Here is a 114,901-nt window from a genome sequence, read left to right on the forward strand (position 1 = left end):
ACCCAACGGCTGCACAGTGGCCTTGGTTACCGGACTCCGCTAGAGTTCGAAGGAATCAACTGATGGGGCGTGTCCATTTTATTGGGGGAAGTCCACGCCAACTACGCGGCGCTCCGTTGGCGCCCATTACCACTGGCGTTAACTTCTTGGCAAACACATGAGGAGAAAGGTATGAAAATGAATCCGCAAGATTTTGTAGCGATGAAGGGCTCCAAGCCCATTCCTATGTTGACTGCATATACCTGCCCGGTTGCCAGAAGTATTGAGGAAGCAAAGGTTCCTGTGATTCTTGTTGGTGACACAGTTGGAATGGTTGAAATGGGATTTGATAGCACCCGGGATGTCACCATAGAGCACATGGAATATCACATAGGTGCTGTGCGCCGTGGTGCGAAGAAAACCCACATAATAGGTGACCTACCTTACGGTACAGATATCGATCCGGAAACAGCATTCATCAACGCTCAGCGGCTGATGCAGGCGGGCGCAGACAGCGTCAAACTGGAGGGCCCCAATATTGAGGTCATCCAGCACTTGGTGAAGTGCAATATTCCTGTGGTAGGGCATACTGGCTTGCTTCCACAGACAGCCAAAAACTTCAAGCAAGTCGGCCGGTCCAGCGAGGAAGCGAAGAGAATCATGAAAGAAGCTCAATCAATTGAGAATGCGGGTGCATTCATGGTGGTGCTTGAACATATCCCTTATTCGCTAGCAGGCGAAATCACCGAGGCTTTGTCTATTCCCACTATCGGTATTGGTGCTGGCCCAGATTGCGACGGGCAAGTATTGGTCATTAACGATGCGCTGGGGCTCGGTGATTACTGGCCTCCGTTTTCGAAGCAGTACGCTTACGTCAGTAAGACCGTTCTAAAAGTGGCGAATGAGTTTTCCGAGGAAGTGGAGTCTATGAAGTTTCCGAGCAACATCATTCAGTTCACTGGCACCAACAGAAGTTAACAAGGCCAGCCACGGCGACGCCTACTGCATTGAGGCTTCGCCTCCATTCCGTAGCCGCGCGTGCTGCGGGCGTTATATTTTAGGATGAGTTACATGGATCGAAAGGCATATAAATCAACCTTCGGAAAGTCGGGCCTGACCCCCTTCCACTGCCCGAGTTGTGGTAAAGGACGGCTGAAGGTTCAGCAAGGTTCGTTTTCTCACCATGAAACGAAATCCTCAAGGCGTTCGCATGGACACGAGGCCTTTGATTTCGACTGGGTTGACTATGTGTTTTGTTGCATCCTTGAGTGTACAAACTCGAACTGCAAAGAAGTCGTTTCGAGTTTAGGAAGTGGCGGCGTGGATCAGGAGTACACAATCGATGAGAATGGTGAGCACGACGTAGACTATTGTGATTTTTTTAGGCCTGAATTCTTTCACCCGCACCTAAAGATATTCACGCCACCGGAAAAGACACCAGAGTCGGTATCTAGTGAATTAGACGTCTCCTTCTCTCTATTATTCTCAGATCCGTCGTCAGCTGCGAACCATGTTCGGATTGCTCTGGAGAACCTGCTGACCGAGCTCAGAATAAAGAGATTTAACAGCTCGAATGGAAAGAGAAAGTACCTGAATTTGCATCAAAGAATCGATTTGCTTCCAACTAAGTTCGATCATGTTAAAGAGCTATTCTATGCCGTGAAATGGTTGGGAAATGCTGGAAGTCATAGCCATCAAGAACTGACATTTGACGACGTTTTCGACGCATATGAAATCATCAGTCAAATCCTCGAGGAAGTCTATGATGATAGAAGAAAGAAAGTTGCTTCAATGGCGAAGAAAATAAACAAGCGGAAGGGGCCGAGGTAATATAACAATGCAAGTCACGGCGACGGTTACTGCATTGCGGCTTCGCCTCCATTTCGTAACCGCGCGTGCTTCGCGGCGTTAAGTGTGAGGAGTATGGATGAGTCCCACAGTATTCCGAGAAAAAGGATATCGTTTCTTTTTCTTCTCGCGAGAGGAGTCTCGCGTGCATGTTCATGTAGTATCAGGTGATGGCGAGGCAAAATTCTGGCTTGAACCGGAACTTGAGCTGTCCAAAAATTACGGATACAACCGGCAGCAACTGAAAGAAATCGAATTATTGGTGGAGGATCACCGAGATGAGCTTGTCAGCGCTTGGAAACAGCACTTCGGCAGTTGAGGTGACGAACATTTCTGCGCATGGCGTGTGGCTTCTGGCGCACGACCGTGAGTTTTTCATGCCCTACAACAGTTTTCCCTGGTTTAAGGAGCAGCCGGTCAGCGCGATTGTGAACGTTGAGGAACAATCCCCAGGCCACTTCTATTGGCCTGACCTTGATGTCGACCTGACGGAAGAAATTATAGAGCATCCCGAGAGGTTCCCGAACGTCGCTCACAGCATATAACCATCGCAGGCACGGCGACGTCTTTTCCATTGCGGCTTCTATCGCTTCCTGCGAGTGGTGCCTCCGCGAGTGGCCAAATTGCTCAGGAGGCTGCTCTGAATATCCACCAGGTAGGGTAGTAAGCCTTGCTGACTTTACTCGGGTTGGGGTACACATAGAACTGTGCCATCAGAACCCCCTGAATTCGTCGCCGAAGCATCCATGTTGTTCGACGAAATCGTTGTAACTTTTTATCGCAGCGCGATTTTTTCAACCCATTGTGCGGCTTCGCGTTTCGAAAGCTCTTCTTTCAGAGCTCGTTCCAGGGTAGCCGACAAATTAAAGTTCAGTTCCCGGGTTTTGCTCAGCAGATCGCTGTTGATTGAGAGGTTCGCTGCTTTTTGGGGGGGGCGGCTGAATTGTAGAGTTCGGCCATGAGGACCTCGGAGAAGATCAGAATACATAGTTTGATCGTATGCGCATCCCTATGCGCATGCAAGCATTTAGCCAATGGCTGTTGTCGGACGCGCCCGCGCTGGCGCTCCGGCACGCCGTAAAGCCAGGGCGTTTAATTCGGTATACAGGGAGGTAGTGGTTCCACCGTGTCGCATTTTTTATCGTGAGGATGAGCAGCGGTTCTCATTCTCTATGTTATGCGCGAGGAGCGGCAGCTTCGTGCGTACATGCTTGGGAACAGCTAATCAGTCACCCAGACTCCGGAGGGTTTATGGCAGGTGGTTGGTCACGTGATGGAGCGGTTCAGGAGCAGATTGATGCAAGCGTTGAAGACGAAATTCAGCGTGCACGCAGTCAGTTAGCGGAAGGCGGGAGCGCCACAGAATGTGATGAATGCGGGGCCAGGATTCCAGAGGCCCGCCGCAAGGCCATTCCCGGTGTTCGGCTGTGCATTGAGTGTCAGTCAGCGCTTGAAAGGCAGGATACCCGAGCCGGGGGTGTCAATCGCAGAGGCAGTAAGGACAGCCAGCTCCGGTAGCTCGTTGGTTTCGATATTGATTAGTTTCATTCGGCTACCAGCGAGTGTAGGTAACGGTCTGTTGCCCTTGTTATGTGACATCGTCACAGACCCGGTTACCGTTCCTTACTAGCATGATATCCCTGAACCGCATTCGACACGGGAGTCATGAAATGAAAAAACAGATCTGCGCTTCACTTATTGGTCTTGCGGCCGCTACGGCATCTCACACGGTTTCGGCGGAAGGCTGGTCGTTCCCGGGCTTCAATGCCGAGGGTTACCAGGCACAAACCACGGTTGCCCTGGTCGGTGGTGTGATGGATCCGGACATTGGTTCGGCGGATGCGGGCAGTGTTTACGGGTTGGAGCTGTCTATGGATTGTCCGTTGCTTCAGCCGCCCACCAACAGCATTCGGCAACAGGTTAGTCTGACTCAATATGATGAAGACGGTGTTGAGATCAACAGCCTGGAAATCAATCCGCACTATGTGATGCCCATGGGTGAGAACCTGGAGTTCGGCTTTGGCCCGGGCGTTGGCGTTCTGGATGTGGATACCGGTTCACGCGACAACACGCTGCTGGGTATTCAGGCCGGTGCCAGTGTGCATTATCGCGAGGGCGCCTTCTTTGCCGGTGCCGAGGCGCGTTACCAGGTGACGACAGAAGAGCGGTTTGGCAACCGGGACCGGGATGCGGATAACGCCCGGGTTCTGTTGAAAGTGGGAGTGAATCTGTAGTGGGTTTGCTCATTATTTAACCGCGTCACAGACGCGATGTTAATTCATGGTTAGCATGGCCGGGTCTATCAGAATCCAGTCAGGGGCCATGTGATGAGAAAACAGATTTGCGCCTTGCTTGTCGGTCTTGTGGCCGCTGGTGCACCCCTGGGCGTTGCGGCTGAGGGGAGGGAAGTGCCCGGTTTCAGTAGCGTTGATCACCAGGCACAACCCGCTCTGGCGCTGGCCGCAGAGGGCGTGGCTCCGGGCTTTGTCTCGGCTGGCTCCGGGCCGGCCGAAGGCGTTCTGGGTTTGGAAACCCGCGCCCCTGATGATACGCCGCCGGAAAGCCAGGCGGGTGCCAGCGTACAGTTCCGCCACGGGGCCTTCTTTTTTGGTGGTGAGGCGGGTTATCAGGCCTCTGCCGAAGAGCGGTTCGGGGCTGGCGACTGGGACGCGGGTAATGTCCGTGTGTTGCTGAAGGTGGGTGTGGACCTATAGGGACTTCTCTTAAATTCGGTGACTACTAAGCCCAGAGCTCCGACAACTTGGTCTCTGAAGAGCGAGACAAAACCTACCTGTTTTATCAACATCCCCTTGTATTCATTCTTGCACTATAGATCGCTATCGAGAAGTTCGCGGTTTTAGCTGATGGTTGTGGCTCGAGTATCGGGCGAAGTTTGAGTGGTGAGGTTTTACTGTATTATGTAAACCCTGAAACTTGTGAAAGGAGCTCACAATGACGCTGGCTATTACCAATGATATCCGTGCCGCAGCCAACCGGGCGCTGATGGCGGGCAGTGCCGACTATTTTAGCTGGAGTCCGGACGCTCAAGAGAGGTTTCGGGCGACAGCAGGGATGGAGGTTCGCCACAGGATAGAGCAGATTCTGCTCAAGGAAATTCTTGGTATTGACTGTTCAGTGCAGGACGCGGCAGATGTCTGGAGAAATCTTTCCCTGGAACAGTTGAATCAGGTGAATCCGGCAGACCTGCTGACTCAGGGGATCGGTGAGGATTTCGTTTTTCTCAATGAATCGCTCTCTGAAGGCGTGTCGCTGCTCGATTTCGAGACTCTCTATGACTATGACCATGATGACTTCCTCTTCCAGGAAAAATGGCGCCACAGAGAGTTAAAAAATTATATCAGTCCTGGTTATTTCCCCCTGCACCATCCTCGTTGGATTCGTCTGGTTATGAATAACGAGTTGGTATACGGCAATCTCTATTCTCTGGCGGGATACGTGGTGGATAGAGTTTCGGAGAGTGGAGATGACAAGCTTGATGAACTCATCCCTTCAACCTATGTGCAAGGTCCAAACCACGGTAAGCCTGAAAAAGGAGGCATGCTTTGGGATTATCGGCTGGATGCCGGTGGCCAGGAAGCGCAGTTGGAGGAGGTGAGGCGGCGCTGGTGGCAATACCAACAAGATGTTGAGTTGGCACTCCATCGGGAATTAGCTGCCGAACCGCCCCAAGCATATATTTCGCGTGACAAGTCTCTGGTTCCGGGGGAAATAAACGTTAATTTTGTTATGCAGAACGAGAAGGCCATGCATCGGGTTCGGTGGCGGAGTTTTCTCGGTGACATGCAGGTGATCGAGGGCAGTCTGAAAAATATTGAAAGCCTGGTTGCTTGTGAAACCGAAAAGGCTCACAGCTTTATGGAGCACCAATACCGGGATGTTATGGACAATTTTATCCCTCCTGATATCAAGCCAGGAAAGAAGCGAAAGTTGGTGATGTCACCCGGAGCATTGGATGATCTACAGAGGCTCAGTAGTGACGACGCCGGGGATAAGGAGTAAAAACATCCTATCTATACAGTCCAGTCAAACTAGCCTTCAATCCACGTCCGGCGCACGCCCCAGGGCCCTCTGGTCCTGGGCACTATACGACTGGGCCAACAGCGCCTTCTTCACCATCATTCTGACCTTTGTGTTTGCCCGTTACTTCAGCCAGGGCGTGGTGGGCGATGATGTGGCGGGCACTGAATACTGGGGCAACATTGTTGGTGTGACCGGCATTGTGATTGCCCTGGCGGCACCGGTCCTGGGCGCCATTGCCGACCGTTCCGGCCGCCGAAAGCCCTGGCTGGTCGGTTTTACCCTTCTGTGTGTGGTGGCCTGCGCCATGCTCTGGTTTGTGCGCCCCACGGTGGACGATTTCTGGTGGGCGGTGGTCTGGGTCAGCCTGGGTATCCTGGGGGCGGAATTCGCCTTTATTTTCTACAACACCATGCTGCCGGACCTGGCCGCGCCGGAGAAACTGGGCCGTTGGGGCTGGGGCCTTGGCTATGTTGGCGGGGTGGTTTGCCTGGTGGTGGCGCTGTTCGGGCTGGTGGAGGCAGACCCTGGTTTTCTGGGGCTGAATCGCGATGAGGCTGAGCATGTGCGGGCGACGTTCCTGCTCGTGGCCATCTGGTATCTGGTGTTTGCGCTGCCCCTGTTTTTCTTCACGCCAGACCAGCCCGCCTCCGGGTTGTCGGCCGGCCAGGCGCTGAGGGCCGGGCTCGGCCAGCTTCGTCAGTCGTTGGCCCACGCCCGGGAATATGGCCATATCCTGCGTTTTCTGATCGCACGAATGCTCTACACGGATGGCCTGGCCACGGTGTTTACCTTTGGCGGTGTGTATGCCGCCGGCACGTTTGGCATGAGCCAGACCGAAGTGCTGCAGTTTGGGATTGCCCTGAATGTGACCGCCGGCATCGGCGCTCTGGGTTTTGCCTGGGTAGACGACGCCATTGGCGGGCGCAATACCATTTTCCTGTCACTGGCGGGGCTGGCGGCCACGGCCACCGCCATTCTTCTGGTGGAAACCGTGTTCTGGTTCTGGGTCTTTGGCATGGCCCTGGGTATTTTTGTCGGCCCGCTGCAGGCGGCCAGCCGTTCGCACCTGGCCCGGGCCGCGCCTGTGCACCTGCGTAACCAGATGTTTGGTCTGTTTACCTTTTCGGGCAAGGCCACGGCCTTTGCCGGGCCGTTGCTGGTGGGTGCCGTTACTGCAGCAACCGGCAGCCAGCGCTGGGGCATGAGCACGGTGCTGGTGTTTTTCGCGGTTGGTTTCCTGCTGATGCTGACGGTGCCGGATGCGGGTACGGGAAAAGAAAGAAAAGTCGGTGTCTGAGGTTCTGAAAAGTATCGCTAACAGTCAGAAAACGTTATTCTTTTGCCGGTTTTGCCAAGTAATCAGGTTCAGGGGGAAGGGTGATGGAGCAGGTTATTACGAAAAAAGTGCAACCGGAACAGGTGCACGAGCGTGTTGCGGCGGGTGCGGTCCTGGTGGACGTGCGGGAGCACGATTATTACAGTCGTTTTCATCTGCCCGAGGCCATCAACATCAGCGTGCGGGCCATCAATCTCCAGGCGCCGGACGTGCTTACCGACAGGGACCAGGAAATCATCTGTTACTGCAACGGTGGCACTCGCGGCCCCCGTGCGGCCAAGGCACTGATGGAGCTGGGTTATCGCAACGTGGCGGTATTGGATGGCGGCTTGCGCCGCTCCATGAGTATGTTTGAAGGGCAGTAACTTTTAAGGGCAATAATACGGGAACATCCGATGACACCGGGAATAAACCTCGCCAGGAAACAGAAGATCGCCCATACGGTGCATGAGTACAGCCATGATCCGGACAGCGAATCCTACGGCCAGGAGGCGGCGGACAAGCTGGGCGTGCCGGCTTCGCGGGTGTTCAAGACGCTGGTCGTTAGCCTCGATAACAAAGCGTTGGCGGTAGCGGTGCTGCCGGTTTCCGGCATGCTGAGCATGAAGCAGATTGCGCGCGCCGCCGGCGCAAAAAAAGCCACCATGGCACCGCCGGCGGATGTGGAGCGGGCCACGGGCTATGTGCTGGGTGGTGTGAGCCCGCTGGGGCAGAAAAAGCGTTTGAAGACCATCATTGATGTTTCCGCTGCGGATTACGACACTGTGTATATCAGTGCCGGGCGCCGAGGGCTTGAGATCGAGCTCAGCCCGGATGATCTGAAAAGCCTCACCAACGCTGTGTTGGCGGAGATCTGTCAGTAAGCCGTAATCAGGTCCTGTTGGCACGGTGGTTGGCGAATGTTTGTCTGACAACCGCTCACAGGAGCCGACGCCATGGCGAAAACGCAGCAGACCTCCGGTAACGGCGAATTTCCCACCGATCTGGCAGAGGCCCTGAAAGCCCGGGTGCGCGGCGACGTGCGCCTGGAGCCGGCGGACCGGGCGCTCTACGCCACCGATGCCTCCAACTATCGCCAGGTGCCGCTGGGTGTGGTGTTGCCACGGGATGACGCTGATGTGGAAACCGTGGTGGCACTGGCCCGGGAATACGAGGTGCCACTCCTTGCGCGCGGTGCCGGCACCAGCCTGGCCGGGCAGACCTGCAACGCCGCCATTGTGCTGGACACTTCCCGCTACATGAACAAGATCCTGCACCTGGACCCGGAGGCCCGCCATGCCGACGTCCAGCCCGGCGTGGTGTGTGATCAACTGCGTAACGCCGCCGAAGAGCACGGGCTTACCTTTGGTCCGGACCCCTCCACCCACACCCACTGCACCCTCGGGGGCATGGTGGGCAACAACTCCTGCGGCGCCCATTCGGTGATGGCGGGCAAGACGGTCGACAACATCGAATCCATGGAGGTGCTGACCTACGACGGCCTGCGCCTGACCGTTGGCCCCACCTCCGAGCAGGAACTGGAGGAAATCATCGCGGCTGGCGGGCGCAAGGGCGAACTCTACGCCGGCATGAGAAACCTGCGGGACAAGTACGCCGACGCCATTCGCCAGGGCTTTCCCCAGATCCGCCGCCGGGTCTCCGGCTACAACCTTGAAGCCCTGCTGCCGGAAAACGGCTTCAACGTGGCCGAAGCGCTGATCGGCACCGAGGGCACCTGCGCCATCACGCTTTCCGCGCGGGCAAAGCTGATTCCCAGCCCGCCGCACCGGGTGCTGGTGGTGTTCGGCTACGACGATATCTGCCAGGCCGGCGACGAAGGGCCTGCGATCATGGAGACCGGGCCGCTGGCGCTGGAAGGTATCGACGACCAGATCGTGTCCGACATGCGCCGCAAGGGCTATGGTTTGAAAGCGCTGGAGGGACTGCCGGAAGGCGATGGCTGGTTGCTGGCGGAGTACGGCGGCGACACCTTCGAGGAAGCCGAGGAAAAGGCGGAAAAAGCCCTGAAACGGGTGGGCGAGCGTTGCCGGGACAGCCGCATCTACACCGATACCGCCGAGGCCAATCTGGTTTGGTCGGTGCGCAAGAGCGGTGCGGCGGCCACCAACGCTTTCCCCGGCGAGCCGGAAACCTACCCGGGTTGGGAAGACGCGGCCGTGGACCCGGCCCAGGTGGGCCAGTACCTGCGGGACTACCGCGCTTTGCTGGACCGCTACGGCTACCGCTCGTCACTGTACGGGCATTTCGGCGACGGCTGTATTCATGGCCGGGTGACGTTCGATCTCTCCACCCACGAGGGTGTGAAAAAGTGGAGAGCCTTTACCGAGGAAGCGGCCGATCTGGTGGTTTCCTACGGTGGTTCTCTGTCTGGCGAGCACGGTGATGGCCAGGCCAGGGCAGAACTCTGGCCGCGCATGTTTGGCCCGGAGTTGATGCAGGCCTTTGCCGAATTCAAGGCCCTGTGGGACCCGGGGCACCGGTTGAACCCCCACAAGCTGATCGAGCCCTACCGCATGGATGAAAACCTTCGGGTGGGGCCGGATTCCAGCCAGATGGACCCGAAGCCGCTGTATTTCACCTTTCCCAAGGACCTGGGCAGTTTCGCCCAGGCGGCTGGCCGCTGCGTGGGCGTGGGCAAATGCCGCAGCGGTTCGGGGGGCATCATGTGCCCGAGTTTCCGGGGCACCGGGGAAGAACAGCACTCCACCCGGGGCCGGGCGCGGCTGCTGTTTGAAATGCTGGAAGGTGACCCGGTGGACACTGGCTGGAACTCGCCAGCCGTACACGATGCCCTGGAGATGTGCCTGGGCTGCAAGGCCTGCAAGCACGAGTGCCCGGTCCAGGTGGACATGGCCACCTACAAGGCCGAGTTCATGGCCCATTACTACGAGCGCAACCGGCGCCCGAAGCAGGCCTGGACTTTCGGGAGAATCCACGAATGGTCCCGGCTGGCGGGTTATGCCCCGAAGCTGGTCAACACCCTGACGGGCCTTCCGGGCATTAATCAGGCCGTGCGTGCCGTCACCGGCATGTCTGAGCATCGGGAGCTGCCGAAGTTTTCCGACCAGCCGTTCACAAAAAATTATCAATCACCGGTGCCCGCCAGGGGCGATCGCCCAACGGTGATGCTCTGGCCGGACACATTCAACAACTTCCTGGACGCCGGCGTGCCTGGTTCGGCGAAGCGGGTTCTGGAAGCGTTGGGGTACGAAGTGCAGCTGCCGGGTAAGCCGCTTTGCTGTGGCCGCCCCCTGTACGATTACGGCTTTCTGGACAAGGCTCGCAAGCGCCTGGAGCAGACCATGGCCGTGCTGGAACCGGCGATTCGGGCCGGTATTCCTGTGGTGGGCGTGGAACCATCGTGCATGAGCGTGTTCCGGGATGAACTGCTGAATTTCTTCCCGAACGATGAGCGGGCCAAGTGGCTTTCTGGGAACACCTGGCTATTGCCGGATTTCCTGAATACCCTGGAGCTCCGGGTCTGGCCAACTCTGGAAGGAGCGGTGTTGTTGCACGGTCACTGTCACCAGAAGGCGTTTGACGGCATGGACGGCACCCGGGCGGTGTTTGAAAAGCTGGGGTTGACGGTCAACACGCCGGATACCGGCTGCTGCGGGATGGCCGGCGGCTTTGGATTTGAAGCCGACAAGTACGAGGTGTCGCAACGCATCGCGGAGGACGTGCTGCTGCCAGCGGTGCGTAATAGCGACGAGGGTACGTTTATCGTCTCGGATGGCTTCAGTTGCCGGGAGCAGATTCAGCGGGGCGCGAGCCGGAACGTGCTGCACAGTGCCCAGTTGCTGGAGCGGGCTTTCTGTGGCCCCGCCGGCTGTTCAGAAGAGGCTTCCTAACGTTCCCGCACCCGGTCGCCATCGGACAGTTCCCGGCCCGGGTGGCGGACCACCTGGTCGCCTGCGCTGAGGCCATCGGTGACCGCCGTGTAAAGCCCATTGCTCTGGCCGGCTGTCACCGGCTGTATGGTGGCCATGTTGTCGCGCACCCGAAAAACCGCCTGGGTTCCATTGTGCTGGAACAGGGCGGAGGCGGGCACCTGGAGGGTGTCATTGCTCTGCCACAGGATGAACTCAGCATCCACCCGGTAGCCATCCCCCAGCTGCGCCCATTGCTCCCGGGGGCTGACGATGTCGGCAATCACCTGTACTCGCTGCTCCTCGACACCCAGTGCGGACACGTCTTCGAACCCTACCGGTTCCACCCGGCGCACCACCGCCTCCAGGGTGGGGCCACCCCAGCCACTGAGCCTGGCCCGGGTTTCGGGGGCCAGCTTGACGGCATCAAAGCTCAACACGTCCACCACCACTTCCAGCGCGCCGGGATCGCCAACTTCCAGGATGGGCTCGCCGGCCTGGATTACCCCTTCGCTTTCCCGGGCCAGGGTCAGGATTGCGCCGTTTACCGGGGAGCGAACAGCGACCCGCTCTGCCGGTTTTCCCCCATTCTCGTTGGCGGAGGAAACCTGCAGGCGGGTCCGGGCGGCGGCCAGTTCGTGTTTGGCCACCTCTTCATCAAACCGGGCCGAGCGCAGGATGGCCCGGGCCCGGTCGGCCGTGGTCCGGGCCTGTTGCAACTGTTCGGCCGAAATAAAGCGTGAACTCTCCAGACGCTGCAGGCGCTGGTATTCCGATACCGCAAACTCTGCCTCGGCTTCGGCGGCCGCCACTTTCTGGCGAATGGACTCCAGCGTGGCTCGGGCCGCCTCGATTCGCGCCTCGGCTTCGGCCCGGCTGCGGGCGTCAAGCATGGTGGCGGGCATGGGGTCCACCCAGGTGAGCAGTTCGCCGGGAATCACGGGGTCGCCCACGTGCAGTTGCGGGCGATGCAGATAGCCGGTGACCGGTGAGGAAATCAGGTACCGGTCTTTCACCCGGGTTTTGCCCTCCTCCAGCAGGGTGACCTCCATGGGGCCCCGTTCAACGGTGGCCAGGTCCACCCAGACCGGTTCCGGGCGCATTACGAAGGCAAAGGCGGCCACAGCGAGTGCCGCCAGCAGGGCCCAGAAGATCCGTTTTCCTGTGATTCGCTGTTTGTTTGCCATCGCCAATTCCATTGTCAGGGGCTATTCCCGGGTTTTCAGTACCGCCACCAGATCCAGTTTACGCAGCCGCAGCCAGGTTATGAAGCCGGACACCAGCGCCGAGGCAATCACCACACAGGCCGCCAGGGCCAGCGTTTGCCCGGTGATGATCAGGGGCACGCGGTAGAGTTCGGTCTGCATGGCGGTGACCACCAGCTGGCCCAAACCCGCGCCAAACGCCCAGCCCAGGGGAATGCCCAGTACCAGTAGCAGGGCCAGTTCGCCAAGCAGGATATGGGCGACTTCCGGTTGGTTATACCCCAGTACCCGCAGGCTGGCCAGGTCCCGGGCGCGCTCGGCGAGCGAGATACGGGCGGTGTTGTAGATCACGCCGAAGGCGATAATGCCGCCCAGCAGGCTGATGATGAAAGTGTAGGTCAGGAAGGTTTTGGCCAGGGTGTCGAAAAAGCTGTCGAGCATGGCCCGGCGCTGGTTTGTGGCCATGACCCTCGGAGTGTCCTGCAAACGTTGGTAGACACTGTCGGACATCTCCGGCTGCAGGTTCAACAATACCTGGTTGACCACCGGGCCTTCGCGCAGTGCCCGGTTCATGGCCTCCAGGTTCATGTAGGCGCCAACGCCGAGAAATTCACTGGTGACGCCCGCCACGGGCAGGGTCAGGGTGGGGCGGTGTTGTTCCAGTACCTGTACCTGCAGAGAATCCCCCGGGCTTACGTTGAGCCGCCGGGCCAGAAAATCGGTGAGCAACAGGCCGCTGGCCGGGATGGCCACGTTGTTCAGGTTACTGTCCACCACGAACTGCAGGCGGGCGTTTTCCGGCAGGCCGGTCAGGGCGGTGCGCCAGGTGCGATGGCCGCTGACCAGCTCCACCGCCACTGAGCGCCGGCCTTCGGTATAGAGCACGCCGGGTTGTCGGGCCATGCTGTAAAGCGCCGACTGGTTCACGGGATCGGTCAGGGTGACGGTCAGATCCTGTTTCTGGACGCGGGCGAACTGGGTATGGACCATCAGTTCCACCGAACTGAACTGGAAATTGCCCACCACGACAATGGCGGTGGCCATGGCAATGCCGGCAATGGACAACGCGGTACGCCCCGGCCGCCGGGCCAGTTGCCGGACAATCATCCGGGAGGGCTGGCGGAAACGCACCCGGGACAACAGGCGTTCGATTCGGGAGACGTTGTAGCGGGCGGGACCCTCCGGCTGCATGGCTTCCGCCGGCGGCAGGGCCGCCGCCCGGCGAATCGCGCGCCAGCCACCCAGCCAGGCCACCGAAAGACTCAGTATCGCCAGCAACACCAGCCACAGCGGGTTGATGCGGAACAGCAGGGCCGGGAACCGGTAGTAGTCCATGTACAGCTCGCCCAGCGCGCGGCCCAGCCAAAGGCCGATGCCGGTGCCAATCAGCAGGCCAATGGTGGCTATGGTTAGCACCAGCTGGCTGTAGTGCCAGGCAATCTGCCGGTTGCTGTAACCAAAGGCCTTGAGCACCGCAACGATATCGCGCTGGGTGCTGATCAGACGGCCGATCACCACGTTCAGCAGGAACATGGCCACGCCCATGAAGATGGTGGGAAAGATGATCGCCATGACCTTGAGCTGCTCCAGTTCGTCGCTCAGGAACCGGTGGGAAAACTGGTCTTCCCGGGCGTAGGCCCCGGTGCTGCCATAGCGGCCCAGCAGCCGGTCCAGGCGGTCGATGACATCCGCCACGGGGTAGTCGGGCGTGGTCTGCAGTACCAGGCTGTTGAACGCGCCGCGCAGATCCATGGCCGAGGCCAGTGCTTCCCGGGACAACCACAGTACGCCGTAGCGCTGGTAATCCGGCAGCATGCCGCCGGGCGGGATCACGTAGATGAATTCCGGTGATTCGGCGATGCCCACCACGGTGAGGGTCTGTTTGCGGCCGTTGATCACGGCACTGAGGGTATCGCCCGGTTGCAGGTCATGGGCATCGGCAAAGCTGCCGATGATCACGGTTTCCTGGTGGCGGCCCGGGTCCGGCAGCCGGCCCTGGCGCAGGTGCAGCCGGTTCACCGCCGGCTGGCCGGTGGGTGGCAGGGATACCAGGCGGGCGGAGACTGGGTCTGTGAAGCCGCTTACTTCCAGTTTGGCAGCGCCTTCCACCCGGGCGCTCAGTTCCCGGACACCGGGTATTTGCCCGATCTGCTGTTCAAGGTGGCGGGGCGCCCGTTTGAGGGAGACGAATACATCGGCAAACTGTTGTTCCTGGTAGTACTGCTGGCGGGTCGCGTCCAGGGAGGTGTAATTCACCACCGACAGCAGGCACACCGCAATGCCGCCGGCGATCACCAGGGCAATGGCCAGCACCTGGCCCCGGATCTGCCAGAGCTCTCGTTTCAGTTTGGTGTGCAGGACGCTGCCGCGAAGGCCGAACATGGCTACCAGCTCAGGGTGTTGGGAGCCTGGCGAGTGGCGTTGCGATGTTCGCCACTGATCAGGCCATCGGAAAGTGTGATCACCCGGTCCGCCATGTTGGCGATGGAGGCGTTATGGGTGATGATGACCGTGGTGGTGCCGGTCTCCCGGTTGGCCCTGTCCAGCGCATCCAGCACCCGCACGCCCGTGGCGGAATCCAGCGCTCCGGTGGGCTCGTCGCACAGCAGCACGTTGGGCTGTTTGGCGATGGCCCGGGCAATGGCCACCCGCTGTTGCTCGCCGCCGGACAATTGGGCCGGGAAGTGATCCGCCCGGTCCTTCAGGCCCACCAGGTCCAGCGCGGCGTCCGGTGTCATGGGGTTGCGGGCAATCTCGGTCACCGCGATCACGTTTTCCCGGGCCGTGAGGGAGGGGATCAGGTTGTAGAACTGGAACACAAAGCCGACATAGTCTCGGCGGTACTGGGTCAGTTGCTTGTCGGTGGCGCGGGCCAGGTCGGTTTCCAGGTAGGTGACTTCGCCACTGGTGGGCACATCCAGCCCGCCCAGGATGTTCAGCAGGGTGGACTTGCCGGAACCGGAGGCACCGAGCATGACCACCAGTTCGCCGGCGTAGAGGTCCAGGTCAATGCCGCGCAGGGCGTGAACCTCCACCTCACCCTGCAGGTAGGTTTTGGTCAGCCCCGAGGTGTGGAAAACGGGCGTAAGGGGTGGTTCGGTCATGTTCGCGGTTGGCCTCGTTTCATCCGTGTTCGGCTCTGGGTCGTAGTGAATGGTAATGCCACGAAACGGGAGGAAAAATGGGTAATCTGCAGGAAGTATATACCACGGCGCTCTGGGGCATCGCGGCCTTGATTGCCCTCTGGCTGGTGCAGTGGTTTGTGGCGAGTTTGACCAAGGCGTCCCGGCCGGGGGCGGTGCCGGGAAAAATTGACGACTCCCTCAGCCACGAATCGTTTGTGTTCCGGGCGCACAGGACGTTCATGAACTCGCTGGAGAACCTGCCGGCGATGTTCGCCACGGCGTTTCTGGCGGTGCTGGTGGGTGCCGACCCGTTCTGGACCGGGCTGCTGATCTGGGTGTTTGTGGCGGCACGGGTGGTTCATATGATGCTGTATTACGCCATCGCCACCGAGCGTAATCCCAGCCCCCGTTCGTATTTCTTCATGATCGGGCTGGCGGCGAATCTGGGGCTGCTGGGCGTGACGGTGGCGGCTCTGATTTAGTGGGAAAGGTTGCTGAAACAAAAAAGCCCCGGCCAGACCGCCGGGGCTTTTTGCGTTTACTGGCGCCTGCCATTATTCCATGGAGGTTGCACCAATGTGGTGAACGCTCAGGTCCGCGCCGTTGAATTCTTCCTCTTCACTCAGGCGCAGGCCGGACACCCTGGCGATAATGCCGTAGACAATCAGGCCCCCGCCAAAGGCGATCACCACGCCGGCCGTCGCGCCAATAACCTGGGAGATCAGGCTGACACCGCCAAGACCGCCCAGGGCTTCGGCGCCGAAGATGCCAGCGGCGATGGCGCCCCAGACACCACAGATACCATGCAGCGGCCAGACACCCAGTACGTCGTCCAGGCGCTCGATCTTGTCCTGGGCCCATTCAAACATGAACACGAAAATGGCGCCGGCGACACCGCCGGTGATCAGCGCCCCGACCGGGTGCATGAGGTCGGAACCGGCGCACACGGCCACCAGGCCGGCCAGCGGGCCGTTATGGATAAAGCCGGGGTCTTTCTTGCCCAGCACCATGGACACCAGGATACCGCCAACCATGGCCATCAGGCTGTTCACCGCCACCAGGCCGCTGATGCCGTCGAGAGTTTGTGCGGACATCACGTTAAAGCCGAACCAGCCCACGGTCAGGATCCAGGCGCCCAGGGCCAGGAACGGGATATTCGATGGTGCGAACGCTACCACCTTGCCATTGCGGTAACGGCCTTTGCGGGCGTCCAGCAGCAGAATGGCTGCCAGGGCCACCCAGCCACCCACGGCGTGCACGACAACGGAGCCGGCAAAATCGTGGAATCCTGCCCCAAACTGGTTCTCCAGCCAGGCCTGGATGCCGTAGTTGCCGTTCCACACGATGCCCTCAAAGAAAGGGTAGACCAGCGAGACGATCAGGCCTGAACCAATCAGCATGGGGTAAAAGCGGGCGCGCTCGGCGATACCGCCGGATACGATGGCCGGAATGGCGGCGGCGAACGTCATGAGGAAGAAGAACTTCACCAGCTCGTAGCCGTTGGCGTCGGTCAGTTGCGAGGCGCTGGCCAGGAAGTGGCTGTCGTAGGCAATGGTGTAGCCGACAAAGAAATAGCCAACCGCTGAAACGCCGAAGTCGGTCATGATCTTGACCACGGCGTTGACCTGGTTTTTGTGCCTGACCGTACCGACTTCAAGAAAGGCGAAGCCGGCGTGCATGGCCAGAACCATGATGGCACCGATCAGGATAAACAGCGTGTTGGTGCTGTCGGTCAGGGTATGAACTGCGCTCGTGATATCCACGGGTCTATAACTCCTGTTTTTGTGTTTTGCCGCCTGTTGGGGCGGGGGTACGCACGAAGAGCGATCACTGAAAGCAAGGAGTGTTCCACAATGGTTCAAATTACCAGCTGTTGGGCAGTTAGGGGTGCAGCACGGTTACCGGGCAAGGCGGTCAGAGGGTTTTGTGCACTTGATGAGTGCGGCGAGGGCGGGGTGTGCACCATAATGCCGAAGTGATGCCGTGTGCAGTCCGGGTCAATATTCCGTTAGAGTGGTTATGATAAGAAGCCCAACCGATGTGGAGGTGTGTTCATGAGTGATCCAACCTATACCCCGCCAAAAGTGTGGAAATGGGAGCCCAACAACGGCGGTCAGTTCGCCAGTATCAATCGCCCGATTGCCGGCCCGACCCACGACAAGGAACTGCCCGTGGGCGATCACCCGTTCCAGCTGTATTCCCTGGCCACGCCCAACGGGGTGAAAGCCACCATCATGTTTGAAGAACTGCTGGAGAAGGGCATCAAGGAAGCAGAATACGATGCCTGGCTGATCCGGATTGGTGATGGTGACCAGTTCAGCAGCGGCTTTGTTCAACTGAACCCCAACTCCAAGATTCCGGCCATGCTCGACCGCTCCGTGGAACCGGCTGTTCGTGTGTTTGAATCCGGCTCGATCCTGTTCTATCTGGCGGAAAAGTTTGGTGAATTCCTGCCAAAAGACCTGGCCAAACGCACGGAAACCATGAACTGGCTGTTCTGGCAGATGGGCAGCGCACCCTTTCTCGGTGGCGGTTTCGGGCACTTCTATGTCTACGCACCGGAAAAATACGAATACCCGATCAACCGCTACACTATGGAGGTAAAGCGCCAGCTGGATGTTCTGGACCGTCATTTGGCTGAGAACCGTTACATGGTGGGCGATGAATACACCATTGCCGATATGGCCATCTGGCCGTGGTACGGCGCCGTGGTGAAAAACATTGTGTATGACGCAGCGGAGTTTCTTGAGGCCCACACCTACACCAATGTGATTCGCTGGGCAGATGAGATTGCCCGGCGGCCGGCGGTCAGGCGTGGCCGGATGGTGAACAAAACCTGGGGCGAGCCGGCCACCCAGCTGCACGAGCGGCACGACGCCAGCGACTTTGAATTCCGCACCCAGGAAAAGCTCGACAACGAGAAGTAACCGGTAAGAGAAGAGAAAGGAGGCGTCATGGCAGTACCCGCAGCGTTGACCGAGGACCAGGTTTATCATCGTTGCCCGATCGAGAAGCTGGATTTCGACTCTACCGACACGCTCGATGATCTGGAGCAGCCAGTCGGCCAGGAACGCATGCTCCGGGCCCTGGAGTTCGGTGCCAGCATGCAGGCCGGTGGTTTCAACCTGTTTGTGTTGGGTCCTTCCGGTGCGGGCAAGCATGAGCTGGTGAAACGCTTTTTGTCCCGGCATGCGGCCGGGCTGCCGGCGCCGCCTGACTGGTGCCATGTGTTTAACTTCAAGGCCTCGGACAAGCCCCGGGCGATCAGGTTGGCACCGGGCGAAGGCAATCAGTTCAGAACTGACATGAACGACCTGGTGGCCGAGTTGAAAACCGCCATTCCCGCCACCTTTGAAAGCGAAGAGTATCAGGCGCGCATTCAGGAATTGCAGGAAGAGGTGGCCAGGCGCCAGAGCCGGGGACTGTTCGAGATTCAGGAAGAAGCCAACCAGAACAACATCGCCATGCTGGCCACCCATTCCGGTTTTACCTTCGCGCCCATGCGCAACGGCGAAGTGATTGATCCGGAGGAATACCAGAAATTTTCCGATGACGAGAAAGCGCTGATCGAGGCCAAGGTGGAAGACCTGCAGAAAAAGCTTCAGCAGGCCATCCAGCAGGTACCAAGGTTGCGCAAGGAGGTGCGCCAGCGTATCCGGGCGCTGAATGAGGAAATGGTGCAGCTCACCCTGGGCGGTCCCATTGGCGAACTGCGTGAAAAGTGGCGGCATGTGCCGGCGGTGGTGGATCATCTGGATGCCGTGCGGGAAGACGTGGTGGAACATGCCGAGGTCTTCCAGGACAGCGAGGATAGCCCTCCGTCCGGGCTGCTGAACCGTTACAAAGTGAACCTGCTGGTGGACAACGCCGAGACCCGGGGCGCGCCGGTGGTTTATGAGGACTTGCCCAGCCACCAGCATTTGACCGGCCAGATCGAACACCGGGCACGCCAGGGCAACCTGTACACCGATTTCACGCTGATACGGCCCGGCTCCCTGCACCAGGCCAACGGTGGCTACCTGATTGTCGATGCCCGCCGCATTCTCATGCAGCCGCTGGCCTGGGAAAGCCTCAAGCGCATTCTGTTTTCCGGTGAAATCCGCATTGAATCCCTGGAGCGTCTGTATGGTCTGGCGACCACCGTCAGCCAGCAACCGGAGCCGATACCGCTGTCGGTGAAGGTGGTGCTGCTGGGCGACAGGATGCTGTATTACCTGTTGTCCCACTACGACCCGGACTTTCTGGACCTGTTCAAGGTGGAAGCCGATTTTGAAGACGACCTGGAACGGGACGATAACAGCTACCAACTGTATGCCCGCATGCTGGCCACCATGGCCCGTGCCGCCGGTCTTCGCGCCCTGGACAAAACCGGTGTTGGCCGGCTGATTGAGCATGCCAGTCGCCTGGCCAGTGACCAGAAAAAGCTCACCGCCCACGACCGGGTGCTGAAAGACCTGTTAAGCGAGTCTGACCACTGGGCTGCCCAGGCCGGCAGTGGGTTTATCGAGGCGGTGCATGTCCAGCAGGCCATTGATGAGCGCGAATACCGCGCCAGCCGCATTCGTGAACGCAGCCTGGAACAGATTCAGCGTGGCGTGGTGATGATCGCCACCAGCGGTGAGCAGGTCGGGCAGGTGAACGGCCTGTCGGTGCTGCAACTGGGCGCGACCCGGTTTGGCCAGCCTACCCGCATCACCGCCACCGCCCGGCCCGGCAAAGGGCAAGTGGTGGATATTGAGCGAGAGGCAAAACTGGGCGGGCCGATTCACAGCAAGGCGGTGATGATTCTCTCCCGCTTCCTGGCCAATCGTTACGCGCCCCTGGGGCAGTTGTCGTTGTCGGCCAGCCTGGCTTTCGAGCAGTCCTACGGGGGTGTGGAAGGCGATTCCGCGTCGGTGGCGGAGACCTGCGTGTTGCTTTCGGCCATCACCGGTGTGCCCCTGAAACAGTCGCTGGCGGTCACCGGTTCCATGAACCAGCACGGCGAGGTTCAGGCGGTGGGCGGCGTGAACGAAAAAATCGAGGGCTTTTTCCGTGTGTGCCGGCAATCCGGCGAGGTGAAAGGGCAGGGAGCGCTGTTGCCCGCCAGCAACGTTGAGCACCTGATGCTTGAAGAGTCCGTGCGCGTGGCGATCAGGGCCGGGGATTTCAGTATTTATCCGATTCGCCACATTGATGAGGCGATTGAACTGATGACCGGCCTGCCCGCCGGCCAGCCGGATGCCGATGGCCAATACCCGGAAGGCAGCTTCAACCGCCGGGTGGCGGACAGGCTGGCGGCATTCGCTGAGGCCACGGAGGCGAAAGACGAAAACGGCGGTACAAACGGTGCCGGCGACGGCGAGGGCAAAAGCGGTGACTGATTCGACGCTGGAATCGGTTGGCGGCCGGCCAGCCGGTGGGCGCGTCCTGGTATTGCTGGACGGCTCCCGGGTGAGCCTGTCGGCCCTGGAAGCGGCCGCGTCCATTGCCGAGCATACCGGGGCGGAAGTGCACGGCGTGTTTGTGGAGGAGCAGGACCTGCTGCGCAGCGCCGGTTACGGATTTGCCCGGGAAGTGGGGGCGTTTTCAGGGCTTAGCCGCCCGCTGGACGTTGTGGCGCTGGAACAGCGAATGCAACGGCTGGCCGAGCAAACCCGGCGCACCCTGGCCGGTGTCGTGGGGCGCTACGGAGGCCGTTACCGGTTGAATATCAGCCGCGGCCGCGTGGTGGAGGAGGTCCTGGCACTGGCAGGGCCGGAGGACCTGCTGGTACTTGGCCGTGCCCGTTGGGCAACCGTGCCGGGACCTTTGCTGGGCTCGACGGTCCGGGGGTTGGTGCAGCGTTCGCCGGGCCGCCTGCTGTTGTGGAGCCAGCAGCGGGCCCCAACCCGGGGGCGTATTGTTGTGTTCCTGAATGACCACGAGCAGGCCAACCGGCGGGCGGTGTCCGCCGCCGCCGAGGCTGCGGCGTATTCCCGGCAGCCGGTTGCCTTGCTGCTGGCGGAAGGTGCGTCAGTGACTGGACAGCAGCTGTCAGAGCTGAAGCAGCTCACGGGCCTGCCCGAGTCCGAGGTGCAGGTGCTCACCCTGCCGGCTTCCGACCCGGTGACCATCGCCCGGTTGTTGCGCCGGCAACAGGCTGCCCAGCTTGTACTGAGCCGCGAGTGTTCCCTGTTTCAAGAGCCGGGCGCGGAGGCGTTGCTGTCGGCGCTGCATTTGCCGGTCACGATCACACCCTGACCTTTTAATCACTATCTGTAAGCAGGTTTATGGTTTTTGATGTTTTTATCATTGTCAGCCTGACCGTTCTGGCCGGCGCCTTTATTCCCCTGGGTGGGCTGCTGGCCAGTGTTGAGAGCATTCGTCCGCACTGGCTTGAAAAGGAATTACGGCATTTTCTGATCGCCCTGGGTGGCGGCATTCTGCTGGGGGCCATGTCGGTGGTGCTGATTCCCGAAGGCCAGGCGAGCATGGGCGAGTCGCTCTGGGCGATACCCGCCATTGTTGGCGGTGGGGTGCTGTTCTTCCTGATAGAGCGGATGCTTGGCCTCAAGCGGCGGGAATCGCCCCAACTGATGGGGCTGATGCTGGACTTTGTTCCCGAGGCCATCGCACTGGGCGGTCTGGCGGTGGCCAGCCCGAAAACCGCCGTTCTGATGGCGGTGCTGATTGCCATCCAGAACCTGCCGGAGGGCTTCAATGCCTACCGTGAATTGGTGGATCTGCCTGAGCACACCTCTCGCCGGACACTGGCGTTTATGACTTCGCTGGTGATTACCGGGCCGATCGCCGGCTTGTTGGGCTATTTCTTTTTATCGGACCGGCCCGTGCTGCTTGGGGTGATCATGCTGGCGGCTGCCGGCGGTGTGTTGTATCTGATTTTTCAGGACATTGCTCCCCAGTCAAGACTGGAGCGCCACTGGGGGCCACCGCTGGGCGCGGTGGTGGGGTTCTGCGTGGCGTTGTTCAGTCATGATCTGGTGACCCACTTCTAACGCGGAAGAGTCAGGCGCTGGCCGGGCTGTTCTCCAGGATCTCACGGATTTCCCCGGCTGACAGGGTTTCCCGCTCCAGTGTGGCCCGAGCCAGGGCTTCCAACTGGTCCCGATGATCGGTCAGGAACTCCAGGGTGGCTTTTTCCAGCGCCAGCAGCTGGGCCTGGATTTCAGTATCAATCAGTTCCGCCATTTTCTCGCTGAACTCCCGGGGGTGGCCCATTTCCCGGCCGAGGAATACATGTTCCTCACCAATGTTCAGGCCGAGCGGGCCAATCTTGTCGCTCATGCCCCACTGGCCGATCATCCGGCGCACCAGGGCGGTGGCTTCTTTCAGGTCGTTCTGGGCACCGGTGCTGACCTCGCCGTAGATCACCTTTTCCGCGCAGCGGCCGCCGAGCATCACCTTGATGCGGTCTTTCAGGTAGCTTTCGGTGTAGGTGTAATGGTCGTCTCTCGGGGTCTGTTCGGTAACGCCCATGGCCATGCCATGGGGAATGATGGTGACTTTGTTGAGCGGGTCGGCATTGGGCATGAAATAGGCCATGAGGGCGTGGCCGCACTCATGATAGGCCACCGCTTCCCGTTCCCGGGGTGGTAGTTTGGCATCGCGCTCTTCACCCAGGGTAATCCGGTCGCGAGCCAGCTCGAAACAGTGTTCATTGACCTCGCTCAGGCCCTCCCTGGCAGCGGTCAGGGCCGCTTCGTTCACCAGGTTGTGCAGGTCTGCGCCGGAAAATCCGATGGTGCGGGCGGCAATGGCTTCAAGGTCGACATCGCTGGCCAGGGGCACCTTGCGCACGTGCACTTTCAGGATGGCTTCGCGGGCCTCTTTGTGGGGCCGGTCCAGGGTGATCTTGCGGTCGAACCGACCGGGACGCAGCAGGGCAGTGTCCAGCACATCCGGGCGGTTGGTGGCGGCCAGTACCAGCACGTTCTCGTGCTCTTCAAAGCCATCCATTTCGGTCAGGATCTGGTTCAGAGTCTGTTCCCGTTCGTCGTGGCCGCCGCCGAGCCCGGCGCCCCGGGAGCGGCCGATGGCGTCCAGTTCATCAATAAAGATGAGCGCCGGTGCCTCTTTGCGGGCTTCCTTGAACATGTCCCGCACCCGCGCAGCGCCCACGCCCACGAACATCTCAATGAATTCCGAGGCGCTGATGCTGAAAAAGGGCACTTCGGCTTCGCCGGCAATGGCCCGGGCGAGCAGGGTTTTACCGGTGCCGGGCGGGCCGACCAGGAGAATGCCCTTGGGCATGATGGCGCCCAGGCGCCGGTACTTGTCCGGGGATTTGAGAAAGTCGATCACTTCGCCGATTTCCCGCTTGGCGGATTCAATGCCGGCGACATCGTCCAGGGTGGTGGTCGAGGTTTCCTTGCGGGCGCGGCGGGCTTTTGAACGGCTGAAATCCAGCACGCCGCCGCCCTGGGCCATTCGCTTCTGGGCGTTGCCCCAGAACCAGAACAGGAGCGCCAGCAACAGAATCCAGGGCACCACGCCCAGAATCAGTTCCTGCCACCAGGGGCGACCGGAGCGGGCGCCACGAATGGTGACCTGCTGCTCTTCGAGCATGGGCAGCAGTTGAGCGTCTTCGGTTTGCGGGCGGAGGGTGACAAAGTGGGTGCTGGTGGTCTGGCCGGTGGAACTGAATCGGCTTGCGCCGGAGTCGGTGAACTGGCCGATAATCTCTTCCTGGCGCAGGGTGACTTCTTCCACCTGGCCTGCCATTACCGCTTCCTTGAATTCGGAGTAGGCCACTTCCTGTTGCTGGGGCTGGTTGGCGCCCTGCATCCACAGCACCATCAAAAAGATGGCGGCACTCAGCCAGAGGAAGGAGTACTGGTTGGGTATGGTCGGTTGTGGGTTATTGTCCGGCTGTTGTGGCTGGTCTGGCCGCCTTGGCTCGGTCATTCTGATCTCCCGTCCGGTAACAATTCGACTCAATAGCCCATGGCCGATGAGGTGCTTCGTCTTGGGTCGGCACCACCATAAAGCGTGCCTTCAGGGCCTATCAAAATGCTCTGGCTCGCCCCCATGGCCCGGCTTGTGGTGATTGTGTGGCCTCGCGCCTGCAAAAGTTCAATGGTGTCGCGGCTGAAACCCTGCTCCACGAGAATTTCGTCTGGCAGCCACTGGTGGTGCATGCGCGGGGCGCTCACGGCGCTCTGTATATTCATATTATGGTCGATCACGTTCATCAGCACCTGCAATGTGGTGGTGATGATCCGGGAGCCGCCCGGGCTGCCGGTCACCAGATAGTTGCGACCGTCCTTGCGCACGATGGTGGGCGACATGGAGCTGAGCATGCGTTTGCCGGGTTCAATCTTGTTGGCTTCGCCGCCGATCAGGCCGTAGGCATTGGGTACGCCGGGTTTGGCGCTGAAATCGTCCATCTCGTTATTGAGCAGGAAACCCGCACCGGTCACGGTGATGCCCGAGCCGTAGCTGAAGTTGATGGTGTAGGTGTTGGACACGGCGTTACCCCAGCGGTCCACCACTGAAAAGTGGGTGGTTTCCGGGCTTTCCCAGGGCGCCGGGTTGCCGGCCTGGATGTCCTCGGCCGGTCTGGCTCTGTCAGGATCAATGGTGGCCTGCAGGGCGGAAGCATAGCCCTTGCTGGTGAGTCCGGTCAGCGGTACCTCGACAAAATCGGTGTCACCCAGGTATTGGGCGCGGTCCGCGTAGGCCAGTTTCATGGCTTCGGCCATGTGGTGAACGGTCTCTGCGGAGTTGTGGCCCATGTCGCCGATGGGGTAGTGCTCCAGGATGTTCAGGATCTGTACGATGTGGGTGCCGCCTGAGGAGGGCGGCGACATGGAGTAGATGTCGTGCCCCCGGTAAGTGCCGTGCACCGGTTTACGAATGGCCGGTTGGTAGGCTTTCAGGTCGTCCAGGGTGATCAGCCCGTCATGGCGCCGCATTTCCTCGACAATCAGGCGGGCGGTTTCGCCCTCGTAGAAGCCCTCGGGGCCCTGGTCGGCAATGCGCTGCAGGGTGTCGGCCAGTTCCGGTTGTTTGAAGAGGCTGCCTGGCCGGGGAGCGGAACCGTCCTCGTTATAGAACGTCGCCCTGGTGGCGGGCCAGCGTTCAAGGCGCTCCCGGGCCTGCTCCAGGCCTTCGGTGAAACGGTGGGGCACCACAAACCCCTCCCGTGCCAGTTCGATGGCCGGCGCCAGCGCCTGTTCCAGTGAAAGAGTGCCGTGGCGTTCCAGTGCCAGCGCCAGTCCGGCAACGGTGCCCGGTACACCGGCGGCCTGATGGCTGAAGCGGCTGCGCTGCTGGACCACTTCTCCGTCTTCATTCTGGAACAGGGTTTCGGTCGCGGCTTTCGGTGCGGTTTCCCGGTAGTCGATGGCTTCCGGGGCTCCACCATCGCCGGGAGCGTAGAGCAGGAAACCACCGCCGCCGATGTTGCCGGAGCGAGGTTGGGTAACGGCGAGTGCGAACCCGGCGGTGACCGCCGCGTCCATGGCATTGCCACCGTTTTTCAGGACGTTCAGGGCGATTTCCGTGGCCAGTGTGTGGCTGGTGGCGACCATGCCCTGGGTGCCCTGGACGGGGTGGAAGCGTTCGCCTTCCAGAATGGCCTGGGCATGAGCATTTCCGGCTCCCAGGAGGAGGCTTGCCAACAGCACGACCGGCAGGCTCCACCGTTGCTCTGGCAGGATTTTCTGAATGAGTCTGTTCATCGGTGGCACTCCTCGTTTCTGGCTCTCAGATAGGCTATCATAGCCGGTCATTTTTACCGGTGCGTGCCGATCGTCACCGCGGGCGGTTGTCTGTGGTTTTCTGTCGCACCTGCTTTCCCGGATTCAAGTTAAGGAAAGGCTTCATGGAGCATACCTATCGTCTTGTTATTTCCTGCCCGGACAGGGTGGGAATTGTTGCCAAGGTGAGTAACTTCCTGTCCACCTACAATGGCTGGATTACCGAGGCGAGCCATCACTCAGACACCCAGTCCGGCTGGTTCTTCATGCGGCACGAGATCAAGGCCGAGTCGATCCCGTTCGGGCTGGAGCAGTTCCGCACGGCCTTCGAACCCATTGCCCGCGAGTTCAACATGAGCTGGCATATTGCCGATTCGGCCCGTCCCAAGCGGGTGATCCTGATGTGCAGCAAGGAATCCCATTGCCTGGCGGATCTGCTGTACCGCTGGCACAGCAAGGAGCTGAACGCGGAAATTGTGGCGGTGATTTCCAACCACGATGACCTGCGCCGGATGGTGGAGTGGCATGACATTCCCTACCACCACATTCCGGTGAGCAAGGAAAACAAGGCCGAAGCCTTCCGTCATGTCGAGGAGCTGTTCGAGCACTACGAAACCGACGTGGTGGTGCTGGCCCGCTACATGCAGATCCTGCCCGAGGACCTGTGCGACAAATACGCCGGCAAGGTGATCAACATTCACCACAGCTTCCTGCCGTCGTTCGCCGGTGCCCGTCCTTACCACCAGGCCTACAGCCGGGGTGTGAAGTTGATCGGCGCCACCTGCCACTATGTGACGCAGGACCTGGACGAAGGGCCGATCATCGAGCAGGACGTGATCCGCATCAGCCACAGCGACTCCATCGATGACATGGTGCGTCTGGGTAAAGATGTCGAGAAAAACGTGTTGGCGCGCGGTCTGCGGGCGCACATTGAAGACCGGGTGATTACCTACGAAAACAAAACCGTGGTCTTCGACTGACAGCTGCTTCGGGGCCCCGCCAGGGGGCCAGCTGTGGTATGCTTGGCAGCTTGTTGAAGAATAAATCCGGTGCCTTGCGGGGCACACGGTACGACTTCCAGATAACGCAAAGGAACCTTTCTCGATGGGTGAGTTAGCCAAAGAGATCCTGCCGGTCAATATTGAAGACGAACTGAAACAGTCCTACCTGGATTACGCCATGAGCGTGATCATCGGGCGGGCACTGCCAGACGTGCGGGATGGCCTCAAGCCGGTGCACCGGCGGGTCTTGTTTGCCATGTCCGAGTTGGGCAATGACTGGAACAAGCCGTACAAGAAATCGGCCCGTGTGGTCGGTGATGTTATTGGTAAATACCACCCGCACGGCGACTCCGCGGTCTACGACACCATTGTTCGTATGGCCCAGCCGTTCTCTTTGCGTTATCCGCTGGTGGATGGCCAGGGTAACTTCGGTTCCATCGACGGCGACAACGCCGCCGCCATGCGTTACACCGAAATCCGCATGGAGAAAATCTCCCATTCGCTGCTGGCGGATCTGGACAAGGAAACGGTGGATTACGTCGATAACTACGACGGCACCGAGAAAATTCCGGAAGTGCTGCCCACCCGCGTTCCCAATCTGCTGGTGAATGGCTCCTCCGGTATTGCCGTGGGCATGGCCACCAACATTCCGCCCCACAACCTGACGGAAGTGATCAACGGCTGCCTGGCATTGATCGACAACCCGGACCTGACCATCGATGAGCTGATGGAATACATTCCCGGCCCGGATTTTCCCACACAGGGCATCATCAACGGCCGTGCCGGCATCGTGGAAGCCTATCGCACCGGTCGTGGCCGCATTTATATCCGTGCCCGCCATGAGATTGAGCAGGACAAGAAAACCGGTCGTGAATCGATCATCATCACCGAGCTGCCGTACCAGCTCAACAAGGCCCGCCTGATCGAGAAAATCGCCGAGCTGGTGAAAGAAAAGCGCCTTGAAGGCATCACCGAACTGCGCGACGAATCCAACAAGGAAGGTATCCGGGTGGTGATCGAGCTGCGTCGCGGCGAGAACCCGGAAGTGGTGGTCAACAACCTGTTTGCCCACACCCAGCTGCAGACTGTGTTCGGCATCAACATGGTGGCGCTGCTTAACGGCGAGCCCAAGACACTGAACCTGAAGGACATGCTGGACGCGTTCCTGCGTCATCGCCGGGAAGTGGTCACCCGCCGGACCATCTACGAGCTGCGCAAGGCTCGCGAGCGTGGCCACATTCTCGAAGGCCTGACCGTGGCGCTGGCCAACATCGATGAAATCATCGAGCTGATTCGTCAGTCCCCGTCCGCCGCCGAAGCGAAAGAAAAGCTGATGGACAAGGGCTGGGCACCAGGCGATGTGCTGGCCATGCTGGAGCGCGCCGGCGAAGACGCCTGCCGCCCGGACGACCTGCCAGAGTACTATGGCCTGCGTGACGGCCTGTACCACCTGTCACCGGAACAGGCCCAGGCCATCCTGGATTTGCGCCTGCACCGCCTGACCGGTCTGGAGACCGAAAAGCTCCAGAAGGAATACAAGGAAATTCTCGAGAAAATCGCCGATCTGATGGATATCCTGGGCGACCCGGACCGCCTGCTGCAGGTGATCCGCGAGGAATTGGAAGCTATCGTCAACGATTACGGCGACGAGCGCCTGACTGAAATCACCAGCTCCCAGCGCGACCTGACCATCGCCGACCTGATTGATGAAGAAGACCTGGTGGTGACCATTTCCCACAATGGCTACGCCAAGACCCAGGCGGTGGAAGACTACCAGGCCCAGCGCCGTGGTGGCCGGGGCAAGGCTGCCACTTCGATGAAAGACGAAGACTTCATTGAAAAGCTGCTGGTGGCCAACTCCCACGACACCATCCTGTGCTTCTCCAACCGGGGCAAGGTGTACTGGCTGCGGGTGTTCGAGATTCCACGGGGCAGCCGTGGCTCCCGGGGCCGGCCGATGGTCAACATCCTGCCGCTGGACGAGGGTGAACGTATTACCACCTTCCTGCCGGTGAAGGATTACCCGGAAGACCAGTTTGTGCTGATGGCCACCTCCAACGGTGTGGTCAAGAAGACCCCGCTGCCGAACTTCTCCCGTCCGCGCAGCAGCGGCCTGATCGCCCTGAACCTGGATGAAGGGGACACCCTGATTGGCGCGGCGATTACCGATGGCAATGCCGAGATCATGCTGTTCTCCTCCGCCGGCAAGGCGGTACGCTTCGCCGAGGAACAGGTGCGCCCGATGAGCCGGACAGCTCGCGGTGTGCGCGGTATCAAGATGCCGGAAGGCCACCACGTGGTTTCCCTGATCATTCCTCAGGAAGGTGGCGTGATCCTGACCGCCAGTGAACATGGCTACGGCAAGCGCACCGCCATTGATGAGTTCCCGGCCTACAGTCGTGGCAGTCAGGGCGTGATTGCCATGCAGTGCTCCGAGCGTAACGGCAACCTGGTGCGGGCGCTGCAGCTGTTCGAGGGTGACCAGATGATGCTGATTTCCGACAAGGGCACGCTGGTGCGCACCGGCACCGACGAAGTCTCCATTCTCAGCCGGAACACCCAGGGCGTGCGCCTGATCCGCCTGGCCCAGGAAGACGAGCGCCTGGTGGGCGTGGAGCGGATTGCCGAATCCGATGATGAAGAAGAAGTAGAAGGCGAGGAAAGCGAAGAATGAGCAGGGCGTTTAACTTCTGTGCCGGGCCGGCCACCTTGCCGGAAGCCGTGCTGAAACAGGCACAGTCCGAGATGCTGGACTGGCGGGGCACCGGCATGTCGGTGATGGAGATGAGTCATCGCAGTGATGAGTTTGTCAATATTGCCGAAACCGCCGAGCAGGACCTGCGCGAGCTGGCCGGCATTTCCGACGACTACGCCGTGCTGTTCATGCAGGGCGGGGCGTCCAGCCAGTTTGCCACCATCCCGCTGAACCTGCTGGGCGACAAGACCTCTGCCGACTACGTGAACACCGGCATCTGGTCGAAAAAAGCCATCGCCGAGGCAAAACGCTACGCGGATGTGAACGTGGCGGCCAGCTCCGAGGATACCGGCTTCACCACCATCCCGGAGCAGTCCGTCTGGAACACCCGCGCCGATGCCGCCTACCTGCATTACACGCCGAACGAAACCATTGGCGGTCTGGAGTATGATTTTATTCCGGACAGCGGCGACGTGCCGCTGGTGGCCGATATGTCCTCCACCATGCTGTCGCGCCCGGTGGACGTTAACAAGTTCGGCCTGATTTACGCCGGCGCCCAGAAAAACATCGGGCCCTCCGGCCTGGTGGTGGTGATCATCCGCAAGGATCTGCTGGGCAAGGCGCGCCAGCAAACGCCGACCATGATGAACTATCAGGTCATCGCCGATAACGGCTCCATGTACAACACCCCGGCCACCTATTCCTGGTATCTCGCCGGGCTGGTGTTCAAGTGGCTGAAAGAGCAGGGCGGCGTTCAGGCCATGGGCGAGATCAACGCCCGCAAGGCCCGCAAGCTCTATGACTTTATTGATGGCAACGACTTCTACGCCAACCCGATTGATCCGCGCTTCCGCTCCTGGATGAACGTGCCGTTCACCCTGGCCGACGACGCCCTGAACAGCGAGTTCCTGAAAGGTGCGGACGCCCGTGGCCTGCTGAACCTGAAAGGCCACCGCTCGGTGGGCGGCATGCGGGCCAGCATTTACAACGCCATGCCGGAGGAAGGCGTGGACGCGTTGATCGATTACATGGCGGAATTTGCGAAGGAGCGTGGCTGATCATGACCGATGAAGCGACCCGCCTGGGGGAACTGCGCAAGGAGATCGACAGTCTGGATCAGCAGATCATGGCACTGATCAGCAAGCGCGCGGAGTGTGCCCAGGAAGTGGCCCACGTGAAAATGGCGGCCAACCCGGGCGAAGACGTGTTTTTCTACCGCCCGGAGCGTGAGGCCCAGGTGCTGCGCCGGATCAAGGAGCAGAACCCGGGGCCACTGGCGGACGAGGAAATGGCCCGGCTGTTCCGGGAGATCATGTCTGCCTGCCTGGCGCTGGAGAAACCGATGCACATCGCATTTCTGGGGCCGATTGGCACCTTTACCCAGGCGGCTGCGCTCAAGCACTTTGGTCATTCGGTTGTGAGCGTGCCCTTGCCGGCCATTGATGCGGTGTTCCGGGAAGTGGAATCTGGTGCCGCTCATTATGGCGTGGTACCGGTGGAGAACTCCACCGAGGGCATGATCAACCACACCCTGGACATGTTCATGTCCTCGCCCCTGAAGATCTGTGGTGAGGTCCAGCTTCGCATTCATCATCACCTGCTGGTGAACCCGGCCCACGAAGGCCAGGAAATCACCCGCATCTATTCCCACCAGCAGTCGTTTGCCCAGTGCCGCAAGTGGCTGGATGCCAACCGTTACGGGGTTGAGCGCATTACCGTTTCCAGCAACGCCGAAGCGGCCCGGCGCGCGGCGGAAGAGCCGGGCACGGCCGCCATTGCCGGTGACATGGCGGCGGAGTTGTATGGTCTGGAAAAGCTGGCCAACAGTATCGAGGACCGGCCGGACAACACCACGCGCTTTTTGATCATCGGCCGCGAGGAAGTGCCGGCCAGCGGTCACGACAAATCCTCCATCCTGGTGTCCATGCGCAACAAGCCCGGTGCGCTCTACCAGTTGCTTGAGCCGTTCCACAAGCACAACATCAGTTTGACCCGCATCGAAACCCGACCCTCGCCCAGCGGCACCTGGGCTTACGTGTTCTACATTGATTTCGAGGGTCACATGGAGGACGACACCGTACACCGGGTGCTGTCCGAGATTGACGACGAGGCCGTTGAGCTGAAGCGCCTGGGGTCTTACCCGATAGGCGTACTTTGAGCCCGAGAGAATCGAACCCGAAGGAGTCTTGTTATGGCAGTGGATTACCAGAGTCTCGCAGTGAAAGGTGTTCAGGCTCTGTCTCCGTATCAGCCGGGCAAGCCGATTGACGAACTGGCCCGTGAGCTTGGGCTGGACCCGGCGGAAATCATCAAGCTGGCCAGCAACGAGAATCCGTTGGGCCCGAGTGAGAAGGCCCTGGCGGCTGCCAAGAAGGCGTTGGAGTCCATTTGCCTGTACCCGGACGGTAACGGTTTCGACCTGAAACAGGCGTTGGCCAAACGTTTCGGTGTTGGCATGGACCAGCTGACGCTGGGTAATGGTTCCAACGACGTGCTGGAAGTGATTGCCCGCTGTTTCGCCGATGCGAACAGCGAAATCATCTACTCTCAATATGCGTTTGCCGTGTATCCGCTGGCCACGCTGGCCATTGGCGCCAAAGGCGTGGAAGTGCCGGCGAAAGACTGGGGCCACGATCTGGACGCCATGGCGGAGGCGGTGACCGACCGCACCAAGCTGATTTTCGTGGCCAACCCGAACAATCCCACTGGCACCGTTCATACCGCCGATGCCATCGAAGCGTTTCTGGACAGGATCCCGGAGCGGGTTCTGGTGGTACTTGACGAAGCCTACTGTGAATACCTGACGGGTGATGAATACCCGGATGGCATCAAACTGCTTGAGCGTTACCCGAACCTGATTACCTGCCGTACTTTTTCCAAGGCCTGGGGGCTGGCGGGGCTGCGGGTAGGTTACGCCGTCAGTTCGCCGGCCATTGCCGATATTCTCAACCGGGTACGCCAGCCGTTCAACGTCGACTCTCCGGCGTTGGCCGCCGCCACGGCCGTGCTGGAGGATGAGGACTATCTGCGGCGTTCCCGTGAGGTGAACGCGGCGGGGCTGAAGCAACTGTGTGATGGCTTCGATAACATGGGGTTGTCTTACATCCCCTCCGCCGGCAACTTCGTGGCGGTGGAAGTGGGGCCTCAGGCCCAAAGCGTGTATCACTCCTTGCTGGAACACGGCGTGATTGTCCGTCCCATTGCCGGTTATGGCATGCCCGAGCATTTACGGGTTTCGGTTGGGCTGGCCAAAGAAAACGAACACTTCCTCGACGTTCTGGCCGAAGCGCTCAGCTCCGGTGGAGAGGAGGGCTGAGGTGGCGCAAGGGGAGCCCTTGTTTGCCCGTGTTGCCATCATCGGGCTTGGCCTGATCGGCGGCTCTATGGCGGCGGCGATTCGCCAGAACCGTCTGGCCGGAGAGGTGGTCGGTTACGACCAGCGGGCGGATGAATTGGCGGTGGGCGTTGCCAATGGCGTTATTGATGCCGCCGCGCCCTCGCTGGAGCAGGCCGTTACCGGGAGTGACCTGGTGGTTCTCGCGGTGCCGGTGCGGGCCATGCGTACGGTGTTGGCCGAGATCAGGCCCTACCTGGACGCCAAGGCCGTGTTGACCGATGTTGGCAGCACCAAGACCAGTTTTGTCCAGGATGTCGAAGCGGTTTTCGGCGAGCTGTCTCCCCATGTGATTCCGGGGCACCCCATCGCCGGCTCGGAGAAAAGTGGTGTGGCTGCCGCCAACCCCGAACTGTTCGTCAACCACAAGGTGATCCTCACTCCGGCGGACAACGCAGACGGAAGGGATGTTGAGCGCCTGAAGGGCCTTTGGGAAGGTTGTGGTGCCACGGTTCTGACCATGTCGGTGGCCTATCACGACGAGGTGCTGGCCGCCACCAGCCATTTGCCGCACCTGATCGCCTTCTCGCTGGTGGACACGCTGGCCGGCGAAGACGAGAACATGGATATCTTCCGTTATGCCGCCGGTGGCTTCCGGGACTTTACCCGCATTGCCGCCAGCGACCCGGTGATGTGGCACGATATTTTTCTGTCAAACCGGGAGGCCGTTCTCCGGGTGATTGACCACTTTACCAAGGATCTTGACCAACTCCGCAGTGCCATTGCCGAGGGCGATGGCGCGACTTTGCTGCGGGTTTTCAGTCGCGCCAAGGCGGCGCGGGAACACTTTTCGAAAATGCTTTCAGGGCAGGCGTACGTGACTAACAACAGCAACAAGCAGGTGACTTTCCATCTTCAACCCGGCGGTTCGGTGCGCGGGGATATCCGTGTACCGGGTGACAAGTCCATGTCCCACCGTTCGATCATGCTCGGTGCCCTGGCGGAGGGTATCACCGAGGTTAAAGGTTTTCTGGAAGGGGAAGACAGCCTGGCCACCCTGCAGGCGTTCCGGGATATGGGCGTCACCATCGAGGGCCCGGAGAACGGCTTTGTTCGCATTCACGGTGTTGGCATGCATGGTTTGCAGGCTCCGCGCGGTCCGCTGTATCTGGGTAATTCCGGCACCGCTATGCGCCTGTTCACCGGCCTGCTGGCGGCCCAGCCGTTTGATTCGGAACTCACCGGCGACACCAGCCTGTCCAAGCGCCCGATGGGCCGTGTGGCCGATCCGCTGCGGGCCATGGGCGCCGTAATCGATACCGCCGAGGGCGGGCGCCCACCGCTGAAAATTCGCGGTGGTCAGCCGCTGGCCGGCATTCACTACGAAATGCCGGTAGCCAGTGCCCAGGTTAAATCCTGTTTGCTGCTGGCCGGGCTGTACGCCGATGGTGTTACCTCTGTCACCGAGCCGGCGCCGACCCGTGACCACACCGAGCGCATGCTGGAAGGCTTTGGTTACCATGTGCATCGCGACGGTGCCACCGCCAGCGTGACCGGTGGTGGAAAGCTGACCGCCTGCGCCATCGATGTGCCGGCGGACATTTCCTCGGCGGCATTTTTCCTGGTGGCCGCGAGCATTGCTGAGGGTTCCGACCTTACGTTGCGCCATGTGGGAATGAACCCGACCCGTGTCGGGGTGATCAATATCCTGCGCCGGATGGGGGCTGATATTGAGGTGCTGGAAGAGCGTGAGATTGGCGGAGAGCCGGTAGCCGATTTGCGGGTACGGTCTGCTCATCTGAAGGGGATTGATATCCCGGAAGACCAGGTGCCGCTGGCCATCGACGAGTTCCCGGTGCTGTTTATCGCTGCGGCCTGTGCCGAGGGCCGCACCATTCTGCGTGGTGCCGAGGAGTTGCGGGTCAAAGAAAGCGACCGGATCCAGGTGATGGCGGACGGGCTGGCGGCGTTGGGGGTGGAAACCACCGTGACACCGGACGGCATTATCATTGATGGCGGCCAGGAAATTGGCGGTGGCACCATTGAAAGCCATGAGGATCACCGTATTTCCATGTCGTTTGCCGTGGCATCGTTGCGGGCCTCCGGCCCCATCCGGATTAACGACTGTGCCAATGTGGCCACGTCGTTCCCCGGTTTTGTCGAGCTGGCAAAACAGACCGGCATTCGTATTACCACAGAAGGCAGTGAATCATGAGTGATAGCAAGGCGCCGGTAATTGCCGTTGATGGCCCCGGCGGGGCAGGAAAAGGCACCATTACCCAGATGCTGGCCCGTGAGCTTGGCTGGCATCTGCTCGACAGCGGTGCGCTGTACCGGCTGACCGCGCTGGCCGCTACCCGCCAAGGCGTGGCGCTTGATGATGAACCGGCACTGGTGCGGGTGGCGGCTGGTCTTGATGTGGCCTTTGAGCCGGGCGAGGCTGGCGAGCCGGTTCGTGTCCTGCTGGACGGCATTGACGTGACCACCGAGATCCGCACTGAGAGCTGCGGCAACAATGCCTCGCGGGTGGCGGTTATGCAGCCGGTGCGCGATGCTCTGCTCCAGCGCCAGCGGGATTTCCGGCAGGCGCCGGGGCTGGTCGCCGATGGCCGCGACATGGGCACCGTGGTGTTTCCCGAAGCTCCGGTGAAAATTTTCCTGACGGCCAGTGCCGAGGAGCGTGCCCGGCGACGTTTTAACCAGTTGAAGGACGCCGGTGCCGATGTTAGTATGCAGGATCTTTTAGACGAGATCCGGGCGCGTGATGAGCGGGATATGAACCGCGCAGCCGCCCCTCTCAAGCCTGCGGATGATGCGCAAGTCATTGATTCAACAGGTTTGAGCATAAAAGAGGTGTTTGACAGGTGTATGGCCGCTGCAGGTCAGGCCTGACTGCACCTTTTTGTCGTTGAAATGCCGGAACAGCGTTAATTGCCAGCCCGTGGCTGATTCCGGACATCGTTAACAGACCGTGTTGCTGGCGGCACGGAGTACACTTGCGTTGATCACATAGGACACATAATGAGCGAGAGCTTTGCGGATCTTTTTGAAGAAAGCCTGAAAGAAATTGACATGCAACCGGGTTCCATTGTTCAGGGAACCGTAGTTGACGTCGACAACGACTGGGTCACCGTTAACGCCGGACTGAAGTCCGAAGGCGTTATCCCCGCCTCCCAGTTCCTCAATGAAAAAGGCGAGTTGGAAGTAGCTGTCGGCGATGTTGTCGATGTGGCTCTCGATGCTGTTGAAGACGGCTTCGGCGCAACCCGTCTGTCCCGCGAGAAGGCCAAGCGTGCCGAAGCGTGGAAAGTACTGGAGAAGTCCTTCGAGGCTGAAGAAGTTGTTAAGGGCGTGATCAATGGCAAGGTCAAGGGCGGTTTCACTGTCGACCTGTCTGGCATCCGCGCCTTCCTGCCGGGTTCCCTGGTAGACGTTCGTCCGGTTCGCGACACCGCGCACCTGGAGAACAAAGAGCTGGAATTCAAGGTTATCAAGCTGGACCAGAAGCGCAACAACGTGGTTGTTTCCCGTCGTGCCGTTCTGGAAGCTGAAAACAGCGAGCAGCGCGAAGCTCTGCTGGAAACCCTGACCGAAGGTCTGGAAATCAAGGGTATCGTCAAGAACCTGACCGACTACGGCGCGTTCGTGGATCTGGGCGGCGTTGACGGCCTGCTGCACATCACCGATATGGCCTGGAAGCGCATCAAGCATCCGAGCGAAATCGTGAACGTTGGTGACGAAATCAACGTGAAAGTGCTGAAGTTTGACCGCGAGCGTAACCGCGTTTCCCTGGGTCTGAAGCAGCTGGGCGAAGATCCGTGGGTAGATATCAAGGGTCGTTACCCGGAAGGTACCCGTGTTACCGCACGCGTAACCAACCTGACCGACTACGGCTGCTTTGCCGAGCTGGAAGAGGGTGTTGAAGGTCTGGTACACGTGTCCGAAATGGACTGGACCAACAAGAACATCCATCCGTCCAAGGTTGTTCAGGTAGGTGACGAAGTTGAAGTGATGATCCTGGACATCGACGAAGAGCGTCGTCGTATCTCCCTGGGTATCAAGCAGTGCATCGCCAACCCGTGGGAAGAGTTCTCCACGAACTTCAACAAGGGCGACCGCATCACTGGCAAGATCAAGTCCATCACTGACTTCGGTATCTTCATTGGCCTGGACGGCGGCATTGACGGTCTGGTTCACCTGTCCGACATCAGCTGGAACGAGACCGGCGAAGAAGCCGTACGTGAGTACAAGAAGGGCGACGAAGTTGAGACCGTTATCCTGTCTGTTGACCCGGAGCGCGAGCGCATCTCCCTGGGCATCAAGCAGCTGGAAAGCGATCCGTTCGCCGAGTTTGTACAGCTGAACGACAAGGGCTCCATCGTTAAGGGCACCGTATCTGCAGTTGACGCCAAGAGCGCCACTGTTGCCCTGAACGACGAGGTTGAAGCGGTACTGAAAGCGTCTGAAATCAGCCGTGATCGTGTGGAAGACGCACGTAACGCACTGAAGGAAGGCGAAGAAGTTGAAGCGAAGATCATCAGCATCGATCGCAAGAACCGCGTTATCAACCTGTCCATCAAGTCGAAGGACGTTGAAGACGACAAGCAGGCGCTGGATAACGTGCGTGCCAAAGCTGCGGAAACCTCTGGTGCGACCACCATTGGTGACCTGATCAAGGAACAGATGCAGCAGCAGAATTCCGATAACGACTAAAAGTCGACCGGGATCAAAAAACGGGCTCTAAGAGCCCGTTTTTTTTGTGTTTTTTTCTGGTTTGGCTAAACTAGAGGCAATAGTATCCGGTAAGCGTCACGGAACAATAACGACAGAGGGAAAGCCTCATGACAAAGTCCGAACTGGTTGAACTGATTGCCTCGAAACAGACCCAGTTGTCTGTAAAGGATGTCGAGCTCTCGGTTAAGAGCATTATCGAGCATATGTCCCAGTCTCTGGCCGATGGGCAGAGGATTGAAATACGGGGGTTTGGCAGCTTTTCACTTCATTACCGGGAAGCCCGTGTCGGCCGCAACCCGAAAACCGGCGAGTCCGTGCAACTGCCCGCCAAATATGTGCCGCACTTCAAGCCCGGCAAGGAGCTGAGGGAGCAGGTTAACGAAAGCATGAAAAAAGGCTTTTGACGCATGGCAGGATTGCAGAAAATCCTCATCACTGTTCTGGTACTGGCGTTGATTCTTGTGGCGCTGGTTTTCTCACTGAATAACCAGACAGACGTTTCTCTCAATTTCCTTCTGTTCGAAACGCGTCCTCACGGCGTGGCCGTCTGGATTATCATGGCGTTTGTCATTGGGGCGCTGTGTGGCTTGCTGTTGACCTTGCTGGCCACGTTCCGTAGCCAGGTATCCCGTCGCAGCTTGAAAAAGCAGCTCGAAAAGGCTGAAAAGGCGCTGGAGAAATCCAGGGCTGAAAACGACCGGGCGCTTTGATGGAAATGATCTGGAAATGGTTGCTGGTGACAGCAGCTGTTGCCGCAGGTTGGGCCATAGGCCGGTTTGGTCGGCGATCCGGTTCGGAAAAGGTGATTTCCGACGAGGAATCGGTTCGTGACCGTCTGCAGTTCCTTTTTACCAATTATTCCGATCAGGCCGTTGAGAATTTCGTCCAGTCCCTGGCGGTTAACCGGGACACGGTAAACCTTCATCTTTCCATCGGCAGTCACTTCCGTAACAAGGGCGAGACCGACAGGGCCATCCTGATCCACCAGAACCTGCTCGCCCGTCCCGAGCTGCCCGCCCGTTTTCAGCCCCAGGTCACCTTTGAACTGGCTAGCGACTATCTGAATGCCGGTTTGCTGGACCGGGCGGAAGCCTTGTTGCATCAGTTGATGGGCGATCGGGAGTATGGAGAGCAGGCCTCGAAAACCCTGATTGAGCTTTATCAGCAGGAAAAAGAATGGCAAAAGGCCGCCCAGGTTGCCCGCACACTGCTTCGCGGGCATGCCGACCCCGCAATGGTGAAAACCCTGGCTTATCTGACCTGTGAGCTTTCAGAGCAGGCATTGGCCCGAGACGACCGCTGGGAATCCCAGAAGCTGGCCAAAGAAGCGCTGAACCAGGACCGTGAATGCGTTCGAGCCACGTTTATCCTGACTAGATTGCAGCTGCGTCAGGGTAATTTCCGGGAGGCCGGAAACCAGTGCCTGAAAGTGTTTGACCAGAACCCGCAATTCGGGCCCGAGGCTGTTGACCGGGTGATGAAGATGGAGCGGGAGCATGGCAACCTGGGGCGGCTGTCAAAGAAGCTCAGAAAGCTCTACCAGCAATACCCCAGCACCACGCTGTTGCTGGCGTTGGTGGAATCCGTTGAGCGATCTTCCGGCCGGGTGGCAGCCATCGAATTGTTGCGCGAAGAGCTGGAAAGCCATCCGTCGGTGCGCGGCCTGCTGCGGCTGGTGGAAATGGCCGGCTATGAGAAAGGCATGGCCTCCGACGAGGGCCGGCTTATCAGCCGTATTGGCCATTTGCTGCTGGCCAATCGTCCCGTATACCGTTGCGTGAGTTGCGGCTTCTCCGGCCAGCAGTTGCATTGGCTATGCCCAAGCTGCAAACAATGGGAAACTATACGCCCGATTCAGGGCGTGGAAGCGGAATAACGCCTGAACCCCGAATGTTGAACCTGATACCTGGACTGTAAAACGTGCAAACTCCCCACGACCCAAAGATCATTGTTGCCCTGGATTTTCCCTCCCAAGACCCGGCACTGGCCCTGGTTGACCAGTTGGACCCGAAAAAATGCCGCCTGAAGGTGGGCAAGGAGCTGTTCACCCGCTCGGGTCCGCAATTGGTGGAGGCGCTGCAGGGCAGGGGCTTTGAGGTGTTCCTGGATCTCAAGTTCCACGATATCCCCAATACCACCTCGGCAGCGGTGGCTGCGGCGGCGGACCTGGGTGTGTGGATGGTGAACGTGCATGCCTCCGGTGGCGAGAAGATGATGGCCGCCTGCCGCGAGCGCCTGGAGCCCTATGGCAAGGACAAGCCGCTGCTGATCGCGGTCACTGTGCTGACCAGCATGACTGCGGCAGACTTGGCGGGTATTGGTATTCCAGAGTCCCCGGAAGCGCAGGTGTCCCGCCTGGCCACGTTGACCCGAAATTGCGGTCTGGATGGCGTTGTCTGCTCAGCCCAGGAGGCGCCACGTCTGAAAACGGAGCAGGGCGCGGAGTTCCAGCTGGTCACCCCGGGTATCCGCCCGCTGACCGCCGACAAGGGCGACCAGCAGCGCATCATGACCCCCACCGACGCCCTCAAGGCCGGTTCCGATTACCTCGTAATCGGCCGCCCCATTACCCAGGCGCCTGATCCTCTGGCTGCCCTGGAAGCCATTCATGCTGAGGTGCTTTCGGTCTGACAATTGCGCGGATGTGCCCGCTTATTCTAGGGGGGGCGGCCAACTTGGTTTCCCAGCCTGTTTGTTTCGGAGTAACGGCATGGTGGGACACCCTTTCCAAAAACCGCTACGAGCACCCGCAAGCGGGTCCAGCCAGCAATCACAGATTGCTGTCGTTCGGCTATCGCATGAAGCTTCGCTTCATAAGCGCTCGGCCTCACCCATGTGCGCTTATTTCGGGCCATCCTTGGCCCTCAAAATTTTTGGAAAGGGTGTCCCACCATGCCTTTCTGACCTCGGTAATATCTCATGGCACGTCGGGGTTTTTGGCCAGATAGAAGCTTGGTAGGTGAAAGCCCGGTCGGTGGTCTGATTTAAAGGTGGGCGGGGTGATAGTGATTCGGGGTGCGCTGAAAAGCGCTGGAAAGTGGTTTAGGCCTATAGGGCGGTATTCCGGATGTCAGAATGGCGGGATGGGGAAGGCCTTTCCGAAAATTTCGAAGGCCAAGGATGGCCTGAGAGAAGCGCACATGGATGTGCTCGTAGCGGTTTTCGGAAAGGCCTTCCCCACCCCGTCATCCACCCCAACCACCCAGGCTAGGGCCCCAAGCCAGAAATCAAACTCCAGCAGCCCAGAGGCCAAAACGAAAAAAGCCCGCTAATTCATAGAACTAGCGGGCTTTCGGAATAGTGGCTCCCCGAGCTGGGCTCGAACCAGCGACAAACGGATTAACAGTCCGTTGCTCTACCAACTGAGCTATCGGGGAACATCGTCGTGTGACGAGGCGCGTATATTAAGTACCTTTACCCGCCTCGTCAACCCTCCGGCTAAAACTTTTTAACCCAGGGCTTTCTGCAAACGCTCGATGGCTTTTTCCAGGTTTTCCATGCTCGTGGCAAAGCTCAGGCGCATGTGTCCCGGAGTGCCAAAAGCAGAACCCGGAACCAGGGCAACGCCGGCGTCGGTCAGCAGTTTTTCCGCGAATTCCACATCGGTGCTCACGCCTTCTGCGGCGTCGATGGCGCCCTGGAAGCTTGGGAACACGTAGAAGGTGCCGTCCCCGTGTGGGCATTCCACGCCCGGGAGTTTGTTCAGGGCATCCACCAGCCAGTCGTGGCGTTCCTTGAAGGCTTTGACCATTTCACCCACGCAGGCCTGGTCGCCATCCAGTGCCGCCGTAGCAGCTGCCTGGGAGATGGAGCAGGGGTTGGAGGTGCTCTGGGACTGGATCTTCTTCATGGCACCGATGATCTTGGCCGGGCCCGCGGCGTAGCCGATGCGCCAGCCGGTCATGGAGTAGGCCTTGGACACGCCGTTGAGCACGAAGGTGCGGTCGTACAGCTCGGGGCAGGCGTTCACGATGTTGGCGAACGGCTTGCCGGTCCACAGGATCGGCTCGTACATGTCGTCGGTGGCGATCATGATGTCCGGGTGCTTTTTCAGCACTTCGCCGATGGCCTGCATTTCCTCGAGGGAGTAAGCCATGCCGCTGGGGTTGGACGGGCTGTTGATCACGAACAGGCGGGTGCGCTCGGTGATGGCGTTTTCCAGCTGTTCCGGGGTGATCTTGAAGCGGGTGTCCACGGAGGTTTCGATGATCACCGGCTTGCCTTCGGCCACTTTCACCATGTCCGGGTAGGACACCCAGTAGGGCGCGGGGATAATGGCTTCGTCACCCGGGTTCAGTGTGGCCAGTGCCAGGTTGAAAAAGCTCTGTTTGCCACCACTGCTGACCAGTATCTGGTTGGCTTCGTATTCCAGGCCGTTGTCCCGTTTGAACTTCGCAATAATCGCTTTCTTCAGGGCCGGCGTACCATCCACGGCGGTGTACTTGGTCTGGCCGCTGTTGATGGCCTCGATGGCGGCCTGTTTGATGTGATCAGGGGTGTCGAAGTCGGGTTCGCCAGCACCCAAGCCGATGATGTCCTGGCCTGCGGCACGCAGTTCTGCGGCCTTGTTGGTGACTGCGAGGGTGGGGGAAGGCTTGATGGCCTGTACACGGCTGGAAAGTTGAAGGTCCAAACTTGAGCTCCTTAAAGCTGCGTCTTGTTAGGCTGCGATCGGCCGGGCAGGAGCCAGATTGTCATGGCTGTATGTTCACCCAGCCGTCGATCACAATGATGGTACCATGAAGCAGCCTGAACGCTAAATTTCTTGTAAGTAGTGTCCGAGAGGGTATTACAGCATTTTCCGGAGGTTAATCGCCAGTTATGGCCAGTAAAGCATCAGAGGGTGTATTCCGCGTTGCCTCGCCGTATGAACCGGCCGGTGACCAGCCGAAAGCCATTGCCGGGCTGGTGGATGGTATCCAGTCCGGCCTCGCACACCAGACGTTGCTGGGCGTAACCGGCTCGGGCAAGACCTTCACCATGGCCAACGTGGTGCAGGCGGTGCAGCGCCCGACCATCATCATGGCCCATAACAAGACCCTGGCGGCGCAGTTGTACGGGGAGTTCAAGGAGTTCTTCCCGGACAACGCGGTGGAATACTTTGTTTCTTACTACGATTACTACCAGCCGGAAGCCTACGTCCCTTCATCCGATACCTTTATCGAGAAAGACGCCTCCATCAACGAGCACATCGAGCAGATGCGCCTGTCCGCCACCAAGGCGTTGCTGGAACGCCCGGACGCCATCATTGTGGCCACGGTGTCCTCTATTTACGGGCTGGGTGATCCCCAGTCCTACCTGAAGATGATGCTGCACCTGGACCGGGGCGATCAGATTGACCAGCGGTCGATTCTGCGCCGGCTGGCCGAGTTGCAGTACACCCGCAACGACATGGAATTCCACCGGGCCAATTATCGGGTGCGGGGCGATGTGATCGATGTATTTCCGGCGGAATCCGAGAAAGAGGCTATTCGCATCGAACTGTTCGATGACGAGGTGGAAAACCTGAGTTATTTCGATCCACTCACCGGTGAGGTGTTGCGCCGGGTGCCCCGGGTGACCATTTACCCGAAATCCCACTACGTGACGCCCCGGGAGAAGGTGCTGGATGCCATCGAACAGATCAAGGTGGAGTTGGAAGAACGCCTAAAACAGCTGCGCGACAACAATCGCTTGGTAGAGGCGCAGCGTCTGGAGGAGCGTACCCGCTACGACATCGAGATGATGCTGGAGCTGGGTTACTGCAACGGTATCGAGAACTACTCCCGGTATCTGTCCGGGCGCAACCCCGGCGAGGCGCCGCCGACGCTGTTCGATTACCTGCCGCCCAATGCGCTGCTGATTGTCGATGAATCCCACGTGACCATCCCGCAGATTGGCGCCATGTACAAGGGCGACCGGTCGCGCAAGGAAACCCTGGTGGAGTATGGCTTCCGGCTGCCATCGGCGCTGGATAACCGGCCCATGCGCTTCGAGGAATGGGAACGCATGGCACCGCAAATGATTTTCGTGTCCGCGACGCCAGCGCAATACGAGGCTGAGCACGCCGGGCAGGTGGTGGAGCAGGTGGTGCGACCCACCGGCCTGCTGGACCCGGAAATCGAAGTGCGGCCGGCGTCGACCCAGGTGGACGACCTGCTTTCGGAGATTCGCACTCGCGTGGAGGTCAAGGAACGGGTGCTGGTGACCACGCTCACCAAGCGTATGGCCGAGGACCTGACCGATTTCCTGATGGAGCACGACGTGAAGGTTCGCTACCTGCACTCGGACATCGATACCGTGGAACGGGTGGAAATCATCCGCGACCTGCGCCGGGGCGAGTTCGACGTGCTGGTGGGCATTAACCTGCTGCGTGAGGGCCTGGACATGCCGGAGGTGTCACTGGTGGCGATCCTCGATTCCGATAAGGAAGGTTTCCTGCGCAGCGAACGCTCCTTCATCCAGACCATTGGTCGTGCCGCCCGGAATGTGAACGGCAAGGCCATTCTGTATGGCGACCGGGTGACCGGCTCCATGCAGCGGGCCATCGATGAAACCGAGCGCCGGCGGGCGAAGCAGATCGCCTACAACGAGGAACACGGCATCACGCCCCAGGCGCTGAACAAGAAAGTGGCGGATATCATGGAAGGTGCGCCGGGTGGCAGTGGCCGGGGTCGCCGCAAGGCTGAGCGCCCGGGCGAGAAGGCAGCGGAAGAAGCCGAACAGTATATGGCGAAGGCCGGGCACCGGTCGCCCGAAGAGCTGCTCAAGGATATCTCGAAGCTGGAAGACGAGATGTACAAGGCGGCCGCCGATCTGGACTTCGAGGCCGCCGCCCGATTGCGGGATCAGATCGCCGAACTCAAGGAAGCTGCCATCCGCACCGGCTGATTACCCGCCTTCCGGCCGTTTCGGCCCGACAATCACCGCTGCCTGCAGCGGCTGGTTGCGGCCGTAGCGGGACATCTTCTCGAAAACCCGTCGGTCGATGGGCAGGTACTGCTTGTCGGCCACGGTTTCCCCTTCCTCGGTATCGATCTCCGGGTCGTGCAGGTAGACGAAATCGTCGTCCATGGCACACACCGTGACCCAGTGCGGCACCCGGCTGCGGTTCAGCTGCCAGGTGCTGATCAGGATCACCGGAACCCGGCCCTCATGCAGGGCGGTTTCCATGGCCTCGGGGGTCAGCGGATCGTGATGCAGCGAGATGTCGGTCTGGCCGATGTCGTGCAGAAAACCTTCGTGCACCAGCTCAAGCACTCGCTTTTTATCCTCGTTTCGCACCGTGTCCCGGAACAGTGGGCCCTCCTGGCTGATCCAGGCGCTGGCCTCGAATCCCCGTTTCCATGCAGCCAGAGCCAGCCCGTGGGGGCCGCAGCCACCGTGCCCGGCCAGCATGAAAATGGTGGTGGCTTCCCTCCAGATCTTCAATTCTTCCAGGGTGTTCAGCGGCAGCTTCTCATCCAGGGCGGCCATGGCCATCAACAGCGCCGAAGGCCCGCAGGTGAATTCGGTGGTCTGCGGGTAGTAGGGTACGGGCGGGAACTCGTGGTCTGGCCGGTAGTAGAGAATGCGGCGCTCGAACCGCAGGGCCGTGCCGTGGTCCTCGTAATAATCCCGATAGGTGCCGAATTGCCGGTAACCAAGCCGTCGATACAGGGCAATAGCCCCGGTGTTGTCTTCCCTGACTTCCAGGCGCATGACGATGCGGTCGGCCTCGGCGGCCTCGTATTCGGCCTGGCGAATGAGCTTTTCTCCCAGGCCGTGGCCCCGGGCAGCGGGTGAGACGGCGATGGAGTAGATGCGTGCCAGCCGGGTCGCTGCACTCATCAGGACCAGGCAGTACCCCAGTAGCCGGCCTTCACGGTCGGCGACAATCAGCCGGTCCCGGGGCACATCCAGAAAACGCCGGAAACTGCGCCGGGAGAGTCTGTCTTCGCTGAAGCACTGGTGTTCCAGTTCAATCAGGGCATCCAGATCACTGTGGGTGGCGTGTCGGAGGATGATTTCAGGCATGGGTGGAGCTGTCTCTAAAAAAAGGTGATGCCGGCGAGGCCTGCCGGTTGCGTCTATTATGGGAGACAAATACCGCCTGCGCCTATTACCGCCTGATGCGTAAAAGCACGCATGCGCAGTGGATTGTGCGCTTGCCGGCGCCGTCGTATTGTTGCGCCACTGACCCCCGGCTGAACCTTCAGGGAGGAATGCCGCTTTATGTCCCGTTTACTCATTGTGGTGGATCGCGCCGCCGATTGGGCTCCTTATTATCCCAGCGACGACGTACTGACGTTTGACCAGTACCTGCAGTTTACCGCACCGGCCAACAGCCGTGTGCGGGTTATCAACCTGTGTCAGAGCGCCAGGTATCTCAGCCAGGGCTATTACTGCTCGTTGCTGGCCGAAGCCCGTGGCCACCATGTGGTGCCCTCGGTGATGACCCTTAACGATCTGAGCCGCAAGGGGCTGTTTTCCCTGCAACTGGAAGCGCTGGATGCCAGTGTGCTGGGTTGGCTGGATGCGGCGGTTGGTGGCGAAAACGGCGGCAAGGACAAAACGCTGCGTGTCCGTACGTTTTTTGGCCAGGTGGAGCATCCGGAACTGAAGCCCGTGGCCCGGGCGTTGTTTGAGCGATTTCCCTGTCCGGTGCTGGAAGTGGTGTTTCGCTACCGCAAGCAGTGGCAGATTGATTCACTCAAGCCGGCGGCTCCATCGGACCTGACCGAACACGAACAGGATGTGTTCGCTTCGGCCCTTGACCGTTTCAGCAGCATGATCTGGCGTAAGCCACGGACCCGCAGGCGCTACCGCTTTGACCTGGCCATGCTGGTGAACCCGGAGGAAGCTCTGCCACCCAGCGACGAAGCGGCATTGACGCGTTTTGAGAGAGCCGGGCGCAAGCTGGGGATCAATGTCGAGCGTATTACCCGCCGGGATTACCTGCGCCTGCCGGAATACGATGGCCTGTTTATTCGAGAAACCACCGCCATCGATCATCATACCTACCGGTTTGCCCGCAAGGCAGAGGCGGAAGGGCTGGTGGTGATCGATGACCCGGTGTCGATCCTGCGGTGCACCAACAAGGTGTTTCTGGCGGATTTGCTGAAAAACAACCGTGTGCCCACGCCGAAGACGCTGATTCTCTCGAAAGATCAGAAAGAGGTGGTGGCGCAGGTGATCAACGAGTTGGGTCTGCCTGCGGTGATCAAGATTCCCGATGGAGCGTTTTCCCGGGGGGTCATCAAGGTGAAAGATGAAAACGAGCTTCGTGCCGGATTGAAAGACCTGTTCCGCCAGTCGGCACTGGTACTGGCGCAGGAGTACCTGTACACCGAATATGACTGGCGCATTGGCGTGTTGGGTGGGCGGGCAATCTACGCCTGCAAGTACATGATGGTGAAAGGTCACTGGCAGATCTACCAGCACGGCAGCGCACAGGTAGAAAGCGGCGATTTTGAAACCCTGCCTACCTACGAGGTGCCGCGCAAGGTGATTCAGGCGGCACTGAATGCCACTCGCCTGATTGGTGATGGTTTGTATGGCGTTGACATCAAACAGTCCGGCAACCGGGTGGCGGTGATTGAGGTGAACGACAATCCGAGCATGGACTCCGGTGTGGAGGACAAATTCCTCGGTGGTGAACTCTACACGCTGGTGATGCAGGAATTTCTGTCCCGCATGGAAGCCAAGCGCCGGGGCTGAGCGGCCTGGCCCGGTCAGTTGGCCGGGCGCCAGACTTTCACGCTGCCAAACCAGGGGTAGTCTTTCAGTGCGTCCTGGGCCGTTTGCGCGGATAGCCCGGAAGGCGCGCCGGATTCATCAAGAAAGATCTCCAGGTGGATCCGGTTTTTCAGATAATGCAGGCGCAGGCGACTGTTGAGCGGGTAGTCGCCGATGGCGTTGGCCAGTAGCTGACGAATTTCCTCCCGGCCGGGCAGATGTGGCTCGGTTACATGCGGATTGACCTCGTCGTTTTCCGCGTCAATGTGGAAGTTGATGTCGCGGATGTTATCCAGCGCATCCCGCATGCTGGCCACCACCTTTGTGCCTATCTGGTGGCCTTCCGACACGCTGATTTCAGGGCGCACCACCAGGTGAACATCCAGGAGTATGTCACTGCCCATGCGCCGGCTGCGCAACTCATGCACGTTACGGACGCCATCGGTGTCCCGCGCGATGGATTTCAGGGTTTCGGTGTCTTCTTCTGAGAGCCCGGTGTCCACCAACTCCTTGACGCTGTCCCAGGTGAATTTCCAGCCAATGTGAATGATGATGCCGGCAATGATCACCGCAGCAAGCGTATCCAGCCAGACAAAGCCGAGCATGGCCCCGGCGGCGGCAACCAGAACAACAATGGAAGAAAAGGCATCGGTACGGCTGTGCCAGGCATTGGCGACAATCAGATCAGAGCGTATACGCAGGCCGATGTGGCGGGTGTAACGGTAGATCCACTCCTTGCTGGCGATGGAAACACCGGCCGCCACCAGAACCGGCCAGCCCGGCATGGGAGGGGTTTCACCGGTGATCAGCCCCTGCAGGTTTTCCCAGCCCAGCGCAGCACCGACAGCAATGAGGAACGAACCCAGAATCATCGTGCCCAGGGTTTCGATGCGCTGGTGGCCATAGGGGTGGTCGGAGTCCGGCCCACGGCGAGACAGGCGCATGGTGCCAAGAACCACGAAATCGGATGCCACGTCGCTGAACGAATGGATACCGTCCACCACCAGGGCCTGGGAATGAAAGAGGGTGCCGCCAACAACCTTTATGACGCCCAGCACGGCATCCAGAACCATGCCGATGATGGTGACTTTCGAGGCGGCGTGTTTTTCCTCTCTGAGGTCGGCCTCGCGATGATCGCGGGAATGACTCGGGGATTCTGTCATGATTCGCTCCGAAAAGATCTGTAAGCGCCAGTATAACGGTTCAGTCGGCCGAAAAAGGAAGATTAATCACTTTCTGCTGCTCGATTTATGCACATGATGACGAATCGGTTACCGGCTTACATTTTTCTGTCTTCCGGGTCAAACCTTTATTTGATGTTTGTAAGATGTTGAAAATAAACGGTAATTTAACTGGTTAAAAAATGATCAATTTGTAGGCCGGCGCGTTTATCAAGGGATCGGAGCGCTTGCCCCGAAATTTTCAACAGACTTATCCACAGATTCCGTGGAAAAGCATCCGGAGCCCTTTAACCACGGGGTTTTACGGACAAGCAGGGGCCGGGAAGATGCGAAAGCAAACTTCCGGTATACTCCCGCCACCTTCGGTGAGGAGTTTTTACTATGTACGGCATGCTTCGAAATCTGCTTTTCCGGTTACCACCCGAGCAGGCTCACGACCTGGCACTTAACAGCCTGGATATTGTGCAGAAGATGGGGGTATTGAAACCGCTGGTAAGGCAGCCAGAGCCGTGCCCGGTGAATGTGATGGGGCTGCAGTTTCCCAATCCGGTCGGGCTGGCTGCCGGCCTGGACAAGAATGCCGATCATCTGGATGCGCTGGGTTCACTGGGATTCGGTTTTATCGAGGTGGGCACGGTTACACCGCTGGCACAGCCCGGTAACCCCAAGCCTCGCATGTTTCGCCTGCCGGAACACCAGGCCATTATCAACCGCATGGGGTTCAATAATGAGGGGCTGGAACATCTGCTGGCCAATGTGATGAACCGGCGGTACACCGGCGTTCTTGGTATAAACGTTGGCAAGAACAAGAACACGCCGAATGATGAGTCGGAACTGGACTACCGCAAGGGTATTGCCGCAGTTTACAGCCACGCCGATTACATCACCGTGAATGTCTCGTCGCCCAATACCCCGGGGCTGCGTGATCTCCAGTTTGGTGATTCGCTCAAACAGTTGCTGCATGCCATCAAAGACGAACAACTCAAGTGCCAGGCGGCTCACGGCAACTACGTGCCTGTGGCGGTGAAGATTGCGCCGGACATGGATGACGAAGGCATCCGGTTTGTCGCCAATGCCTTGATGGAAGCGGGCATTGATGGCGTTATCGCCACCAACACCACCATTAGCCGGGATGCGGTCCGTGGTCACCGGCACGAAAGCGAGGCCGGCGGTCTCAGCGGTGCGCCGGTGCGTAAACCGTCGGTGCGGGTGATTGAGGGGTTGCACGCTGAGTTGGGCGATCGTTTACCGATTATCGGGGTTGGTGGTATTACCGACGGAGAGAGTGCGGTGGAAAAAATTCGCGCGGGAGCCAGTCTGGTGCAGGTGTATACCGGTTTCATCTACCGGGGGCCGGCGTTGATTAATGAAGCCGTGGAAGCGATTCGTCGTGAATGGGCGTGACAGATAAAGGAAGGGCCCGCTTAGCGGGCCCGTGCGGGGAATAAACCCCGTAGCGCTTCTTCGCATGGTACGGGACGGGTGGCCCCGTTTGGGTTGCTCGGATTGACTACTTTCTTTATTCAGGTTGTCGTTTAAACCGGTTTAAAAACAGATCAGGTTAAACGGGGTACCATGTAATCGGTACAGTGCATTTTGTGCCATCAGGTGGCGGTTACGTTGGCCAGTTTGTGAATGCCGGAAACGCCGGTCATTCCCTCCCAATTATCCGTGCGGCCTTCTCGCCACCCGTTAAGCCATTCCTGGCGAATCTCGGGTTGGTCCAGGGGACAGCTGTCTTTTGCCTTGCCGGATACGCCGGCCAGATAACCCCGTTTAAATGCACGAGCGTACATATCTCTTTTCTGTCTTTTCATGCCGTTCCTCACTGATGGTTTAACAGAACAAGCGTGTACACTTCTGCCAGGGCCAGGGCAGTGCGGGTGCCTCTCCGGGACAACCCCCTATTGCCAGTAATGGCCAGAGCAGTCAGGATCCTGTTAACGGAAGCAATTCATGCTTCCCGAACGACGCGTCACTTACAAGGTGGACGAATCCAACGGGGTTGTACACTATTGATTTCATCTATGTGACAGTTTTCTTATCGTTTGATGATATAAACGAAAAGTCGCAGCCACCGGAATAGTGACGGATTTCCGGATACTTAGCCTCTAGTCCCCGAAATACCAGGAGTTGACTTTGTCAAAGCATGTCTTTTTTGTAACCTGCCCGAAGGGTGTTGAATACCTGCTGGCGGATGAGCTGGCGGACTTTGGGTTGGCGCTGGTTCGCAATGCACCGGCCGGGGCCTGGGTGGAAGGTGAACTGGAAGCCGGTTACCGTGCCTGTTTGTGGTCACGCCTGGCCAATCGGGTGATTCTGCATGTGGCGGAGGTGCCCGCCGACAGTGCCGAGCAGCTTTATGACGGCGTGGTTGCGCTGGACTGGCAGGCGCATATCCCCGCGGCTGGCAGTTTCCGGGTGGCATTTCTCGGGCATAACAACGCGATTCGCAATACCCAGTTTGGTGCCCAGAAGGTCAAGGACGGCATTGTCGACAGTATTCGGGGGGCGGGCGGTGCCCGGCCCAATGTGGCCCCCAAGGGCGCCGATGTCACCGTCTCGGCCCGCCTGAACCGGGGGCGGCTGTCGCTGGGCATCGATCTCAGTGGCCACAGCCTGCACATGCGCGGCTACCGAACCGACAAGGGCATTGCGCCGCTGAAGGAGAACCTGGCGGCAGCACTGCTGATGCGCTCGGGCTGGCCCGAAATTGCTTCCAATGGCGGTGACTTTGTCGACCCCATGTGCGGTTCCGGCACCTTGCTGATTGAAGCGGCCATGATGGCGCTGGATCTGGCGCCGGGGCGCAAAAAGGAGCAATTTGGCTTTGAAAAATGGCCGGGGCACCAGCCGGAATTGTGGCTGTCTCTGCGCCAGGAAGCCGAGCGCCGCGCCCATGAAGGCAAGCAGGGCCGGGTGCCGGTGTTCGCCGGCTTTGATCAGGATTCGCGAGTCATCGCCACCGCCTGGAAAAACATTCAGCGGGCGGGCCTGGAGGGCGTGGTGCATGTGGAAGCGCGACCGGTTCAGGACTTCGCCCGGGCGGAATCCTGGGGTGAGCGGGGGCTGGTATTGACCAATCCTCCTTATGGAGAGCGGTTGAGCGAGCGCAAAGAGCTGTCAGGCTTGTACCAGAGCCTGGGTGAAGCGGTTTTACGCGAGTTGCCGGGCTGGCGCATGGGCGTTTTCACCGGCGCGCCGGAGTTCGGCAAGTCCATCGGTTTGCGCAGCTTCAAGCAGTACAAACTGTTTAACGGCAAGTTGCCGGCCCAGTTGCTGCTGTTTGAAGTCAAACCTGAAAACGCCATGGTCGCCCGCGACCCCGAAGGCACTGGCGAGATACAACCACGCATCGTCAACGCCGAACGCGCTGACATGCTGCGTAATCGCCTGAAGAAAAACCTGAAAACCGTTGGCCAGTGGGCGAAAAAGCAGGACATTGGCTGTTACCGCCTGTACGACGCCGACATGCCCGAATACGCCCTGGCCATCGACGTCTACGAGGGGCGGGTGCACGTTCAGGAGTACCAGGCGCCCAAATCGGTGGACGAGCGGGCCGCCCGCGAGCGCCTGGCCGAAGCGTTGGCGGTGATTCCCGAGGTGCTGGAGGTGGAGCCGGCCAAAATGGTCTGCAAACAACGCCAGCGCCAGAGTGGCACCAGCCAGTACGAAAAGCGCGAAGCCTCCGGCGAGTATTTCAACGTGCACGAGCACGGCTGTGTACTGAAGGTAAACCTGCGGGATTACCTGGACACCGGCCTGTTCCTGGACCACCGCCCGGTGCGCCAGTGGATTCAGAAAAATGCCCAGGGCAAACGTTTCCTGAACCTGTTCTGCTACACCGGCGCGGCCACTGTGCATGCGGCGGTGGGTGGTGCGAGTCGTTCCCTGAGTCTGGACATGTCCAGGACTTACGTTAACTGGGCACAGGACAATCTGGCACTGAACGGCGCTGATCCAAAAAAACACGTGGTCGAGCAGGCAGACTGCCTGGCCTGGCTGGCGGATCGCAAGACCGCGAACCAGACCTTCGACCTGATCTTCATGGACCCGCCAACATTCTCCAACTCGGCGCGCATGAGAGGCATTCTGGACATCCAGAAGGACCATGGCACTTTGATTCGCCAGGCGATGCAGCGCTTATCGAGTGATGGTTTGCTGGTGTTTTCCAATAATTTCAGGAAGTTCAAGCTAGATGAGGAGTTGTTGTCGGAGTTCGAGGTGAGGGAGGTGAGTGCCAGTACCATCGACAAGGACTTCCAGCGCAATCCCAGGATTCATCGGTGTTGGCATGTTCGGCATTTGGCCTGATGAGCGTGGGGGATTACTCCCTAGCTTGATAGGGGTGGGGGAGGTTTAGTATCGCCCCCTTCTTCCTGAAACCGCTACAAGCACGTCCGTGTGCGCTTATTTCAGGCCATCCCTGGCCTTCGAAATTTCAGGAAGAAGGGGCCGATACTAAACGGTTATACGCCGTGCTTTTCTCTATGGGGCTGGGAGCCTAAGGTTTGCACGAGGAGTGGTGCAGGATCGCCTTTTCTGGAATTTTGAAGGCCATGGATGGCCTGAAATAAGCGCACATGGGTGAGGCCGAGCGTTTATGAAGCGAAGCTTCATGCGACAGCCGAACGACAGCAATCTGTGATTGCTGGCTGGACCCGCTTGCGGGTGCTCGTAGCGGTTCCAGAAAAGCCCTACCTGACCCGCTCCGTATTAGAGGTCTCATCTGACCATGCCCGTAAGCTTGGTTAACCCTCGAGATAACCCTCTTCCCGAGCCAACAAGAGCAGGGCATAAACGCCATTCTCTGGCAGCTGCGGCTCGAGCCCTTCCTCGAACATCAATTGCCGACGCCGGTCCTCCAGGGTTTCGATGTCCAGATCCTTGATCAACTCGGTCACCGGCGCGATTTCGAACGGCGCTTCCTGCTTGACCGCACTGAACAGAATATCCACCAGGATCTCGTCCGGATCCATGCCATCCACAAACACTGTCAGGTCTGGTAAATCCTCGTGCAGCTCGCGCACCACCTCAAGCACCGGCACCCCCTGTTCCTCCAGGTGCAGCAGATCCAAATCGCTCAATTCGCCATCTTCGGGCAGCCAGGCATCGTCCGGGGTGATCACCACGGTTTTCATGCGGCCGTCGGCCAGGGACCAGGCGATGGCGGTGGGAAACAGGGCGTCGTCGGTCTGACAGTATTCGATGTCCAGAAAATGGGGGATCGACACAGTGGACTCCAGCGTTTTTGAATGTTCAGATAGCGCACCAAACCGCCATGGGTATCCGGTTTCGTGCGATACTGTGGCCGCTATTATCATGCAATCGGGAAGATCATGGAACACACTGACTTCAATAACGACCTGATCGAATTTCTGGACGGTTCGCCCACGCCATGGCATGCGGTGAATACCATGAAAAGCCGGCTGGATGCCGCTGGCTTTCAGCAGCTGGATGAACGTGATAACTGGTCTCTTGAACAGGGGCAGGGGTATTACGTAATCCGCAATGGGTCCTCCATCATAGCCTTTCGCTCTGGCAAGAAAAGCCCGGTGGAGGCCGGCATTCGCATGGTGGGTGCCCACACCGACAGTCCCTGCCTGAAGGTGAAGCCCAACCCGGAAATCCGCCGCAAGGGATTTTTCCAACTGGGCGTGGAGGTCTACGGTGGGGTGCTGCTCAATCCCTGGTTTGACCGGGACCTGTCGCTGGCCGGTCGTGTCACGGTGCTGGATGAGGAAGGGCAGGTTAAAGATACTCTGGTGAACTTCAAAAAGCCGGTGGCCATTATTCCCAGCCTGGCCATTCACCTGGACCGGGAAGCCAACAGCAATCGCACGGTGAATGCCCAGACCGATCTGCCGCCGGTGATGATGCAGGTGCCGGAAACCGATACCACCTCCTTTGCCGATTTGCTGAAGCAACAGGTTGCCAGTGAGTGCGGATTAACGGCGGAAAAGGTACTCGGTTACGAGCTCGGTTTCTACGATGCACAGGGCGCCTCGCTGGTGGGCCTTCGGGAAGAGTTCCTGGCCTCGGCGAGGCTGGACAACCTGCTGAGTTGTTACATCGGTCTGCAGTCGTTGTTGAAGGCAAGCGGTGACGAGCCCGCGCTGCTGGTGTGCAACGATCATGAAGAGGTGGGCAGTATGTCCGCCGAGGGCGCTCAGGGGCCGTTCCTGGGGAATGTGCTGGAGCGTTGGTGTGGTGACGATAAGGCGCGGGTGATTGCCCGTTCCATGATGATTTCCGCCGACAACGCCCATGGTATTCACCCCAACTATATGGACCGGCACGACGAAAACCACGGCCCCATTCTGAACCAGGGTCCGGTGATCAAGATCAATCACAACCAGCGCTATGCCACCAACAGCCGGTCGGCGGCTCTGTATCGTCATATCAGTGACGAGTTGGGTTTGCCCCATCAGTCCGTCGTGGTGCGTAGTGACATGGGATGTGGCAGTACCATTGGCCCGCTGACGGCCGGTACTCTGGGGGTGACCACCCTGGATATTGGCGTGCCTCAGTTTGCTATGCATTCGATCCGGGAGCTGATTGGCACTCAGGACGGGTTCACGCTTTACCGGGTTCTGAAAGCCTTCATGGAGAGGCCGGACGTGGCCTGAAGCTCCCGTGCCGCTCAGTGCTCGATAACCCGGTAACGGGTTATCCTGGGGGCGGCGCTCCGGGCGTTTGCCAGTGGATAGCCCTGGCTTATGTGCAGGGCCGTACTGCCCCTGACCACGACAGCCAGGCTGAACGGGAATCCCGGCAGTTGTACGTAACTGGCGCAGGGTGTTGCGACGGCCTCGTTTTTTTCGATGGCAACAAATCGGCTGCCGCCGAGTAGCCCGGAGAAGACGGACGTATTCCGGCTCTTGATCAGGGCTTCTTTCAGGGTCCAGAGTCGGTAAAAGGTGGTGAGTTGGGCTTTGCCAGACTGCGAAGCCAGCTGCCTTGCCTCGTCAGGGTGAAACCAGTGCGCGGCCAGCTGCGCCAGGTTTGCTCGTGCCCGGTGGTATTCCAGGTCAACCCCGCAGGGACCGGAATTGGAGAGGGCAACGGCAATCCAGTTCTGGCTGTGGGACAGAGAGTAGTGCCACCCCATTTCCAGGACGTCGCCAACGAGTGGGGGTTGTTCCGCTCTTTCGGTAATTTGCCAATCCCCGGCGGCCCGCTTGCCAGGCAGAACGGCACTCAGCGCCTCGCGCAATAACACGCGTGATTGCAGGAATTCCCGGTAACGCTGGCCCCGGTAGCGTTCAAGGCGAATTCGTTCACTGTCGCCCAGGTACTGCACCGGAAGATGACCCACCTTCTCCGGGGTCTGGCAAAGAAAAAGGCGGGTGGTGGGCCGGTCGGGCTGTTTCACCGCGGGCATCCTCGGAATCCGGGAGGGTTGAAGTGGCGAGAACAGGGTAATCAACCGCTGCTTTTCGCACAAATGTAACACATTGTTACCCGAGTGGGTCGTTTGTTGCGACGGTGTAAATAGCGGGATAGAATCGCGACCGGCGCGCATTGGTTGCCAAAATTTCATAAAATCCTGATTTTCGCGCAAATCACGTTAGGCGCGTGCAGGTCTTGCACGGAACAACCTTCGGTATGGATAGTTTTCAGATAGCCATCAGTGACTGGGCAGCATTCTCCCCGCAGCGAATGCAGCGTGACCAGTGGTTGTCCTGGGCCGAGGGTAGTGCGAGCAGCGAGCAGGCCGGTTACAAACCCGAACTGCCATGGGTTAATGCCATGTTGCGCCGGCGTCTGAGCCCGATGGGGCGGGCCGCGCTCTGGGCGGCGGGGCAGTTGCTGGACGAACAACGGCCGGAGCCGGTGGCAACGGTTTTTGCCTCCCGCCATGGCGAGGTGGGCCGAACGGTGAAGCTGATGCGTGAACTGGCGGCCCAGGCGCCCTTGTCGCCGGCGTCTTTCAGCCTGTCGGTGCACAACGCCATTGGCGGCATCCACTCGATCGCCAACAAGGTGCTTTCCCCGATTACGGCGATTTCGGCGGGCCCGGACACCCTGTGTGCGGCCTTGCTTGAGGCTTATGCCCAGCTGGCCAGCCCGGCACACCCTGGTGGTGAGGTGTTGTGCGTGTTTTATGACGACCCGCTACCGGAGCCCCTGGATGAATTTAACCGGGAGACGGCCGAGGTTCAGGCCCTGGCGCTTCGGCTGGCATTGACCGATACCCCGGGGGCGGTGCCTTTGTCTTTTTCCCTGGGTGAAGCGCCAGGCGGCGGGGCGGAGGTCCGGGACGAAAGTGCCCAGGTCGACCGTTTCCTGCGTTTTCTGTTGAATGGTAACGAAAGGGTTCTGAACCTGAAGGGAGACAGGCGCTTGTGGCAGTGGTGCAAGCGTGCCCGGGCGTGCCCATGAAGGCATTGGAGCGATTCTGGCGGGTGCTGGCGACCGGCTTTTCATTTCTGGTGTTCGGGCTTGGCAGCCTGCTTTTTACCTTGACGGTGGTGCCGGTTTCCTGGTTGATCCGGGATGAGTTGCGCAGTGAGCGCTTCGTCAAGTACATGATTCATCTTTGTTTCCGGTTTTTTACCGGGTTAATGCAGAAGCTCGGCGCGCTGACGGTGGAGATCAGCCATGCCGAGCGCCTGGCCAGCCCGGGGCAGTTGGTGATTGCCAACCACCCGACCCTGATTGATGTCGTCTTTCTAGTGTCGTTCATGCCACGGGCCGATTGCGTGGTTAAAAGCAGTTTGTTGAAGAACCCGCTGTTGAGTTTGCCGGTAAAGGCCGCCCGCTACATCACTAACGATGACCCCAGGGCGGTCATCCGGGCTGCCAGTGATTCGTTTGCCCGGGGCAACACGCTGATCGTGTTTCCCGAGGGCACGCGCACAACACCGGGAGAGCCGATGCAACTGCAGCGGGGTGCGGCCAACATTGCCATCAGAACCGGCCACAACCTGAGACCGGTGATTATCGATTGCGCGCCGCCGGCGCTGGGTAAAAATACCCCGTGGTATCGGGTGCCCGAGCGGCGGATGCATATGAAATTCCGGGTGGACGAGGAGCTGGATGTTTCACCCTATCGGGAGGGGAAACCTTCCGTTATGTCGCGGCAACTGACCGCAACCATAAAAGATTATTTCATCAGGGAGACTGCTCACCATGAATGAGCTGAAAACCGAGCTGAAACAGCTTGTGATCGACGCACTGGATCTGGAAGACGTCACCGTGGACGACATCGACTCCTCCGAGCCTCTGTTTATTGACGGCCTGGGGCTGGATTCCATCGATGCTCTGGAGCTGGGCCTGGCATTGCAGAAATGCTACGGCATCAAACTGACGGCGGATTCCGAGGAAACCCGCAAGCATTTTGCCAGTATCGACAGCCTTGCCGAACTGGTGGCCAGCCACAAAAACGCCTGAGCCGGTAACGCCGGGCCGGATAGCCGGCCGGCTTGCCTGCCAGGTTTGAACCGACCGGGCCCGGATCTATGAACTGGCTGCCAAAGGTCGCGATTGGCCTGCTGTCGGTGGGGTATCCAATAGCGGTCTATCTCACCCTGAAACACCTTGGAACCGGTGCCGCTATCTGGTTGCTGGTGCCGATCGCCCTGATACACGGCGTTCGAGCCCTGAAGGGCCAGCGCAGCGGCTGGTGGTGGCTGCTTGCCTGCGTGTTGCTAACGGGCTGGTCCTGGCTTCAGCAATCGGTTGTGGGGGTCAAGTTCTACCCGGTGGTGGTCAGTCTGGGGTTGCTTTGCGTGTTCGCCTGGAGCCTGCGCTTCCCCCCGACCGTGATTGAACGCCTGGCCCGCCTGCAGGAACCCGAGCTTCCGGCTTCCGGCGTGGCCTATACCCGCAAGGTCACGGTGATCTGGTGTGGTTTTTTCGCTGCCAATGCGGCCATTGCGACGGCGACCGTGTATGCCGACGACTGGGTATGGACACTTTATAACGGTCTGATCAGTTATCTGCTGATGGGTATGTTACTGGCCGGCGAGTGGTTGTTCCGCCAGTTTTTCCGGAGTCAACACAATGACTGAATCTCCAAGACTTGCCCGGATACTCTGTGCCGATTCCGCACCGGAGCGGCCTGTGGCACGCCGCGGCAACGATTGGTTGACCCGGGCCGATTTCAGGCAACGGGCAATGGCGTGGCAGGCGGCCACCGAGCAGGTTCCGGCCAGCCGGGTCGGCGTCTATTTTACCGATGCCTATGAGTTTGCCGCCGCTTTGTATGGTCTGTGGTACGCGGGCAAGACCGCCCTGCTGATGGGAGACCGGCTGCCAGCAACGGTTGATCTGGTGGCCGGGCACGTTGGCGCGTTCATCGGCGAGTTTGATGACCGTCCCGGCTTGCCGGTCATTTCTTCGCCTGCCGACAAACCGAAGGGGACTGGCGGCACGCTGCCAGCGCTTGATCCGGAACACCCGGCGGTAATTGTTCTGACCTCCGGCAGCACAGGGGCGCCAAAGATGGTGCCCATGGCACTAAGCCAGCTGGACACCGAAGTTGGCATGCACGAACAGCAATGGGGTGCCATGGCCGGCCGTTCGCTGGTGATTGGTACGGTCAGTCACCAGCATATTTATGGTCTGGTCTGGCGGGTATTATGGCCCCTGGCCGGTGGCCGGCCGTTTGTGTCCGAGGTTTGCCGTTATGCCGAAGACGCTCTGGCACTGGCGGAGGGTGAGTCGTCCTGTGTGCTGGTTACCACGCCCACCCATCTGGCCCGCTGGCCACATCAGCCCGGCGGGCGGGCTCCGGGCAATTGGGCCATGGTGGTGTCTTCCACGGCCCCGCTGGCGCATCGGCACAGTGAGTTTGGTCACGGCTACTTTGGTGTGCCGGTCACGGAGCTGTTCGGCAGCTCTGAAACCGGCGGTATTGCCTGGCGCCAGCAGACAATCGATGATGTCTGGACCACCCTTGAAGGCATTGATGTTAGCCGTGACCGGGATACCGGGGCCTTGTTACTGAAATCGCCTCTGCTGGCGGAGGATGACTGGTTTGAAACTGGCGATCGGGCCGACGTGTACAGTCATCGGCGATTCCGCCTGCTCGGCCGCCTGGACCGCATCGCCAAGATCGAAGGTAAGCGGGTGTCATTGTCGGCCATGGAAAACCGGTTATCGGACCATGAGGCCGTTCGGGAGGTCCGGGCGCTGGTGCTGACCGGCAAACGCACCGAAACCGCTGTGGTGGCAGTGCTGGAGCCCTTTGCCCGGGATCGGCTGAAGACAGAAGGAAAGAGGGTACTGACCCGGGAATTACGCAACTGGTTGTCGGGTCATTTTGAGTCGCCGGTTTTGCCCCGTCGCTGGCGTTTCGTTGAACAGCTGCCCCGTAACGCCCAGGGCAAGATTCCCCAGTATTATCTGGAGACGTTGTTTGAAAAAACGGCGGCCGCCTCGGCAAACGCAACGACACGTCATCCAGTTGTGCTCAAGCATTGGTGGCAGACAGAGCATCAGGTCTGTGTGCGTTTGCGGGTGGCACCGGAACTGGTCTTTTTTCAGGGGCATTTCGATGGATTTCCGGTGTTGCCGGGTGTCGTCCAGTTGAATTGGGCAGAAGCATTCGCCCGAAAGTATTTTGGCGATCGGCTTGCATGCCGGAACGCTTTCTCCAGAATGGAGGCGGTAAAATTTCAGGAGCCCATCCGCCCCGGCCGGGAACTGTCCATGGCCTTGACACTGGAACCGGAACGCAGCCGGTTGCAGTTCCGTTTCCATGACGGGGAAACGGTGTTCTCGTCCGGGCGGATGGTGTTCGATGGTGTGCAGGAGCCTGTTTGATGTCCGATTTCTGCGTGGTTATACCGGTTTACAATCATCCCGACACCATCGGTACGACGGTGCAGCAAGTGCGCGCGCTCGATTTGCCGGTGGTGCTGGTGGATGATGGCAGCGAGCCGGTCTGTGCCGACGTGCTTCAGACCCTGGCGAGGGCGGATGAACAGGTACACCTGACCCGCCTGCCGCAGAACTGCGGCAAGGGGGCGGCCGTCAAAGTGGGCCTGCTGATGGCAGAGAAGCTGGGTTTTGGCTATGCGTTTCAGGTTGATGCCGATGGTCAGCACAACACCGATGACATTCCCAGGCTGATCGGGGTGTCCCGTCAGCATCCGGATGCGATTGTGTCCGGCATGCCGGATTATGACGACAGTGTGCCGCGAGTGCGTTATTACTGCCGTTACCTGACCCACATCCTGGTCTGGATAAATACGCTCTCGCTGGAAATCCGCGATTCCATGTGTGGCTTCCGGGTGTATCCCCTCGCACCCGTGTGCCAGTTGCTGCGCACCGAGTCGCTGGGTGATCGCATGGATTACGACACCGAAGTACTGGTCAAATGGTTCTGGAACGGCGGCCGGGTCGTGCAAACGAAGACCCGGGTCAGTTATCCGCTCGACGGCATTTCCCATTTCCGGGGGTTTGAAGATAACTGGCTGCTGACCAAACTGCATATCCGCCTGTTCTTCGGCATGCTGTGGCGCCTGCCGCGCCTGCTGGGTCGCCGTAGCCCGGTCAAGGGACTGTCCCTATGAAAGCGAGGCACTGGTCCACGGTCTCCGAGGCCGGCGCCGTCAGCGGTATCCGCTTTATGTTCGGCATTTATCGCTGGTTCGGGCGGTTGCCGTTCCGTATCTGTCTGTATCCGGTGATTCTCTATTATTTCCTGTTTAAAAAAACCGCCCGCGACGCGTCGCTGGAATACCTGAGGCACATGCGCGCCGACTACCGGTTGAGGGATGATCAGCCCCTGCTGCTGCAAAGCTATCGTCACTTCATGAATTTCGGGGAATGCATTCTGGACAAACTGGCGGTCTGGCAGGGTGATATTTCCCTGGATTCGCTGGCCTTCCACAATCACGAGGTTTTCGACGATCTGGTGAGCCGGGGGCAGGGCTGTGTCATGGTAGGCTCGCACCTTGGTAATCTGGAGATCTGCCGGGCGCTGGCCAAGCGTAATGTGTCTGTCACCATCAATGTGCTGATGCACACTGCCCACGCCACCCGCTTCAACGAGATGCTGTCCCGGGCCAACAGTGAAGCGCACGTGAATGTCATCCAGGTGTCGGAGATCAGCCCGGCGACCGCCATTCTGCTGAAACAGAAAATCGATGATGGCGAGTTTCTGGTCATTGCCGGTGACCGCACGCCGGTATCCGGGCAGGGTAATGTGACGGAAGTGTCTTTTCTGGGTGAACGCTGTTACATGCCACAAGGGCCTTTTGTTCTGGCGTCCATTCTCCGCTGCCCGGTACTGAGTATCTTTTGCCTGCGCCGGGAGCGCGGGGGCAAACCATTTTTCGATCTTTACATGGACCACTTTGCCGATCGCATTCGCCTGCCAAGGCGTGACCGGGAAAGTGCCCTGGAGGAAACCGTGCAGCGCTGGGCCGATTTGCTGGCCGGTTACTGCCAGAAAGCGCCGCTGCAGTGGTTCAATTTCTATTCCTACTGGCATCGTGCCGATGCCGACCCCAACACTGAGATAAGTCCGGACTGATGATCACGTTTGATGAAAATCCGATAACCATTGAAGACATTACCGCCATCGCCCGTGGTGAACAGGAACTGATGCTGAGCCCGGCACCGGAGTTCGCCGCGCGCATTCGCCAGGGCAGTGCGTTTCTGGAACAGTTGCTGGAAGAGGATGGCGCCATCTACGGGGTGACCACCGGTTACGGCGATTCCTGCACCACCATGATCCCGGAGGAACTGGTGGCCGAGCTGCCGCACCATTTGTTCACCTTCCACGGTTGCGGGCTTGGCGACATGCTGGACCCAATGCAGGGCCGAGCGGTACTGGCCGCCCGGCTGAATTCACTGACGTTTGGCTATTCCGGAGTAACCTACGAGCTGCTTGAACAGCTGGTACTGTTGCTGCAAAAGGACGTTGTTCCGGTGATCCCCTCGGAAGGTTCCGTGGGCGCCAGCGGTGACCTGACGCCGCTGTCCTATGTCGCCGCCGTGCTGTGTGGCGAGCGCGAGGTTTACTGGCAGGGCGACCGCCGGCCCACCGCCGAAGTATTCGCGGAACTGGGCATTGAACCGCTGCGGCTCAAGCCCAAGGAAGGCCTGGCGATCATGAACGGCACGGCGGTGATGACCGGCCTGGCCTGCCTGGCGTTCGAGCGGGCCGAATACCTGTCCCGCCTGGCCACCCGCATCACCGCCATGGCCACGCTGGTGCTGGACGGCAATGCCCACCATTACGACGAGGTACTGTTTTCGGTCAAACCCCATCAGGGCCAGCAGAACGTGGCCGCACGTCTGCGCGAAGACCTGCACGCCGGAGAGCCACCGCGCAACCCGAACCGCCTGCAGGACCGCTACTCGCTGCGCTGTGCGCCCCATGTGATCGGTGTACTGGAAGATTCCCTGCCGTGGCTGCGCCAGTTCATCGAGAATGAGCTGAACAGCGCCAATGACAACCCGATCATTGATGCCGAAGGCAAACACGTGCTGCACGGTGGTCACTTCTACGGTGGCCACATCGCCGCCGCCATGGATTCCCTGAAAACCGCCGTGGCCAATATTGCCGACCTGCTGGACCGGCAGATGGCCCAGATGATGGACGTGAAATTCAATCATGGCCTGCCGGCCAACCTGTCCGGCGCCAGCGGTGAGCGCAGGGCGATCAATCATGGTCTGAAAGCGGTTCAGATCGGCGCTTCGGCCTGGACCGCCGAGGCCCTGAAGCTGACCATGCCGGCCAGCGTCTTCTCCCGTTCCACCGAGTGCCATAACCAGGACAAAGTCAGCATGGGCACCATTGCCGCCCGCGACTGCCTGCGGGTGTTGCAGTTGACCGAGCAGGTTACCGCCTCCGCCTTGTTTGCGGTGACCCAGGGCCTTGAATTGCGTCTTGAAGCCGGTGACCTGAGCCGTGACAGCATCGGTGAGGAACTGCTGGGTACTTTGCAGTCCGTGCGCGAGAGCAGTCGCAAACTGACCGAGGACCGGGCCCTGGATCAGGAACTGCGTACCCTGATTGACCGTATCCAGAAACGGGAATGGTCGCTGTATCCGTCAACATAACCCCCGAAAATCCGGAGGCCGTCCCGCGATGATATATGCAGATGCCCAGGTCAAGATTCCCTTCCATGATATTGATATCATGGAAATTGCCTGGCATGGCCATTATGTGAAGTATTTCGAGATTGCCCGTTGTGAATTGCTCGACAAGCTCGATTATGACCACCATCGCATGCGTGAGTCCGGCTATGCCTGGCCGGTGATCGACATGCACCTGCGTTATGCCCGGCCGGCCCGGTATAACCAGGTGCTGAATGTGCGGGCCATCCTGAAAGAATGGGAAAACCGGCTGAAGATCGACTACCTGATCACCGATGTCGAGACCGGAGAACGGCTTACCCGGGGCCACACCGTGCAGGTGGCGCTGGATATCTCGAACTGGGAAATGTGTTTTGCCTCGCCGCAAGTACTGCTGGACAAAGTCGCCCGTCTCCAGGGAGTAACCCCATGAAAGCGTTCAAGAGTTTGTCGAACATTGCCGCTGCGTTGTTTTTTTGCATGGTAGTGGCGATGCCGGTTGCCGCCTCTGAAGGTGACGTGGCTTCCATCTCTGATCTGGAAAATCTGTTGGGGGATCAGACCGATGTTCAGTCCCTGGAGGGCTCGTTTGAGCAGGGCAAGTACATTGCCGATCTGGACACGACCCTCGATTCCAGCGGCCGCTTCGAATTCGATGCGGACACCGGACTGGTCTGGAATATTCAAAAGCCAGTGGCCACGCTGCTGAAAATCAGTGGCGAAGAAATTGTTGAGGAGCAGGATGGCGAAGTGGTCATGCGCATGGATGTGGACGACCAGCCCATGACACAGGCCATTAGCGAGGTGTTCTTCGCCATATTTGGTGGTGACTGGCAGGCATTGTCGGAACGCTTCAGCATCCACACCCTCCAAAAAGAAGCCCCCTGGCGCTTTGAACTGAAGCCCAAGGGCGACATGCTGAAGTCTCACCTGAAGCGGGTGGAGTTGCAGGGCAAGGACTATTTGAATCAACTGGTGCTGGAAGAGACCAACGGCGACCGCACCGAAATTCGCCTGCACGATGTCAAAGCCCGCTGATCCGTGATCACCAACCGCCGAATACAATCCTTGCCGGCCCTTTTTTGGGTGCTGGTGGTGGCATTGCTGATGCTGCAGCTCGTTACCCGGGTGTCGTCCGGTAGCTTTGACACCAGCATCCTGGCGCTGCTGCCCCAGGACAAGCAGCAACCGGTGGTTGAAAAAGCCCTGCGGCGCATGGACAGCCTGGTTGCCAATCGGGTTCTGTTCCTGATTGGCGGTGACGAGACTGATCGTGCCGCCTTGCGGGAGCAGGCCGATCGAGTTGCCGGCGATTTGGCGGCGTCCGATGTTTTCGACCGGGTCAGCACCCGCCCGTCGTCGGGCTCGCTATCCGCATTGGCGGACGTGTACGAGCCTTACCGTTACCAGTTGCTGCCGGACCCGGTCGTCCAAAAGCTGGCAGCGGGCGAGGCTGAACAGTTGGTCTCCCGTGCGGCCAGGGAACTGGTGAACCCCGTTGGCCGGCCGCGCCCGGCCTCGGCCGTGGACGACCCGCTCAATCTGTTGGGGCACTGGCTGGACAGCCTGACTCCGGCTGGTGGTTTTGCACTGGATGAACATGGCCTGTTCGCCCGGGACAACGAGCGGCACTATCGCGTCATTACGGCATCCTTCCAGGGAGATGCCTTTGATCAGCGAACCCAGAAACGGGTGCTTGAGGCGGTGGCCGGGGCCGAGCAGGGGCTGGAGGGCAGCGCTGAGGTCACTGAAATTCTGCGCTCCGGCCTGGTCTTCCATGCCGCGGCGGGGGCCAAGCAGGCCAAGGGGGAGCTGTCCACCATTGGCATTGGGTCCGTGCTGGCCATCCTGCTCCTGCTGCTATGGCAGTTCCGCTCATTGCCTTATGTGCTTTTGCCGGTGGTCAGTGTCGGCGTCGGTCTGCTGGTGGCGTTGTCGACCACCCTGATGGTGTTTGGCCGGGTGCATCTGGTGACGCTGGCTTTTGGTGCGAGCCTGGTGGGGGTGTCGGTCGACTACGCCTTCCATTACCTGTGTTATGCCCGCCAGCGCAGAGCCTGGCGCATCGGGCCGATTCTGCCGGGTATCGGGTTGGGACTGGTGTCCAGTTGCCTGGCCTATGGCGCACAGGCCCTGACCCCGTTTCCGGGCTTGCAGCAAATTGCCGTGTTTTCGGCGGCAGGTCTGGCCGGAGCCTGGTTGACCGTGGTGTTCTGGTTGCCACCGCTGACCGGATACTTTGCGAAACCTGAAAGGCCGGGGCCGTTGGCCGGTTGGCTGGACAAGCTGGCAGGGGGGCGCCTGCTGCTCCTGTTGGCACTTGTGGTCGTGGCGGCGGTGGCGTTTGCCGGTATTCCCCGGGTGCATTTTGACGACCGCCTGGCGGCACTGCAGTCCTCTCCGGCGGAGCTGGTGGCCCAGGAACAGACGATCCAGGCGCTCAGCCGGAATACCGGCAGCGCCCGGTTCCTGCTGGTGGAGGGGCGCTCGGTCCAGCAGGTGCTCGAGCGCGAGGAACAGGTTCGCAAGACCCTCGACAAATGGGTGGCCGATGGCCGCCTGCAGTCCTACCTTGCGGCATCTGATCTGGTGCCCTCTATTGATCGCCAGCGCCGCTACCGGGCGCTGGTGGAGGCTTCGATTTATCAAGCCGGCCTGCCGGCACAACTGTTTGACCGCCTTGGCATGCCGGAGCAGCTGGCACAACGGAGTCAGGCAAGCTTCGAGCAACGACCGCAGGCGTGGCTGACCCCGGACAAGCTGGCGCAAACCCCGGTGGCCGGTGTACTGGCTGTCCGTTGGCTGGCGGGTGATGAGCAGGAATCTCCCGCCGCCTTGATCAGTCTTGGCGCGGTTGCTTCCGGGGATGTCTATGACGAACTGCAGCAGCTCGCGGAAAGTCTGGACGGCGTTCGCTTTGTCGACCGGGTCAGGCAGACCTCACAGTTGCTGGCGGATTACCGTGGCACGCTTGGCCAGTGGCTGGCGCTCGCCTATGGTCTGGTGCTACTGGTGTTGATTGTGCGTTATCGTTGGCAATGCTGGCGGGTGATTTTGCCGCCGGCACTGGCAACCCTGATGACCCTGGGGCTATTATCGGCGTTTGGTCAGCCGCTCAACCTGTTTCATCTGCTGGCGACCCTGCTGATTCTCGGCATTGGCCTGGATATCGGTATTTTTGTCCGGGAGAGTCATGGGCAGTCCCATGCCTGGGAGGCGGTCACCCTGTCGGCCGCCACCTCGTTGCTGGCGTTTGGTCTGCTCGCACTGAGTGAAACACCGGTGTTACATCATTACGGTATGACGGTTTTGCCGGGCATAGCACTGGCGTGGTTGATTGCGTTTGTACTTCAGAGGAGAACACAGCGTTGAAAACAAAGGATCTGGACACGGACATCATTATTATCGGCGCAGGCCCCTCCGGTGCGGTTGCGGCAGCTTTGCTGCGCAAACACGGCTACCCGGTCACTATTCTGGAAAAGCAGCATTTCCCCCGTTTCTCCATCGGTGAAAGCCTGTTACCCCAGTGCATGGAATTCCTTGAAGAAGCCGGCATGGTCTCGGCAATTGAGCAGGGCGGTTTTCAGTACAAAAATGGCGCCGCCTTCCATTACGACGGTAAAAATTCGGCATTTGATTTCCGCGAGAAATTCTCGCCCGGTTGGGGTACTACCTTTCAGGTTCAGCGGGCCCGCTTTGACCATATCCTGGCCCAGGAGGCCGAGAAGCAAGGTGCCGAGGTCCGCTACGGCCATGAAATTGTCGAGGCCGACTTTACCGACGAGCGCCCCTGGCTGAAAGTGCGCACCGACGAAGGTGAAGAGTACCAGGCGCGAGCCGGATTCGTTCTGGACGCCAGTGGTTTTGGCCGGGTATTGCCCCGCCTGCTGGATCTGGAGACACCGTCCGAGTTCCCGGTGCGCATGTCGCTGTTTACCCATGTGCAGGACAACATTGACCACCCTGGGCATGACCGGGACAAGATCCTGATTACCGTGCACCCCGAACGCCGGGACGTGTGGTTCTGGTTGATTCCCTTTGCCGATGGCCGTTGTTCTCTGGGCGTGGTGGCCCGGCCAGAGTTCATCGAGAGCCGGGACGGTGAGCCCATGGACGTGTTACGGGAAATTGTCGGAGAAGACCCGAACCTGTCCACGTTGCTGGCTAACGCCGAATGGGATACGCCGGCGCGGGAGATTCGTGGTTACTCGTGCAACGTCAAGCACCTGGCGGGCAACAACTATGCGTTGCTGGGCAATGCCGCCGAGTTCCTGGACCCGGTTTTCTCCTCCGGTGTCACCATCGCCATGAAATCGGCCAGCCTGGCGGCCGACGCCCTGCACCGGCAGTTTAGCGGTGAAGCCGTGGACTGGCAGAGTGATTACGCCAGGCCGTTGATGACCGGCGTGGATACCTTCCGGACATACGTGGAGGCCTGGTACGAGGGCACTTTCCAGGATGTGGTGTTTGCCGAGAACCCGTCGGATTCGGTCAAACAGATGATTTCCTCCATCCTTGCCGGCTATGCCTGGGACACCAAGAACCCCTACGTGGCGGAAAGTCGCCGACGCCTGGCGACTCTTGCCGAGTTGTGTCGTGCCTGATCGGTTGTCCATGCTTTGTCGGGTGCTGGTACTGACGGCAATGGCCGCACTGGCCGGCTGTCAGACCCTCGGGGTGCATCGGGGGCCTGCCACGCCGCCGTTGCTGGAACCGGGTTCCAGTGGCTTGTCCGTACAACTGAACCAGCGCATGACACTGCAGATGGATGGCCGGAAACATCACATGATGGTGGTGGCCAGCTTCACGCCGGAGCAGACACGGATGACGGGTTTCACTCTCACCGGGCAGCGTCTGATGGATATTGTCCATGAGGGTGACGACATTCGGCGCTGGCAGAGCGACAAGGTTAAGCGGGAGATTCCGGCGCGCTGGTTGTTGTCGCAGTTGCAATTGGCGTACTGGCCGGCGGAGGTTTTACAGGCCGCGTACACCGGGCCCTGGGTGTTTGCGCAGGGCGACCGGCAGCGAAGCCTTCGTCTTGAGGATGAATTGTTGGTAATGGTAAAGTACGCGGCCGATTTTGACGGCCCCGGGGCCGGCTCCGAGCTGACCATTACGCACCACCGGATGGCGCTGGAGATGACCATAGAAACCCTGAAAATCAAGGATGTCACGGCCGGGTCCGGGCCGGACAGCAACCACGAGGCGGGACAATGACTGCCCCTGTGTACCTGCACAAACCCGCTGTTGTCTGCGCGCTGGGCGAAACCACCGATCAGGTCGCCAAGGCGCTTCTGGCCAGTGAGCAGAAGCCTTTGACGTTCACCGACGCATTCAGTCCCGGCAAGACGCTGCCTTTGGGAGTGATTGATGGGGACCTGCCAGAGCTTGCGGGTAAGCACGCCAGCCGAAACAATCGCCTGCTTCTTAAAGCGCTTGAGCAGTTGCAGCCAGACATTGAACGTTTGCAGTCCAGCCTTCCGGCTCATCGTATTGGCGTGGTTCTGGGCACCAGTACCTCGGGCATCGGCGATGCCGAGCAGGCCTTCGCCGGGGAGCAGGACGGAGGCTTGCCGGAGCGGTACCACTACCGCATGCAGGAAATCGGGGCGCCAGCGCAGTTTCTGGCCAGTCACCTGAACCTGGCCGGCCCGGCAACCACCCTTTCAACGGCCTGCTCGTCCAGTGCCAAGGCCCTGGCCAGCGCCCGGCGCCTGCTGGACTGCGGTATTTGTGACGCGGTCATCTGCGGCGGTGTCGACACGCTCTGCCAACTGACCGTGAACGGCTTTGGCGCGCTGGATTCTGTCAGCGCGTCCATTTGCAATCCCATGAGCCGGAACCGTGACGGCATCAATATCGGGGAGGCGGCCAGCCTGTTCATTGTTTCCCGCGAGGCCAGCCCGGTGCGGCTGAGTGGGGTCGGTGAAACCTCGGACGCTCACCATATTTCAGCTCCTCACCCGGAAGGTGAGGGTGCTCGCCGTGCGATCGAGACCGCTCTGGCTGATGCTGGCCTCCGGCCGGACGACATCGGCTACATCAATCTGCACGGTACGGCCACGCCGCAAAACGACAGCATGGAAAGCAAGGCGGTGGCGGGCATTTTCCCAACGCCGCCGCCCTGCAGTTCCACCAAGCCCCTGACCGGGCACACCCTGGGCGCTGCCGGTGCTCTGGAGGCAGCCTTCGGCTGGCTGACGCTGGTCGATCAGGGGCGCATGCCCGCTCACTGGTGGGATGGCGAGGTCGACGACCGTTTACCCCGGCTGCCTCTGGTTGGTCCCGGGGAAACCCTTCCGGGTGCGCCCCGCCATATACTGAGCAACTCCTTTGCCTTCGGTGGCAACAACATCGCGCTGATTCTCAGTGCCGCGGGCTGACAGGCTGATTAACGATGAGCGCCGACGCCCGGGATTATCCGTCTGTTGAGCAACTGGTACCGCACCGGGGCGGGATGAGCCTTTTGGATGCGATCACCGGCCTGGGTGACGACTGGCTGGAGGCCCGGGCCCGCATCACCGCCGAGAGTCTGTTTCAGAGCGATGGTCAAGTGCCCGCCTGGGTTGGCCTGGAATACCTGGCCCAGGCCGCGGCGGCATTTATGGGAGCGGTTAACGGCCAGGGCGCCGGGGCGGCCAGAATCGGGTTTCTGACCGGTTCACGCAGGTATCAGTCCGAGCGACCAGCTTTTAAGGTCGGCAGTGTGCTGACTCTCAGGGTCGAGCGTATCGGTGTGGCCGATAATGGCCTGGCGATGTTTGAAGGTTCGCTGGTATGCCATCCGCCACAGGGCCAGGCTTTTGACGCCCGGGGCCGGCTGACCGTTTACGAACCGGACGATTCCACGCAGTTTTACGGAGAACAGCCATGACACACACGGTACTGGTTACCGGCTCAAGCCGGGGCATCGGGCGCGCAGCCGCCTTGCGTCTGGCCCGGGACGGATTTGATATTGTTCTGCATTGCCGGCGGGAAGCCGGTATGGCCGGGGAGGTCAGGAAAGACATTGAAGCGCTTGGACAACAGGCCAGAGTCCTGCAGTTTGATATTGCCAATCGCGAGCAGGTGGCCCAGGTACTGACAGACGATATCGAGGCCCATGGCACCTATTATGGCGTGGTCTGCAACGCCGGTGTGGCCCGGGACAACGCCTTCCCGGCCATGCCCGGCGACGACTGGGATCTGGTCATGCGCACCAACCTGGACGGTTTCTACAACGTACTGAACCCGTTGATCATGCCCATGGTGCGCCGACGCAAGCCGGGCCGGATTGTCACCCTTTCGTCTGTTTCCGGGCTGATCGGTAACCGGGGACAGGTCAATTACAGCGCGGCCAAGGCGGGCATTATTGGCGCCACCAAGGCGCTGGCCCTGGAACTGGCCAAGCGCAGGATCACCGTGAATTGCGTGGCACCGGGTCTCATCGAAACCGACATGGTGGACGACCTGCCGGTCGAAGAAGCCCGGAAAATGATCCCCAGCCAGCGGCTGGGCAAGCCTGAGGAAGTGGCGGCGGCCATCAGTTTTCTGATGTCGGAAGATGCCGGTTACATCACCCGCCAGGTGCTGTCCGTCAACGGTGGTATTTGTTGATGGAGCCGGCGTGTCTGTGATCTCTGTTCGTCAGTTGGCTTTCGGCTATTCGTCGGCCACGCCGGTGCTCAAGGGAATCGATCTGGAGGTGCCGGAGGGGTCGGTTTTTGGCCTGCTGGGGCCAAACGGCGCTGGTAAAACCACGTTTCTGTCCATTCTTGCGGGTCTGATTCCCTGTCCTCCGGACCGTGTGTTTATCGATGGCCGTGACTGGTCCACACCGGCCAGCCGCCCGGCCGTCCGGCTGGCGCTGGTGCCTCAGGAGTATGCCTTTTACCACCCGCTGACCGTGCGGGAGAATCTGGCCTTTTTTGCCGGTGTTCAGGGTGTGCCAAAAGCTCAGATCGAGTCCAGAATACAAAGCGCCGTGGCCAGGACCGGCCTGGGCGAGCGGCTGGGCAGCCGTGCCGGCAAGCTCTCGGGCGGCCTGAAGCGCCGGCTGAACCTGGCCATTGGTTTACTGAACCAGCCACGCCTGTTGTTGCTGGACGAACCAACGGTGGGGATTGACCCCCATTCGCGGCATTTTATTCTGGAAACCATCCGCCAGTTGGGGCGTGAAGGCACCACCATCATCTACACCTCCCACTACATGGAAGAGGTGGAGGAATTGTGCGATCGGGTGGCGATCATGGACCATGGCCAGATCCTGCGTAACGGCCCGCTGACTGAACTTCTGGCCGAGGCCCCGCCCACGCCGAGACGACGCGAATCCAGCCTGGAGGCGCTGTTTCTGGAGCTCACCACCCGGGAGTTGAGGGATTGATATGGGGCCGATGAGTGCACTGATCCGCAAGGAACTCCTGTTGCTGCTGCGAGACCCCCACGGTCTGCTGCTGCTGTTCGTGATGCCGGCGGTGTTTGTGCTGATCATGACCTTTGCGCTGCAGAACCAGTATGCGGTAAACAAGGATGTCAGCCTGGATTTCTATCTGTTCAGCGAGCATGACAGCGGTCTCAGCCGCGCTTTTGAGCGGGACCTGGCGGAAGCATCGCCACTTCGACGGCTGGAAACAGACGCAGACTGGCAGCAAATGCAGGCGCGGGCCCGGGATGACGAGGTTAAGTTTCTGGTGCGGATCAAGCCGGGGTTTGATCAGCTGTTAATCGAACGACAGGCACCGGTGGAAATTCTGTATTCACCGGGTACTTCGCCGGTATTTGCCAGTGTCGCGGAAGGGCGGGCGATGGAGCTGCTGAACCGCCTGTACCTGCGGTACCGGCTGTCCTCCATGCCCGGTGTACAGAGCAGTCTGGAGGCTCGTGGCGAAGACCTGATAGAAGCCCGGTCTCTGTATGACGACAGTGGAGCCATGCCGTCCTCGGTGCAGCAGAATGTGCCGGCGTGGCTGCTGTTCGCCATGTTTTTTATCGCCGTGCCTTTGTCCACCACCCTGATTAACGAGCGTCAGCAGGGTACCTTGCTGCGGTTGCGCAGCATGGGCGTCGGGCCGGTCAAGCTGCTGGCCGGCAAGGTGGTTCCGTTTTTCATTGTCAATCTGGTTCAGGTTGTCGTGCTGTTTCTGATCGGCCTGTATCTGATTCCAATGATGGGCGGTGACCGCCTGACCCTGGGCCAGAACCCGGAAGGGCTGGCGCTGGTGTCCGTCGCCGCCAGTCTGGCGGCGGTTTGTTACGCGCTGCTGATTGCCCAGTTGACCAGCACCATCGAGCAGGCAACGATTGTTTCCGGCGTCTGTAACATTATCATGGCGGCTCTGGGCGGTGTCATGGTGCCCAGCTTCCTTATGCCCGAGGCCATGCAGCAGATTGGCAGCTATTCACCCATGGCCTGGGGCCTGAACGGCTTTTTCGATATCCTGCTGCGTAATGGCACGGTGGCAGACACCCTGCCCGAGGTGGGCGCCTTGCTGGGTTTCGCCGCCTTGATGCTGGCGCTGACCGTGTGGCGTTATCGGGCGATCACAAAGTGACGGCCGGCGACAGTTGAGCAGACCGGTGTTTCACAACCCATTCAATAACCAGAGCGGTCCTATGAATACCGAGGAACTGAAAGCAGAACTCAAGGAACTGATTGTCGAAGAGTGTGACGTGGATGTTGAAGCCGAGGATATCCGGGATGACGAATTCCTGATCGGCCCCGACAGCCGTCTGAACCTGGATTCCCTGGATGCCCTCAGCATCTCGCTGGAAGTCAAACGGCGCTATAAAAAGCACATCGACAGTGGTAACGAGACCCGGATGGCGCTTACCTCGGTCAACACCCTGGCGGAATTCATCCTGGCCGACTGAATGCGAGCAGACTGCAACCCATGACCGTACCCAAACAACAGGCCTGTGTGCCGGCCAGAATTACCGCCAGTGGCATTGTCAGTGCCCTGGGCACCGGCAAGGCCGACAACTTGCAAGGGCTGCTGGCCGGTGTTGGTAAAACGCCGGAGCGGTTGTCGCTGCCTCATTTCGAGGAGCCTGTCGAGGTTCCGTATTACGGCGTGCAAGGGGCGCCGCAAAGCGCGGAAGCGCGCCTGCACTGGTTGCTGGACCAGGCCATGGAAGAGCTGTTGGCCGAACAACCGTTGTCGGCGGCGCAGCGCGCTGAAATTCCGGTGTTTATCGGTTCATCCTGCTGGGGCATTGCCATTGCCGAAGAGGCGTATCGCCAGCAATACCGGGAGCATCGGGAAACGGCAATTCCGTTGCCACTGGACGGTTTCAGCCAGATCAGCCGCCACCTGCAACAGGCCTGGGGTTTTCACGGCGCTGATTTCGCCCTGAATACCGCCTGCACCGCTACCGCCAATGCCATTCTCAGCGCCCGCGCCGCATTGGCGACCGGACAGGCGGAGCATGCCCTGATCGTTGGGCTTGAAGCCCGCAACGACACCTCCCTGGCGGGTTTTTACGGCATGCAGCTGCTGGCCGAGGGTATGATGCGGCCGTTCGACAGGCAGCGTGACGGCCTGGTGCTGGGGGAAGGCTGCGGCGCCATTCTGCTGTCCCGTTGTACGGATCAACAGCCCGGAACACTGGTGTGGGGCGGGGCCAGTAATTGCGACACTTTCAGTATCTCGGCGTCCAATCCGGACGGCAGCACCATCGCCGCCGTGATGCAGGATGCCATGGCAACCTGCGGGCTTGGGCCATCGGACATCCGGGCGATCAAGGCCCACGGCACCGCCACCCCACTGAATGATGATGGTGAGGCCGCCGGGATGAAGCGCGCTTTCAAAACACTGCCACCGTTCTTTTCCATGAAGGCGGCCCTGGGCCACACCCTGGGGAGTTGTGGCGTGCTGGAAACCCTTTTGATGGCCGAAGCCATTGAGCTGGGTCGTCTGCCCGCAAGTGCCGGCTTTTCCGAGACCGATCCCGGGCTGGGGGTGACCCCGATGTCCGAGCCGGTGGAGGCCGGGCCAGGTAATTACCTGCTCAATTTTTTCGGCTTCGGCGGCAATAACGCCAGTCTGATTCTGCGCCACCAACACTGAACCGATTCCGGAACCATAATCTATGCTCGAGATACTTGCCCTGGGCGATCACTACCAAACGGTGGACCCCGAGCAGGGGTTGGCAAACGTCAAGCCGGCGGCCACTGAAGTGTGTCGGGACCGGTTCCGGCGTATTGACCGTTTCACCCAACTGGCGCTGATTGGTTCGGCCCGCTGTGTGCAGTCGGCGGATCCCGGGCCGAAGACCGGTTTGTACATTGGGTCCCGCTTTGCCTCCACCGGCAATACCATTGCCGTGCACGAAAAAATGGTCAGTGCCGGCGTGGTGCCCAAGCCCGCCAACTTCATCAATACCCTGAGCAATTCCGCCGGTTATTTCGTGGCCCGGAATCTGGGGCTTGGGGATCGCAACCTGTTTGTGTCCCGGGGCGATGCGTCGATTGTCGCGGCCCTGCAGCTGGCGGCGATGGATGTGGCAAGCGGTTCGGTGTGTCAGGCACTGGTGGGGTCGGTGGATGAGGCGGTGTTGCCGCTTGAGCACCATCGGTACCGTCTGGGGCTTGAGCCGGGAACCGTGATGGGTGAGGGCAGCCACTGGCTGCTGGTGGCGCGAGAGGCCCGGGAGGGCCGCAGCCTGGCAACCATCACCGACATGGTGACCCTGCGCGATGAAAGCGCACTGGCGTCCTGGCTGGATGGACTGGATGGCCGTGAGCAGTATCGGGTGTCACTGTCGCCCTGGACCCGGCAGCAAATCGCGTCCACCTGTTTCAAGAGCCGGCAGATGCTCACCGACTTTGATCCGGAGCTGGCGGCGTATCCCGGCCATGCCACCGGCGCCATCATCCGTTATCTCCAGGCGGGCGGCAGCGAACCGCTGATTGTGATTGCCGCGGACACTGACGGCCGTTTTCACAGCGTGATGGTGCGTCCGAACCGGGCCTCAGCGTAAATCCAGCGCCAGCAGCGTCCGGTAACCTTCCTGTTCCATATCAGCCACGGTACGCAGCTGGTCGGCCAGCTTGCGGTAATCCAGTGTACTGCGGCCTTTAAGCATTTTGGCCGCGTAGAGTGCGAACCGGCGCCATTCATCGCCGGCATCGGTAAACTGGTCGGCGGCTTTCGCCAGCCCGTCGTTGTTCAGAATACCAGCCGATTCCTGCAGGAATGAGGCAAACAGAAAGCGGAAACCGGCGCCTCCCGTGCCTATCTCTTCCTGCATGCGCACCATGTGGCCGATCAGCAGCTTGTTGTGGTGCTCATTGGCCGGCGACAGTTTTTCCATGTGCCGGGCGACATGGCGGATGCCCCGCACGCCGATGAAAGGCAGCGGGGTTCTCAGCATCATCCTGGCCGTTGAATTGATCGCTTTTGGAATCGCCTGGTGAAGGTCTGTTGGGATATCCGTGCTTTCCGGGTAGTAGATCAGCCCTTTTGGTGCCAGCATGCCTTTCACAAAGCGGGCCCGCTGGAGGGCAACGGATTCGGCACGCACCGGCTGTTCGAAGGTCGGATCGCTGATCAGGTAGTCATCGCCCTCTTTGCCGTAGGCCACCAGGTTGTGCGCATTGAAATGAAAGCGCATGTTTTCAGGAAAGTAGGGCAGCCAGTAAACGGACGCCTGCAGCCCCACCGGGTACCCCTGTTCAAGGTACCGGTCCAGTGCCGCAGTACCGTCCGCGGGCTTACGGAAGCGTTCAAAGTGGAAACGGATACCCAGGCGTTTGCTCAGCCCGCGAATGATTCTTCCCGGCGGCATTCGATAGGCCAGCAGGGGCATGCCGCCCATCTTGACCAGCGGAATGTAGGCGTAGGTGAGCGCCGATGACAGGCCGAACACCATTGGCTCGGACAGATCCAGGCCATTGTGGCGTAACAGCGCCGCCACGGCGCCGCTTTCACAATGGGCGGTTTGCTGGTGATCAAAGTCGGTCATGTTGTTATTGGTCGTCTGGCGGGAGGGTTCGCAATTGGTCGGCAGTCATCTGGAACGCTTCTTCATAACGCTGCAGTTTGCCGGGCTTGAGGTGGCGGAAGACGGCCGGTTTCAGATGGCGTTTGACCTGCCACCGGAAAAAACCGGTGGCCTGGGCCAGAACCGTGATGTCCATCCGGTGGGCGTACATGTGGTATTCCAGCGGCGACGACAGCCCTTGCTGCACGCGCTGGCGGGCTTCGCGAGCGAAGCGGTTGTACTCCTCCACGGCCTGGTCCAGGACCACGTCTTCCGCTTCCCAGCCACTGGACAGCGCCGTGGTGTATTCACCGTCTGCGTTGCGGGCGTACAGGCGTTTGCGCTGGCCTTCGAACGATTTGGAATCGTCCTGGGGGACTTCGTCCAGTTTCATAGCTGATCCTGACCGTCACAAACCGTCAACAGCATGAATGAAGACGAGAAACGTCCGCTTTCCGGTACCCAGCACAACAGCTTCTGACCTGCCTCGAGCTTGCCGGAGCTGTACAGCTCCTCAAGCATGATATAGATCGATGCGGAACCGGTGTTGCCCTTTTGTGGCAGGTTGGTGGCCCAGCGTTCAAACGGGATCTCCATGCCACCGTTTTTCATGCCCTCGTAGACACGCTCGCGGAAATAACCGGAGGAGTAATGGGGCAGGAACCAGTCGATGTCGCTGGCGGTGATGTCGTATTTCTCCATGACATCGGGCAGGTACTGTTCGATGGTGGTGGCAATGATGTTGTCATTCAGCAGGCGCACATCCTGCTTCACGGCAAAGATGGATTCTTTCAGCCAGGTGTCGTGGGGCAGGTCTTTCCAGCTCTCCAGGCCGCCGTCGTCACGCTTGCGTGCACCTGCGTACATGCAGGCATCCAGCTGATTGGCGAAGGAGCGGATGTCGATCCAGTCAATGCGCAGGGATAATCCCTGTTCCGAGGGCTTCGGCTCCAGCGCCATGGCACCGGCGCCATCGGACAGCATCCAGCGCAGGAAGTCCTTGTCGAATGCCACCTCCGGCTTTTTCTCCAGGGTATCCAGGGCAGCGGCTGTTTCCGGCTCAAAGAGTTTGCCGCGCATGACTGCCGAAGCCACTTCCGAACCGGTGCTGACCACCCGTTTGTGCTGTCCGGTGGCCACAGACATCCATCCGTATTTCAGCGCCGACATGCCGGCCAGGCAAACGCCGGCGGTTGCCACCACCTCGCAGGGCGGATTGGCCAGCTCGCCGTGCACCATTACAGCGTGGTTGGGCATGAGCTGATCCGGCAGGCTGGTTCCGCATACAAGGCAGTCCAGTTCCTGCGCGTAAGGGGCGCCCAGCGCCCGGATTGCTTCAGCGGTCAGTTCGGCGTTGGTGTGCGTGCGCTCACCGGTTTGAGGGTCAACCGCGTAATACCGGGTTTTGATCTTGTTGCTTTTGAGTATCACCCGGCGGGCACGGGATGGCTGGTCGCCTGCCTGGCCGAGAACCTGTTCCATCTGGTCGTTGGTGACAGGCTCGTTGGGTAGCGCGGCTGCGATCGCGGTAATGTAGACGTTTTTCATGGCTCAAACTGCTCAATAGCCGGCCTGGGCCGGGCGTGAAACATATTGATTGTTATTCCCCGGAAGGGGCGCTGTAATAAGCTTTTTGCTGGGCAATGCGCTTTCGGGTCAGCGGTGCCAGCAGCCGTTTAATGATCATGCCGGCGGGCACCACGGTCAGGATCATGGCAATCAGGAACACCGAGTAGAATGCCAGCACCGGCTTGCGCTGCCAGGCCCCACGCGGGCCCAGTGATCGCAGCAGTTTGCCCCACAGACGAAAGGCCCGTTTCGCGGTTTTTTCGCTGGAAATCAGTCCGGCGTTGATGCGCACGGCGGACAGCCCCCGGAACATGTCGGCGGCAACCTCGCCCCTGAAGCGCAGGCGGTCACGGATGCGTCGGCCAAAGCGTTCGCTGGCAACAATTTCTTTTTCAGCGACACCGGCGCGTGGGATCAACCCGCCCCAGAAGGGGCCCTTGTGGCCGGTCAGGACCCAGAGTGGGGTGGCGAAAAAACTCAGAACCGAGCCGGCTTCGTCCACCATGGCGACATTGCCCACCAGCCTGGCGTTGAGCGCCTCGAGATGGGCCTTCATATCTTCCTGGGCCATCAGCCACATGTTCCGGCAGGCAATCAGGGTCACCACGGGCTTGCCATCCAGCAGTCGGGCGGCGGTCGGGTGCTGCAGGAAGGCGGTCATCGGCAAGGCGGGTGACAGAAACCAGACCTGATAGGCCAGCACCACCAGATCGAAATCCTCATCACCGCTGACCTGAGGTTCGTGAATCGGTGGCGCGTCCTGGTAGACGCACTCCGGGAAGGTATCCAGAAAGGTAAAAAACGGCCACGGGAAGGGGAAATCCTCAACGGGCCGGATGTTTTCGAATGTCACCGAAATGTCATCCGACTCGACCAGTGGTCGCGTAAACTCCTTTACGACACTATCGAGCTGTCCGCTCTGGGAATAGTGTACGACCAGAACCTTCTTCATTGTCAGCTTCCAGAACTCTGTGCCAGAATCGTTCGAATTAAAAAACGGTAACAACCAACCTGTAGGTATAGCGCGCGACTATAGCACAGGACCCATTCCATCTGAATCCTTCGGGCAATCCAGAACCATGCAATTCAGCGTAGAAATTTCGCCGGAGCATCCGGCGCTACCTGGCCATTTTCCCGGTATGCCGGTGGTGCCGGCGGTTATTCTTATTGAACGGCTTGCCGATCAACTGGAGCGGCTGACCGGGAGGGAGGTTAACAGCATCCGGCAATTACGGTTGCTGGGGCCGGCATTGCCTGGCCAGCGGCTTGACGTCATGGTCAACGAGAAGTCGGCGGGCAGCTGGCGAGTGACCTGCACCAGTGACGGCAAGCCGGTGGCCAAAGGCGTGTTCGCCACCGACGCACCTGAGCCGGAACGGGCGGAACCGGCGCGTCCGGATTCGCCGGGATTTCAGTCTGCGAGTGGAGCCTATCAGCACTTGCCCCACGCCGGAGCTATGCAACTGGTTGATCAAATAGCGTTCCGGGACGATGGCGCGGAAACGCGTCTGGATTTGGATGATAGGCACCCGTTGGCGAGTGGGCAGAGCGTGGCGGCCTGGATGATGCTTGAATACGCCGCTCAACTGATGGCCTGCCGGAAGATTCTTCAGGGTGGCGAGCCCATGCATAAGGCCATGATTGTGCTGGTGCGCTCGCTCGACCGGTACACATCCGGGTTGTCAGCAGGCGATCGGGTGACCATTCGGGTTCTCGAAGGGGTGGCGCAGCCGGGCGCCGTGCAGTGCGGATTCCGTGCGATCAGTGAAGGACGCATGGTTGCCAGTGGCGAATTTACGGTCGTCAGTCAGGGCTGAAACGAAAAAAGCCGCTGATTGTCATCAGCGGCTTTTCGGAATAAGTGGCTCCCCGAGCTGGGCTCGAACCAGCGACAAACGGATTAACAGTCCGTTGCTCTACCAACTGAGCTATCGGGGAACGGCAGTAAGTTGCGCGCATGTTAAGGGCTTTGGTTTGCCCCGTCAACCCCCTGAATTAGAAGGTTAAATTTTGAGCAGAAACGACGCTTCGGACTATCGGCCACCGGTCTGGCTGCGCAGCGGCCACCTCCAGTCCATCTGGCCCAGCCTGTTCCGGCGTGTGCCGATGATGAGTCCGTCCGAGGAAGTGCTGGCTACGCCCGATGGCGATGAACTGCATCTGGACTGGTATCGTCAGGGCAGTGAACGGCTGGCGATTCTTTCCCATGGGCTGGAGGGTAACAGTCGCCGTCCCTACATGCTGGGGATGGCGCGGGCGTTGATGCTTAAAGGCTGGGATGTGCTGGCGTGGAATTTCCGCTCCTGTGGTGGCGTGATGAATCGCCAGCCGCGCTTTTACCACAGTGGCGCGACCGAAGACCTGCATCTGGTGGTGAATCGGGCACTGCGAGCCGACTACCGTCATCTGAGCCTGACGGGCTTCAGTATGGGCGGCAATCTGACCCTGCTGTATCTGGCTCAATTGGGGCGCTATGCTGATTCCCGCATCATTGCGGGGCTGGCCTATTCGGTCCCCATGGACCTGGCAGGCAGCGCAGAGGTGCTAGCGCTGCCCAGCCGGCGGATCTACATGCAGCGCTTTTTGCAGGACCTGCATGGCAAAATGCAGCACAAGGCGGCGCTCTTTCCGGGATTGATCGACACCGAGGGCTTTGAACAGATTCGCAATTTTCACCAGTTCGACAACCGTTACACAGCCCCGTTGCATGGCTTTGAGAGTGCATCCGACTACTGGGCCAGTTGCTCCGCCTTACCCCGGCTCAAGGACATCCGGGTGCCGGCATTGGTCGTCAATGCGGCGGATGATCCGTTCCTTTCGGCCGGGTGTTTTCCTCAATCCCCGGAGGTCCTGGGCCCCAGCGTTCGGCTGGAAGTACCCCGCTGGGGTGGCCACGTGGGGTTCGTGCAGCACCGCAAGGATGGCCTCTACTGGTCCGAACGGCGGGCACAGGGGTTCTTGTCAGGCATCACCGGATAGTAACGGCTGCAGTCGTGGCCAGATATTGTCCAGCAGCAACGGCTGGGCCTGTTCGGTTGGGTGGATGCCGTCACCCTGCATCATGCCGTCCCGGTTATAAATGCCTTCCAGAAAGAAGGGAACCAGCACCGCACCATACCTGTCGGAGACAGACTGGTAGACCTGGCTGAAGGCCCGGTTGTAACGCTCACCATAATTGGGTGGCATTTTCATCCCGACCAGAAAAGGCGTGGCGCCGGCATCCTGAACCTGGTCGACCATGGCGGCCAGGTTGTCCTCAATAACCTCGGGTGGAAAGCCCCGCAGGCCGTCGTTGCCACCCAGTTCAATCACCACGACATCGGGGTTGTGTTTTTCCAGCAGCCGGGGCAAGCGACGTAATCCCCCATCGGTGGTCTCACCACTGATGCTGGCATTGACCACCTGCCAGCCCGGATTGTGTTCTGACAGGCGGTCCTTTAGCAGTTGTACCCAGGCCGACTCCGTGGGCACACCGTACGCGGCGCTCAGGCTGTCGCCAAGTACCAGCAAGGTGTTCTGGCTGGCGGCCACAGGCAGAGCCAGAAGCATGAACAAGGCGATCAGGAATGATCTGAGATACATTGAAACCGTATGCATAGTAACCTGCCAAATCCCACAGCAATTTTTAGTGACGACTAACAGCAGCCAAGGGAGCCACTGTGAACCAGATGACGGATCTTACCGGAAACCAGAGCCACCCCATGCTTCGGGTGTCTGACCTTGGCCATCGGGTCAACCTTGAAACGGATACGCTGACGATATTGCAAGGGGTCAACCTGGAAATCAATCGTGGCGAGTCGGTGGCCATTGTTGGCCGGTCCGGTTCCGGTAAAACCACCCTGCTTGGTTTGCTGGCCGGGCTGGATACCCCCAGCGAGGGTGTCGTGGAGCTCGATGGCGCGCAGATCAGCAAGCTCAGTGAAGACGAGCGGGCCAGGTTGCGGGCCAGTCGGGTCGGGTTTGTATTCCAGTCCTTCCAACTGCTGCCGGCTCTCAGTGCGCTGGAGAACGTGATGCTGCCGCTGGAGCTGGCCGGTATCGAGGCGCCGGAAAAGCGGGCCCGGGAGTTGCTCGAACGGGTAGGGTTGGGCGAACGTCTTGGCCATACCCCCCGCCAGCTCTCCGGGGGCGAGCAGCAACGGGTTGCCATTGCCCGCGCTTTTGCCTCGGACCCGGTTATCCTGTTTGCGGATGAGCCGACCGGCAACCTGGACAACCGTACCGGCAAAGCCGTTTCGGACCTGTTAATGGAGCTTAACCGGGAACAGGGCACCACCCTGGTGATGGTGACCCACGATGAGCACCTTGCCGCCCGTTGCGGTCGCCAGCTGCATATTGAAGCTGGCATTCTGACAGAGCCGGAAGCGGCCCGGGAGCAGGCAAGCTGATGCAGACCGCCAACAAACTCATGTCCGTGCGCCGGGACCTGCGTGAGCGGGACGTTCGGGTGGTGCTGGTTGCCCTGATAATCGCAGTGGCCACGGTGGCAACGATTGCGCTTTTTGCCAGCCAGTTGCAGCGTACGCTGGTGTCCTCGGCCAGTTCGTTTCTTGCCGCCGACCGTCAACTGGAAGCGGAAAATGGCCGGCCCATCCCGGCTGAGTGGCTGGACGAGGCCCGTGAGCGAGGGCTTGAAACTGGCCGCATGGTGGAGTTCTCCACCATGATTTCCGGTCCGGAAGGGTTCCAGATGGCATCCATCAAAGCGGTCAGCAACGAATATCCGCTGCGCGGGGAGGTGGAAATCCAGCGGCAGTCCCCGGGCGGTGAACGTGAAACCCTGGCCGCTGGCCCCCGGCCCGGACAGGTCTGGATCAACCCCAGGTTGCTACGGTTGCTGGATCTGGACATTGGCGACACGCTGCAAGTGGGCGAACGGCAACTGGAAGTGGCGGCACTGCTGGTGCGTGAGCCGGATGGCGGCTTCAGGCTTTCGTCGTTGGCTCCCCGGGTGATGATGCATGTGGATGACGTGGAATCCACTGGCGCGGTTCAGGAGGGTAGCCGGGTGGAGCTTGTCTACCTGTTCGCCGGTGCCCAGACCGCTCTGGATGATTACTATCAATGGCTCGAACCCCGCCTTGAACCCAGCCATGAATGGGAGGGGGTCCGTGAGGGTGAAACCTTCTCCCGTTCGTTTGATCGTGCCGAGCGCTTTTTGCTGCTGGGCGGCAGCCTGGCGGTGTTGCTGGCGGCGGTGGCGGTTGCGGTGGCCAGCCGTCAGTATGCGTTGGCCCAGCGGGATACGGTTGCGTTGCTCAAGACTCTGGGCTTGCAGGGGCAGGGCATCGGTCGCTTGTACTTGAGGCGACTGGCCTTGTGGGGCGTTGCCGGTGTGGCGGGTGGTTTGCTGGTTGCCTTGCCGCTGTTCTGGTTGCTGGTCGGCGTCTTGGGTGACGCGCTGGAGCGCCCGGTTGAAATGCATTTTGACCCGGCCGCTTTGCTGCCGGCACTGCTGACCGCACTGGTATCCCTGTTTGCCTTTGCTTACCCGCCGATCCGTCGTCTGCGCCATGTTCCGGCCATGCGTGTGCTGCGTGCCCAGCCGGGGGAAACCGGCCGTCAGGCACTGCCGGATCTGGCAATTGCCCTGGTCGCGGTTTTTGCTCTGGTCTGGCTCTATGCCGGCGAGCTGGCTCTGGTCGGGGCGCTGCTGGGTGGGCTGGTGTTGCTGCTGGGAATTCTGGCGCTGCTCGGGCTGGCACTGATGGCATTGCTGCGCCGGGTGCGGGGCGGCGGTAATGCCTGGCGCCTGGCCTTTGTGGGGCTTTACCGGCATCGGCAAGCCAGCCTGGCGCAGCTGTCGGTATTTGCCATGACCATCATGCTGGCCGCCATTCTGATTCTGGTGCGCACATCGCTGCTGAGTGACTGGCAAACCCAGTTGCCGGAGGATGCGCCCAACCATTTTCTGATCAACATTGGCCCGGAGTCGGTGGAACAGGTGTCATCGTTCTGGCAGGAGCACAACGCGCCCCTGGAAAACCTGTACCCGATGGTTCGCGGCCGGCTGACGGAACTGAACGGCGAACCGGTGAAAGAGGCGGTGAGCAAGGATGAGCGCATCAACGCCCTGAACCGGGAGCTAAACCTCACCTGGATGGACCAGTTGCCGGAGGATAACGAGATTGTCCAGGGCCAGTGGTTTTCCGGGGACGAGACCGAAGGTGTGTCGGTGGAAGCAGACCTGGCCCAGCGTCTGGGCCTGGAGCTGGGCGACCGGCTGACGTTCACCATTGGCTCGGCGAGGGTTACCGAGCCGGTGGTCAGTATACGAACGGTGCAATGGGACAGCATGAAGCCGAATTTTTACGTTGCCTTTCCACCGGACGGTGGTCTGAGGGACATGCCGGCCACCTGGATCACCAGTTTCTACCTGCCGGGAGAGGCAAAAGGCGCGCTGGGTGAATTCTCCCGCCAGTTCCCGACGGTTTCGGTACTGGAAATTGACCATATCATTGAACGGATTCAGGAAATTGTTGGTCAGGTTACTCAGGCCATTGAGGCCATTCTGGCGTTGATTCTGGCGGCTGCCCTGGTGGTGATGGCGGCGGTTGTCAGCGCCACGTTGCGGGATCGTCAACGGGAGGGGGCCTTGATTCGCACCCTGGGTGGGCGCCAGTCTTTGCTGGTGCGCAGTACCATGCTCGAATTTGCCGTCTTGGGACTGCTGGCCGGCGTATTGGGCGTGGTTGCTGCAGAAGCGGCGGTTTATGTGCTGCAGGCCAGGATGTTTGATGGCAATTTCCGCTGGCACTGGCAGGTTGTTTTACCGTTACCGCTGATCAGTGCTGTGCTGCTGGCGGCCTTTGGCCGGTGGCAGCTGCGACCAGTGCTGAGTGTATCGCCCATGCTGTTGTTACGTCGTCTTGAGTGATGCTGCTATCGGTATTTTTCGAGAATGGCGGATAGTTCACCATTGTCGCGGATGGCCGCCAGTTCCTGGTTGAACGTTTCCGTAAACGCTTCCCAGTCCTTGCGGACCATCAGCCGGAACCCGAACTGGCTGATGGGCTTGTCCGAGCTGCGGAAATGGTCGGCCATGTTCTCGTGACGAAGTAGCCAGCGACCGACCAGCCGGTCTGCCAGTGCCGCATCGAAACGATCACTGTGCAGCAGGTATCGGAACATGTTGCGATCGTGGGACACGTCAAAACGTTTAATCCGGCCGTCCGAGAAATAAGGTTCCAGCGCCGGGTAGATGTACCCGAGCGGCGTGACAATGGTGGCTCCGATCAGATCGTCCAGGCTGTTGAACTCAAGCGAGGATGTCGCGGGAAAGAAAAACACTTCCTCTACTTGCACAATGGCCTCGGTAAACCGGAAATCTTCTGGTGAACGGGTCCACTCGATCGCTCTTGGTGTGCCGTCGATATAACCCTCGGCCAGCATGTTGTCGACCCGTTTGCGGGGAATGCGTTTTGGCTCTACCCGGTAACCCATGCGTGGCAGAATCAGGTTGACCACATCCCACATAATACCGGCCGGCTCGGCGCCGTCGACTATCAGATAGGGCGGGTAACCGTTGGGAGAAATATTGAAATGGAACACACCCTTATCTTTGTGCGTGGCCTGGGCGGGCATGGCCCCCGTGAGCGTCAACAGCAGGACCAGCGCGGCGTGCCGGAATCGTGAAGGTAGGCGGTCTGTCATCGCAAGAACTCTGGTTGAATGGCCCGTCTGGAAACAAAATACCCGGCCAAGTCCCTGCCAGCTGAAATAGCCCGGGCAGCCAGACATGTTTCTGGCTGCTTAGGTTATTCCGCATTAGTATTACCAGTTTGTCATTCGGTTTCAATGCCCCGGAGTCATTGAAGTCTGGCCAGTTTCTGTTTGGCTTCGGCGCCAACATCGCCGCCGGCCTGGGCCGCGGCCGAGTAATACTGCATGGCCTGCTGGCGTTGGCCCTGCTGTACGGCAACGTCGCCCAGGCGCAGATAACCAATGGCGGTCGGGACGACCTCGTTGGCTTTCTCCAGGTGTTCACGGGCCTTGGAGGTGTTATTCATTGCCAGGGCGTTCAAGCCGTTGTACAGCTGGTATTCGAACATTTCCGGATACAGGGAAACCGCTTTGTCGAAATCCTTTTCAGCCAGCGCCCGGTTGCCGTTGCTCTGGTGGATCCGGCCACGCAGGGCGTAAAACATGGCTTCCCGGGGTTCCTTTTCGATGGCGCTGTTAACGGCGGCCAGAGCCTGGTCCATTTTCTTTTCAGAGGCCAGCTTGAGTGCTTTGTCATGGGCCTCATATGCCGGTTGCAGCGCCCGCAACCTGGCAGTCCTGCGCTGGTAAACATCACGGCCCCGGAAACCGCCGGCGCCCAGTTGCTGTGCCAGCTTGCGGTTCTCTTCGACCCGACGTGCTGACGGTGGGTGGGTAGCGAACAGGCCTTCAAGCCAGCCGCTTTCCCGGCCTTCGGAGAGCGCCAGGAACAGCTCCTGAAGCTCCACCGCTGCCCGCGGGTCATAACCCGCTTCGTGCATGTAACGAATACCGTAGGCATCCGACTCCAGCTCATCTCCCTGACTGTACTGGGCCAGAGCCACCTGAGCGCCCACGGCGGCGCCGCCCATGACCAGCCCGGCCCATTCGTTATCGGACAAGGCCAGGCCAAGCCCAGCCATGCCGGCGGAAATGATCATGCCCTGTTGCATGCGCTGGGCGCCATGGCGAGCCGCGGCGTGGACAATCTCGTGGGACAGTACCGAAGCCAGTTGCGCCTCGTCTTCCAGCTTTACCAGCAGGCCGCGATTGATGGCGATCTTGCCGCCCGGCAGGGCCCAGGCGTTGGGAGTGCTGTTATTCAGGACCACAAATTCGTAAGGCAGATCGGGGCGGTCGCTTACTCGTGCCAGTTTCTGACCCACCTCCCGGACATAGACGGTCAGCTCCGGATCAATATAGAACTGGCCACCCTGGGTTTGCTGGGTGGGGACGTATTGTTCCGTGCCGATGGAGCGCTCCTGGCTTTCTGAAACGAGGGACAGTTCCCGCTCGCCGGTGACCGGGTTCACCGAACAGCCGGCCAGGGTCACGACCATCACCAGTAATGGGGTGATTCTGGAGAGAATTGCTCGTGTCACGTCAGACTCCTTTCGTGGTTTGGCGACAGTGGCCGGTAATGGTTTGTTGACGTAGTATAACGTTTGGTTTCATTAAACGTCTGCCACCTTCCTTATAACGGCGCCCATGGAAAACTACCTGGAATATACAGCGCTTGCCTGGTTTATTGTCTGCAGTGCGGGCTACACCTGGTACTCAAAACACCATGCCCACAAACGTGCCTGCCTCTCCAACACGCTCAACCTTTACCGGGAAGACTGGATGCGGGTCATGCTGCAGCGCGGCAACCGGATGTCGGACACCTCCGTGGTGGGCAATCTGGAACGCAACGGTGCCTTTTTCGCCTCAAGCTGCCTGCTGATACTCGCCGGTATTATTACTGCCCTGGGCTACACCAGCGAGGCCATGGAAATCTTTGCCAGCATGCCCCTGAGCCCGGTCCCCACCCGGGAGATCTGGGAGTTACGGTTGCTGGTACTGATGGTGGTGTTTATCTATGCCTTCTTCAAATTCACCTGGTCCATGCGCATGTACAACTTCCTGGCGGTGATGATTGGCAGTGCGCCACTGGCGGAAGACACCAAAACCACCCCGGCTGGGCGCGAAGCCTTCGCCAAGAGTGCGGGTAAGATCTGTGACCTGGCTGGTGATGCCTTCAATCTTGGCCTGCGCTCCTATTATTACGCGTTGTCGGTGGTTGCCTGGTTCTTTCATCCGGTCGCTTTCATGATCGCTTCAACCCTGATTGTGTATGTATTGTACCGGCGTGAGTTCCACTCGGACGCCCTGAACCACCTGCGTGCCGGTAAAGTCTTCGAGGAGCCGTCTCCGGCGAGCAGGGCCAAGGCTAAGGATAAAGAAGGATGACCAACCAGATACGTCTTGACCGGGTCAGCCGGTTCATCGAGACACTCACCCAGGCCCGGACACTGGGATTGAGAGCCATTGAAGCGGGCGAGGGCACCCTGCTGCTGGAGCTGCCCTACAGCGAAAAGATAATCGGTAACCCGGATACCGGCGCCATCCATGGCGGGGCCATCACCACGCTGATGGACACCACCTCCGGTTCCGTCATTATCTGCGCACTGGACGAATTTGAACTTTGCCCGACGCTGGATTTGCGGGTGGATTACATGCACCCGGCGGAACCCGGCAGGCCCGTCTATGCCCGGGCGGAAACCTACAAAATCACCTCGAATATCATCTTTACCCGCTGTGAGGCCTACCAGCATGAAGGCAACACCATCGCCAATTGCGTGGGTACCTTCATGCGAATCGGCAAGGAGGCCTCTCCAAAGTCTTACCGAGACCTGATTACCGGAGACGGCCAATGATCGACCCGGCAGTACTCGAACACACCCAGAAAACCGGCGATTTCACCCGCCTGCTGGAAGACATTCCCTATGCCCGCTGGATCGGTCTGTGTTGCGACCGTTTCGGTGACGACCTGATCTTCCGTCTGCCTGCCAAGGAAGAAAACCTGGGCAACCCCATACTGCCTGCCATCCACGGCGGCGTGATCGGCGGTTTCATGGAACTGGCCGCCGAGATCTACCTGATCCTCGGCCAGGAAACCCTGCGCATGCCAAAGATTGTCGACTTTTCCCTCGACTACCTGCGCGCGGGCCTGAACCGCGAAACCTACGCCGAATGCCACCTGACCCGCCAGGGCAACCGCGTGGCCAATGTGGGCGTGGTGGCCTGGCAGAAATCCCGCTCCAAGCCGATTGCCACCGCGCGAGCGCATTTTTTGCTGGAAGGTTAAAACGGTTTTTTCCCGGGGCTTGAAAAGGAAGTGCCTGCCCCCAATTTCTGTTGGGACTAAACCTATCGTTTAGTGACCGGAATGGGGAGGGCTTTCCAAAAAGCGCCTCGAGACTCCCTGTGCGGCTTATGCTCCGCCATCCATGGCTCCGCAAATTTTTGGAAAGCCCTCCCCATCCCGGCCACGCTCGAACATTGCGATTAACCGACAGACATCAGGAGAGCTCAATCCCATGACCGTAGAGGCCAACAAAGAAACTCTGGGATTCCAGACGGAAGTCAAACAGCTGCTGCAGTTGATGATCCACTCCCTGTACTCCAACAAGGAAATCTTCCTGCGCGAGCTTATCTCCAACGCCTCGGACGCCGAAGACAAACTGCGTTTCGCGGCGTTGAAAGATGAAAGCCTGTACGAGGGCGACCAGGAGCTCAGCATCCGCCTGGACTACGACAAAGACGCCGGCACCGTTACCCTGACCGACAACGGCATCGGCATGACCCGAGACGACGTGATCGCCAACCTGGGCACCATCGCCAAATCCGGCACCGCTGAATTCCTCAAGCAGCTGTCAGGTGACGAGAAGAAAGACAGCAAGTTGATTGGCCAGTTTGGCGTGGGCTTTTACTCCGCCTTTATTGTCGCCGACAAAGTGGAGGTTAAAACCCGCCGTGCCGGCGCATCCGCCAACGAAGGCGTGCACTGGGAATCCAAAGGGGACGGTGAGTTCACTATCGAGCAAATCGAGCGCGAGCAGCGGGGTACGGAAATCACCCTGCACCTGAAATCCGACGCCAAAGAATTTGCCGACGGTTTCCGCCTGCGCAACCTGGTGAAGAAATACTCCGACCACATCTCCTTCCCGGTGATCATGAAATCCGAATCCGAGGAAGAGGACAAGAAGGGCGAAGATGAAACCGTCAACGACGCCACCGCGCTGTGGACCCTGCCGCGTACCGAGATCAAGGACGAGGAGTACAAGGAGTTCTACAAGCACATCGCCCACGACTTCGAAGATCCGCTGACCTGGTCCCACAACAAGGTCGAAGGCAAGCTGGATTACACCAGTCTGCTGTACATCCCCAAGCGCGCGCCGTTTGATCTGTACAACCGCGAGGCGCCGCGCGGCCTGAAGCTCTACGTGCAGCGCGTGTTCATCATGGACGACGCCGAGCAGTTCCTGCCGCTGTACCTGCGCTTCACCAAGGGCGTGATCGACTCCAATGACCTGTCGCTGAACGTTTCGCGGGAAATCCTGCAGAACGACAGCACCGTTGAGAGCATCCGCACCGCCATGACCAAGCGCGTGCTGGACACCCTGTCCAAGCTGGCCAAGAAACAGCCGGAGGACTACCAGACTTTCTGGAACGAGTTCGGCACCGTGCTGAAGGAAGGCCCGGCCGAGGACTTCGGCAACCGTGAGAAGATCGCCGGCCTGCTGCGCTTCGCCACGACCCATACCGGCGAGTCCACCCAGGATGTGTCCCTGGATGACTACATCGCCCGCATGAAGGAAGGCCAGAACAAGATCTACTACATCACCGGTGACAACTTCAGTGCCGCCAAGAGCAGCCCGCACCTGGAGGTGTTCCGCAAGAAGGGCGTGGAAGTGCTGATCCTGTCCGACCGTATCGATGAGTGGATGATGACCTACCTAAGCGAATACGACGGCAAGCAGTTCCAGGACGTGGCCCGCGGCGATCTGGACCTGGGTGAAGTGGAAACCGAGGAAGACAAGAAACACCAGGAGGAAGCCGCCGAAGAGCACAAGGCCCTGGTTGAGCGTATTCAGAACGCCCTGAAGGACCAGGTGCAGGAAGTACGGGTGACCAACCGCCTGACTGACTCGCCTGCGTGCCTGGTGGTGGGCCAGTTCGATATGGGCGCCCAGATGAAGAAGATCATGGAAGCGGCCGGCCAGAAGGTGCCGGAAAGCAAGCCGATCTTTGAAATCAACGTGGAGCACCCGCTGGTTCAGCGTCTTGAGAAAGAGCAGGGCGACGAGCGCTTCAACGAGCTGTCTGCAGTGCTGTTTGACCAGGCCACCCTGGCCAGCGGTGAGCAGCTGCAGGATCCGGGCGCCTACGTCAGCCGCCTGAACCGCCTGCTGCTGGAAATGGCCAACTAAGGCACACCATGCAGCAGATCATCGTGGACATCAGCATCAGCCCGGATGAGTGGATCAAGCTCTATCAGGGCCTTGCCACCGATGTCCACACCACGGCCCGGGACGGACGTTCCGTCCGCTTCCCGGCCCGTATCCTTTCCCGCTTTTTCCTCAAAGATGGCATTCGCGGCAGTTTCCGTATTCTGTTTGACGATGCCGGCAAGTTCGTTCGTATTGAACGCCTCTGACCTGCCTTCCTTTTTTATCCATTAATAAATTCTTTTAGAAATTTATTCTTAATTAATTGTATCTCGGTCGCGTTCCGGGGTTACCGTAGAACTGTTATCGTTAAACAGGAGTTGTTCTATGTCAGCCCTGATGACAATGACCTCGGTAGCATGGAGTGATTCTCTCGGGATTCTGGCGGATTACTACGGCAATTTTGCCATGACGTGGTAAATAAGCCGGAAACAAAGCTGCCATCGGCAGATGCAAGAAAGTTATAGCAATTCACTATGCTTGCGTTAGAAAAGATTCAAGCAGCAGAAAGTGGATGATCTATATTTAGTGGTGTTTCGAACACGCACAAGTTGTTTTATCAAACGCAGTGATAACAGGAGAGTGTGATGACTCAGAATAATAGTGGTGGCAAGTGTCCGGTCATGCACGGTGGTAACACCGAGACCGGCCACAGCAACATGGATTGGTGGCCGGAAGCACTCAATCTGGACATTCTTCACCAGCACGACCGCAAGACCAACCCGCTGGGTGAAGATTTTGATTACCGCGAAGAAGTGAAGAAACTGGACTTCGACGCCCTGAAAAAAGATCTTCACGCTCTGATGACCGACAGCCAGGAGTGGTGGCCGGCTGACTGGGGACACTACGGTGGCCTGATGATCCGTATGTCCTGGCATGCGGCCGGTACCTACCGGATTGCCGACGGCCGTGGTGGCGGTGGTACCGGTAACCAGCGTTTTGCCCCGATCAACTCCTGGCCTGACAACGTCAGCCTGGACAAGGCCCGCCGTTTACTGTGGCCGATCAAGAAAAAGTACGGCAGCAAGATCTCCTGGGCTGACCTGATCATTCTGGCTGGTACCGTGGCTTATGAGTCCATGGGGCTGCCGTCATTCGGCTTCTCCTTTGGCCGTGAAGATATCTGGCATCCGGAAAAAGACATCTACTGGGGTGCTGAAAAAGAATGGCTGGCGCCGTCCGATGAGCGTTACGAGGACGTTGATAAGCCTGAAACCATGGAAAACCCGCTGGCAGCCGTCCAGATGGGCCTGATCTACGTGAACCCGGAAGGGGTTAATGGCCAGCCGGACCCGGCCAAAACCGCCGAACAGGTTCGTGTGACCTTCGCGCGCATGGCAATGAATGACGAGGAAACCGCGGCATTGACCGCCGGCGGCCACACAGTAGGTAAATGTCATGGTAACGGTGACGCAGAGGCGCTTGGACCAGAGCCTGAAGCCGCAGACGTGGAAGAGCAGGGCTTTGGCTGGAAAAACCCCAACATGAAGGGCAAGGCCGCCAACGCGGTGACCTCCGGTATTGAAGGCGCCTGGACCACCCATCCGACCAAATTCGACATGGGCTACTTTGATCTGCTGTTCGGCTACGAGTGGGAGCTGAAGAAGAGCCCCGCTGGCGCCTGGCAGTGGGAGCCGGTGAACATGAAGGAAGAAGACAAGCCGGTGGATGCCACCGATCCTTCCGTTCGCCACAACCCGATCATGACCGACGCGGACATGGCCATGAAGGTGGATCCGAAGTACCGCGCCATTTGTGAGAAGTTCATGGCGGATCCGGAGTACTTCAGGGACTGCTTCGCCCGTGCCTGGTTCAAGCTGACCCACCGGGACCTGGGTCCGAAGACCCGTTACATTGGTCCCGAAGCGCCGTCTGAAGACCTGATCTGGCAGGATCCGGTACCGGCCGGCAGCACCGATTACTGTGAGGAAGTGGTTAAAGAGAAAATTGCCGAAAGCGGTCTGTCGATTGCCGACATGGTCAGCACAGCGTGGGACAGCGCCCGTACCTTCCGTGGTTCCGATAACCGGGGTGGCGCGAACGGCGCCCGTATCCGCCTGGCTCCCCAGAAAGACTGGGAAGGCAACGAGCCGGATCGCCTGGCGAAGGTCCTGAAGGTCTATGAGCAGATTTCTGCCGAAACCGGTGCCAGCGTGGCTGACATCATCGTCCTCGCCGGCAGCGTGGGTATCGAACAGGCAGCGAAGGCAGCGGGCCACGACATTCGTGTGCCGTTCCTCAAGGGCCGTGGCGATGCGACTGACCAGATGACCGATGTGGATTCCTTTGAGCCGCTGGAACCGTTGGCCGATGGTTTCCGTAACTGGTTGAAAAAGGATTACATCGTCAAGCCCGAGGAGATGATGCTTGACCGCGCCCAACTGATGGGTCTGACGGCACCGGAAATGACCGTACTGGTTGGTGGCATGCGTGTACTCGGCACGAACCATGGCGGCACCAAACACGGTGTGTTCACCGACCGTGAAGGCCAGCTCACGAATGACTTTTTCGTGAACCTGACCGACATGGCCTACACCTGGAAGCCTGCGGGTAATAACGTCTACGAGATCCGTGACCGTAAGACCGATCAGGTCAAGTGGACCGCCAGCCGGATTGATCTGGTGTTTGGTTCCAACTCCATCCTCCGCTCTTATGCGGAAGTGTATGCCCAGGACGACAACGAAGAGAAGTTCGTGAAAGACTTCGTTAAGGCCTGGACCAAGGTGATGAACAACGACCGTTTCGAGGTTCAGGCGTAAATCACCGGATAGATACCGGGCACCCTGTTTCGGGGTGCCCGGCTATTTTCTCACCGTTATTTCTCTTACAATCCGCTCCACTTTCTGCTCTCTTCGAGCCACCCGCCAATACCTGTGGAGCCTGCATGCGAATTATCCTCGCCCCGATGGAAGGGCTGGTTGATGCCCCGATCCGCGAAACGCTGACCCGCGTGGGCGGTATTGATCGGTGCGTGACCGAATTTATCCGGGTGACCCACGGCATGTTGCCACCCCGGGTTTTCTATAAATACGCTCCCGAACTTTATAAACAGGCTTTGACCGATGCCGGCGTACCGGTGGCGGTGCAACTGCTGGGTTCCAACGCCGAAATGATGGGCCGCCATGGCGCTAAAGCCGCCGAACTTGGGGCCGGGCAGGTGGACATCAATTTTGGTTGTCCCGCCAAGACCGTGAACAAACACAAGGGTGGTTGTGTCCTGATGCGTGAGCCGGAATTAATGCACGACATTGCTCTGGCCGTGCGCAAGGACACGCCGGCCAATGTGCCGGTGACGGCGAAAATGCGCCTTGGCTACGACGACCGTTCCATGGGCGTGGCCTGTGCTCAGGCGTTGGAAGCCGCCGGAGTGGCGGAAATTGTCGTCCACGCCCGCAGCAAGGTGGATGGCTACAAGCCACCGGCCTACTGGGAGGAAATTGCCCGGGTGCGCGATGCGGTGGACACCCGTGTGATTGCCAACGGGGAAATCTGGACGGTTGCCGATTACTGGCGTTGTCGGGAAGTGTCCGGTTGCGAGGATGTCATGATCGGCCGCGGGCTGATCGCCCGGCCGGATCTGGCTGCGCAAATCAAGGCTTCACAGCAAGGTGAGGATTGTGAGCCCATGGGCTGGGGTGAAGTCACCGGACTGGTGGAGGACTATGCCCAGGCTCTGCAGGCCCGGCTTGAAGACCGCTACGTGACAGGTCGAATCAAGCAATGGCTCAATTACTTGCGGCAGGGGTTCCCGGAGGCTGAGGCACTGTGGCCACGCGCCCGGAAAATCCGGGAGGTCGCTCCCATGCTGGCCTGTCTGTCACAGGCTCACCATTAAAGACGAACGACCAGGCGGTTCGGATGAAAGGTGGCGTTCAGGTTACCCCATGGGCGCGGAAGTGTTCCACATACGCCTTGTCGACTTTCAGGATGTGGTGGGTCAGCCACTCTTTGAGCAGACTCAGGGTTTCGTCGCCGGCCGATTCTCCGCTTTCATGACGGTCGATCAGGTCCATGATCTGACTGGTGAACTTGTTATGTTCCGCTTTGTGAGCCTCGGTTTCGGGGTAGCCCAGGCGGTTGAACAGGTCTTCCTCGACAATAAAGTGGTTCATGGTGTAATCCATGAGAGATTCCAGAATGTCGCCCACATGTTGGTCGCTGGCCCCGGCCTCCATGGCGTCGTATAGCTCATTCGTGGTATCCACCAGCCACTTGTGCTGCTCGTCGATTTCCCCGATTCCAACCTCCAGTTCTTTACTCCACGGCCAGAACGTCATCGGTGTGCCTCTCCTGAATGTCTGAATTCCTGATTTTTTTAATACTTCCAATCTTCATCCTATGATTGCGACAGGTTTTAAATATTGACAGACATCAATAGAAAGGCCGCTGGTGACCAGACCAATGGATAACAGGCTTTTTAACGTAGCTGTAAAAACGGCGTGAATTCATGGACTAACCGGGCACGTTTCACGCTCCAGTAATGCCTTTTTGCGTGCCAGCCCCCAGCGATAACCGCCGGGTGTGCCGTCGCTACGTACGACCCGGTGGCAGGGAATGAGAACGGCAATGGTATTGGCGCCACAGGCGTTGGCAACTGCCCGTGTGGCCTTGGGTTTGTTCAGTTGCCTGGCCAGCTCGGTGTAGGTCCGCGTTTGTCCCGGTGGTATCTCCCGGATGGCCTGCCAGACCTCCTGCTGAAATGACGTGCCCTGGAGGTCCAGGGTGAGGGTTGGCATTGGGGTTCCCGGGTTTTCGATAGCAGCAAGAACCCGTTGCAGGTCTTTTCGCCGGGCACTGTCAACGGGTGTGATCCGCTCGCCGGACAGTTGTTGTACAAGGTGGGCTTTCAATTCTGACTGTGAGTCAAACGGTTTTAGGCTGGATAAACCGTTTTCGGTCCAGACCGCCAACATAGGGCCAAGAAAACAGTGATCAGTAGCGTAATACAAAGCCTGGTTGGATGGGGTTGGCATGGGGTGCCTCTGATCTGTCGGTTATTTATTGCGTACCCGTACAGATGATCACGAAATCGCGGCTTGTGCAAACATCGTGTAAAGGCCTCGCCACGCGCTTGAAAACCGTCGTCAAGGGTGCAGAATGACCCGCATTCCAGTATTTCCGGTCCAACCTCGGAACAGGATTTCCATGTTCAAATACTCTCCAACCCCCAGGCCTTTCTGGGCACTGTTGCTGGCCGTTCTCATTACCGGCTGCTCAACCTACCCGGATATCACAGACAACACACCCGAACTTGTGCCGGCTTTCTCCCGTACCGGCAGTTCGCAGCTTCCCGACCAGTGGTGGCGGGCGTTTAACGATCCGGAACTGAACGGGCTGGTGGCGCGGGCTCTGGATGGAAACCTCGGTCTGCAGGCCAGTTACCAGCGTCTTTTGCAGGCCCGGGCGGCGGCTGATCAGCAAGCGGCTGGTCTGTTTCCCTCCCTGGACGCCAACCTTGGCACTGAAAGGCGCGAATCCGAGAGCACCGGTACCGACCGTTTCAGTGCCGGGTTGAGCGCCAGCTATGAGGTGGATTTATGGGGACGTGTGCAAGCCTTGTCGGAAGCTGAAGATTTGCGGGCCCTGGCCAGCGAGGCCGACTATCAGGCGGCGGCCATTTCGTTGTCTGGTGAAATTGCCAGCAACTGGTTTGAACTGGTGGAGCAGCAGGCACAGCGGGCGTTGGCGGAACAGCAGTTGTTGGTGAATCAAAACCTGCTGACAGTGATTGAGGCGAGCTTCTCTGCCGGTCAGGCCGGTGCCGCCGATGTCCTGCGCCAGCGCCAGCTGGTGGCATCGTCAGAGGAACAACTGACCAACCTGGCCGGTGACATTGCCGTGCTGGAAAACCAACTGGCGGTATTGCTCGGCGAGGCGCCAACGCGGGTCTCCCTGCCGGACAAGGAGGCGCTGCCTGAGCTTCCTCCCTTGCCGGATACCGGTGTTCCGGGCGAGCTTGTTCAGCGCCGGCCGGATGTCCGGCAGGCCTGGCGTCTGGTGCAGGCGGCTGACCGGGAGCTGGCGGCTGCGATCAGTAATCGCTTTCCCCGGTTGTCGCTGGAAGCGTCAGTGAGCGACGAGGCGACCAACGCCAGTGAACTGTTTGACGACTGGCTGGTAACGTTGGCTGGCAACCTGCTATTGCCGGTGATTGATGGCGGAGAGCGCCGGGCCGCGGTTACCAGCGCTGAGGCCGGCTTGCGGGAGCGGGTACACGAATACCGGGAGGCAGTGCTGGTTGCCATTCAGGAGGTGGAAGATGCACTCGCCCGTGAGCGCCAACAGCAGCAGCGGCTGGCCAGTCTGGAACGACAAACGGACCTGGCCCGTGCCAGTTACCGGCAATTGCGCCGGCGCTATATGAACGGTGCGGTCAGCTACACCGATGTTCTGAGCGCGCTCAAGGATCAGCAGGACCTGCAAAGAACCCAACTGACCGCGCGCCAGCAATTGCTCAATTATCGTGTGGCTTTGTACCGCGCACTTGCCGGCCGGATTGACCGGCTGACACCGGATTCATCAACCCCGACCAATCGCAGCGAAAAGGACCAGGCATGAGTCATCCCGTCGACGAAACCGCGGCAAGGCCCGAACGGGGCCGCGCAGGACCCTTTAAAACCGCTTTTGTCAGTGTGCTGATCGTACTGGCTGGTATTGCCCTGATCTGGTTGATTTTCAAAACCGAACCCACCGCCACACGCAAGGATGCCTCGCGGGAAACCGCCATGCTGGTGGACGTGCAAACCGTTGAGCGGGGCGAGTATCGGCCGACGATTGAGGTTATGGGGCGGGTGATGCCGGCCCGTGAAGTGACCCTCAGTGCCCGGGTGTCCGGACAAGTGATTGAGCAGGCGGAGTCGTTTACACCGGGGCGGCATGTGAGCGAGGGGGAGCCGTTGTTGCGCATTGACCCGGCGGACTATGAAGTTGCGCTGGAGCAACGGCGTAGCGAACTGCAGCAGGCCCTAGCGGATCTTGAGCTGGAGAAGGGCCAGCAGGCCGTTGCCCGGCAGGAATTCGAGTTATTGGGTGAGAGTATTCCCGCTGACAATGAGGCGCTGATTCTCCGGGAACCACAACTGAAACAGGCTCAGGCCGCAGTCGCATCCGCACGGGCGGCGGTGCGTCAGGCGGAGCTGGACCTGGCCCGCACCCGTATCCGCGCGCCTTTTCCCGCCCAGGTTCTGTCCCGTGAGGTAACCCGGGGCTCGCAAGTCAGTACCGGTGAAAGCCTGGGCCGTCTGGTCGCAACTGACCGGTACTGGGTGGAAGCCACCGTGCCCATGGCACGGCTGCAATGGCTGCAGTTTGACACCACTCCTGGCGAGTCCGGTGCACAGGTGTCCCTGAGGCAGGACAACGCCTGGCCGGCCGGTGAAACCCGAATCGGCAGATTGGGCCAGATGGTGGGTGAGCTGGAGGACAGCACTCGCATGGCACGGGTGCTGATTACCGTGGATGACCCGCTTGCGCTGGCTGCCGCGAAAGACAAGCCACCCTTGATTCTGGGCAGTTTTCTGAGTGCCGAGATCCAGGCACGCCCGCTCAGTGACGTGGTGCGTCTGGAGCGGAACCTGGTGCGACGGGAAAACACAGTCTGGGTCATGGAAGACCGAAAGCTGGCGATCCGGGAGGTAGGCATCGCCTTCGAGGACGAAACCTACGCCTACATCGACAGTGGCCTTGAGGACGGCGATCAGGTCATCACCAACAACCTGTCGTCTGTGGTCAAAGGTGCGCGGCTTCGTCTGGAGGGGGACTCCCAATGAGTGAGGCTCCCAAGCGCCAGGGTTGGGTTGGTCCGATCGAGTGGATGGCCCGCAATTCCGTGGCTGCCAACCTGATGATGATTCTGCTGCTGGTGGGCGGTCTCTGGATGGCGTCCAACGTGCAGAAAGAAGTGTTTCCCGAGTTTGACCTGGATGTGGTTCAGGTCACCGTCAGTTACCCCGGCGCCTCGCCTTCGGAAGTGGAGCAGGGCATTCTCCTGCCGGTGGAAGAGGCGGTACAGGGTATACAAAGCATTGAGGAAATGTCCTCCACGGCCCGGGAGGGCAGCGGCAACATTCAACTGGAACTTGTGTCCGGTACCAACCGTATGCAGGCATTGCAGGATATCGAACAGGCGGTTGATCGGGTTCGCACTTTCCCTGAACAGGCCGAGGAGCCGGAAGTACGGCTGGTGACGCCAACCCGGGACGTGTTGGAGCTGGTGCTGTACGGCGATGTGGATGCCTGGACACTGCGTCAGTTGGGCGAGCAGGTCCGTAACCGGTTGCTGGCGGAAGACAATATCACCCAGGCGGACATCAACGATGTGCCGGCCTACATGACCAGCGTGGAAATTTCCCGGGACACCCTGAGGGAGTTCAATCTGACCCTGACCGAGGTGGCCAACCGCATAGAGCAGTCCAGCCAGGACATTCCGGCGGGCTCCATGGAAACCGCCAACGGCGACATCCTGTTGCGCCTGAAGGAGCGGAAGCAATGGGCCGAGGCCTTCGAAGGGATTGTCATCGTCAATGCCGACTCTGGCGGTTCCGTGACTCTTGGTGATATTGCCACTGTTCGGGACAGTTTCGAGGAAGACGGCTTTCATTCCCGTTTTAACGGCCAGCCCTCGGTGGAAATTGAGCTTTTCCGTACCGGTGACCAGTCACCACTGGACATTGCCGAGTCCGCTGAAAAGGTCATGGCGGAGCTGGATGAAACCCTGCCGGAAACCGTCAAGCTGCGCATCGACAGTAACCGCGCCGAACATTTTGAAGACCGCATGAACATGCTGCTGGAAAACGGTGTGATGGCCATGGTCATTGTGCTGGTGATTCTCAGCCTGTTCCTGGAATACCGTCTGGCGTTCTGGATCATGATGGGTATGACCATCTCGTTTGTGGGCAGTGTGTTCTTCCTGCCGGCGATGGATGTCAGTATCAACATGATTTCCATGTTCGGCTTTTTGATGGTGCTGGGTATCGTAGTGGACGACGCCATTGTGGTGGGGGAGAACATCTACGAATACCGGGAACAGGGAATGACCTTCATGCAGGCCGCTATCAAGGGCACCCGGGACATTGCCGGCCCGGTGACATTCAGTATTCTGACCAACATTGTGGCTTTCCTGCCACTGCTGTTCATTCCAGGCACCACCGGCAAGTTCTGGTGGCCTCTGGGCGTGGTGGTGATTCTGGTGCTGGCCATTTCGCTGTTTGAAGCCCTGTTCATCCTGCCTGCTCATCTGGCCCACAGCGGGCGTGGCAGCGTGACGGTTTATGGCCGGGCCATGCATGCCGTACAAAGGGTCTTCTCACGGGGATTCGAGGCGGTGGTCGACAAAGGTTACCGGCCGCTGTTGGATCTGTCTTTGCGTTTTCGCTATGTCACTTTGACAGCGGCGCTAACCATCATGGTGGTTTGTGGTGCTTACGCCACCAGTGCCCACATGGGCATGATCATGATGCCGGAATCGCCGGCCGATGAAATTGAAGCCAATGTGCGCCTGCCCGTGGGCACCACCGCCACCCGGGCCGGTGAGCTGGCCATGGCCATTACCCGTGACACGGAGCGCCTGTTCGAGGAATACGACCTGGGTCGAAATGCTGAAGGCATCAAGACCAACGTGCGTGGCGAAAACTACATTGATGTCGAGCTGGTGCTGCGCCCCGAACAGGAGCGTGACATGTCGGTCAGCGACATTGTCGAGTTGTGGCGCAATGAGCTGAGTGACTTCAAGGGTGTCGATGAAATCACCATCTCCGCCGAACAGGGCCCCGGCAGTTGGCGGGATGATATCAGTGTCGACTTGAGCCACACCGATATCGATACCCTGGCGCGGGCCAGCGAACGGTTTTTCGAAGAACTGGAACAGATTGGTGAAACCCGGAATGTGAACGACAGTTACACCGCCGGCAAGCCACAGTTCGATATTACGCTCAATGAGCAGGGCCGGGCTCTGGGACTGACCGGCGCGGAAGTCGGACAGCAGTTGCGAGACGCTTTTTACGGCGCGGTTGCCCTGCGCCAGCTCCGGGGCATCAATGAAAACGAGATCCGGGTGCGCCTGCCGGAGCGCGAGCGCCAGGACCTCTACCACCTCGACAACTTTGTGGTTCGTACCAGTGATGGAACCGAGGTGCCGTTGATGGAAGTGGCGGATATGTCCATTGCCGAATCCTTCCGCTCGATTGATCGGCGTGATGGCCGGCGGGTGATTACCGTGGGCACGGATGTGGAACCGAAGGCCGCCACCGGCCAGGTGTTAAGCGTGATTCAGGAAGACCTGCTGCCGCAACTGCGGGCCGATTTTCCCGGCCTGACCTGGAGTTTCCAGGGTAGCCAGGCCGACATGCGTGAATCCACCGGCGCGCTCTGGGGTGGCTTTGGTCTGGCCATGGGGGTCATCTTTGCGCTCCTGGCCGTCGCCTTCGGCAGTTATCTGCAACCGCTGGTGGTCATGCTGGCCATTCCGTTTGGTGCCGTGGGCGCGATCATCGGCCATATGATACTGGGCATGGAGCTCTCGCTGGTCAGTATCATGGGGATTGTGGCGCTGTCCGGGGTAGTGGTGAACGATTCACTGATCATGATTACCTATGCCAACCGGCAGCGTGAGCGGCTGGGGGCCGCGCAGGCCATTTATGAAGCCGGTCTGCGACGTTTCCGGCCCATTGCTCTGACCACACTGACCACCTTCGGTGGCCTGGCTCCGATCATTACGGAAACTTCCCTGCAGGCCATCTACCTGATTCCCATGGCGGTGTCGTTGGGCTTCGGTATTGTGTTTGCCACCGCTCTGATTCTGTTTCTGGTGCCCTGCCTGTACCTGGTACTGGAAGACCTCAAAAGCGGGGTGCGGCGCTTAATGGCTGGCGGTTCCGGAAAACAGGTTGATCACCAGCACGCCTGACAGAATCAGCCCCATGCCAAGGATGGCCGGGGCATCGAGTTTCTGCTGGAAAACCAGCCACCCGATCAGCGAAATCAATACGATACCCAGGCCGGCCCATACCGCATAGGCAATGCCTACTGGAATTACTTTGATGGCCAGGGCAAGGAAATAAAAAGCCACCACATAACCGATGACAACCACGGTCGTCGGGCCCAGGCGGGTAAAGCCTTCGGAAGATTTTAGTGCGGAGGTGCCGACCACCTCTGCGATAATGGCCAGCGCCAGAAACAGCCAGCTTTGCATGACAGATCAGCCTTGAGTGGAGGGTTGCTTATTGGGTGTAAGGTGCAGTTGGCATGAAAAAGGCCCGGGAGCACTATGCCGCCGGGCCTTTGCTTGTACGGTGATTCAGCGTGTTTCGTTTAACCGCACTTGAATATCCCACCAAAAAACTGGATACATAACGTGGTGAGTGAGTGAGTAAGAGGGTTTGAGTTGTACCGTGCATATTTTAATGGATACCTTTGGTTTTACTGAATCTGGATACTTTTTAGGTTAAGGGTTTTCAAAACAGTAACCTATGGTGTTTTTTGAATCTTGGTGGTTAGATGATGTCAAGAGAACGACCAGGAGGAAGTTTCTGATCAAAAATTATCGAGCGAAATTTTGATCGCTTCTGCTCCTCGGAGAACGTATCGGTTCTTTGTGCCATGACCCGCAACAATGAATACAGGCGAAAAATCGCTGAGTTGCAGTTTCTTTAAGGAAACCGCAATTATACCAAGAAGTAGATTACCGAGTTCCTTGATACCGTGGAACAAGCGATCCTGGAGCGTACTCACGGCAGAGTACCGACTTGCCGGGTAGCGTTGCTGCGGTTATCAGGGGCTTCGCCAGCCCCTCTCAGCTTCGCTGATTCACCCCCGCAGGTATTTGACGAAGAAGACACGGCGCTATAACTTGATAGTGCGGTACAGGGAGAGGTCCCGATGGCCGTGGAGAAGACAAGCGGCCCTTGTGGCCGCTTTTCTATTCATGAGCCTGAGCTTTTAAAACCAGGATTGATGAACTGCTATGAAAGTGGGATTTTCGGGTATCCGAGTCGCTCCCAAGACGCGTAACGCTACGATAGCTGGTGATGACATCACACTTTGGCCGCTCCGGTCGCGAAGCGAACATTCAGGCGTACTTTTTCGCAAATACGCCCCCAGCCTCCCTCTTTACCAGCCTGGAATTTAACCTGACTGATGTTCCTCAAGGCTTCCGAGAAAACGTGTGGTTAAGTCTCGCCGGAAAGCGTCTCGATTATCCGGCAGTCCATGATCACCCCGCCTTCGCAACACTTGCTCAGCCTCTCCAACTCCTGCTCCATCGCACGCAGATCTTTCAGTCGAGAGCGCACCTGCTCCAACTGCTGATCCACCTTGGCGTCCACACCAGCACAGGACTCCTGCTGCCGGTCAGCCAGCGACAATAGCTCCCGGATGTCATCAAGGCTGAATCCAAGACTCCGGCTTCGCCGAATAAACACCAAACGCGAATGATCCGCTGTCGAGTATATGCGGTAGCCCGACGCCGAGCGACTGGCTTCCGGTAACAACCCGATTTTTTCGTAGTAGCGGATGGTCACCGGCTTGATGTCGGTATCTTGGGCCAACTGACCAACCGTGTAGCTTTTCTTGCTCATCACCATTGACCTTATAGTTACTATAACCCCTAGTGTATCGCCATAGTTCAAAATTTAGGAGGCTTCGTCGTGGACAGTTGCTGTGAGAACAAGGCCGGCGAATTGGCGCAACTCAGATCGAGCCAGAGCCGGGTGCTTTATATTGCGCTTGCGATTAACGCGGTGATGTTCGTCGTGGAATTCAGCGCTGGCTGGATTGCGGCTTCCACCGCACTGCTTGGCGATTCCCTGGACATGTTTGGCGACGCGTCCGTCTACGCGCTGACGCTGTTCGTGCTGGAGAGAAGCCGTCGCGCCCGTGCCGGGGCTGCCCTGTTCAAAGGCGGGTTCATGCTGTTGTTCGGGCTCGTGGTTGTTGCCGACGCGATAAGGAAGGTGCTGATTCAAGAGCTTCCCGCTGCGGACTGGATGGGCGCGGTTGGCGTTCTTGCCTTGCTGGCCAACGGCGTGTGTTTCGCGTTGCTCTATCGCCACCGGGCAGACGATCTCAACATGCGCTCCACCTGGCTTTGCTCCAGGAACGACCTGTGCGCTAACAGCAGTGTGATCATTGCCGCAGGACTGGTCGCGGTCACCAACACACTCTGGCCGGACATTATTGTGGGCCTTGCCATTGCCGCGCTTTTCCTGCACTCCGCCTGGCAGGTCATCCGCGAAGGTATGCAGGAATGGCGTGCCGGTGGCGCAGAAGCCGCCGATCAATCCTGCGAAGCGCCGGCTGAGACCTCAGGCGATAGCTGCTGCTCTTCTTCGAAAAGCGCTTGTGGCAGTCAATCGGGAGAGCCATCCCGGTGACCAATACTAGCCAGACGATTCCATGGGGACTGCTGCTGACGGCCTGGCATGACGACCCAGAGGTTTTCAGCGCATGGGAAGCAGCGGAGGCAGCCGGCCTCGATCTGGTCCAGGCGCGTGCAGACATGCAATCCGACCGAATCAACGCCATTCTTGAAAAGGACTCGGAAGACTGGGTTGATACCTTGCAAGCCTGGGCCAACAAAAAGTTGACCGATATGGCAGAGGAACTGGCCGATGAATAATGAACTCAAGGCGTACTACCTGACAGAGCTGGCCGCCGCCGTTGACGCTGAAAATAAGGGCGATATCGATACAGCGTTCAGACATCTGGAACGGGCTCATATTCTGAGCCAGAAGTTCGCGTTTGCCCATGCGGCAACGCACTTGCGCATGCTCCGGCTGGGCTGGAAAACGCGCGATACCCGAGAGGTTTTCGGGCAGATGGCGCGGGCAATGGCGGCGTTGCTGGTGTCACGCATCTGGGTGCCTGTTGGCAACACGGGGCGTGCGAACGTCAGCGCATTTGAACCAATGGCCGTGCCGGAAGACTTGGCGAACGTTCTGGGACACCAGAAGTCTTCCAACAGGTAATTGAAGGACACCATCTGATGATCACACTCTGCCTCCAACACCATGCAAAGCGCTTTGCATCCATGGCATTGATGACGCTGGCAATCCTCCTCAGTGGCTGCATGGGCGAGGATGCGCCGGATTGGCACGGGACAGACATCAGCGGCGTAATGCCCAAGCTTGAATTCAATTTGACCGACAGCCGGGGAACCTCGGTTTCAGGCGACGATTACAGTGGTCAGGTAAGAATGCTGTTTTTCGGATTTACCTCTTGCCCTGATGTTTGCCCCACCACCCTGCAAAAACTCAGTCAGGCCGTTAGCGGCCTGAGCCCGGAAGACAAGGAGGAGGTACTTACATTGTTCGTCAGTGTCGACCCGGAGCGCGACACGCCCGCACGGCTGGCAGAGTACGTCAATTTTTTTGGTGAAAGGATCGTCGGGCTCACCGGCAAAGCCGCTGACCTCCGAACGCTCACCCAGCGATACCGGACCACGTTCGGGCATGAAGAACCGGACGCAGAAGGTGATTACGCCGTTACTCACAGCGGTGCAGTCTATGTGTTTGATCGGGAGGGTAATCCTCGCCTGCTTATGCGACCGGAAGATTTGAGCGCTCAAGCCATTCGGCAGGACCTTGTTGCCCTGCTTGAAGAGGATTCCTGAATGACTTGAAGCTCTGGAGGAAAGCTATGACTCGAATATTCGCTTTTGTTTAAGTGGGAACAGGTGCGCGGCCAAAACTGGCGGCGTAGGTCACCAAAACCTGGCGTAGCTGCCAAAACATGGTGTCAAGAACACAGGCAGGCAAGCCTCCTGATGAGCTGTCGAGCAGGGGTTTAAAATTCCACACCAAGGTCGATGATGATCGGTGGGTTTGTCGGCTTGTACCTTTCTGTACACGTTGACGCGTTCGCGAACTTAATCCCATCGCTTTCGCGAACTCCAAACCCATATCCTTCGTGGATGTGACCGAAGATGTGGGCTTTAAGGTTTGGCAGACGATCGATAGTCTTCGCAAGCTCAAAACTACCGACACGTTCACCGAGATCAGGAATCCAGTCGAAGATCCCCAAGGGCGGGCCATGGGTAATCAAGACATTGGTGTCATTTGGCACAAGGGCCATCTTTTTGGCCATCAGATCCGGATGCGCATTAAACGACATGTTCCGGAAGAATGGAGTCCATGGACTGCCATGAAACTTGACGCCATTGATCACCGTGGACTCGTCTTCCAGGTAGATGACGCCGCAGTTCTCGCATTGCTCGCGCATCCACGGCCCGTAATCTTCGAAACAAAAGTCATGATTGCCGGCGATCAAAAGCTTGTAGCTGTGAGGAAGGGACCCAAGCCACTCGATAGCCTCGAAGCCTTTAGGGATACTCCCACTGCCGGTCAGGTCGCCTGCATGTATTAGCGCATCGCCATCGGGAATCGGCAACATTTTTTCATGCCGGCTGTGCGTGTCAGATATGCATACCAGTCTCATGAGCGCTTAGTACCGCGAGTTGATTCAGTCCGCATTAGTATGTCCTAAAACTGGATCTCAATCCTCTGACGTCGCCACATAAAATTACTGAAAGGAAACTCGAGCCGACTTGGTTCAGTTTGTCGATGATTGCATTAGGTCCGGAAGAGTAACGTTTCGACGAGCCGCAGAAGCGGGTGCCAGAATTGCCTCTTCTGCTGCTTTTCGATCACCGACAAGCACGACCTGATCTACGCCTCTTGTTATGGCGGTGTAAATTAACGTTTGATCCAGCAGGCGAGATCGCCGAATAGGGATAATAGCCCGGTTAAATTGGCTGCCTTGAGACTTGTGTACGGTGATTGAATAAGCGTGGGTCAGCGCTTCTAGTTGATGCGACTTGAGGGCGATTTCCGTCCCTTCGAAATCAACGATGCAGCAGTCCGACTGTTCGTTATTGACAGGCAGCGCTGAGACAATGCGGCCTAAAGATCCATTTCGTAAGTCAATGGCGTAGTCGTTTTTGGTGAACATGACCAGGTCGCCAACGGAGAGAAGCACACGCTCGAGGGTCATGCCTTGTACCACCCCGAACTCTGAGTTAAAGCAAAATACTGGTTCTGCATCGCGTTGAAGGTGGTCCCGGAACAGTTGGTTAATGTGCTGGACGCCTCCATTCCCGGATCGGGTGGTGGAGAGTACTTGAACGCTGTAGTCAGTTCCGGTCCCTCCAAGCTGTCGATATAGGCGCTGAACCGTTTGGTCCAGGGAATTCTCCGGGCACTCAATCATTGAAACCCCGTTTCCGATTCCTTCGAACTCAGCAAAGCTGGGAATCTGGTGAGATCTTACTGCTGAGGCTACCAACGGAATCCCGCTGGCTTCGGATTGGCGTTTTACCACTTTTAACTCGGTCTGCGGAATAGAAGGGTGTCCCGCAAGCGCGTGCAAAACAAGTCCTGGGCCTATCGGTGGGAGTTGGCTCGGGTCTCCGACGAGCACTAGCTGTGTGCCCGGTGGAATGTGTGCTAAGAGCCGATAGAAGAGGATCACGTCCACCATGGAAACTTCATCCACTACGACCAGCGATCCCTCACCAAGCATGGTTTCTTCCACCGAGTGGAGAAATGCTGCAATCGTCATTGAGCCCCGGCCTGTGGCTTCGCTCATTCGCTGTGCGGCCCGGCCTGCAAGTGCGACCTGAAAGATGGCGGTGCCTGGTGAAACGGCTTCTACGGCCTCGTAGAGGGCCTTCAGGACAGTTGTTTTGCCGGTTCCCGCACCGCCTAAAATTAAGCTGGCGTTGGAGGTAACGCTGCATTGAACTGCTTGTTTCTGTTCCAAAGAAAGCTCGAAGCCTTGTGCCTGTTCGTACTGCCCGATGGCTGATTCAACGGACTCGTGACTCGGAGCCCCGGTTTGAAAGATTGATCCTTGGGAGGCGTTTTCACCCTCAATGATTTCATGGAGTCGCTGAGCGACTTGGCTCTCAATGATATAGGTGCCTGCTGACTGATAGCGGTCTGATACCTTGCGGTATTGGGTGCTTTCTCCCAATGCCAGAGCTTGATCCACCAGGTCTTTTTTCAGCAATAGCCGGTTAACCGCTTGCCGTAGATTGGTTTCCGGAAGACAGGTGTGGCCGTTGGAAAGGCCACGGTACAAGGCTTCCTCAACAGCGGCTTCTAGGCGACGGTGATCGTTTTCGGAGACACCGAATCGATTCCTTGCGAGCCCGTCTACGATTTTCCATTTCGCTTCAAAGCTGATCAGGAGGTAAGGATTGGATTCGACTTTATCTCGGGCCTGATCGCCATAGCAGGAGATGACCTTTTGGCCGATTGAACGGTTAATGCCCATTTGATCGAGCCAAAGCAGGACCTCTCCAACATTGTGTTGCTGGAAAGCATGACAGATTAACTGAGCTGACTCCTCAGTAACGACGGTGGTAAGTGCAGGAATTTCCCGCTGTTCTATCAGGTTGATCAGATCGGGTCCAAAGCGGTCGTAAAGTTTGCGAGCTTTAACGTGACCAACCCCGGTAATGTTAGGGTTTTCGGCGATCCAGGCAATGATGTTTTGACCTGATGGCCGGAGGATTCTAGCCGTCTCTGCGTAGATTTGACGATCATGCTTGACGGACCCCTTGATGACTGTTTTCGTCATCTCGACTGGGCCCTCTACATGCCAGCGCTGCCCCTTGGAAGGAAAGCTTGAATCGGGAATCAGCTTCCAATTGCATTGAGCGATATACCGAATTCCCTCCGGGCTAGTCCCGGCCATAATAACACCACCGATTCTACCTCGACTTAAGATCGATGTGATGGTCAACTCGACTGACAGATCTGTCATGGACGCACCATCCGACCGGTCTCAGTCAGGTGTTTTTCGATCATTTCGTAGCGTTTGAGCTTTGCGCGGAGTTCCATCAGTTCGGCAGAGAGAGCCGCATTTTTTTCCTCAAGGGCCTTAATGCGCTTTTGCGCTTTGTCGTTAATTAGGATGATGCGATCATCAGTGGCTCTCTCTGAGGACGTAGAGGTGGCCTGAGACGACGATTCGCCACATGGACTGGGGATTATGCCGGAATCGGCTAATTCCTTCTCTAGGGCCTCAAGATCGCCTTTTACGGTTGGATTCTGGCGAAGGACGGACGTTGCGAAGCCGCATTCTTTGGCGATGTCGGTGCGATTGAGCTGCCGCCCGCGAAGGTAATCTTTCCAGTCCCCGGCGGCTTTGCGTTCTTCAATCCAATCCTTGAACTTTTTAATGTTTGCGGCTGCTATTTGTTGGCCACTCGCCATAGTTACTTGCGCTCCTTCAGTGGGACGACATTGCTCTGCCGCGATGATGTGGGGGCCTCTCCGCCACACAGCAGGCAATGGCCAGCATTAGCGCTCTCCGCCTCGACAATAGGCCGAATCAAATGTGCCGCCTCAATTGAGTTGGCGTGGAGGCGCTCATAGATATTTGCGCAATGGGACCGTAAGGCGAGGATAGTCTTCTCTCTTTCCTCAATCTGTTCCTTGAGGCGAGCGTTCTGTTCGCGCAAGTGCTCGATGGTGGCATTGCCATCGACCATTCTCCGGCGGGCGTCCAGGTCGGCTATAACCTTCTCTACAAGGTCGTCGTGAGCCCTCAAGGTCTTGCGTGTTGTCGGGACTTGCTCAGCCACTTTAGTCGCGTTGTAGGTGAAGCTTTCGCCAGCTCGCTTTGCCTCGGAAGCCAGCTCACGGATGACGGCCTCAATCCGGCGCTCAAGGGCTTCCCCACGTAGTTGGCGCTTACCAGTTTTCTTCATCACACATGTCCTATTCAATCTCGACTGCCGGAATCCGGTTAAGCACCACACCGACGTTCGTTCGAACGCGCTTGAAGTGATCAATCTGGGGTGACTCCTCGAACCCCTGCACTTCAATGGCGTCAATGATTAAATCAGCCTCCCTGGCGATTCGTTGCAGCTCCTGAACGTGCTCCTTGTTGCCGGGATCTACAGTCAAGTGCTCACAGGGGCCGGGATCTTCTGTTTCGCAGCTGAAACAGCTTAAATTGTGAGGGCATGGGGCCGTGCTCCAATCCAGCATGCATACGCCGTGAGGCATTGGATTCACCATCCGGACGACAGCTGCTAGGTATTCTTCCGCCTCCTCTCTGGCGAACTCAGCCAGTGCGGCATAGGTATCGGTGGTATTGCCCACGGCAATTTTGTCACGGATGGCCTGCTTCATCCGTTCGGAGCGTTCCCGGTTGCTCGTTTGGTCATAAACAGCGTTTTGCTGCCTATGTTTGCGGTTGAAGATCAGTGCAATCTGATCCTCGGTTAGACCGCCATTCTGGTAGATGGTATTGAGCCAGTGGCGCACGTCATGAGTCGTAAATTTGACGAACTCTTCGTTTCGTGGATCAATGATCTCCAGGCGGGAGAAGACGCTGTCTTCGTGGTTGCCGGTCCCCCTTGATCGAGCTTCGCCTGCGAGCCAAGAAGAGAACTGACGGTCACCGACTACCGAAAACTCATCGGACTTGGTGCTACGAGTCTCGCTGAGTGCGTACTTCTGCGTCACTAGCAGGGCTTCGTAGGGGTAAATGACCGGTTTACCTTCGTTGGTTTTCAGCAATGGTCGCATTTCAAAGCTAAAGCGCTCTTCCAGCTCCAGGTTATGGTCCGGGGCCGCATAAACTTTGCCAGCCAACTGCGCTTCTTGTGCTTCATCCAAGATGTCGCGGACTACGTCTCTGGTCTTTTGCGGGATAAGAACAGAGGTGTGCTTTTCTAAATTCATGAAGGAAACCACTCGGAGATCCGTGTCCCAACTGGTTCGCTGTTGGCCCTTGTTCCTAGAGTTGGCGATAGCTGGTAATTCGCCTCTTTGAGCCGCCTCTTGTGCGGCTAAGAGCATGTAAAAAGTGCTTCTGTCGACCCCAAGGGCTCGGGCAGCCTTGGTTTTAATTCCACCGACTTCTTCGAGAGCGCCAATCGCATCAACAAAACATTGACCTTGGTTGTACCAGGCACCTTTGGGATTGATCATCAAGTGATTAGGATTACGGGTCCATTCGTGAGCCCATTGGGCAACGAAGTATCGTAACGCTTCTGGATCAGCATAGATTGCGGACCAATCGAGACCGGATTCTGAGCGCATGCGCTCAGCCACGGCCCGGGCATCTGACGTTAACTCGAAGAGGGCCTCTACAGCGTCCTCCACGACCTCTTTCATGCTCGGATGAATGGGGCGAGGCACTGGGAGCCCGCCCTTGGCTGGGTAGTGAAGAATTTGAAGATGGCCGCCCTCGCGGAGAAGGCAATTGGCTGGCAGGGCCATCAGTTCGCTGATACGAAACCCCGTCGCCATCTGAATTGCCAAGACGTTTAGGAAGAACGCGTCTTTTGCTATGAGTTTCTCGTGATGCCTCGCTGCAATGAGGTCGCGGAATACCGTATCCGGAACCAGCTTGTTGGCCCTGCCTTCGTCCGTACCATATCGTCCATGTACTGCGGGGTTGGTGAGCCTGCTTTGATAGTCTAGCGAGAGGCCGAGGCTGACACCCAACCATGACGACGCCGCCTCCAGGTATCCCGATTGCCTAAATGCGGTGCCCTCACCGTACCTCTCAGAAATCAGTTTCTCTGCCTGGTAGAAGTCATCGGTTTTGAACGTGAGTATTGGGCGCGCACCCAGAACCTCAGCCAGCACTGTCAGGACATTAATTTTGCTATCTGCTGTTCCTTTACCTGTTTTCTTCTTGAGCCGACCGTCTAGTACCCACAACTTGGTCAGGCTCCGAAGTTCCGTGTGAGTGATGCCGGAGAATCGCAGGATAGCGCTTCGTCTTCTGGCTACCCCGCGAGTTAACCAGTCAATAACCTCCCATTCATCGTCCTGAAAGGAAGCACCTTGCGGGAGTTCCTCTAACAAAGGGGAGACTTTGTCTATCAGAACAGTATTGGCTGGAATCTCAGAAAGCCATTGCCTGAGTTCAGTTGCATTCATACTGCTGCATCCCCGTTAACTGCTTCTGCCTGCTGAACAACTTCCCGAATGGAGGCTGCGATCCGGTCAAAGTCTTTGTGGAGCTTACTCCGCTCCTTTCCTCCCTCAGCCTTGCTCCAGCGGGTCAGTTCTGACTCCACGTAATCCAAGGACTTTCGGTGATCTGCCTCTTTCCAGGCCAAAAAATGGGGGCAGCCGTTGTAACAGGCCCAGAAGGGATGCTTGGTGCAAGTCCCTTGCTTGCCACAGCCACCAACGACGGCAGGCACTGGGGCATCATTTGCAGGTGGCTCATGGAGGTTAACTGTGGGGATGGCGATGGCCTTCTTTCCAATATCATCGGTGATTGTCCCCTTGAAGAAGTAGGCTTCGCTCAGAATGGCGAAAACTTCACCGACGCCGCGATCTGTTGCTCTTTCGAGCGCTGGCATCAGGTCCGATCCCACGGCCTGAATATAGGCATCGCAGGTAAATGGTGAGTCATGCTCCAGAATTTCCTGAATTTGCTCCCTTGCTATCCCCTGGAGAGCCATAGCTGTGCCGCCCGTGTGGCGGATGCGGTAGGGCGTGAGGTTGATGACCTGACCTGTACGAGGGCTGATCAGCTCCTCGTTTCTTACCAGATTCTGGAGGCAGGTTTTACCGGACTGGGCATCTACCTGTCCGAACTGAACCCATCGGGGAGTTCCCTGGCGTCCGGGCAAAACCGCAAGCCGATTGACTTGCTCTTGAAGGGTCCGGATTTCTGGAATCTGGGAATATTCCTGTATGGCTTGTCCAAGTGACTCAGTGATTTGCCATACGCCAGGCCTCTCACCGGTTTGAGCCTTTGCTTTCGGTATACGCAGGAAATACTCGTCAGGCCCGTCGGAGGAGGGGACAACCCAAAGTGCATCCTTCGGCATTGACCAAATCTGGGAAGGTCTTTTGAGGGTTTCGGTCATGATTCGACCGAAAATTTTAGAGGCAATGACGTGGGGATGTTCATTGAGGTCCCAATGCTCAAGAAAGCCCCGGACTATTTCCCATTCAGCAGCGGTGAATGCACCTTTTTCTGGATTCCATTGTACTACATCTCGCAGTTGTACGACGTCGTTCCGCGCTCTCCAGTCCTTAATCTCTCGGGCCAGTCCGTAATCTGCTCCTGCAATGTTCTTCTCTGCACACTCCATGTAGATGGATCGAATTAGGCTTCTATCGAAACTGGTGAGAACGCTCCAGATCTCAAGAAACGAGGACGTGTCCAATAGGGCAAAGTCGTCCCCGAGAACTAGGCCGATATCCTCTGAAATCCGGAAAAATTTCCTGAGAGAAATTTCACACCTTGACAAATAGGAGGGTGAATTCGTGCGAAGGCGGTCTTTCAGAACGTCTTGGAGCGAAGATATGAGCTTCGGCGAAGCATCAATCTTACTCCAATCACAAATATGCTGATTGCCACTATAGGTGGCACTCCATGAGTCGCTGGAAACATCGATCCAAACTGGGTCCTCGGGATTAAACTCACACCGAACAAAAACGCGTCCATCTGGGTGCCTAAACAGCCCCGTTTCAAAATCTTCCGTCAGTTCAGAGCGTTCCATACGTTTCCACCGTGTTGCCAAATTTTCAAAGGAGTCTTGGCGCGCTCACGCCGTGCTCTTCGACTGTAAATGTCCAAACTGTCCGGGGACTCCCATCCACCCCAGACGATCAGATCCGCCATTCTTATCTTTTTCTCTTCGCGGTCTTGTATCTCAGCTGCTGCGGCATAAGCACGGTTAAAAAAAGCATGGCGAGCCAAATGCCAGTGGAAGTCCACTCCGGTTCCTTGTTTGATTTTTTGAGCGATTTTGCTGGCCATCTTTTGGGATAGTGGGTTGCCGCTCCGAGCAGTGATCAGGAATCTGTGTGGTAGATTAAAACGTTTCTTTTTCTTTCCCTTATGAATTACCGGAACGTATCGGTTCGTGGATACGTATTCGTTCACCAAATTGGGAAACCGTGAATTATCCAAGAGGATTCCCAAGTCTCTGGAAAGTGTCTTTGGGCGAGGGGGATCGCGGCGAGGATCAAAGTAATTCAGGTCTCTTTCCTCAATGCGCATAACCCGGAAATAAGGGGTACTACGAGTTGGGCAATCTTCGACCCGAAGTGCCAAGATTTCACCAATTCGTAAGCCAAACTCGATGGCTATTCGCCATATCAAATAGTCTCTGGTGGCAATGTCCCAACCAACTAAACCACTTCTGTTTTCAGGACGAAGGAAGCTCTCGATCTTCATGATTTCTTCGTCAGAAAGGTCCTCCGCAACGGATTCCTTTCGGATCTTTACGTTAAGTTCCTTCCAGATCCGCTTTTGGGCGCTAAGCAAGATCTCAAGATCGATGACACGCTTATGCTTGGTCTCTGACTCAGGTCGTGCAAACTGAGAAATAAACCAACGGCAGATTACAGAGCAACCCATGAGTGTGCTATTGAGTGTTTTGCGCTTGGTGTAGGGAAGCACGCCGTTATCCTGCATCCATCGTTTACGAAGCCACGCAGCGAAGGATCGGGCTTGAGGCTGTGTGAACCCCTCCCCCGATAGCAATTGGCGGTCCAGATCAACACCAACATCGTTTGCCCAGGTATACAAATGAACCAAGCGATCCAGGGCTTGTCGGCGTGTTTTGTGTGAATCGTGCTTATGGATTAGGTGGCACTCGTAAAGAGACGCGGCCTCAACCGGTGTCTCCTTCTTACGATCCACGA

103 protein-coding genes, 2 tRNA genes and 1 pseudogene (1 of these 106 cut by a window edge) are annotated in these 114,901 nt (G+C 58.8%); 73 read left to right on the plus strand and 33 right to left on the minus strand.

The window, feature by feature from the left end:
* Positions 1–171 precede the first annotated feature (171 nt).
* From panB to BMZ63_RS11535, 4 genes are all read left to right on the plus strand, one after another.
* Positions 172–957 (plus strand): 3-methyl-2-oxobutanoate hydroxymethyltransferase, encoded by a 786-nt coding sequence (gene panB / locus BMZ63_RS11520; protein ID WP_091705667.1) that lies wholly within the window; start codon positions 172–174, stop codon positions 955–957.
* A 93-nt stretch (positions 958–1,050) separates the two neighbouring features.
* Complete coding sequence (locus BMZ63_RS11525; protein ID WP_177187074.1) at positions 1,051–1,809, plus strand: DUF4145 domain-containing protein; 759 nt, start codon at positions 1,051–1,053, stop codon at positions 1,807–1,809.
* A 97-nt stretch (positions 1,810–1,906) separates the two neighbouring features.
* Positions 1,907–2,146, plus strand: coding sequence for a DUF4160 domain-containing protein (locus tag BMZ63_RS11530; protein WP_091705670.1), 240 nt, complete (start codon positions 1,907–1,909; stop codon positions 2,144–2,146).
* The gene (locus BMZ63_RS11535) at positions 2,106–2,372 is read left to right on the plus strand and encodes a DUF2442 domain-containing protein (RefSeq protein WP_091705672.1); all 267 of its coding nucleotides are present in this window, start codon (positions 2,106–2,108) and stop codon (positions 2,370–2,372) included. The genes BMZ63_RS11530 and BMZ63_RS11535 overlap by 41 nt, the downstream gene beginning before the upstream one ends.
* Before the next feature lie 168 nt (positions 2,373–2,540).
* Here the strand turns inward: BMZ63_RS11535 and BMZ63_RS11540 are convergent.
* Positions 2,541–2,815, minus strand: a pseudogene (locus BMZ63_RS11540) (type II toxin-antitoxin system CcdA family antitoxin).
* A gap of 263 nt (positions 2,816–3,078) precedes the next feature.
* Here BMZ63_RS11540 and BMZ63_RS11550 point away from each other — a divergent pair.
* The 8 genes from BMZ63_RS11550 (at position 3,079) to BMZ63_RS11585 (ending at position 11,055) form a co-directional block, all read left to right on the plus strand.
* Positions 3,079–3,345 (plus strand): DksA/TraR family C4-type zinc finger protein, encoded by a 267-nt coding sequence (locus BMZ63_RS11550; protein WP_091705673.1) that lies wholly within the window; start codon positions 3,079–3,081, stop codon positions 3,343–3,345.
* Between the two features lie 152 nt (positions 3,346–3,497).
* A complete protein-coding gene (locus BMZ63_RS11555) occupies positions 3,498–4,061 on the plus strand; it encodes a hypothetical protein (RefSeq protein WP_091705675.1) in 564 nt (187 codons plus the stop codon).
* Between the two features lie 93 nt (positions 4,062–4,154).
* A complete protein-coding gene (locus BMZ63_RS11560; protein ID WP_091705677.1) occupies positions 4,155–4,541 on the plus strand; it encodes a hypothetical protein in 387 nt (128 codons plus the stop codon).
* 238 nt (positions 4,542–4,779) lie between these two features.
* Positions 4,780–5,847 carry a hypothetical protein gene (locus BMZ63_RS11565; RefSeq protein WP_091705679.1) on the plus strand — a complete coding sequence of 356 codons (1,068 nt, stop codon included), beginning with the start codon at positions 4,780–4,782 and terminating at the stop codon, positions 5,845–5,847.
* Positions 5,801–7,165 carry an MFS transporter gene (locus tag BMZ63_RS11570; RefSeq protein ID WP_091705680.1) on the plus strand — a complete coding sequence of 455 codons (1,365 nt, stop codon included), beginning with the start codon at positions 5,801–5,803 and terminating at the stop codon, positions 7,163–7,165. The genes BMZ63_RS11565 and BMZ63_RS11570 overlap by 47 nt, the downstream gene beginning before the upstream one ends.
* 83 nt (positions 7,166–7,248) lie before the next feature.
* Positions 7,249–7,569: a rhodanese-like domain-containing protein gene (locus tag BMZ63_RS11575; protein ID WP_091705682.1), complete on the plus strand. Its 321-nt coding sequence runs from the start codon at positions 7,249–7,251 to the stop codon at positions 7,567–7,569.
* Between the two features lie 30 nt (positions 7,570–7,599).
* Positions 7,600–8,067 carry a Cys-tRNA(Pro) deacylase gene (gene ybaK, locus BMZ63_RS11580; protein ID WP_091705684.1) on the plus strand — a complete coding sequence of 156 codons (468 nt, stop codon included), beginning with the start codon at positions 7,600–7,602 and terminating at the stop codon, positions 8,065–8,067.
* A gap of 72 nt (positions 8,068–8,139) precedes the next feature.
* A complete protein-coding gene (locus tag BMZ63_RS11585) occupies positions 8,140–11,055 on the plus strand; it encodes an FAD-binding and (Fe-S)-binding domain-containing protein (protein WP_091705685.1) in 2,916 nt (971 codons plus the stop codon).
* On the opposite strand, the gene BMZ63_RS11590 is transcribed toward BMZ63_RS11585, so the two are convergent.
* From BMZ63_RS11590 to BMZ63_RS11600, 3 genes are read right to left on the minus strand one after another with little or no spacing between them, the layout of a single operon-like run.
* Positions 11,052–12,260 carry an efflux RND transporter periplasmic adaptor subunit gene (locus BMZ63_RS11590; protein WP_091705687.1) on the minus strand — a complete coding sequence of 403 codons (1,209 nt, stop codon included), beginning with the start codon at positions 12,258–12,260 and terminating at the stop codon, positions 11,052–11,054. The genes BMZ63_RS11585 and BMZ63_RS11590 overlap by 4 nt on opposite strands.
* A 21-nt stretch (positions 12,261–12,281) precedes the next feature.
* Positions 12,282–14,660, minus strand: coding sequence for an ABC transporter permease (locus BMZ63_RS11595; protein WP_091705688.1), 2,379 nt, complete (start codon positions 14,658–14,660; stop codon positions 12,282–12,284).
* 2 nt (positions 14,661–14,662) lie between these two features.
* Positions 14,663–15,382 carry an ABC transporter ATP-binding protein gene (locus BMZ63_RS11600; RefSeq protein ID WP_091705690.1) on the minus strand — a complete coding sequence of 240 codons (720 nt, stop codon included), beginning with the start codon at positions 15,380–15,382 and terminating at the stop codon, positions 14,663–14,665.
* A gap of 77 nt (positions 15,383–15,459) precedes the next feature.
* Here BMZ63_RS11600 and BMZ63_RS11605 point away from each other — a divergent pair, with 77 nt between their 5' ends.
* A complete protein-coding gene (locus tag BMZ63_RS11605; RefSeq protein WP_091705691.1) occupies positions 15,460–15,885 on the plus strand; it encodes an MAPEG family protein in 426 nt (141 codons plus the stop codon).
* A gap of 72 nt (positions 15,886–15,957) precedes the next feature.
* Here the strand turns inward: BMZ63_RS11605 and BMZ63_RS11610 are convergent, their stop codons facing one another.
* A complete protein-coding gene (locus BMZ63_RS11610) occupies positions 15,958–17,166 on the minus strand; it encodes an ammonium transporter (RefSeq protein ID WP_091705693.1) in 1,209 nt (402 codons plus the stop codon).
* Positions 17,167–17,457: 291 nt separating this feature from the next.
* Here BMZ63_RS11610 and yghU point away from each other — a divergent pair, with 291 nt between their 5' ends.
* From yghU to BMZ63_RS11630, 4 genes are read left to right on the plus strand one after another with little or no spacing between them, the layout of a single operon-like run.
* Complete coding sequence (yghU, locus tag BMZ63_RS11615) at positions 17,458–18,330, plus strand: glutathione-dependent disulfide-bond oxidoreductase (protein ID WP_091705695.1); 873 nt, start codon at positions 17,458–17,460, stop codon at positions 18,328–18,330.
* A 27-nt stretch (positions 18,331–18,357) separates the two neighbouring features.
* Positions 18,358–20,766: a Lon protease family protein gene (locus tag BMZ63_RS11620; protein ID WP_091705697.1), complete on the plus strand. Its 2,409-nt coding sequence runs from the start codon at positions 18,358–18,360 to the stop codon at positions 20,764–20,766.
* Complete coding sequence (locus BMZ63_RS11625; protein WP_091705699.1) at positions 20,759–21,625, plus strand: universal stress protein; 867 nt, start codon at positions 20,759–20,761, stop codon at positions 21,623–21,625. The genes BMZ63_RS11620 and BMZ63_RS11625 overlap by 8 nt, the downstream gene beginning before the upstream one ends.
* A gap of 29 nt (positions 21,626–21,654) precedes the next feature.
* Positions 21,655–22,380: a ZIP family metal transporter gene (locus tag BMZ63_RS11630; RefSeq protein WP_091705700.1), complete on the plus strand. Its 726-nt coding sequence runs from the start codon at positions 21,655–21,657 to the stop codon at positions 22,378–22,380.
* A 10-nt stretch (positions 22,381–22,390) separates the two neighbouring features.
* On the opposite strand, the gene ftsH is transcribed toward BMZ63_RS11630, so the two are convergent.
* Both ftsH and ggt read right to left on the minus strand, forming a co-directional pair.
* Positions 22,391–24,289: an ATP-dependent zinc metalloprotease FtsH gene (ftsH, locus tag BMZ63_RS11635; protein WP_091705702.1), complete on the minus strand. Its 1,899-nt coding sequence runs from the start codon at positions 24,287–24,289 to the stop codon at positions 22,391–22,393.
* 29 nt (positions 24,290–24,318) lie between these two features.
* On the minus strand, positions 24,319–26,067 hold the full coding sequence (gene ggt / locus BMZ63_RS11640; RefSeq protein WP_091705703.1) for a gamma-glutamyltransferase: 1,749 nt from the start codon (positions 26,065–26,067) through the stop codon (positions 24,319–24,321).
* A 143-nt stretch (positions 26,068–26,210) separates the two neighbouring features.
* Here ggt and purU point away from each other — a divergent pair, with 143 nt between their 5' ends.
* From purU to pyrF, 12 genes are all read left to right on the plus strand, one after another.
* The gene (purU, locus tag BMZ63_RS11645) at positions 26,211–27,065 is read left to right on the plus strand and encodes a formyltetrahydrofolate deformylase (RefSeq protein WP_091705705.1); all 855 of its coding nucleotides are present in this window, start codon (positions 26,211–26,213) and stop codon (positions 27,063–27,065) included.
* A gap of 124 nt (positions 27,066–27,189) precedes the next feature.
* Complete coding sequence (gene gyrA / locus BMZ63_RS11650) at positions 27,190–29,760, plus strand: DNA gyrase subunit A (protein WP_091705706.1); 2,571 nt, start codon at positions 27,190–27,192, stop codon at positions 29,758–29,760.
* Positions 29,757–30,839: a 3-phosphoserine/phosphohydroxythreonine transaminase gene (serC, locus tag BMZ63_RS11655; RefSeq protein WP_091705708.1), complete on the plus strand. Its 1,083-nt coding sequence runs from the start codon at positions 29,757–29,759 to the stop codon at positions 30,837–30,839. The genes gyrA and serC overlap by 4 nt, the downstream gene beginning before the upstream one ends.
* Before the next feature lie 2 nt (positions 30,840–30,841).
* Positions 30,842–31,939 (plus strand): prephenate dehydratase, encoded by a 1,098-nt coding sequence (gene pheA, locus BMZ63_RS11660; protein ID WP_091705710.1) that lies wholly within the window; start codon positions 30,842–30,844, stop codon positions 31,937–31,939.
* A gap of 33 nt (positions 31,940–31,972) precedes the next feature.
* Entirely contained in the window at positions 31,973–33,097 is a 1,125-nt protein-coding gene (gene hisC, locus BMZ63_RS11665) for a histidinol-phosphate transaminase (RefSeq protein ID WP_091705712.1), read from the plus strand.
* A 1-nt stretch (position 33,098) separates the two neighbouring features.
* Positions 33,099–35,330, plus strand: a complete 2,232-nt coding sequence (locus BMZ63_RS11670) for a bifunctional prephenate dehydrogenase/3-phosphoshikimate 1-carboxyvinyltransferase (protein WP_091705714.1) — start codon at positions 33,099–33,101, stop codon at positions 35,328–35,330.
* Positions 35,327–36,007 carry a (d)CMP kinase gene (gene cmk / locus BMZ63_RS11675; protein WP_091705716.1) on the plus strand — a complete coding sequence of 227 codons (681 nt, stop codon included), beginning with the start codon at positions 35,327–35,329 and terminating at the stop codon, positions 36,005–36,007. The genes BMZ63_RS11670 and cmk overlap by 4 nt, the downstream gene beginning before the upstream one ends.
* A gap of 129 nt (positions 36,008–36,136) precedes the next feature.
* On the plus strand, positions 36,137–37,828 hold the full coding sequence (rpsA, locus tag BMZ63_RS11680) for a 30S ribosomal protein S1 (protein ID WP_091705718.1): 1,692 nt from the start codon (positions 36,137–36,139) through the stop codon (positions 37,826–37,828).
* 128 nt (positions 37,829–37,956) lie between these two features.
* The gene (locus tag BMZ63_RS11685; RefSeq protein WP_091705719.1) at positions 37,957–38,253 is read left to right on the plus strand and encodes an integration host factor subunit beta; all 297 of its coding nucleotides are present in this window, start codon (positions 37,957–37,959) and stop codon (positions 38,251–38,253) included.
* A gap of 3 nt (positions 38,254–38,256) precedes the next feature.
* Positions 38,257–38,559: a lipopolysaccharide assembly protein LapA domain-containing protein gene (locus BMZ63_RS11690; RefSeq protein ID WP_091705721.1), complete on the plus strand. Its 303-nt coding sequence runs from the start codon at positions 38,257–38,259 to the stop codon at positions 38,557–38,559.
* Entirely contained in the window at positions 38,559–39,725 is a 1,167-nt protein-coding gene (lapB, locus tag BMZ63_RS11695; RefSeq protein ID WP_091705723.1) for a lipopolysaccharide assembly protein LapB, read from the plus strand. The genes BMZ63_RS11690 and lapB overlap by 1 nt, the downstream gene beginning before the upstream one ends.
* A 44-nt stretch (positions 39,726–39,769) precedes the next feature.
* Positions 39,770–40,480 (plus strand): orotidine-5'-phosphate decarboxylase, encoded by a 711-nt coding sequence (gene pyrF, locus BMZ63_RS11700; protein ID WP_091705724.1) that lies wholly within the window; start codon positions 39,770–39,772, stop codon positions 40,478–40,480.
* 670 nt (positions 40,481–41,150) lie between these two features.
* Here pyrF and BMZ63_RS11710 read toward each other — a convergent pair.
* Positions 41,151–41,226, minus strand: a tRNA-Asn gene (locus BMZ63_RS11710).
* Between the two features lie 71 nt (positions 41,227–41,297).
* Positions 41,298–42,482 (minus strand): pyridoxal phosphate-dependent aminotransferase, encoded by a 1,185-nt coding sequence (locus BMZ63_RS11715; RefSeq protein ID WP_091705728.1) that lies wholly within the window; start codon positions 42,480–42,482, stop codon positions 41,298–41,300.
* A gap of 188 nt (positions 42,483–42,670) precedes the next feature.
* On the opposite strand from BMZ63_RS11715, the gene uvrB reads away from it, so the two are divergent.
* Positions 42,671–44,719 carry an excinuclease ABC subunit UvrB gene (gene uvrB, locus BMZ63_RS11720; protein WP_091705730.1) on the plus strand — a complete coding sequence of 683 codons (2,049 nt, stop codon included), beginning with the start codon at positions 42,671–42,673 and terminating at the stop codon, positions 44,717–44,719.
* Here uvrB and rimI read toward each other — a convergent pair whose 3' ends face one another.
* Positions 44,720–45,844 carry a ribosomal protein S18-alanine N-acetyltransferase gene (rimI, locus tag BMZ63_RS11725; RefSeq protein ID WP_091705731.1) on the minus strand — a complete coding sequence of 375 codons (1,125 nt, stop codon included), beginning with the start codon at positions 45,842–45,844 and terminating at the stop codon, positions 44,720–44,722. It abuts the gene before it with no gap.
* Between the two features lie 198 nt (positions 45,845–46,042).
* Between rimI and BMZ63_RS11730 the strand changes: the two genes are divergently transcribed.
* Positions 46,043–47,527 carry a RimK family protein gene (locus tag BMZ63_RS11730; protein WP_091705733.1) on the plus strand — a complete coding sequence of 495 codons (1,485 nt, stop codon included), beginning with the start codon at positions 46,043–46,045 and terminating at the stop codon, positions 47,525–47,527.
* Positions 47,528–47,541: 14 nt separating this feature from the next.
* Here BMZ63_RS11730 and BMZ63_RS11735 read toward each other — a convergent pair whose 3' ends face one another.
* Entirely contained in the window at positions 47,542–48,708 is a 1,167-nt protein-coding gene (locus BMZ63_RS11735; RefSeq protein ID WP_091705734.1) for a cation diffusion facilitator family transporter, read from the minus strand.
* A 399-nt stretch (positions 48,709–49,107) separates the two neighbouring features.
* Between BMZ63_RS11735 and BMZ63_RS11740 the strand changes: the two genes are divergently transcribed.
* The gene (locus tag BMZ63_RS11740) at positions 49,108–50,130 is read left to right on the plus strand and encodes a quinone-dependent dihydroorotate dehydrogenase (RefSeq protein ID WP_091705736.1); all 1,023 of its coding nucleotides are present in this window, start codon (positions 49,108–49,110) and stop codon (positions 50,128–50,130) included.
* Positions 50,131–50,330: 200 nt separating this feature from the next.
* On the opposite strand, the gene rmf is transcribed toward BMZ63_RS11740, so the two are convergent.
* On the minus strand, positions 50,331–50,543 hold the full coding sequence (rmf, locus tag BMZ63_RS11745; RefSeq protein WP_091705738.1) for a ribosome modulation factor: 213 nt from the start codon (positions 50,541–50,543) through the stop codon (positions 50,331–50,333).
* A gap of 322 nt (positions 50,544–50,865) precedes the next feature.
* Between rmf and rlmKL the strand changes: the two genes are divergently transcribed.
* Positions 50,866–53,040: a bifunctional 23S rRNA (guanine(2069)-N(7))-methyltransferase RlmK/23S rRNA (guanine(2445)-N(2))-methyltransferase RlmL gene (rlmKL, locus tag BMZ63_RS11750; protein ID WP_091705739.1), complete on the plus strand. Its 2,175-nt coding sequence runs from the start codon at positions 50,866–50,868 to the stop codon at positions 53,038–53,040.
* Positions 53,041–53,477: 437 nt separating this feature from the next.
* Here the strand turns inward: rlmKL and BMZ63_RS11755 are convergent, their stop codons facing one another.
* Positions 53,478–53,960, minus strand: a complete 483-nt coding sequence (locus tag BMZ63_RS11755) for a hypothetical protein (protein WP_091705741.1) — start codon at positions 53,958–53,960, stop codon at positions 53,478–53,480.
* 105 nt (positions 53,961–54,065) lie between these two features.
* Between BMZ63_RS11755 and BMZ63_RS11760 the strand changes: the two genes are divergently transcribed.
* Complete coding sequence (locus BMZ63_RS11760; protein WP_091705742.1) at positions 54,066–55,355, plus strand: M18 family aminopeptidase; 1,290 nt, start codon at positions 54,066–54,068, stop codon at positions 55,353–55,355.
* A 14-nt stretch (positions 55,356–55,369) separates the two neighbouring features.
* Here BMZ63_RS11760 and BMZ63_RS11765 read toward each other — a convergent pair whose 3' ends face one another.
* Positions 55,370–56,101, minus strand: a complete 732-nt coding sequence (locus BMZ63_RS11765; RefSeq protein WP_177187075.1) for a 4'-phosphopantetheinyl transferase family protein — start codon at positions 56,099–56,101, stop codon at positions 55,370–55,372.
* A 233-nt stretch (positions 56,102–56,334) separates the two neighbouring features.
* Here BMZ63_RS11765 and BMZ63_RS11770 point away from each other — a divergent pair, with 233 nt between their 5' ends.
* From BMZ63_RS11770 to BMZ63_RS11870, 21 genes are all read left to right on the plus strand, one after another.
* Positions 56,335–57,111, plus strand: a complete 777-nt coding sequence (locus BMZ63_RS11770) for a beta-ketoacyl synthase chain length factor (protein ID WP_091705745.1) — start codon at positions 56,335–56,337, stop codon at positions 57,109–57,111.
* A complete protein-coding gene (locus tag BMZ63_RS11775) occupies positions 57,075–57,869 on the plus strand; it encodes a lysophospholipid acyltransferase family protein (RefSeq protein WP_244888400.1) in 795 nt (264 codons plus the stop codon). The genes BMZ63_RS11770 and BMZ63_RS11775 overlap by 37 nt, the downstream gene beginning before the upstream one ends.
* Positions 57,862–58,122, plus strand: a complete 261-nt coding sequence (locus tag BMZ63_RS11780) for a phosphopantetheine-binding protein (protein ID WP_091705749.1) — start codon at positions 57,862–57,864, stop codon at positions 58,120–58,122. Before BMZ63_RS11775 ends, BMZ63_RS11780 begins: the two co-directional genes overlap by 8 nt.
* Positions 58,123–58,190: 68 nt before the next feature.
* A complete protein-coding gene (locus BMZ63_RS11785) occupies positions 58,191–58,742 on the plus strand; it encodes a COG4648 family protein (RefSeq protein ID WP_091705751.1) in 552 nt (183 codons plus the stop codon).
* Positions 58,735–60,498, plus strand: coding sequence for an ApeI family dehydratase (locus BMZ63_RS11790; RefSeq protein ID WP_091705753.1), 1,764 nt, complete (start codon positions 58,735–58,737; stop codon positions 60,496–60,498). Before BMZ63_RS11785 ends, BMZ63_RS11790 begins: the two co-directional genes overlap by 8 nt.
* Positions 60,498–61,250, plus strand: coding sequence for a glycosyltransferase family 2 protein (locus BMZ63_RS11795; protein WP_091705755.1), 753 nt, complete (start codon positions 60,498–60,500; stop codon positions 61,248–61,250). Before BMZ63_RS11790 ends, BMZ63_RS11795 begins: the two co-directional genes overlap by 1 nt.
* Entirely contained in the window at positions 61,247–62,215 is a 969-nt protein-coding gene (locus BMZ63_RS11800; protein WP_091705757.1) for a lysophospholipid acyltransferase family protein, read from the plus strand. The genes BMZ63_RS11795 and BMZ63_RS11800 overlap by 4 nt, the downstream gene beginning before the upstream one ends.
* On the plus strand, positions 62,215–63,750 hold the full coding sequence (locus tag BMZ63_RS11805) for an HAL/PAL/TAL family ammonia-lyase (protein WP_091705759.1): 1,536 nt from the start codon (positions 62,215–62,217) through the stop codon (positions 63,748–63,750). Before BMZ63_RS11800 ends, BMZ63_RS11805 begins: the two co-directional genes overlap by 1 nt.
* Before the next feature lie 28 nt (positions 63,751–63,778).
* Positions 63,779–64,198, plus strand: coding sequence for an acyl-CoA thioesterase (locus BMZ63_RS11810; protein WP_091705761.1), 420 nt, complete (start codon positions 63,779–63,781; stop codon positions 64,196–64,198).
* A complete protein-coding gene (locus BMZ63_RS11815; RefSeq protein WP_091705762.1) occupies positions 64,195–64,803 on the plus strand; it encodes a LolA family protein in 609 nt (202 codons plus the stop codon). Before BMZ63_RS11810 ends, BMZ63_RS11815 begins: the two co-directional genes overlap by 4 nt.
* Before the next feature lie 30 nt (positions 64,804–64,833).
* Positions 64,834–67,137, plus strand: a complete 2,304-nt coding sequence (locus BMZ63_RS11820) for an MMPL family transporter (RefSeq protein ID WP_091705764.1) — start codon at positions 64,834–64,836, stop codon at positions 67,135–67,137.
* The gene (locus tag BMZ63_RS11825; protein WP_091705765.1) at positions 67,134–68,369 is read left to right on the plus strand and encodes an NAD(P)/FAD-dependent oxidoreductase; all 1,236 of its coding nucleotides are present in this window, start codon (positions 67,134–67,136) and stop codon (positions 68,367–68,369) included. The genes BMZ63_RS11820 and BMZ63_RS11825 overlap by 4 nt, the downstream gene beginning before the upstream one ends.
* Entirely contained in the window at positions 68,362–68,985 is a 624-nt protein-coding gene (locus BMZ63_RS11830; RefSeq protein ID WP_177187076.1) for a DUF3261 domain-containing protein, read from the plus strand. Before BMZ63_RS11825 ends, BMZ63_RS11830 begins: the two co-directional genes overlap by 8 nt.
* On the plus strand, positions 68,982–70,151 hold the full coding sequence (locus BMZ63_RS11835) for a beta-ketoacyl-ACP synthase (RefSeq protein ID WP_091705768.1): 1,170 nt from the start codon (positions 68,982–68,984) through the stop codon (positions 70,149–70,151). The genes BMZ63_RS11830 and BMZ63_RS11835 overlap by 4 nt, the downstream gene beginning before the upstream one ends.
* A 14-nt stretch (positions 70,152–70,165) precedes the next feature.
* The gene (locus tag BMZ63_RS11840) at positions 70,166–70,642 is read left to right on the plus strand and encodes a hotdog family protein (RefSeq protein WP_091705770.1); all 477 of its coding nucleotides are present in this window, start codon (positions 70,166–70,168) and stop codon (positions 70,640–70,642) included.
* The gene (gene fabG / locus BMZ63_RS11845; protein WP_091705771.1) at positions 70,639–71,364 is read left to right on the plus strand and encodes a 3-oxoacyl-ACP reductase FabG; all 726 of its coding nucleotides are present in this window, start codon (positions 70,639–70,641) and stop codon (positions 71,362–71,364) included. The genes BMZ63_RS11840 and fabG overlap by 4 nt, the downstream gene beginning before the upstream one ends.
* A gap of 10 nt (positions 71,365–71,374) precedes the next feature.
* Complete coding sequence (locus BMZ63_RS11850; RefSeq protein ID WP_227663576.1) at positions 71,375–72,130, plus strand: ABC transporter ATP-binding protein; 756 nt, start codon at positions 71,375–71,377, stop codon at positions 72,128–72,130.
* Positions 72,131–72,140: 10 nt separating this feature from the next.
* Positions 72,141–73,298, plus strand: a complete 1,158-nt coding sequence (locus BMZ63_RS11855) for an ABC transporter permease (protein WP_177187077.1) — start codon at positions 72,141–72,143, stop codon at positions 73,296–73,298.
* Between the two features lie 61 nt (positions 73,299–73,359).
* Positions 73,360–73,617 (plus strand): acyl carrier protein, encoded by a 258-nt coding sequence (locus BMZ63_RS11860; RefSeq protein ID WP_091705776.1) that lies wholly within the window; start codon positions 73,360–73,362, stop codon positions 73,615–73,617.
* 20 nt (positions 73,618–73,637) lie between these two features.
* Entirely contained in the window at positions 73,638–74,813 is a 1,176-nt protein-coding gene (locus tag BMZ63_RS11865) for a beta-ketoacyl synthase N-terminal-like domain-containing protein (protein WP_091705778.1), read from the plus strand.
* Between the two features lie 22 nt (positions 74,814–74,835).
* Positions 74,836–75,726 (plus strand): beta-ketoacyl synthase N-terminal-like domain-containing protein, encoded by an 891-nt coding sequence (locus BMZ63_RS11870; RefSeq protein ID WP_091705779.1) that lies wholly within the window; start codon positions 74,836–74,838, stop codon positions 75,724–75,726.
* Here the strand turns inward: BMZ63_RS11870 and darH are convergent.
* From darH to BMZ63_RS11890, 4 genes are read right to left on the minus strand one after another with little or no spacing between them, the layout of a single operon-like run.
* The gene (gene darH, locus BMZ63_RS11875; RefSeq protein ID WP_091705781.1) at positions 75,718–76,710 is read right to left on the minus strand and encodes a BtrH-related acyltransferase DarH; all 993 of its coding nucleotides are present in this window, start codon (positions 76,708–76,710) and stop codon (positions 75,718–75,720) included. The two genes, BMZ63_RS11870 and darH, sit on opposite strands and share 9 nt — an antisense overlap.
* Positions 76,711–76,714: 4 nt before the next feature.
* Positions 76,715–77,122 carry a DarG family dialkylresorcinol biosynthesis protein gene (locus BMZ63_RS11880; protein WP_091705782.1) on the minus strand — a complete coding sequence of 136 codons (408 nt, stop codon included), beginning with the start codon at positions 77,120–77,122 and terminating at the stop codon, positions 76,715–76,717.
* The gene (locus BMZ63_RS11885) at positions 77,119–78,276 is read right to left on the minus strand and encodes a beta-ketoacyl-ACP synthase III (protein ID WP_091705784.1); all 1,158 of its coding nucleotides are present in this window, start codon (positions 78,274–78,276) and stop codon (positions 77,119–77,121) included. The genes BMZ63_RS11880 and BMZ63_RS11885 overlap by 4 nt, the downstream gene beginning before the upstream one ends.
* 52 nt (positions 78,277–78,328) lie before the next feature.
* Positions 78,329–79,249 (minus strand): hypothetical protein, encoded by a 921-nt coding sequence (locus BMZ63_RS11890; protein ID WP_091705785.1) that lies wholly within the window; start codon positions 79,247–79,249, stop codon positions 78,329–78,331.
* Positions 79,250–79,376: 127 nt separating this feature from the next.
* Between BMZ63_RS11890 and BMZ63_RS11895 the strand changes: the two genes are divergently transcribed.
* On the plus strand, positions 79,377–80,114 hold the full coding sequence (locus BMZ63_RS11895) for an ApeP family dehydratase (RefSeq protein WP_143072217.1): 738 nt from the start codon (positions 79,377–79,379) through the stop codon (positions 80,112–80,114).
* 45 nt (positions 80,115–80,159) lie between these two features.
* Here the strand turns inward: BMZ63_RS11895 and BMZ63_RS11900 are convergent.
* Positions 80,160–80,235: transfer RNA gene (locus tag BMZ63_RS11900), tRNA-Asn, on the minus strand.
* 72 nt (positions 80,236–80,307) lie between these two features.
* Here BMZ63_RS11900 and BMZ63_RS11905 point away from each other — a divergent pair.
* Positions 80,308–81,276, plus strand: a complete 969-nt coding sequence (locus BMZ63_RS11905; protein WP_091705789.1) for a YheT family hydrolase — start codon at positions 80,308–80,310, stop codon at positions 81,274–81,276.
* Here BMZ63_RS11905 and BMZ63_RS11910 read toward each other — a convergent pair.
* On the minus strand, positions 81,259–81,894 hold the full coding sequence (locus tag BMZ63_RS11910) for an arylesterase (protein WP_091705790.1): 636 nt from the start codon (positions 81,892–81,894) through the stop codon (positions 81,259–81,261). The two genes, BMZ63_RS11905 and BMZ63_RS11910, sit on opposite strands and share 18 nt — an antisense overlap.
* A gap of 71 nt (positions 81,895–81,965) precedes the next feature.
* On the opposite strand from BMZ63_RS11910, the gene BMZ63_RS11915 reads away from it, so the two are divergent.
* The gene (locus BMZ63_RS11915) at positions 81,966–82,685 is read left to right on the plus strand and encodes an ABC transporter ATP-binding protein (protein WP_091705904.1); all 720 of its coding nucleotides are present in this window, start codon (positions 81,966–81,968) and stop codon (positions 82,683–82,685) included.
* A complete protein-coding gene (locus BMZ63_RS11920; RefSeq protein WP_091705792.1) occupies positions 82,685–85,174 on the plus strand; it encodes an ABC transporter permease in 2,490 nt (829 codons plus the stop codon). Before BMZ63_RS11915 ends, BMZ63_RS11920 begins: the two co-directional genes overlap by 1 nt.
* A gap of 5 nt (positions 85,175–85,179) precedes the next feature.
* Here BMZ63_RS11920 and BMZ63_RS11925 read toward each other — a convergent pair whose 3' ends face one another.
* Both BMZ63_RS11925 and BMZ63_RS11930 read right to left on the minus strand, forming a co-directional pair.
* On the minus strand, positions 85,180–85,950 hold the full coding sequence (locus BMZ63_RS11925; protein ID WP_091705794.1) for a substrate-binding periplasmic protein: 771 nt from the start codon (positions 85,948–85,950) through the stop codon (positions 85,180–85,182).
* A 155-nt stretch (positions 85,951–86,105) separates the two neighbouring features.
* The gene (locus tag BMZ63_RS11930; RefSeq protein WP_091705796.1) at positions 86,106–87,338 is read right to left on the minus strand and encodes a M48 family metalloprotease; all 1,233 of its coding nucleotides are present in this window, start codon (positions 87,336–87,338) and stop codon (positions 86,106–86,108) included.
* 148 nt (positions 87,339–87,486) lie between these two features.
* On the opposite strand from BMZ63_RS11930, the gene BMZ63_RS11935 reads away from it, so the two are divergent.
* From BMZ63_RS11935 to BMZ63_RS11965, 7 genes are all read left to right on the plus strand, one after another.
* Positions 87,487–88,227 (plus strand): DUF599 domain-containing protein, encoded by a 741-nt coding sequence (locus tag BMZ63_RS11935; protein WP_091705797.1) that lies wholly within the window; start codon positions 87,487–87,489, stop codon positions 88,225–88,227.
* Positions 88,224–88,694 (plus strand): PaaI family thioesterase, encoded by a 471-nt coding sequence (locus BMZ63_RS11940; protein WP_091705799.1) that lies wholly within the window; start codon positions 88,224–88,226, stop codon positions 88,692–88,694. The genes BMZ63_RS11935 and BMZ63_RS11940 overlap by 4 nt, the downstream gene beginning before the upstream one ends.
* Positions 88,691–89,125 carry a PaaI family thioesterase gene (locus BMZ63_RS11945; protein ID WP_091705801.1) on the plus strand — a complete coding sequence of 145 codons (435 nt, stop codon included), beginning with the start codon at positions 88,691–88,693 and terminating at the stop codon, positions 89,123–89,125. Before BMZ63_RS11940 ends, BMZ63_RS11945 begins: the two co-directional genes overlap by 4 nt.
* Positions 89,126–89,357: 232 nt before the next feature.
* On the plus strand, positions 89,358–91,250 hold the full coding sequence (htpG, locus tag BMZ63_RS11950; protein ID WP_091705802.1) for a molecular chaperone HtpG: 1,893 nt from the start codon (positions 89,358–89,360) through the stop codon (positions 91,248–91,250).
* A gap of 8 nt (positions 91,251–91,258) precedes the next feature.
* The gene (locus tag BMZ63_RS11955; RefSeq protein ID WP_091705804.1) at positions 91,259–91,477 is read left to right on the plus strand and encodes a DUF2835 domain-containing protein; all 219 of its coding nucleotides are present in this window, start codon (positions 91,259–91,261) and stop codon (positions 91,475–91,477) included.
* A 378-nt stretch (positions 91,478–91,855) separates the two neighbouring features.
* Positions 91,856–94,027, plus strand: coding sequence for a catalase/peroxidase HPI (katG, locus tag BMZ63_RS11960; protein WP_091705805.1), 2,172 nt, complete (start codon positions 91,856–91,858; stop codon positions 94,025–94,027).
* 125 nt (positions 94,028–94,152) lie between these two features.
* Entirely contained in the window at positions 94,153–95,103 is a 951-nt protein-coding gene (locus BMZ63_RS11965; RefSeq protein ID WP_091705807.1) for a tRNA dihydrouridine synthase, read from the plus strand.
* Positions 95,104–95,140: 37 nt separating this feature from the next.
* Here the strand turns inward: BMZ63_RS11965 and BMZ63_RS11970 are convergent, their stop codons facing one another.
* A complete protein-coding gene (locus tag BMZ63_RS11970; protein WP_091705809.1) occupies positions 95,141–95,545 on the minus strand; it encodes a bacteriohemerythrin in 405 nt (134 codons plus the stop codon).
* A 168-nt stretch (positions 95,546–95,713) separates the two neighbouring features.
* Positions 95,714–96,004 (minus strand): methylated-DNA--[protein]-cysteine S-methyltransferase, encoded by a 291-nt coding sequence (locus BMZ63_RS15030; RefSeq protein WP_218141240.1) that lies wholly within the window; start codon positions 96,002–96,004, stop codon positions 95,714–95,716.
* 409 nt (positions 96,005–96,413) lie between these two features.
* On the opposite strand from BMZ63_RS15030, the gene BMZ63_RS11980 reads away from it, so the two are divergent.
* From BMZ63_RS11980 to BMZ63_RS11990, 3 genes are read left to right on the plus strand one after another with little or no spacing between them, the layout of a single operon-like run.
* Positions 96,414–97,826 carry an efflux transporter outer membrane subunit gene (locus BMZ63_RS11980; RefSeq protein WP_177187078.1) on the plus strand — a complete coding sequence of 471 codons (1,413 nt, stop codon included), beginning with the start codon at positions 96,414–96,416 and terminating at the stop codon, positions 97,824–97,826.
* The gene (locus BMZ63_RS11985; protein WP_091705814.1) at positions 97,823–99,037 is read left to right on the plus strand and encodes an efflux RND transporter periplasmic adaptor subunit; all 1,215 of its coding nucleotides are present in this window, start codon (positions 97,823–97,825) and stop codon (positions 99,035–99,037) included. Before BMZ63_RS11980 ends, BMZ63_RS11985 begins: the two co-directional genes overlap by 4 nt.
* Positions 99,034–102,171, plus strand: coding sequence for an efflux RND transporter permease subunit (locus BMZ63_RS11990; protein ID WP_091705816.1), 3,138 nt, complete (start codon positions 99,034–99,036; stop codon positions 102,169–102,171). Before BMZ63_RS11985 ends, BMZ63_RS11990 begins: the two co-directional genes overlap by 4 nt.
* On the opposite strand, the gene BMZ63_RS11995 is transcribed toward BMZ63_RS11990, so the two are convergent.
* Complete coding sequence (locus BMZ63_RS11995; protein WP_091705817.1) at positions 102,124–102,456, minus strand: SMR family transporter; 333 nt, start codon at positions 102,454–102,456, stop codon at positions 102,124–102,126. The two genes, BMZ63_RS11990 and BMZ63_RS11995, sit on opposite strands and share 48 nt — an antisense overlap.
* Before the next feature lie 976 nt (positions 102,457–103,432).
* Positions 103,433–103,840, minus strand: a complete 408-nt coding sequence (locus BMZ63_RS12000) for a MerR family transcriptional regulator (RefSeq protein ID WP_091705906.1) — start codon at positions 103,838–103,840, stop codon at positions 103,433–103,435.
* Positions 103,841–103,909: 69 nt separating this feature from the next.
* Here BMZ63_RS12000 and BMZ63_RS12005 point away from each other — a divergent pair, with 69 nt between their 5' ends.
* The 4 genes from BMZ63_RS12005 to BMZ63_RS12020 are packed head-to-tail and all read left to right on the plus strand — an operon-like array spanning position 103,910 to position 105,873.
* Positions 103,910–104,635, plus strand: a complete 726-nt coding sequence (locus BMZ63_RS12005) for a cation diffusion facilitator family transporter (RefSeq protein WP_091705819.1) — start codon at positions 103,910–103,912, stop codon at positions 104,633–104,635.
* Positions 104,632–104,880, plus strand: coding sequence for a thioredoxin domain-containing protein (locus BMZ63_RS15170; protein WP_227663574.1), 249 nt, complete (start codon positions 104,632–104,634; stop codon positions 104,878–104,880). Before BMZ63_RS12005 ends, BMZ63_RS15170 begins: the two co-directional genes overlap by 4 nt.
* Positions 104,873–105,229, plus strand: a complete 357-nt coding sequence (locus BMZ63_RS12015; protein ID WP_091705820.1) for a DUF3703 domain-containing protein — start codon at positions 104,873–104,875, stop codon at positions 105,227–105,229. The genes BMZ63_RS15170 and BMZ63_RS12015 overlap by 8 nt, the downstream gene beginning before the upstream one ends.
* 17 nt (positions 105,230–105,246) lie before the next feature.
* Positions 105,247–105,873: an SCO family protein gene (locus BMZ63_RS12020; RefSeq protein WP_227663573.1), complete on the plus strand. Its 627-nt coding sequence runs from the start codon at positions 105,247–105,249 to the stop codon at positions 105,871–105,873.
* A gap of 173 nt (positions 105,874–106,046) precedes the next feature.
* Here BMZ63_RS12020 and BMZ63_RS12025 read toward each other — a convergent pair whose 3' ends face one another.
* The 7 genes from BMZ63_RS12025 to BMZ63_RS12055 form a co-directional block, all read right to left on the minus strand.
* Entirely contained in the window at positions 106,047–106,697 is a 651-nt protein-coding gene (locus BMZ63_RS12025) for a metallophosphatase domain-containing protein (protein ID WP_091705822.1), read from the minus strand.
* 114 nt (positions 106,698–106,811) lie between these two features.
* Positions 106,812–109,028, minus strand: coding sequence for an AAA family ATPase (locus tag BMZ63_RS12030; RefSeq protein ID WP_091705824.1), 2,217 nt, complete (start codon positions 109,026–109,028; stop codon positions 106,812–106,814).
* Positions 109,025–109,480, minus strand: coding sequence for a VPA1267 family protein (locus BMZ63_RS12035; protein WP_091705825.1), 456 nt, complete (start codon positions 109,478–109,480; stop codon positions 109,025–109,027). The genes BMZ63_RS12030 and BMZ63_RS12035 overlap by 4 nt, the downstream gene beginning before the upstream one ends.
* Before the next feature lie 2 nt (positions 109,481–109,482).
* On the minus strand, positions 109,483–109,977 hold the full coding sequence (locus BMZ63_RS12040; protein ID WP_091705827.1) for a hypothetical protein: 495 nt from the start codon (positions 109,975–109,977) through the stop codon (positions 109,483–109,485).
* A 10-nt stretch (positions 109,978–109,987) separates the two neighbouring features.
* A complete protein-coding gene (locus tag BMZ63_RS12045; RefSeq protein WP_091705828.1) occupies positions 109,988–112,168 on the minus strand; it encodes a helix-turn-helix domain-containing protein in 2,181 nt (726 codons plus the stop codon).
* A complete protein-coding gene (locus tag BMZ63_RS12050; RefSeq protein WP_091705830.1) occupies positions 112,165–113,751 on the minus strand; it encodes a site-specific integrase in 1,587 nt (528 codons plus the stop codon). Before BMZ63_RS12050 ends, BMZ63_RS12045 begins: the two co-directional genes overlap by 4 nt.
* Positions 113,733–114,901, minus strand: the 3' portion of a protein-coding gene (locus BMZ63_RS12055; RefSeq protein ID WP_091705831.1) for a site-specific integrase. 4 nt of this gene lie beyond the right edge of the window; 1,169 of the gene's 1,173 nt are visible here — the last part of the coding sequence; its start codon lies off the right edge, out of view — the gene reads right to left on this strand; it ends in the stop codon at positions 113,733–113,735. Before BMZ63_RS12055 ends, BMZ63_RS12050 begins: the two co-directional genes overlap by 19 nt.

The sequence above is a fragment of the Marinobacter persicus genome (assembly GCF_900114155.1).
Taxonomy (GTDB): Bacteria; Pseudomonadota; Gammaproteobacteria; order Pseudomonadales; family Oleiphilaceae; genus Marinobacter; species Marinobacter persicus.

Bases quoted from the DNA above. Each gene is read 5' to 3' on its own strand.
- panB (WP_091705667.1), top strand. From the start codon at position 172: ATGAAAATGAATCCGCAAGATTTTGTAGCGATGAAGGGCTCCAAGCCC.
- BMZ63_RS11525 (WP_177187074.1), top strand. From the start codon at position 1,051: ATGGATCGAAAGGCATATAAATCAACCTTCGGAAAGTCGGGCCTGACC.
- BMZ63_RS11530 (WP_091705670.1), top strand. From the start codon at position 1,907: ATGAGTCCCACAGTATTCCGAGAAAAAGGATATCGTTTCTTTTTCTTC.
- BMZ63_RS11535 (WP_091705672.1), top strand. From the start codon at position 2,106: ATGAGCTTGTCAGCGCTTGGAAACAGCACTTCGGCAGTTGAGGTGACG.
- BMZ63_RS11550 (WP_091705673.1), top strand. From the start codon at position 3,079: ATGGCAGGTGGTTGGTCACGTGATGGAGCGGTTCAGGAGCAGATTGAT.
- BMZ63_RS11555 (WP_091705675.1), top strand. From the start codon at position 3,498: ATGAAAAAACAGATCTGCGCTTCACTTATTGGTCTTGCGGCCGCTACG.
- BMZ63_RS11560 (WP_091705677.1), top strand. From the start codon at position 4,155: ATGAGAAAACAGATTTGCGCCTTGCTTGTCGGTCTTGTGGCCGCTGGT.
- BMZ63_RS11565 (WP_091705679.1), top strand. From the start codon at position 4,780: ATGACGCTGGCTATTACCAATGATATCCGTGCCGCAGCCAACCGGGCG.
- BMZ63_RS11570 (WP_091705680.1), top strand. From the start codon at position 5,801: ATGATCTACAGAGGCTCAGTAGTGACGACGCCGGGGATAAGGAGTAAA.
- BMZ63_RS11575 (WP_091705682.1), top strand. From the start codon at position 7,249: ATGGAGCAGGTTATTACGAAAAAAGTGCAACCGGAACAGGTGCACGAG.
- ybaK (WP_091705684.1), top strand. From the start codon at position 7,600: ATGACACCGGGAATAAACCTCGCCAGGAAACAGAAGATCGCCCATACG.
- BMZ63_RS11585 (WP_091705685.1), top strand. From the start codon at position 8,140: ATGGCGAAAACGCAGCAGACCTCCGGTAACGGCGAATTTCCCACCGAT.
- BMZ63_RS11590 (WP_091705687.1), bottom strand. From the start codon at position 12,260: ATGGCAAACAAACAGCGAATCACAGGAAAACGGATCTTCTGGGCCCTG.
- BMZ63_RS11595 (WP_091705688.1), bottom strand. From the start codon at position 14,660: ATGTTCGGCCTTCGCGGCAGCGTCCTGCACACCAAACTGAAACGAGAG.
- BMZ63_RS11600 (WP_091705690.1), bottom strand. From the start codon at position 15,382: ATGACCGAACCACCCCTTACGCCCGTTTTCCACACCTCGGGGCTGACC.
- BMZ63_RS11605 (WP_091705691.1), top strand. From the start codon at position 15,460: ATGGGTAATCTGCAGGAAGTATATACCACGGCGCTCTGGGGCATCGCG.
- yghU (WP_091705695.1), top strand. From the start codon at position 17,458: ATGAGTGATCCAACCTATACCCCGCCAAAAGTGTGGAAATGGGAGCCC.
- BMZ63_RS11620 (WP_091705697.1), top strand. From the start codon at position 18,358: ATGGCAGTACCCGCAGCGTTGACCGAGGACCAGGTTTATCATCGTTGC.
- BMZ63_RS11630 (WP_091705700.1), top strand. From the start codon at position 21,655: ATGGTTTTTGATGTTTTTATCATTGTCAGCCTGACCGTTCTGGCCGGC.
- ftsH (WP_091705702.1), bottom strand. From the start codon at position 24,289: ATGACCGAGCCAAGGCGGCCAGACCAGCCACAACAGCCGGACAATAAC.
- ggt (WP_091705703.1), bottom strand. From the start codon at position 26,067: ATGAACAGACTCATTCAGAAAATCCTGCCAGAGCAACGGTGGAGCCTG.
- purU (WP_091705705.1), top strand. From the start codon at position 26,211: ATGGAGCATACCTATCGTCTTGTTATTTCCTGCCCGGACAGGGTGGGA.
- gyrA (WP_091705706.1), top strand. From the start codon at position 27,190: ATGGGTGAGTTAGCCAAAGAGATCCTGCCGGTCAATATTGAAGACGAA.
- serC (WP_091705708.1), top strand. From the start codon at position 29,757: ATGAGCAGGGCGTTTAACTTCTGTGCCGGGCCGGCCACCTTGCCGGAA.
- pheA (WP_091705710.1), top strand. From the start codon at position 30,842: ATGACCGATGAAGCGACCCGCCTGGGGGAACTGCGCAAGGAGATCGAC.
- hisC (WP_091705712.1), top strand. From the start codon at position 31,973: ATGGCAGTGGATTACCAGAGTCTCGCAGTGAAAGGTGTTCAGGCTCTG.
- cmk (WP_091705716.1), top strand. From the start codon at position 35,327: ATGAGTGATAGCAAGGCGCCGGTAATTGCCGTTGATGGCCCCGGCGGG.
- rpsA (WP_091705718.1), top strand. From the start codon at position 36,137: ATGAGCGAGAGCTTTGCGGATCTTTTTGAAGAAAGCCTGAAAGAAATT.
- BMZ63_RS11685 (WP_091705719.1), top strand. From the start codon at position 37,957: ATGACAAAGTCCGAACTGGTTGAACTGATTGCCTCGAAACAGACCCAG.
- BMZ63_RS11690 (WP_091705721.1), top strand. From the start codon at position 38,257: ATGGCAGGATTGCAGAAAATCCTCATCACTGTTCTGGTACTGGCGTTG.
- lapB (WP_091705723.1), top strand. From the start codon at position 38,559: ATGGAAATGATCTGGAAATGGTTGCTGGTGACAGCAGCTGTTGCCGCA.
- uvrB (WP_091705730.1), top strand. From the start codon at position 42,671: ATGGCCAGTAAAGCATCAGAGGGTGTATTCCGCGTTGCCTCGCCGTAT.
- rimI (WP_091705731.1), bottom strand. From the start codon at position 45,844: ATGCCTGAAATCATCCTCCGACACGCCACCCACAGTGATCTGGATGCC.
- BMZ63_RS11730 (WP_091705733.1), top strand. From the start codon at position 46,043: ATGTCCCGTTTACTCATTGTGGTGGATCGCGCCGCCGATTGGGCTCCT.
- BMZ63_RS11735 (WP_091705734.1), bottom strand. From the start codon at position 48,708: ATGACAGAATCCCCGAGTCATTCCCGCGATCATCGCGAGGCCGACCTC.
- BMZ63_RS11740 (WP_091705736.1), top strand. From the start codon at position 49,108: ATGTACGGCATGCTTCGAAATCTGCTTTTCCGGTTACCACCCGAGCAG.
- rmf (WP_091705738.1), bottom strand. From the start codon at position 50,543: ATGAAAAGACAGAAAAGAGATATGTACGCTCGTGCATTTAAACGGGGT.
- BMZ63_RS11760 (WP_091705742.1), top strand. From the start codon at position 54,066: ATGGAACACACTGACTTCAATAACGACCTGATCGAATTTCTGGACGGT.
- BMZ63_RS11770 (WP_091705745.1), top strand. From the start codon at position 56,335: ATGGATAGTTTTCAGATAGCCATCAGTGACTGGGCAGCATTCTCCCCG.
- BMZ63_RS11780 (WP_091705749.1), top strand. From the start codon at position 57,862: ATGAATGAGCTGAAAACCGAGCTGAAACAGCTTGTGATCGACGCACTG.
- BMZ63_RS11785 (WP_091705751.1), top strand. From the start codon at position 58,191: ATGAACTGGCTGCCAAAGGTCGCGATTGGCCTGCTGTCGGTGGGGTAT.
- BMZ63_RS11790 (WP_091705753.1), top strand. From the start codon at position 58,735: ATGACTGAATCTCCAAGACTTGCCCGGATACTCTGTGCCGATTCCGCA.
- BMZ63_RS11795 (WP_091705755.1), top strand. From the start codon at position 60,498: ATGTCCGATTTCTGCGTGGTTATACCGGTTTACAATCATCCCGACACC.
- BMZ63_RS11800 (WP_091705757.1), top strand. From the start codon at position 61,247: ATGAAAGCGAGGCACTGGTCCACGGTCTCCGAGGCCGGCGCCGTCAGC.
- BMZ63_RS11805 (WP_091705759.1), top strand. From the start codon at position 62,215: ATGATCACGTTTGATGAAAATCCGATAACCATTGAAGACATTACCGCC.
- BMZ63_RS11810 (WP_091705761.1), top strand. From the start codon at position 63,779: ATGATATATGCAGATGCCCAGGTCAAGATTCCCTTCCATGATATTGAT.
- BMZ63_RS11815 (WP_091705762.1), top strand. From the start codon at position 64,195: ATGAAAGCGTTCAAGAGTTTGTCGAACATTGCCGCTGCGTTGTTTTTT.
- BMZ63_RS11835 (WP_091705768.1), top strand. From the start codon at position 68,982: ATGACTGCCCCTGTGTACCTGCACAAACCCGCTGTTGTCTGCGCGCTG.
- BMZ63_RS11840 (WP_091705770.1), top strand. From the start codon at position 70,166: ATGAGCGCCGACGCCCGGGATTATCCGTCTGTTGAGCAACTGGTACCG.
- fabG (WP_091705771.1), top strand. From the start codon at position 70,639: ATGACACACACGGTACTGGTTACCGGCTCAAGCCGGGGCATCGGGCGC.
- BMZ63_RS11855 (WP_177187077.1), top strand. From the start codon at position 72,141: ATGAGTGCACTGATCCGCAAGGAACTCCTGTTGCTGCTGCGAGACCCC.
- BMZ63_RS11860 (WP_091705776.1), top strand. From the start codon at position 73,360: ATGAATACCGAGGAACTGAAAGCAGAACTCAAGGAACTGATTGTCGAA.
- BMZ63_RS11865 (WP_091705778.1), top strand. From the start codon at position 73,638: ATGACCGTACCCAAACAACAGGCCTGTGTGCCGGCCAGAATTACCGCC.
- BMZ63_RS11870 (WP_091705779.1), top strand. From the start codon at position 74,836: ATGCTCGAGATACTTGCCCTGGGCGATCACTACCAAACGGTGGACCCC.
- darH (WP_091705781.1), bottom strand. From the start codon at position 76,710: ATGACCGACTTTGATCACCAGCAAACCGCCCATTGTGAAAGCGGCGCC.
- BMZ63_RS11880 (WP_091705782.1), bottom strand. From the start codon at position 77,122: ATGAAACTGGACGAAGTCCCCCAGGACGATTCCAAATCGTTCGAAGGC.
- BMZ63_RS11885 (WP_091705784.1), bottom strand. From the start codon at position 78,276: ATGAAAAACGTCTACATTACCGCGATCGCAGCCGCGCTACCCAACGAG.
- BMZ63_RS11890 (WP_091705785.1), bottom strand. From the start codon at position 79,249: ATGAAGAAGGTTCTGGTCGTACACTATTCCCAGAGCGGACAGCTCGAT.
- BMZ63_RS11895 (WP_143072217.1), top strand. From the start codon at position 79,377: ATGCAATTCAGCGTAGAAATTTCGCCGGAGCATCCGGCGCTACCTGGC.
- BMZ63_RS11910 (WP_091705790.1), bottom strand. From the start codon at position 81,894: ATGCATACGGTTTCAATGTATCTCAGATCATTCCTGATCGCCTTGTTC.
- BMZ63_RS11915 (WP_091705904.1), top strand. From the start codon at position 81,966: ATGACGGATCTTACCGGAAACCAGAGCCACCCCATGCTTCGGGTGTCT.
- BMZ63_RS11920 (WP_091705792.1), top strand. From the start codon at position 82,685: ATGCAGACCGCCAACAAACTCATGTCCGTGCGCCGGGACCTGCGTGAG.
- BMZ63_RS11925 (WP_091705794.1), bottom strand. From the start codon at position 85,950: ATGACAGACCGCCTACCTTCACGATTCCGGCACGCCGCGCTGGTCCTG.
- BMZ63_RS11930 (WP_091705796.1), bottom strand. From the start codon at position 87,338: ATGGTCGTGACCCTGGCCGGCTGTTCGGTGAACCCGGTCACCGGCGAG.
- BMZ63_RS11935 (WP_091705797.1), top strand. From the start codon at position 87,487: ATGGAAAACTACCTGGAATATACAGCGCTTGCCTGGTTTATTGTCTGC.
- BMZ63_RS11940 (WP_091705799.1), top strand. From the start codon at position 88,224: ATGACCAACCAGATACGTCTTGACCGGGTCAGCCGGTTCATCGAGACA.
- BMZ63_RS11945 (WP_091705801.1), top strand. From the start codon at position 88,691: ATGATCGACCCGGCAGTACTCGAACACACCCAGAAAACCGGCGATTTC.
- htpG (WP_091705802.1), top strand. From the start codon at position 89,358: ATGACCGTAGAGGCCAACAAAGAAACTCTGGGATTCCAGACGGAAGTC.
- BMZ63_RS11955 (WP_091705804.1), top strand. From the start codon at position 91,259: ATGCAGCAGATCATCGTGGACATCAGCATCAGCCCGGATGAGTGGATC.
- katG (WP_091705805.1), top strand. From the start codon at position 91,856: ATGACTCAGAATAATAGTGGTGGCAAGTGTCCGGTCATGCACGGTGGT.
- BMZ63_RS11965 (WP_091705807.1), top strand. From the start codon at position 94,153: ATGCGAATTATCCTCGCCCCGATGGAAGGGCTGGTTGATGCCCCGATC.
- BMZ63_RS11970 (WP_091705809.1), bottom strand. From the start codon at position 95,545: ATGACGTTCTGGCCGTGGAGTAAAGAACTGGAGGTTGGAATCGGGGAA.
- BMZ63_RS15030 (WP_218141240.1), bottom strand. From the start codon at position 96,004: ATGCCAACCCTCACCCTGGACCTCCAGGGCACGTCATTTCAGCAGGAG.
- BMZ63_RS11980 (WP_177187078.1), top strand. From the start codon at position 96,414: ATGTTCAAATACTCTCCAACCCCCAGGCCTTTCTGGGCACTGTTGCTG.
- BMZ63_RS11985 (WP_091705814.1), top strand. From the start codon at position 97,823: ATGAGTCATCCCGTCGACGAAACCGCGGCAAGGCCCGAACGGGGCCGC.
- BMZ63_RS11990 (WP_091705816.1), top strand. From the start codon at position 99,034: ATGAGTGAGGCTCCCAAGCGCCAGGGTTGGGTTGGTCCGATCGAGTGG.
- BMZ63_RS11995 (WP_091705817.1), bottom strand. From the start codon at position 102,456: ATGCAAAGCTGGCTGTTTCTGGCGCTGGCCATTATCGCAGAGGTGGTC.
- BMZ63_RS12000 (WP_091705906.1), bottom strand. From the start codon at position 103,840: ATGAGCAAGAAAAGCTACACGGTTGGTCAGTTGGCCCAAGATACCGAC.
- BMZ63_RS12015 (WP_091705820.1), top strand. From the start codon at position 104,873: ATGAATAATGAACTCAAGGCGTACTACCTGACAGAGCTGGCCGCCGCC.
- BMZ63_RS12020 (WP_227663573.1), top strand. From the start codon at position 105,247: ATGATCACACTCTGCCTCCAACACCATGCAAAGCGCTTTGCATCCATG.
- BMZ63_RS12025 (WP_091705822.1), bottom strand. From the start codon at position 106,697: ATGAGACTGGTATGCATATCTGACACGCACAGCCGGCATGAAAAAATG.
- BMZ63_RS12030 (WP_091705824.1), bottom strand. From the start codon at position 109,028: ATGACAGATCTGTCAGTCGAGTTGACCATCACATCGATCTTAAGTCGA.
- BMZ63_RS12035 (WP_091705825.1), bottom strand. From the start codon at position 109,480: ATGGCGAGTGGCCAACAAATAGCAGCCGCAAACATTAAAAAGTTCAAG.
- BMZ63_RS12040 (WP_091705827.1), bottom strand. From the start codon at position 109,977: ATGAAGAAAACTGGTAAGCGCCAACTACGTGGGGAAGCCCTTGAGCGC.
- BMZ63_RS12045 (WP_091705828.1), bottom strand. From the start codon at position 112,168: ATGAATGCAACTGAACTCAGGCAATGGCTTTCTGAGATTCCAGCCAAT.
- BMZ63_RS12050 (WP_091705830.1), bottom strand. From the start codon at position 113,751: ATGGAACGCTCTGAACTGACGGAAGATTTTGAAACGGGGCTGTTTAGG.